This is a genomic window from Paenibacillus sp. LK1 (assembly GCF_002750415.1).
GTDB classification, from domain to species: Bacteria; Bacillota; Bacilli; order Paenibacillales; family Paenibacillaceae; genus Paenibacillus; species Paenibacillus taichungensis.
This window is the reverse complement of record NZ_PEII01000001.1, coordinates 517,815-633,157: the sequence shown is the minus strand read 5'-3', so window position 1 is coordinate 633,157 and position 115,343 is coordinate 517,815. Positions and strand designations below refer to the sequence as shown.

Below are 115,343 nucleotides of genomic sequence, written 5' to 3'. Positions count from 1 at the left end.
ATTTCCACAGTTTATTTGGAAGCATCTATTGCTGACCATATACTGGCGTTATTGAAGCAGCATGAAGCAGAGTATCTCATTGATTGTCAATGGGATTACTGTTATTCAGGCAAGCCGGAGCATCCCATTCGAAGAAATCTGGACCCCGAGTGCAGAGCGAAGAACTTGCTGCTGGAGGAATTAACCGAGATAGTGAAGGTAGTGGTCTTAAGCAGCCGCAACCACCAGGAGATGCTGGAGGCATTGCACAACCTTCCTGTGGTTACATACATGCATGGAACAGAGAACATCATTGATATTAGTCCTAAGGGTGTGAATAAATGGACAGGTTTGCAAGCACTTGGGGTCTCTCCCCATGGTTTTATTGCTTTTGGAAATGATGCGAATGATATTCCCATGTTTGAGTATGCCAGTCGTTCCATTTGCGTTGGGCAACATGAGAAGCTTGCTCAGATTGCGAGTGAAAGGGTAGAGAGCCAAGAGAAGAATGTCATCGACAAAATCATTGAAATTGCAGAAAGACTGGAAGAAGAGGGAAGTGTATTTGGCAAAGCTAGGGTAAAAGTCGAAAACATTGCGGCAGGATGATCACTATTGGGATTTAGCATTCATTAGAGATAATCAATAAAATGAAGAAGGAGTCCGCCAGTGGTGGACTCCTTCTTCACATAACAAGCATCTCTCTTCTAAACGTAACCGACGATCCCCATGATGAACTCATAGAGGAAGTATAGGGAAAATCCAAACAGTAGTATTCCGGCTATGACGGAGACCCAGCGAATCATGGAGCGACTCATCACTCTTCTGGTGACAGACACCACCGACAAAAGCCCTAGATCATGAATTAGAATACCACTCATTACGCCGCATGCTGCGATAGCAAAGCTGCCTGAATGTGATGAGCTATAGGAATCAGATAACACTGCACCGAATACGGAAACCCAAAAAATCAAATTCCCTGGAGATACGGCGACAAGCAACCCATTGCGATATGTACTAAAGAATGATTTCTGAGTCTTTTCGTCTGCGGGTGTAATATCTTTATCCGCATTTTTAATGGAATCGTAGCCCAGATAGGCCAAAAATCCTGCACCTACCAGCCAAAGCGGGATCTGCACGTAAGGCAAGGCCAGTACAGAAGCGAAGCCAAAGTACATGGCGAGTATAAGTGTGACATCAATTGTCATACCGCCGAGACCAACTGCCCATCCATGGATAAACCCATTTTTTAAACCTTGTTTTGTCATTTCTACAGTAATTGCTCCGACTGGCATGGCAATGGCAAGACCAATCAAGAAATATTTTAGATAAACTTCCATTTCACAATCCTTTCATCTCAGTTGATTCATCTTACTGATGTATAGTAAAAATGTATTTTTTAATTTAATACACCTATCTTCGAATATCAAGAGAAAAATAATTGGGGAAATACAGCAGTGGCCCCGTTTTCGCTAATATTTTCGTATATTCAAATAGTGATTAGTGATGAAGGAAGTAATTCTTTTTCATCCTTTACTTATATTGTATAATTACGGATGAGAAAAAGCCTATTATATCTCATGGGCCTATTGAAAACGAAGAGGTGATCAGATGCGAAAACCGATAGATGAACCTATGTTTTATTCGTATCCCGGCATGGTGGCGGTAGTGACATCCCGTCATAAGGGGATTCAGAATGTGATGGCCTCAGGCTGGCATACCTATATTGGATCGTCTCCCGGAATTTACGGGATATCGCTGAGGAAGGAAACGTACTCTTATGAATTGATTGAGCAGAGTGGAGTATTCGGGGTACACTTCCTTCCGGGTCATCATTCGGAGTGGATTCAGGCTGCGGGAACCTTCAGTGGAAGAGACACAGACAAATTCTCGAAATTCGGGATTACATACGAAGAAGGAATCAAAGTGAATGTACCCATTCTGACCGAAGCTTATTTTGCTTACGAGTGCAAGGTAATCGATATCAAAACATATGGGGATCATGAATGGATTGCAGGTGAAGTGGTACAGCGGTATCAAGACCCGGAATACTTCTTAGAAAATGGAATGGTTAATCTGGACAAATTGCAGATTCCAATGTATGTAGGACGATCCTCTTATCGGATTCTTGATGGGAGTGCGAAAGAGAAGGTTCATCCGTTTTACCTCTAGGGGACTAGGCACCAAGATGCAATTATGAGCAAAACTTTCAATCCGGCAAGAGATAGGTTTATAATGGTTATTGGCTGCTGAGCAAGTCGGCAGCCTTTTCCTATTGGCTCAAGCGTACACTCCAGACCCTCAGAAGGATCTGCTCATATATGAAATAAAAGGCAAGGTAATATTAGCCATTCCATGAAAAATGCTGTATTTAACAATAAAATTAGAGTATGATTTTACAGCTATATATGCTTGGCAGGAAAGGTTACATCGTTTCACTGGATTGTAACTATTGCTGTAATTTGTGAATAATCTTTCGGGCGTATAATGCTAAACGGGAGATAACAACAAAGATATAAAGAAATCGTAATCATAAACATCATGGTTAAGTAACTCGTCTTCTTTATGTTGTAAATGAATGATGGAAGGTGCAATACGTATGTTAATGACAACCAGAACCACAAGGAGTTCTCGAACGCCCCAGACATGGATGATGTCGACTCACATTGTCAAGGAGGGGCTCGCATGTCACAATCGTTGAAAAGCAAGCGGCATATGAACGGACTGGATGGTTTGCGAGCCATCGCTGTGCTTGCAGTCATAGGGTATCATCTGAATTTAAGTTTTATTCCGGGTGGTTTGCTCGGTGTAGGCATTTTCTTTGTTCTATCAGGGTATTTGATTACAGACATTCTCTTGACACAATGGCAGGATCATGGCCGGATATCGCTCGGTGATTTCTGGGTGCGAAGAGTAAGGCGCTTGTTACCTGGCATGATCACGATGACAGCAGTGGTGATGATTTGGTTGCTCTGCACAGATCCATCTCGACTCGCTGCGTTGCGTGGTGACATTGTCTCGGGAGTATTATACATAAGCAATTGGTGGTATATCTTTCATAACGTTTCCTATTTCGAAAGTTTCGGCCCTCCATCACCCTTTGGGCATTTCTGGTCGCTGGCTGTGGAAGAACAGTTTTACATTGTATGGCCCCTTCTATTGGTCGCAGCAATCATATTGTTCAAAAGAAAGGGATGGCTGGTCGTCTTTATTGTCGTAGCAGCTGAATTGTCTGCTGGTGCAATGGCCATCATGTATAATCCGGATCTGGACCCGAGCCGTGTTTATTATGGAACAGACACAAGAGCATTTGCTCTACTGGCTGGTACTGCACTGGCCGTGGTATGGCCGAGTCGCAAGCTATCGTCATCCCTTGCCCGCATCAATCGCCTTGTCCTGGATGCGTTAGGTTTAGCTGCGCTTGCTTGGTTAATCTACATGATGCTGAATAGCAGCGAGTACGACCCTTCATTGTATCGAGGAGGAATGGTACTTCAGGCCATAGCGACGACATTGCTCGTAAGTGTACTGGCTCATCCATCATCCTTCCTGGCAAGGCTCATTGGCGCTAAGCCATTGCGCTGGATTGGGGAAAGGTCCTATGGTTTATATTTGTGGCACTATCCTGTTATTATTCTAACGAGTCCAACGGTAGACACGGGTGGAGCACATCCTGTGCGAATGGTTTTGCAGGTTGCAGCAACGGTTGCACTGGCCTCCTTGTCACTTAAATATATTGAAAATCCAATACGTCATAACGGATTTCGTGATTCCTGGTCCCGGTTATGGGGAAGAGGGCGCAATACAACAGGTATTCGCAACGTATGGTGGAAGCGAGCTGGCTTGCTGATGAGCATTCTGTTGATGTGCTTTACGGTGTCACAGATGATGATTACGTCTGCAGCGAATTCTGATTCCCATTCGGTATCAATGTCGGCCACGCTGAATGGAGAACATTCCGTAACGGAGGAAAAAGGGCAGGACGTTCTTCCAGCAACAGTGAGCACTTCTGGGGCTGACAATCAACCTGCGCCTCAGAAAAACGACAAACCAGCGGCGAACGCTGGAGATCCAGCAGGCAAAGAAGAACAGCAAACGGTGAAGCCAGATAATGCTCCCAAATCGGAGGAACCAATCTCAGGTGAGCAGAAAGGATCAACTCCTGGCGATTCGAACCACGCTATTGGTAAACCCAGAGGCAGCACCGACAATCCAGGAAATCCAGAAGACAACGGTAATGAACATCCAGAGGATCCTGTAAATACGTCAGATTCGTCCAAAGAACAAGAGGAAACAGCTCCTCCAACCAAAGACGGCAAGATTCACTATACGGTCATTGGAGATTCGGTTATTTTGGACGCCAAGCCTTATCTTGAACAAACCATTTCGGGTGTGCACGTGGACGGTCATATCGGGCGTCAGATGTGGGAAGCTGCCGATGTACTGGATGGCCTGAAGAGAAATAACCAAATGGGCAGTCAGGTCGTATTGGAGCTTGGAACGAACGGTTCCTTTAATTCCAAAAGTCTGAATTCTGTGCTGGATTATTTGAAAGATGAAGAACATGTTTATCTGGTTACCGTGCGAGTCCCTCGCCCATGGGAACGAACCGTGAATAAAGCACTGAACGAAGCTGCTTCCGATTATAGCAATGTATCTCTTATTGATTGGCACACTGCAAGCGAGGGGCATGACGAATATTTCGAAAAAGATGGCGTACATCTAACGAAGGAAGGTTCGGAAGCTTTTGCAGCACTTGTGAAAGACAGTATGAAATAAATCAGAACTTATCTATTCATTTATTTATAAATTCATGAATGTTTACGGACCCAAATTAGAGACATTCAGGTTAACTCCATAAAAAAAACAAAACAGCCGATGCTTCCCCAACTGGGAGTCATCGGCTGTTTGTTGATTACGCGGTGCTTGAAATACACGCATCATTATTGAAAAGATTCGTACCGCTGCTGGAACGAAGACTCCATTTCCAGTTGCCTAGCCAACTGTTGCTTCACTTTTTCTCCACGTCTGGCCTGCAGCTCTTGCAGTCGTTCTGTAGAAGTGAATTGATCGGCGGCCATATCAATGAGTAACTCAGCGAGCACGTCTGCATCTTCCAATGCTGCATTCAATCCAAAAGCGCCCGTTGGAGTCATCGTGTGAGCGGCATCACCAAGCAAGACCACGTTGTCCTGCGCCCATAATTCGGCGAAACTGCTCTCTACGGATAACAAAACAAAATCACTCCATGTCTGGATATGTTGAGCTACCGAATCAGCGAGACAGGGGAAGGCCGCCACGAGTTTCTGTACAAAGGGAGCAAAAGGCTGTTCACGCAACTTGGAGAAGGACCCTTGCGGAATGTTCCATCCAATCTGCACGTATCCTCCGAATTGTGAGAATAACGCCAACTGCTGACCATCCATACTGGCCATTCGAACAGCAGGTTCCCAGCCTGTTGGAGCAGGAATGCGAGCCCATAACAGGTCGTATCCATGTTTGCGGATATCCGGGGTCAGACCAGCGTGTTTGCGTACAGCTGAATATCTGCCATCTGCACCAACGATTACCGCTGCTTCAATGGAAGCAGGCCGTCCTTCTTGCCGAATGTTGATGCCAACCGTATGGTCAGCCTTATTTCGTAACAATCCAGTCATAACCGTATTATAAAGAACCTGTTCGTTTCTCTGGTGCTGTGATTGTGACACGATGACTTCCAGCAGATGATCCTGCGGCACATGAATGCCTACATGGGATTCTTGCTCTCCAGGGAAAATGGTGTGGATGATCTGACCATTCTCCCAGTATTGAATTTGCTCCAGGGGCAGCACGCCACGTTGGGTAACAGAAGTGTATAACCCATGCTTATTCAATACATGTTCACCATCTGCATTAAGTACTTCGCCACGAAACGACTTAAGCAGGTGCGGCTGGCGCTCGATCAGAATGGTGGATATTCCCTGTCGTTTCAGCAGGAATGAGAGTAGAGCCCCACCAGGACCAGCTCCGACAATACAAACGTCAGTTTTTAAATGCGTATTTTGATTCATGTGTAAAATTCCCTTGCAATATAATGGATGAATATCGTATTACTTTATAATAACAGATTTATAAAAATCATTAAGTAACTAAAAGTAACTTTAAAGATATACGTTATTATAAACAAATTCAATCCAAGATTGCAACAGAATCATTCTATTTCTATACAGGAAGAGGAGTTCAAGCCTGCTGTATTGCTTTTCAGCTTATGAGCGCAGGCTTGATAAGAACAGCAATTTCTTTTATGTGAAATACTCTGATTTCTATGTGATCAATCGGTTGGTTATGCGAGCCACGCGTTCTCCCAGAGCTTTACCCAGTGCTATGCCCTGTTCGCTGAGCAGATCATCACTGTCCACCGGACAAGTCACTCCAACACCATAATAGGAGCCATATAATGCGTTATCTGCAAAGTTGCCAGGTAGCCCGGTAATAATCATGCCCTGATGGAGCATCGGTGTCAGCAAATGAATCAACGTTGACTCCAGTCCTCCATGCTCGGTCGCGATGGTACAGAACACCGCACCGACTTTGTCGACAAGCTTGCCCTCTGCCCAGAGGTAGCCCAGCTTGTCGATCCACTTTTTCAACCCGGAGCTGATGGAGCCAAAATGTCCGGGGCAGCCCCAGATAATGGCGTCCATTTCCACCAGCTTGTAGATGTCGGCTTCTTCTGTGGAATGCAAATGAACGGTTGCACCATGCACACTGGCTGCGCCAGCAGCAATCGATTCGGCAAGCGCTCGTGTATGCCCGCCTTCACTATCGAAAACAATATAAATGTTCATTGCTTGATTCCTCCTTGTGTGGTTATCTGTTCATGCTATAAGGTAGCTTGTCACATGAAACCGCAAAATAAGCATGAACTTTACAGACAAGTAAAGGGTTCTGGGAAACAAGCGCATTTTTCACAAACAAAATAGTACAAATATGTTACAATATAAGGTAGGTTATGATCAAAGGTAGGAGGAACGTTTATGAGCCCGGATACGGAGCGAAACTCTCAATTGGCAAATGTGGATCAATTGTTGGAGGCCTTCTTCAGATATAAAAATAAAGTATTGGATCAGCAGCAAAAGAATGAAACAAACTGCAAATTGAACCCGACGAAAAGTCATATATTGGGCATGATTTTACGTGAAGAACGCTGCATGGCTGTAGATGTGGCCAGACAACTTAGTCTATCTTCTGGAGCAACCACAATTGTACTGAATCAACTGGAGAGCGAAGGTCTGATTCAGCGGGTGCGCAGTGAAGAGGACCGAAGAATTGTATGGTTATCCTTAACAGAAGATGGGCAGCAGCTTGCAAAAACGTTAATTAATAATCGCGGTCGAATGACATGGGAACTTTTGCAGGCGCTTACGGAAGAGGAACAACTGCAGATGTTTGGCATGCTGAAGAAAATTGAGCTAAAATTATTAGAGAAAATGAAAACGTTGGAACAAACGCATCGCTAAATATTTGGGATGTAAAAAGCCAGCCTTCAAGAATGAGCCCGTTTTGGGACTTAAATCTTGAAGGCTGGCTTTTAATTTTTCCAGTCAGAGATGGAAGCGTTGAATGTGATCGTTCAGACCTTCCTGGATCAGGATTTCCTTCTGTTTTTTACCGAGCAGGTCAAAATGGGGAAAAGGCTGACGCCGATGGATATAACGTGGGTCGAGTTCATGCTCTCTACACCAATCCTCAAGCCGTTTCAGATCCGAACAGCCTACTTTGGTCACACTGGTAATGCCCGGAAAACGATTGTCGATCCAGAAATGAGTGAGATAGGCAAGGTCGCCACGAGATACACGTTCTTTCCACTCGGCCAGTTCCTGTCGTTTAATTCCAAATGCCATAGACACCAAGTTCCTTTCCAAACGGGTATTGTCCTGAGCATATTGTAACATCTTATAAACAGAACCAATCAGAAATCTGCAATCGGACTGTTATCCATTCGCATTAGACGGGGATCGATATGACAACATTTTTATAATAAACTTTGGTTTATGTTAAAATAAGGCTATACAAAATGGTTTTCACCACTTCATTTTTCGGAAAGGGATTGTCATCATGGAACTATTTATCGCCGTGCTTGTTTTGCTGGTACTGATCGGTTTATCGAATATTTTGAACCGGTTTGTACCCTTTATCCCCGTTCCGTTGATTCAGATTGTTCTCGGTGTAGCCATTGCACTATTACCTGCGGGTGTGCATCTGCCACTGAATCCGGAATTGTTTTTCGTGCTCTTTATCGCTCCGTTGCTGTACAACGACGGGAAGCGAACACCGAGGCACGAGCTGTGGAATCTAAGAGCGCCCATCCTTTTGCTGGCCCTGGGCCTTGTATTTGTTACGGTTGTCGTGGCAGGATATGCCATTCACTGGCTCATTCCAACCATTCCTCTTCCTGCGGCTTTTGCACTCGCAGCAATTCTGTCCCCGACAGACGCTGTGGCAGTAGGCGCTATGGCAGGTCGTGTGCATTTACCCAAGAGCATACATAGGCTTCTTGAGGGAGAAGCATTGATGAATGATGCATCGGGTCTGGTTGCATTCAAATTTGCGATTGCCGCCACGGTTACAGGGGTGTTTTCCCTGGCTCAGGCGTCATTTAGTTTTATACTTATCGCGATTGGCGGGTTGCTGATTGGTGCCTTGTTATCGTTCTTGTTGATCCGACTCGGTGTCTGGATTCGGCGTCTGGGGATGGAAGATGTCACCATTCATATGTTATTGCAAATACTTACGCCCTTCGTCATCTATCTGGTAAGTGAAGAGGTGGGTGTTTCGGGCATTCTTGCGGTCGTCGCAGGCGGAATCATTCATGCAATTGAGCGAGACCGGACCGAGTCCGTACAACTGAAGATGCAGGTGGTATCTGCCAGTACCTGGTCAGTTATTTTATTTATTTTGAACGGGTTGGTCTTTGTCATTTTGGGGGTACAGATCCCGGATGTACTGAGTACCATCTTCGAGAATGTCTCGTTTGATAACCTCCAAGTACTCGGCTATGTGGGCCTCATTTCAGTGCTATTGTTGGTGCTTCGTTTTGTCTGGATCTATCTGTTCTGGAAAGGTAATGAAAATTCCGGTGAGGCGTTGTCTAGCGGGAAGCCTCGGCTGAAAGAAATTACGATTATTACTCTTTCGGGTGTGAGAGGGGCTGTAACACTGGCGGGGGCCTTCTCCATCCCGTATGTTCTCCAAGACGGGTCTCCTTTTCCGGAAAGGGATCTGATCATATTCCTGGCGGCAGGTGTGATTCTGTTCACTCTGATTGCTGCAAGTGTGTTCCTTCCTATTCTTGCGAAGAACGAAGAAAAAGCGGAAGAAGGTACACCGCAAACGACGGAACGAAAAGCACAGGATATTATGCTGAATGCTGCCATTCGTGCAGTGAAGTCGGAAATGAACGACCAGAACAAAGCTGCTGCGCTTGCGGTTGTTTCCGATCTGTCGAAATATATCAGGCAGGCGGCTGGCGAGCTTACTGCCGGTAAGCGCAAGGACATTTTGAAACAGGAAACAGCAATAAATCTCATCGCTACGCGGGCTGAACGTAAAGAGATTGAGAAGATGATGGATGAAAATGTAATTGCTTCGGAAGCCGCGTTTAGATGTAACAGCTGGTTGGATCGGAAGGAAATGATGCTTGCGAACCGTACGAATACCCAGATGATGTTCTCGCTCAGTGAAATTGGTCGCGTGTTTGGTCATGTGTTTATGAATCGTTCAAAAAAGCCGGATCAGCCATTTATGATTGAGAATGCGGATCTGTTCCGTCAAGTGAAGATGCGAACCTCTGAAGCGGCGATCAAGGCGATTCGTGCAAACATGAACGATAGTAACCGGATTGTGGCTCTGTCGGTCATCTCTAGATATGAGCGGGTTATTGCCAAATTACGCACCTGGAACCAGGGCAAAACGGAAGATCCATTTGATCAGGAAAAGCTGGAATTGCAAATGGTGGCCATGCAGGAGCAGCGCAATACCATACAGCAGCTATACGAAAATGGTGAAATTAATCGCGATGTGGCTGCAAAACTCCGTCGATTCATTAATGACGTGGAAGCCACTGCGCTGAAAAACACCTAATCCGATAAACCCGATATTTTAAATATGCTTAATCCTTTGATATAATATATGTGAGTTACCAACGCTCAGAAAAGGAGATGGATGAGACATGGCAGAACAACGTACTCGCTTGGGCAAAACCGATCTGATTGTTAACCCGATTGGATTGGGGGCAAATGCAGTAGGAGGACATAACATCTATCCGAATATGCTGAATGATGAGACAGGCAAGGATGTTGTTCGTACGGCTTTGAAACAGGGCATTAACTTTTTGGATACTGCTTTCATCTATGGACCTGAGCATTCAGAACGGTTAATTGGTGAAGTGCTGAAAGAAACGGGTCAGCGCCAAGATACCATCATTGCAACGAAAGCTGCACATAAATTCGTGGATGGCAAGGTAGTTTTTGATAACTCACCTGCTTTCCTCAAAACCTCGGTTGATGAGGCATTGAAACGCCTGCAGACAGACTACATCGATTTGTTTTATATTCACTTCCCGGATGAACATACACCGAAGGATGAGGCTGTAGGGGCGCTGAAACGTTTGAAGGACGAAGGTAAAATCCGTGCCATCGGAGTCTCTAACTTCTCCATTGACCAGTTGCGTGAGGCGAATCAGGATGGAGCTGTGGATGTACTTCAGTCTGAATATAATTTGTTCAAAAGAGAAGCGGAGAAAGAATTGCTGCCTTATACGGCAGAGCATGACATTTCTTTTGTACCTTACTTCCCTCTGGCAGCAGGGCTGCTGGGTGGCAAATATAATCGGGATACAACCTTTCAGGATGGGCGGGCGAAGAACCCGTTGTTCACAGGGGAAGCCTTTATTCAGAATCTGGACAAGGTGGAACAACTACGCAGCATTGCACAGTCCAAGGAGACTGAGGTCGCACATCTCGTTCTGGCCTGGTATCTGACTCAGCCGTCCATTGATGCGCTCATTCCTGGTGCCAAGAAACCGGAGCAGGTCATCAACAATCTGAAAACACTGGATGTTGAGCTCACAGCTGAGGAAATTGCAGTCATTGATCAAATATTTCGTTAAATAGTTCTGGTGAATCGGGAAATGCTAACAGGGAGTTTACGTTTGAAGATAAAGAGAGGACATAAACATGAACCTGAAGGCAGCCCGATGCATCGGATTGTGTGCGCTTGTTTTTTTGCTTGGAAGTAGCTCTGCCTACGCCAAACCTGTGCAGAAGAATCGACAGTATTATGAGGAACGGGGAGAGATTGTGTGGGAGGTTCCCACACATGATAAACTCATCGCACTTACCTTTGATGATGGGCCCGATCCGGTCCAGACCCCGCAGATTCTGGCTTTACTCGAGCAGTATCAGGCCAAAGGCACTTTTTTTGTGCTTGGCAAATGGGCGGAAAAATTTCCTGATCTGATAAAGCAGGAGCAACGGGAAGGACATGAAATCGCCAATCATACGTATGCACATACGTACGCGGTCAGGTCAACAAGGGCGGATAAGTACAGCCACGAAATGAACATAGCGGAGAAATCCATTGTTGGAGCAGGGGCGCAGCGTCCCACGTTGTTTAGACCCCCGGGAGGCTATTACAATGACATGGTCATTCAGGTCGCCAAGCAGCAAGGCTATACGATTGTGCTATGGTCCTGGCATCAGGACACACGTGATTGGGCTTCACCAGGTGTATCCGCCATTGTGAACAAAGTGCTGAAGAACGCACGTAACGGGGATATTGTTCTGTTTCATGACAAGGTGGAGGGCAAGTCCCAGACGGTTGCTGCGCTAAAAACGATTCTGCCCAAGTTGCAGGAACAAGGTTATCGTTTTGTAACTGTATCGGAACTGCTTGCCGTTAAGGCGAGAGAGGCTGCAAAGGATGACAATTCATCCTTACCGCAGCATCCATAGTACAAGCCAAAAACCGCACGTCTCTGGATTGAAGAGACGTGCGGTTTTTTATTGTTTCCTTTTATTTAAAAAGGGTAGGTATAGGTTGCCCAAGGCCATTTTAGCGTTCAGGCTTGACTTTACGAGGACGGGAGCGAGCCCTCCGCAGGAATAATGAGAGAAACAGACCAATGATTGAAATCCAGGTCGCTACAATGAAAGCATCATTAATGCCTTCAATCGTTGACGTCTGAACAGCGATACCATAGAGCTGCTGTAATGCAAGGCTTGAACCTTGCTCAGGCGGCATTCCAGCCGCAGTAGCCATCTGCGTGCCGAGAATACCCACTTGTTCTGTCAGTGCGACATTGGTTGTGGTCACGGTGTTGCTGTAATCCGCCAAATGAATACCTGCACGTGTCGCCATCACGGTGATGAGCAGGGCGGTCCCGATCGAACCAGCGACCTGTCTGACCGTATTGGACATGGCCGTACCATGACTGGTGAGATGAGGCGGCAATTGATTTAGCCCCTCTGTCTGTACAGACATCATCAGCATGGACATGCCGAAGCTACGAAACGTGTATAGCATCATGATGTGACCATAGGGCGTCTCCCCCGTCAATTTGCTAAACTCAAAGGTTGAGATGGCGGTAATGATCAAACCGACAATGGCAAGCGGGCGAGAGCCAATCCGGTCAAACAGCGCTCCTGAGATGGGAGACATAACGCCCATTAGCAATGCACCAGGCAGCAGCAACAATCCGGATTGCAGGGGAGAGAATCCCCTTATATTTTGCAGGTAGATCGGTAACAGCAGCATTCCGCCAAAGAGTGCCATGTTAATCGTTGCACTGACCAGCGTTGAGATGGTGAAAATATCGTATTTGAATACACGAAATTCTAGCAGAGGGTTCTTCATGGCCGTTTCTCTGAGTACAAAGAAGACGATGAAGAGCACGCCGATAATCAGTGTCAACAGCACAGTTGCACTGGTCCAGCCTTTATCTCCGGCAGAGCTGAATCCATATAGTAGAAAGCCGAAACCGATGGTGGAGAATAAAGCGCCAAAACCATCAAATTTCGGCGAAGTAAGTTTGGACACATTTTTCAGCCAAATGAAGGCAAACAAAATATCAAGCAAGGCAAGCGGGATGACCATATAAAACAGAATCCGCCATGTATAATGTTCCACGATCCATCCAGATAACGTCGGGCCAATGGCTGGAGCAAACATCATGGCAATGCCCATCGTGCCCATGGCAGTTCCCCGTTTCTCAGGAGGGAACACAGTCAGAAACACGTTCATAACCAAAGGCATAATAATACCAGCCCCACTGGCTTGTACGATACGACCGATGAGCATGACCGTAAATCCAGGACTGATGGCACAGATCAACGAACCTAACGTAAACAACAGCATCGCAGTCACGAATAATTTGCGGGTTCCGAACGATTCAATCAAGTAGGCGGTAATCGGAATGAGTACCCCGTTCACCAGCAAATAGGCTGTGGACAGCCACTGCACGGTCGTTGCTGATACGTTAAAGTCATTCATCAGATGGGGGATGGCTACATTGAGCAAAGTCTGGTTCAGAATGGCGATAAAGGCGCCGAGCAGCAGGACAGCGATGGTTTTTCCAAGAGGTACTTGATTATCCATCAGCAGCCTTAAATATGAACGCGCACGGTAGCGCTCATGCCGGGAACCACACCCAGTCCTTTATATCCTTCGATCGTAATGATGATCGGGATGACTTGTGTTACTTTAGTGTAATTCGCATTGGTATTGGACGACGGTAGCAGCGAAAAGGAGGACGCAGTGGCAAGTCCGATCTGGTCTACTTTGCCTGTCAATGTCGTATCCGGAAAAGCATCGACATATACATCGACGATCTGACCCGCTTTAATTTTATCAATCGCGGTCTCGTCCACATTGGCCGTCACGTACAGGTTATTGAAATCATAGGCCCGTGCGAGGGGTGTACCCGCAGATACTAGTGAATTTTCGACGGCGGTCTGTTGTACAATGGTACCATCAACCGGCATTGTCACGGATGTTGATTTTCCCGCAGCGGTAACGGTGGCAACGGTATCGCCTGCATTAAATGTTGTACCTACCTTACCTTTCCAGGATCTAAGCTCACCGCCTACTGCGGAAGCCACGGAGATCGGCTGCCCGGTAACAAGCGCATTATCGGTTTTAACGTAACTGGTGGATTGGTTGTAATAGTAGATCCCGGCGGCCCCGGCTCCCAAAATCACCAGTATAACAATGATATTGATCAAAATGGCACGTGAATTCATGCTGATCATTCCCTCCTCAATTCGGTTTTCTGTAAACATTCTCTTCGCTAGGTGTTGAAAGTCTTCTGCTGACAATCCTGTTTGGAGCATTCCCGCTACTTTGTCGCTCTATACGAAACAAGATGAAATATTATTCGCAGAATAGGGCACCAATATATTGATTAAGGCTGCCTACAGGCGGATGATAAGGAGGATGCTCATATGTTGATCATTTTGGCGGTAATCGTTGTTATCGGGGTTGTGTTTCTGATGATTTATAACTCCAGATCGTCCCGCAAGGCTGCAGAAGCACGAGCTTCCAAAATAGCAGAAGTGGATGAAGGGCCTGTCCTACTACATGAAGAAGACCAAGCCCAAAAGGAAGACCGAATTTACGCAGAGGCAGAGCATGCAGAGGTTTTGGAACATGCGGATCATAGGCAAACGGAGACTCACCAGATGGATTCTACATCGGAAGTGACCCCTTCACCACAGAAAAGAGAGATGCAGACTACAGATGGTGATCAAGCTTATCGCCAAGCATTGCTTCATTTCCGTAAACCTGCCGAAGTGGAAGACGAAACGGTGCTGACGGAGACAAAAGAACCTGAACAGAGTGCAGATGAAGTCTATCGATCAGCTCTGAAAGTGATGAAAAGCAAATCTTCTGATCCCTCTCCAAAGCGAAAATAACAGTTCAGTTATGTTTTTGAACATGGGACATGGCTTTCGTTTTCAATTCAAAACGTCTACAATAGATGAAGCTTTGTAAATTATGGCTACATGACATGGAATACGTTGAAGAGGAGAGAGAAAACCATGAATGGACAACAACGAGTAAATATCAAACCGGGTCTTGAAGTGGATATCGTGCTCAAGCAAGATCAGCCGACAGGCAAACTGACACGCGGTATCGTGAAGGATTTGTTGACCAAATCGCCCACACACCCGCATGGGATCAAAGTACGTTTGACCAGTGGACAGGTGGGACGAGTGAAACAAGTCGTTACAGGAGCGTCGGAATGAGCCGCTTCCCGAGGTTGTGACATGATTACAACTACGGATGTAATGGCACATCTGGCCTCGGGTAACGAGCGTCAGCAGGATGCGTATAAGGTGTTGCAATCCAGTGGATTGTTCAGCATATTGGCTGCTTACCAGCCTTATCCGGCTGGAACAGTGCCAATTGATATTGATATTCCCGGAAGTGATCTTGATCTATTATGTGAGGCAGCGGATCTGAAGGCGTTCGAAACCTTGGTGTACCAACAACTAAGCGGAATGCAGGGTTTTCGATGCGACCGGGGGGATGGCCGTGCTGGCCAGCGTCCTTATGTGACCTGTAGTATGGAAATTGGAAACTGGCCTATAGAGATTTTCGCTCAATCCCTATCTGTACGCAAGCAGAATGCTTATATTCACATGTTGGTAGAGTGGGAATTATTGCAACTCTGGGGTGCAGCAGGACATCGGGAGATTCGCAAATTGAAGCTGGAAGGCTGGAAGACGGAGCCTGCATTCGCTGCGGTCCTGGGACTTCAGGGAGACCCTTATGAGGAAATGCTTCATCTGGCCTCAATGAGCAAGGATGAGCTTTGGCAATGGGCACGCTTGCGTACGTCTTTTCAGTTCGAATAGCACGGTTAAGCAATTAGATTAGAAAGATAGCCACAATAGTTGTAACGGTTAACCCCAACAGTACAGGTTTCAGATTGCGGCGTGCCAGTTCAAATGGACTGACTCCGCAAATGGCCGCAGCTGGAATTAAGGCCCATGGAATTAAGGTCCCACCGCCTACCCATATGGCGGCGACCTGACCCAGTGCCGTCAATATAGGTGCGGAATCTGCCGATCCTGCAAACATGGACGCAATGGAGCCGACCAGGGATATTCCAGAGAACCCCGAACCATCCATTCCCGTGACCGCTCCGGTCACAGTCATCGTTATAGCACCTACCGTATTATTCAATGGCACTAGCCCTGCAAGAGCAACCCCCAAATCATTCACAATACCGTGTGATCCAGCAGGAAGCGGGTTGTTGAACAGTTCTGTGATCGCAGCATCCCCAAGATAAAAGAAAGCGGCAATCGGGATGACAGGACCAAACACCTTGAATCCGAATTGAAATCCTTCAATTAAATAGTTTGTTGTTTCTTCCGGACCTGTATGACGATGCGCGGCAAGTGATACGGCAATCAGAATGAGCACGGCCGTTCCACCAATTAGTGCTGTGGCATCACCGCCTTGTAATTTAAGTAAAAACATCAGAATGACGTCGACTAAGAATAACAATGGGATGATCAGAGCGAATGCCTTTTGCAAACGTGGGGGCATTGCTTGACGTTGAACGGCTGGCTCCTCGGAAATCGGCGCAGAGTCTGACGAAGGTGGATGAACGGTTACTGCTTCACCAGAGATCGGATCACTGAGTTTAACGGGGGAACCTGACTTCATCTCCTTGCGCAGCATCCAGAATGCCATTACGGTAGACACCGTCCCCATCACTATGACAAGTGGGATACTTGCAGTCATAACAGCGGTAACGGGAAGGCCAGCTGCATCAGCTGTCAGTTTGGGTGCCCCTTGGATAATGTAGTCCCCTGATAAGGCAATGCCGTGACCGAACAGATTCATGGCAATGGCAGCGCCGATGGGAGGAAGTCCGACTCGTACGGCTACCGGAAGAAGTACAGCCCCAACCAGGGCAACGGCAGGAGAGGGCCAGAAAAACAATGATACAATCATCATAATGAATCCAATTCCCCAATAGGCGACCTGTGGAGAACGGATGAACCGGGTGAGTGGTGTCACCATGACTTCATTGATCCCCGTCCGAATTAACACCCGGCTCATTGCAACAATGATCGAGATGATAAAAATGGTGCTGAGCAGCTCCTTAGCTGCGTAGATAAAACTGTTGAAGATTCCTGAAACCGATCCGCTTAATGTTTCAGTTGCCAGGAGTCCAATGGTCATGATACCTGCGACACAAATGATGGTTGTGTCTCTACGCCGTACCATCACGGCGATAATCAAGACGATAAATGCCAGATATACATAATGCAATGGGACGAGTTGAATATTCATCGGACATGCCTCCTTACATCCTTGGTGTCAATCCAAGGAGTGATATATCGTATGCATGTCATCACCGGGCGTTCGTGGAGGATGGAGAAGGATTTTTTTTACAGATGGAGAACTAATTAGAGCATGGGCCCTCGAACACGTACTAAAGCCAAGAAGTGCAAGTCACCAGAGTTGACAGTGACAGGTCACGGAACCACATAGACAGATGCAAGCAAGTATGACTACAATAAACATGCCATTATAAGGAAGAAGATGGAAGAAAAGCAGAGGTACAGCATCAGAACACGGAAAAAATCGCTTGATATTGATAGCGGTTACAACGATGTGCAACAGAACTGAAATTCAGATTACACAAAAGGGCGGGAATTCATGAACTTCATCCGTTCACTGCGCTTTAAGTTTATCGTGGGTCTGACATTGATCATGCTGCCACTATTCATGCTGCTATATTACAACAACGTATACGCCATGAAAGTTGTACGTGATCAAGTGTCTCTCACCAATATGAATCATCTTGCAAAAAGTGTGGAGCAGAACGAGCGTGTGCTGCAGGAGACCAATCGTTATTTATACAGTCTGGGCGAGCGAGACCCGGACATTATCTCCCTGTTTTTTCTCAAATACGGCAGCGGCGATTATATTATTGCCAAACAGCGTATTATGAACAAATTCATGACCGATATCGGATTTTATAATCTGATCGATTCATTTTTTCTGTACGATGCTGTGAATGACGATCTGTTACTCGCTACTTCAGGCAATTATGATGTCAAAATGTCGATTGTGCAGGAGAGCATGCCGGTTCAGATGCAGCAGCTGGAGGGGGAAATCCAGAAGCCAGAGTGGAGCATCGTTCAGGGAGGCACATGGAATGCCTTGGTCAAAACGGTGCGGATCAACGCCCAGTTCTATGCGGGGGCTCTTGTGGACATGAATGCACTGAATCACCCCGAACAATTTACGGAGTCCGGTGACCGGGGAGGCGCAGTCATCGTGGGAGCAGATGGCGGGGCACTGTCCGATTCAGCCCTGAACCCGGCACAAATCAAATTGGCCGCAGCCCATATCACGGGATTAAATAATCCCTACCAGGTGATCTCTGAAGTAACGTCCACAGGCAGTGCACGTCAGTATCTGATGCTTGGCATTGCCTCAGCCATGTCTGAGATGAATTATATCGTCCTGCTGCCCGAGGAGGACATGATGCGTAACCTGCCATTTTTTCAGCAGATCATTCGCCTGCTTCCAATTGGTGCAGCGGTCATTCTGATCACAGCTATGATTTTTCTCAGGCAGCTCCTATTCCGTCCGATGAATGTGCTCATACGTGGGATGAGGAGGGTTAGCCGAGGAGAACTTGATGTGAGGCTTGAGACGCCTGCTTCATCTGAACTGGAGTTTGTCACGCACAGCTTCAATCAGATGACAAGTGAGATCCAGCATTTGAAGATTGATGTGTATGAGGAGCAATTGCGCACGAGGGAAGCAGAGTTTAAACAATTGCAGATGCAGATCAATCCTCACTTTTACCTGAATTCATTGAATATCATTCATAGCTTGGCTTCGTTGCAAAAGCATGAGTTAGTGCAGCAGATGGCTGGTCATCTGGCAGATTATTTCAGGTTCAGCCTGCGTGCAGGCAAACGTGTCATTCGATTGGATGAAGAATTGGAACATATCAGTCATTATTTGGAGATCCAAAAGCTGCGGTTTCCCAACAAGCTGGATTTCGTACTGGATGTTGGACCGGATCTTGGGCAGTATGTGCTGCCGCCCTTAACGATTCAACCTTTTGTGGAGAATGCCATTATTCATGGCTTTCAGCGTCGCAAAGAACCTTTTGTTATTTGCATAACAGTACGGAAGTCGAAAACGTTATCTGATCCTGAAGCATCTTCGGTTCTTCAACTTTCGATTACAGACAACGGTGTTGGATTTGAGCAAGACATACTGGAGCGCCTGCAGCAAGGGCAATACGCCGAAGATCCGGGTGGACAGCACATTGGCATCTGGAACGTTATCCATCGGCTGCTTGTAAAGTACGGCGAACATGCCGGATTGCAGTTTAGCAATCAGACTGAAGGAGGGGCGGCAGTCCATATTCATATGCCTGCCCAGACGGAAGAAGAAGAAGGGAGAGCCTATGCGGAACCTGTTGATCGTGGATGATGAAGTATACGCCCTGCAAGCGATGGTGGAAGGGGTGGACTGGAGCCTGGCCGGAATTGACCAGGTATTCAGTGCTGGTGATGCGGAAGAAGCAAGAATGCTGATGAAAGCCCATCCCATTGATATTATGATCTGTGATATTGAGATGCCGGGTGAAACGGGACTGGATCTGCAGAGCTGGGTGTTAAAGCATGATCCCGGCATGCTGACGATTTTTCTTACAGGTCATGCCCTGTTCGATTATGCCCAAACGGCAATCAAGCTGAACAGCTTCGATTATGTACTGAAGCCTGCTCCCGCAGACCAGCTGCTCAAGGTTGTGAGCCAGGCAATGGACAAAATCAAGGATGACGAGCAGCGTTCCCGCACCAATGAAGTATATGAGACCGTGTATAAACGCTGGCAAACGCATAAACCCCTGTTGACCGAGCGTTTCTGGAAAGACGCCATCTCACAGCGTGTAACCTTAACCCAGCAAAAGCTTCAGGAGCTGGCCGAGGTATATGGAGCCGAGATTGATCCGCAAGTGCGCGTGTTGCCGATTGTTATATCCGTCGAAGAATGGGTGCGAGACTTCGATCTGCGTGACGAGGAGGTGCTGGAATATGCGCTCCGCAATGCTGCCAAGGAAATGCTGCTTGGTGACAAACCTGGGGAAGTGTTTCAGGATCACAGTGGACTAAATATTGTGCTTGCATACGAACAGAACGGTATCATACCTACGGCGAGTGAAATGGCACAAGGATGTCAGAGTTATATTCAGGAGTGCGGTACCTACTTTTATTGCCGATTGTCCTGTTACGTCGGAGTCCCGGTAGCAGTTACAGATTTACAGGGGATGCTGAATGAGCTGATGGACATGGAGCGTCGCAATATCAACGAGCTTGAAGGGGTCTTTATCTATGACGAGGTGGGCCGAGATACGGAGGATCGTTTTCTGCCAATACCGTGGTTCTCCGAGCTGTCCATCCTGTTCGAAACGGGAAAGTTTGACGACCTGCGCGAGCGTGTGGACGAAATCTTTGAATTACTGGCTTCACAGGAGCGTTTGTCACCCGAAATTCTGCGCTTGTATTATCATGCAATGCTGCATGTAATCTACCCGTTGCTGCATCAGAAAAATGTATCCGTACGCAGTCTGTATCCCGGAGAACGGGAGCCGGAAGAAAACGTTGTGACACGTTCGCTGCCTCAACTGAAGCAGTGGACATCAGACCTGATTAGTCGTGCCATCCCGGTATTGTACCCGGACGATCACAGTCCAATGACGATTGTGGACCAGTTATGCATTTACATTGAAAATCATATTGGTGAAGAGCTGATGCGAGAAGAACTTGCATCCTTTGCCGGATTTAATCCAGCCTATCTATCCCGCCTGTTTCGTAAAGAAAAGGGCATGTCACTTTCCGAATTTATTCTCCAGCGCAGAGTAGCCAAAGCGAAGACATTATTGTCCCAGTCTACCGTGAAGGTGACGGATATCGCAGGCAAGGTCGGGTATTACAATTACTCTCATTTTACGAAAATGTTCAAAAAGTGCACGGGCATTACCCCACAGGAGTTTCGCAAACAGTCCCGAACGGTACAGATTTGACGCAGCATGCTGCGTCTTTTGTTTTTTTGTGCCCTAAAGTCATAATTTGATAAGTGAACAGGTCACCACAGCAGATAGTGGACCTGAACGCCCCGCCGTATACTTGAACCACAGGAGACACAGCGGTGTTTCATCCTGAGGATGAAATTCAAGAGGAGTGAGGGAGAACAAGTTATGAAGACACAACCCCAGGTGGGTAAGGCAGCACGTCTATCGGATGGAAGGGACATACCGGTTCGAAAACGAAAGTCTGTCCTGTACAATCTAGGTAAATTCAAGGTTTTGTATCTCATGTTTTTGCCAGGCATTCTATTTCTGCTGGTAAACAACTATATGCCGATGTTTGGCGTTCTGATTGCATTCAAAAATGTAAACTATGCCGACGGTATTTGGGGCAGTCCGTGGAGCGGCTGGGATAATTTTAAGTATTTATTCTCCACCAGCGATGCTTGGGAGATCACACGTAATACGCTCGCTTATAACACGGTATTTATTGCGCTGAATTTATTTGTAGGTGTAGGGCTTGCGATTTTGTTAAATGAAGTGAAAAACAAGGCGATGTCCAAATTGTATCAGTCACTCATGCTGCTTCCGTATTTTCTGTCGATGATTGTAGTCAGCTATCTGGTGCTCGCGTTTCTCGGCAAGGATTCGGGCTTCATGAACTCAACGATTCTTCAGCTCTTTGGCGGACAACCAATTGACTGGTATTCAGAGCCTAAGTATTGGCCGTACATTTTGCCGCTGGTGAATACATGGAAAAATATTGGTTATTATGCCGTCATTTATCTGGCAGCAGTGGTAGGTATCGATGAGGAATATTATGAAGCGGCCGTGCTGGATGGCGCGAGTAAGTGGCATCAGATTCGCTTCATTACCGTTCCGTTTCTCGTACCGCTAATCGTGATTATGACATTGCTGCAGATCGGTCGTATTTTCTACGCAGATTTCAGTCTGTTCTACCAGGTTCCGCTGGAATCGGGTGCATTGTTCCCGGTGACGAACGTTCTGGATACGTACGTGTACCGAACCTTCCTTATTGGCGGCGATATCGGGATGTCTTCGGCAGCCGGGCTGTATCAGGCTGTTGTCGGATTTGTACTTGTTCTCGTATCCAATACCATCGTTAGGAGAATGGACAAAGATAATGCATTATTTTGAGAGGAGGCAAGCCAGCTGTGAAATCACGTGATCCATTAGCCGTGTCGCGGCGTTCCGCGTCTATCATACACGCTATGTTTATATTCTATGCCATTGCCTGCATCGTGCCGATCCTGCTTGTCTTTGCAATCTCATTCTCGGACGAGACGACGGTCATTGCGAACGGGTATAAGCTGATTCCGGAGAAGTTTAGCCTTACTGCCTATGAGTTTCTGTTCAAGGACATGGATCAGATCATCCATTCCTATGGCATTTCAATTATCGTAACCGTGATAGGTACAATAACGAGTGTAGCGCTGACGGCATTGTACGCGTACCCACTTTCCAGGAGGGATTTGCCGTATCGAGGATGGTTCGCCTTTTTCATCTTTTTCACCATGCTATTCAATGGCGGTCTGGTCCCGTGGTATCTCGTTTATGTGAACGTACTGGATTTGAAAAACTCGATTCTGGCACTGATCATGCCGCTACTGTTGTCACCATTCTTCGTGCTGGTCATGCGTACATTCTTCGCTAACTCCATTCCGGTATCGATTCTTGAATCGGCACGGATTGATGGAGCGGGTGAATTGAGAACGTTTACACGTATCGTGCTTCCGCTCTCCCTTCCAGTGATGGCGACCGTTGCACTGTTCAGTACATTGAATTACTGGAACGATTGGTATCTCAGCATGATTTTTATATCTGATAACCGGACGATCAGTCTTCAGTACCTTATGTACCGGACGCTGCTCGATATTCAATATTTAACATCCAACTCCAATGTCTCTTCACAGATTTCCTCGCAGGGCGGATTGCTGAATCTGCCAAATAAGACACTGCAAATGGCGATGGCTGTAGTCGGTATTGGTCCAATCGTACTGGCATATCCATTCTTCCAGCGGTATTTCATCAAAGGCCTAACCGTAGGCGCAGTGAAGGGGTAACTCCGGCCGGTTAGCGGAGAGGGCAACGGATAATTGAAGATGGACCTGAGAGGGCATATACAAAAAGCAGCGAGTACAGACACGCCGGAGGGCCGGCAAGCGAACGGACTTTTGCAGATTGGGGAACATTGCGAATTGGGGCAATCGGTTGCAGGGTCCAACATATGACGGGAGGGGTTCACTTGGTTAGAACGTTTAAGGTATGGCCGCGTTTCGCGGCAGCAGTTATGGCGCTGAGCCTGGTGCTGGCAGGTTGCTCATCAGACAAAGGCGGAACAACACCGGAAGCACAAGGTGGTGGCGCAGCGGAGAGTGGGGGCAAGCCCTATGAAGTGACGTTGTATTATCCAGGGACACCACAGAAAGATGTAGCTCTGGTCGAAGCCGAGATTAACAAAAAGATGGAGCCAAAGATCGGGGCAACTCTCAAGATCAATGCGATCGACTGGGGTCAGTGGGACAACAAGCTGAATCTTATGATCTCTTCCGGCGAAAAATCAGATATTATTTTCACAGCGGCTTGGCAGAATTATACGGTCAATGTAGCAAAAGGTGCGTTCTTGCCGCTCAATGATCTGCTTGACCAGTATGGGCAGGATATCAAGAAGAATCTCGATCCAGCCTTTCTGGAAGGTTCTCAGGTGGATGGCGTGAATTACGGCGTTCCTACCAACAAGGAGCTGGCAGCGACGCGTGGTGTACTGGTGCGCAAAGATCTGGCTGACAAATACAAGCTCGATCTGACCGCAGTGAAAACGTGGGCTGACCTGGAGCCGCTGCTCAAAACGATCAAGGAAAACGAACCAGGCATCACTCCATTCTATATGTCCAATACCAATGGTAACGGTTTGCTGGAAAATCTGGACTGGGATTATCTCGGGGATGCATCCGTTCCAGGCGTCATCTCCAAAACAGCGGGTACAACGACGGTACTGAACGAAGTGGAGACACCTGAATTTAAGGAAGCGGCTGAGCTTGCACGCAAGTGGTATCAGGCTGGATACATTAACAGTGATGCAGCGACTTCCAATGTGTTCCCAAAAGATCAGGCGAAGGCAGGTAAGGCTTTCCTGTGGACCGATGGCATGAAGCCCGGCAAGGATAAGGAAGAAGAAGGGTATGTCGGATATCCATTGACTCAGATTGAGATGACCCAGCCTACGATTACAACCGGTGATGCTTCCGGTGCGATGCTGGCGATCTCCCGTTCCTCTGAGCAGCCAGAGAAGGCGATGCAAGTCATTAACCTGCTGCATTCCGACAAAGAAATCAACAACCTGCTCAACTTCGGTATTGAAGGCACACATTATGTGAAAAAAGACGGACAGGACAACATTATTACCCTCCCGGAAGGGGTGGATGCGAACAGTCGCACCTACAATCCGGGCGCACAATGGCAGCTGGGTAACCAGTTCCTGAACTATCTCTGGGATAATGAAGATCCGCAGAAATGGGAAAAGTTCAAGGAGTTTAATGCCAAAGGCGTTAAGTCACCTGCACTGGGCTTTACGTTCAATAGCCAATCCGTCAAAAACGAAATTGCTGCGGTCAACAACGTGAACAAACAGTTCAAACCGGGCATGACCTCGGGTGCAGTAGATCCGAACGAGATGATCCCGAAATATCTGGAGAAACTGAAAGCCGCAGGTATTGATAAAATCATTGCAGCCAAACAAGAACAGCTCGACGCATTCCTGTCCAAAAAGTAGACTTGAGTTGCAAAACCCAAGACGTCTTCGGTTAAAAACCGGAGCGTCTTTTTTTATTTGGATCACAAACCATAATAAGGAAAAATATGATATAATCAGGTGGTTGATTAGGGGGTGTTCGTGTGTCGAGAACCAGACTTGTGTTCTCTGCGATGTTATTGCTGTTTGGCATCATTTTTACGTTTAAGCATCACCTTGGTTTCTCAGTGGGGGACACGATGCTGTCTGCTATAGGCATGTCGCCTTATACCACATCCTACGTAAGTGGTGTGCATATCACGTTATTTTTTGGAATGGGCATATTAGCATCCAGCTACTATCTTACACGCAAAGAAATCATGTCATTACATCCTGTTCTGGCTAAACGGCTCTGGCTAATCGTTCTCGCTATCGTTCTCAGTTATTCCTACATGACGGATAAATTAATGTACGTAGCCAAATGGGGGGCTTCCGGTATCGATGGAGTTTCCTATGTCCAAAATGATAGCTCCTGTACCTATGACGTACTGGACAATGGTATTACACGAGTAAACTGTGACCTGACACTCAAAAATTACACCCGAGAGCCTGTAGCAGCTGTTCTCTTGCCTGACTTGGGCCGCAGTTACAAACAACATGATGATCCGCTCTATGAATCCCTGCAGTCTGTCGAGCTCAAACCTGTACATATAGAGATTGAGCCGTATGGAACATTTAAGGGTCAACTGGCGTTTTCCGGATTAGCTGACTCCCCGTTGCAAGTGAATGGAAAGCTAACCGATATTGTTTTGGATGTCGCCGTGGATGGAGAGAATACGGTGTTTGATTACGATATTCCATAATAGATACTGCGTTAGCAAGATAGAATGAATACATAAGAAGAGTATTTGGATTAAAAGAGATTAAGCCATATATTGTCTTTAGAAAAGAGCTGACTTTTGTCAGCTCTTTTTTGCGTGGAAGTTGCAATTAGTGCAGAAAAGTTGGTTTTGTCACCTTTATGCATCTATATGGTAACGCTTACGATATATAGATAACCTCTTTAAAGAGGTTAAGTCAGGAGTAACAGATGAGCTGTGATGCGAATTCGCCCAGAAAAAACAGTTTATGTTTAACGCTTTCATCGTTAAAATTAGATTCACTGACTAATGAAGGCAAGGTGAGGTAAGAAGATGTCATACCGGACGAATCTATTTTCCAAAATGGTCATTTTAATTCTAATTATGCTGGTTCCAGTCGTACTGCTGTACTGGTATTCCAACCATAAAACAACAGCAGTTCTACGGGATGAACTCAATCGCTCCAACAGTAACCAACTTGAATTTTTTCAAAATCAGGTGAATACGCACATCGAGTTGTTATCCTCATGGCCGAATCTGCTCATTCATGATCCCGATATTGCGAGCTTTCGGCGGATCTACGCGGATTCCAAATATTTCGATCTGGATACGATCAATTTGGTAAAACGTATTCAGAACAAGCTGAGTATCCAGGAAAGTTCATCCAACTGGACAACGAAATTGTACCTTTATTCGCCGACGCTTGGCAGGGTCGTCTCTGAACGAGATGCCGGTTATTACAATCAGCAAACGCTGCGAGGCAACATATCATCCGGATGGAATGTTCGAAAGACTCAGGAGGGGGAAGATGATAAATTCATCTTCAGCTGGATCACCGTATCTCCATACGGCATTAGCGATCCCGCAGCCAATGCGCAGACCGTAATTAAGCTTGAATTCGATAGTGACAACATTCGAGATATGCTGGACAAATTCAAGGATGATGGTCGCCATGACCCCTTCTATTACCGGGAAGAGACGGGGGTTATCTATAACCGAACCTCGGATCGAGCTCTGACAGGTGAGCTGATGGATAATCTGGCCATTGATAAGCTTAAAGATGTTGATAACCGGACGGTAGTTATCGACGGTGAACCTTACATGGTTAATACGGTAAAGTCCAGCACGACAGGCTGGTATCTGGTTGATTACATGCCACTATCAGCTATTCTGAAGCCGATTCATCAGTCCAATATTCTATTTTATTCGGCTATGATCTGTCTGCTATTGATGAGCTTTGCCGTAGCCTATCTGTTATATGTACAGGTTCAAGTCCCTGTCAAACAGTTGATTCGTGGATTCCAACGATTGAAGCAGGAGGATTATTCAGTTCGAATTACGCCCAAGGGACGCAATGAATTCAGCTTTTTGTCCGAACGATTCAACTCCATGGTGGCGCAGATTCAGCAGTTGTTTGAACACGTGTATCTGGAACAGATTCATGTGCGTGAAGCCCGGCTGAAACAGCTGCAATCTCAGATTAATCCACACTTTTTCTATAATTGTTTCTCATTCATTACGAGCATGGCCAAGCTGAAGCGTGTCGATGCTGTCGTTGCCATGTCGCATAATCTGTCCCGATACTATCGCTATACAACGAGGCAGGAACGTGATGTGGTGCCGCTCACAGAAGAAATCGAGTTCGTCACCTGTTATCTGGAGATTCAGCAGATGCGTATGGACCGAATACGTTTCAAAATTGACTTATCCGAAGATATCCTGAGGCAGGAGGTACCACCTCTCATCGTACAACCACTGGTAGAGAATGCGGTTATCCACGGGATTGAAACCGATGCCGAAGCTGGGGAAATACGGGTGTCGGGAGAACAGAGAAATGGCATGATGATTCTTACCGTCGATGACGACGGACAAGGTATGGATGAACTGGCTCGGCAGATGCTGCTCCACAAACTCACAGGAGGTATGGATCAAGAAATGGGTTGTGGGTTATGGAACGTCAACCAGCGTCTTCAGCTCAGATATGGGGAGCAGGCGGGAATTAGCATTATGGAATCACCTCTTGGTGGGCTGCGTGTTACCTTGTCCTGGCCCGCTGACGAAGAACATCTTCTTGAATAGCAGGATAGAACTAGTGTGTTTATATGACAACAGCATAAGAACGATAGATTTCATTGTATAACGAAGCGGATAGGGAGTGACTGTCTTGATTGATATCTTATTGGTGGATGATGAAACGTATGTAACGGAAAGTCTGGAATTGACCATTCCCTGGGGAGAGCTCGGTGTTACGACGGTTTTGCGTGCGGCATCTGGCAAGGAAGCGCTGCGGATATTGGAAGAGAATGCAGTGGACCTCGTGGTGACCGATATTCGAATGCCGGGCATGTCCGGGCTGGAGCTGGTTGAGGAGGTAAGCAGTCGGTGGGCGCATATCCGCTGTATTCTGCTGACCGGACACAGTGATTTTCAATATGCCAAAAAAGCTATTCAACTGCAGGCTGCCGATTATATTCTCAAGCCGGTGAACGATGAGGAATTCATGGCTTCGGTCTCTGCTGCCATCACGTCCCTTCGGGATGATTGGGATGAATTTGATAAATACCATCGGTTGTTATACAGCCGGAAGTCAGATTATAAAATTTTGCGGGAGAATCTGATGCATGATTTGTTATTGGGCCGCGAAATTACAGCACGAGCACTGGGTGAACAGCTTGAAAAGTATGAGATTCTGCTTCAGCCGGATCAACCGGCAGTTATGATGCTAATTCGCCTTACAGGCCGGTTCTCTGCAATGGATCAGCAATCACTGGATTTGATGGAGTTTGCGGTTGGTAATATTGCAGAAGAGGTGTTTGGTCCGCATTTCAACGTGTGGTTTGGACGAGGTCCTCATGAGAGTCTAGTCATGATTATACAGAATCAGGGTTGGACGGAGCCTGCTCAGACCAATGTGGAAGAATTGAAGCAACCAGTTGGGACGTTCCGCGAGCATGTTATTCGATATCTGCAAGGCGATCTGTCCATGGTGGTCACAGCACCGTTTCAATTTGCCGATCTGACGACCGCTTATCGTAAAGGTTTGGGATCACTTGTTCTATCGGGTCCAGAGGAAAATACGATCATTTACATGGATAAAGAACTGTCGAAACGACCGGAGAACGATGCGGCTCAAGCGCTTGAAGAGCTCTATAAGCCACCCGTACTGCCTCAATTGCTTGAAACCAAACAGTGGGAGGCAGCGGCACGTAAACTGAATGCCGTATTTGATGCAGCGGACCGCGTATGTCTTTCCAGAGAGCATGTATATGAGATGTATTTGTCTGTAACGAATGCCTTTATGTATATCGCTCATAAGCAGGGACATCTCGTACATGAGATTGATCATGCGGGATTTGACCTGTTGCTCGCGCATCAGTTGATTCAATCACCTGACAAACTTCGCCGCTGGGCGACTGAGATGCTTGCCAAGTTGCAGGAGGAGCTGTCGGATCAGGAAGGCGTACAGAGCCGCAGACACGTCATCAAGCAGGTTCAGGAGATGGTAACGAGAGACGCAGGACAGGATCTGTCCGTGAAGATGATCGCAGACAAGGTGTATTTGCATCCGGTCTACTTGTCCAAGATCTACAAAGCAGAGACCGGTGAGGGGTTGGGCGATTATATGATTCGCATGCGGATGGAGCGTGCATTGTATTTGCTGAAAAACACCAACAAAAAGATATACGAGATTACGAGTGAACTGGGGTACCAAAATCCGCAATATTTCAGCAAAATGTTCAAAAAGCATTACGGGATGACACCGAATGAATATCGGGATCAGGCATAATTTCAACATCATTCCAATATATAGGTTGCCAAAGGTGCAGAAATCTTGTTTTCGTGACATAGGCTGAAAGACCCGGCAGGCCTATAATGAAAGGGTAACCAAAATGATTGAAGGGGGAACAACATTGAGAGCGAAATCCACGAAAAAGAGATTACTGTCGCTTCTCGCAACGGCGGTGTGTCTGACCGGCGTCCTTGCAGGCTGTACAGGAGGAAATAGCGGAGGAGATAGCGAGGCATCAAGTGCGCCAGCTGTTGAAAACGAATACAAAGAAAAATATGATCCTGCAGTTACTATTACAACGGCATGGGGAATTGACCCTGAGCTAAAATTCAAAAATGGCGAATCAATGGAAAATAACGTAGCAACCAAGTGGGCCAAAGATCAATTCGGAATCGACATCAAATCCTTGTGGTCTGTGACGGATACGAACAACGCATTCGCCACAAAACTTCGTCTTGCGATGTCATCCGGGCAGGAGATGCCTGAAGTGGTAGTGGTAGGGGACAACCTGCTTGCACAGGATCTGATTGATTCTGGCATGTATCAGGAAGCGGGTCCGCTGTTCGACAAATACGCTTCCGACACCTGGAAAAAAGCGATGGAGCAGGATCCCAATGTATGGAACCAGTATAGCCGTGACGGTAAAAGAATGGGTATTCCCGTGCTGGACTATGCGTACAACAATGATTACCTACTGTGGATTCGCCAAGACTGGTTGGACAAGCTGAATCTGGAGGCGCCAAAAACGATTGATGAACTGGAAAAAGTCATGGATGCGTTCAAAAATCAAAATCCGGATGGCTTAGCCCCAGACAAGGTCGTTCCACTCAGCATCGGTTTCAAAACATCCATGAACACATGGATGGGTGATCCATCCTGGATTTTCGGTGCATACGGAACACTGCCATTCCAGTGGAATGTAGCTGAAGATGGCAAGCTGGAGTATGGTTCCATCAATCCTGGCATGAAGCAAGGTCTGACCAAATTGAGCGAATGGCTCAAAAAAGGTTACATCCCGCAGGAAGCAGCATTATGGGATGAAAACAAAACAGCAGAGCCAGCAGTGGCAGGTACAGCGGGTATTATCCCAGGTCCATACTGGATGAGTGGATGGCCGCTTCTGGATACAGTGAAAAATGTGCCAAGTGCCGTTTGGAAACCGATTGAAATCCCGACCGGTCCAGAAGGTAAAGCTATGCGTCATGGTACACAGTTTGTTAACGGCGTCATTCTGATCAAGAAAGACATGGAGCACCCTGAAGCATTCTTCACGTATGAGAACTACCTGTTCGACAATTATGCAGACCCGGCACCAGGTAGCCAATATGATAACGGTCTATTTGCAAAGTATGACTATCAATTGGATGCCAATGGCAAACAAATGCCGATTGACCAAATTGAAGGCGGTTATGTGAACGTTGTACGTTATTTGCTCGTTCGTGACGGTGCCCGTATTCCGGATGCTCAGATGAAAGCCCTGCTGAATCTGGCAGATGGCAAAGAGCCGGAAACTAAGTTGGAGAAAGACGTAGCCGTTAACTATGGGCCAGAAACCCCTGCTGCTGCAAAAGTTTTGCTCAGTCAGGAAGAAATCTCGTTCAAAAACATGTTCACAGGTCCTACAACAGCGACAATGAAATCCAAGCTCGACTACCTGAACAAAATTGAGAATCAAGCATTCAACGAAATTATTTATGGCAAAAATCCGGTAGACGCGTTCGATACATTTGTACAAACGTGGAAATCGGGTGGCGGTGACCAAATCACACAAGAGGTCAACGAATGGTATGACAGTGTGAAAAAATAAGGATCTAAGGGCGTGCAGACCAACCAGGTCTGCACGCTTTTTTTGTCGTTATGAGAGCCTGATTTGCTTCGGAAAGGTGTGGGTCAGCAGTGGATGAATGATTGAAAAGACAGCGAGTCCAAACTGGTTGCTTTTGTGCCATTTATATTGCTTTTATGTGCTGTTTGACCTATGCAAACGGTTGATATAATCGCAGTATAAGCCACTCAGGGAGCACTTGAGTAGGAAGAATTACAGGGGGAGCAATCATGAGAACTTTAAAACGAACTTGGCCATTTCACGTAATGCTGCTGCCAGCCATCATCTTTCTGATTATATTCAGTTATGTGCCTATGGGCGGAATCGTTATGGCATTTCAGAACTACAAACCATGGCTCGGCATCAGCGGCTCGGAGTGGGTCGGGCTAGATAATTTTAGATATTTGTTTGAACGCGAGGACAGTCTGCAAGTCATTTGGAACACACTGATCATTGCTGTGCTCAAACTCATCTTTAACTTGTTTGTCCCGTTTGTGTTCGCAATTTTGTTGAATGAAGTTCGCAAGATGGCGATCCAGCGAACGATCCAAACCTTGGTGTATCTGCCTCACTTCTTGTCTTGGGTTATCCTGGGCGGAATTCTGATTGATCTGTTATCCACCGGTGGACTGGTGAACCGGGTACTCGGAACATTCGGACTTGGGCCATACTTCTTCCTTGGAGATAACAGCTGGTTCCGACCAACAATTATTCTAACGGATGTGTGGAAGGAATTCGGCTATAACATGATTGTCTTCTTGGCTGCCCTTGCCGGCATTAACCCGGCGCTGTATGAAGCAGCAGAGATTGACGGAGCGGGTCGTTGGAAGCAGACGCTGCATATCACCATCCCGTCTCTTGTACCGATGCTAATGGTGGTTGGAACACTGGCATTGGGTAACGTGCTTAACGCCGGGTTCGATCAGATTTTCAATCTGTACAACCCGCTTGTATATCAAACGGGTGACATTATTGATACATTCGTTTATCGCTCGGCGCTGGAAAATGGAGAGATGGGCTTCGCGACCGCAATTGGATTATTTAAATCGGTCATCAGCATGGTCTTGATCCTTGTATCATACAGCCTAGCCAAAAAATACGCCGGATATCGCATATTCTAATCGAATGAACAGAGAAAGAAGGGACCACGATGTATCATAAATCAATGCCTTACCGCGTGTTCAATGTCATCAATATTTGTTTTCTCATTTTGGTTGCCATTATGTGTATTGTACCGATGATTCACGTTCTGGCTGTATCCTTCAGTAACAAGGCTGCCGCAGATGCCAATCTCGTCAATCTCTGGCCGGTAGGGTTCTCACTTGAAGCATACAAAAAAACGATGAATAATCCGATTTTCCTAAACTCTCTCTGGATTTCTTTGTTGCGGACAGTCATTGGTACAGGAATTACGTTGCTGATTACCTTTTTGGCGGCGTACCCGTTGTCGAAAGAAAATAGTGAATTTAAAGGCAGAACCGTATATTCATGGATTTTTGTTTTTAGTATGATCTTTAATGGGGGACTCGTTCCTTTCTACATGGTCATTCAGAAGATCGGCCTGATGGATTCCTTCTGGGTGCTGGTGCTTCCGGGAGCTGTCAACACCTTCCTCGTCATTCTGATGCTAAACTTCTTCCGGGGCATTCCGAAAGAGCTTGAGGAAGCGGCGCTGATGGATGGTGCCAATCACTTCAGAACGTTGTTCAGTATCTTCCTGCCGATTTCCATGCCATCTATCGCAACGATTGCACTGTTCAGCATGGTGTTTCACTGGAACTCATGGTTTGACGGATTACTCTACATGAACAATGCCAAGGATTATCCGCTGGCTACTTTCATGCAGACCGTAATTATCAAACGTGATATGAGTACGATGGCCATGAACCCGAAAGAGATGGAAACCATTTCTCAAACCACAGTAAGAGCGGCACAGATTTTTATCGGAAGTGCGCCAATCCTCATTGTGTATCCATTCCTGCAGCGCTTCTTTGTCAAAGGTATGACCTTGGGTTCGGTTAAAGGCTGAGCCTGCATCTAAATTAAACGGAGGTTGATGAAGTGAGCAATTTAAAGGAAGAGGCATTCATTCTCGGAATGGATGTGTCATTTATGGATGAAATTGAGCAGCATGGTGGGAGCTATCGTGATGAGCATGGGCAGCAGGCGGACCTGCTAACCCTTCTCAAGCTGGGTGATGCCAATGCAATCCGATTGCGAATCTGGAATGATCCTGTAGGAGGATTCTGTAATCTGGAGCGGACGGTAGCGGTAGCCAAACGGATTAAGGAACAAGGCTTGCAATTTTTACTGGATTTTCATTATTCCGATCGTTGGGCTGATCCAGCCAATCAATGGAAGCCAAAGGCGTGGGAGAAGCTCTCCTATGAAGAACTGCAGCGTGAGGTATGTACCTATACGGCAGATGTACTGAGAACACTCAAGGAGCATGATGCGTTACCGGACATGGTGCAGGTGGGCAACGAAATAACACCGGGCATGTTATGGGATGAGGGACGTGTGAGCGGAGAAGAGCATGATACGGATGAACAATGGGAACGTTTTGCCGGACTTGTGAAGTATGGGATAGCTGCGGTTAAATCCATCGATCCTGATATCAAGATCATGATTCATATAGACCGCGGTGGTGACAATGCAGAGAGTCGCAAGTTCTATGATCGGTTTGAGGCGCTAGGTGTGGAGTTCGATATCATTGGGCTCTCCTATTACCCTTGGTGGCACGGAACACTGGATGCACTGCGGGATAATCTGCATGACCTGGCTCAACGCTACGGCAAACCAATCAATGTGGTTGAAACCGCTTATCCTTGGACATTGGAGCAGCCTGAAGGCCACGAGTGGATTCTGAATCAGGAAGACCTGTTACTGCCAGGATATCCGGCGAGTGTGGAAGGACAGACACGTTATCTGAAGGATCTGCTGCAGATTATTCGTGAGGTTCCCGGCGGTCTCGGAGCGGGATTCTATTACTGGGAGCCTGCCTGGATTCCTAGCAAGGAAGAGTGGTCTGTTGGACATCCGAATAACTGGGGCAACCTGACGATGTTTGACTTCAAGGGTCAGAAATTGCAATCGTTTTCAGCGCTGAAGGCTGGAGAGGAAAATGACACTACATTGGATGAGCAGCCGAGTGCTGCATTGATCAAATAGATTAATTAAAATGAAATGAATAAGGAGTTGTCAGCATGACATACAAATATCCACCTGTAAGTTCCAAAGCACCTCATATGTTACATGGTGCAGACTATAACCCGGAGCAATGGCTCCGCTATCCTGAAATTCTCGAAGAGGATATCCGCCTGATGAAGCTTGCCAAATGTAACGTGATGTCCGTTGGCATCTTCTCATGGGTATCCCTTGAACCAGAAGAAGGTGTATACACGTTTAACTGGCTGGATCATATTTTGGATACGTTTGCAGCGAATGGAATCTATGCATTTCTGGCTACCCCAAGCGGTGCAAGACCTGCCTGGATGTCGGCCAAGTATCCTGAAGTGTTGCGTGTTGGGGCCAATCGGGTTCGCAACCTGCATGGCTTCCGTCACAACCATTGTTATACGTCTCCGGTATACCGGGAGAAGGTTACGGCAATCAATACCAAGCTTGCAGAACGTTACTCGGATCATCCCGCAGTTATTGGCTGGCACATTTCCAATGAATTCGGCGGGGACTGCCACTGTGATTATTGCCAGGATGCTTTTCGCGGCTGGGTGAAAAACAAATACGGCACACTGGATGAGTTGAATCACTCCTGGTGGACGACATTCTGGAGCCATACCGTGACAGACTGGAAGCAAGTGGAGTCTCCTGCCCCGCACGGAGAGACACAGGTCCATGCGATGAATCTGGACTGGCGCAGGTTTGTCACCGATCAGACTGCTGATTTTATCGTGCACGAAACGAAACCGCTGAAGGCCAAAAATCCCGATCTGCCGGTAACGACCAACCTGATGGAATTTTATGAAGGATTGAACTACTGGAAGTTCGCTGACATTCTGGATTTCCTGTCATGGGACAGTTACCCGACATGGCATGATGCGGATGAAGAAGATACGCTGGCATCCAGAGTGGCGATGATGCATGATATCGTACGTTCCATCAAGGGCGGGCAGCCGTTTCTATTGATGGAAAGTACACCAAGCTCAACCAACTGGCAAGAGACCAGCAAATTGAAACGTCCGGGCATGCATTTGCTGGCATCTCTGCAAGCTGTAGCACACGGCTCGGACAGTGTACAGTACTTCCAGTGGAGAAAGAGTCGGGGGTCCAGTGAAAAGCTTCATGGAGCAGTTGTGGACCATGTTGGACATGAACATACCCGTGTGTTCCAGGATGTTACTGACGTAGGAACGGCGCTGGAAGGAATGCAGGCGGTGGTTGGAACGTCCGTTCCGGCTGAAGTTGCCATCATCTTCGACTGGGAAAACCGCTGGGCAGTAAAGGATTCCCAAGGACCACGTAACATCGGAGTGAAGTACGAGCAGACGGTAGAATGGCATTATGATGCCTTTTGGAAAAAAGGTGTGCCTGTGGACGTCATCGACATGGATGCTGATCTCTCCAAGTACAAACTGCTCATCGCACCTATGCTCTATCTGGTACGTGAAGGAGTCGGCGAACGCATTGAGCGATTCGTAGAAAATGGCGGTACATTTGTAGCCACGTATTGGTCAGGTATCGTAAATGAGAATGATCTATGCTTCCTGGGAGGATTCCCTGGACCGCTTCGCAAGACGCTGGGAATTTGGTCAGAAGAGATTGACGGCTTGCATGACCGTGATCTGAATGGGGTTGTGCCTGTGAAAGACAACGAGCTTCAACTGAATGCCGAGTATGATGCTTTCGAATTATGCGACCTGATTCATCTGGAAGGTGCAGAAGCGCTAGCGACATATCGCTCCGACTTCTATGCTGGACGGCCTGCTTTGACCGTTAATCGTCTTGGTTCAGGTAAAGCTTATTATATGGCTACACGTTTCAAAGCTCCATTTTACGATGATTTCTATGGCAGTTTAATCGCTGATCTGGGTATTGAGCGTGCTCTTGAAACTCAGCTTCCTGCTGGAGTTACAGCACACATTCGTACTGATGGAACAGCAGATTATGTATTTGTGCAGAACTACACACCGGAGCCGAAGCAAGTACAACTGGACAACCAGTCCTATCGTGATCTGCTGAGTGATGATGCTGTGGAGGGCAGCCTGGATTTGCAGCCATATGACATCCGGGTACTGTGCAGAGCTGCTGAGCGTAAATAATATAATATTACTCAATTGACTGGAAAATCTGGGGATAAAACGAGTGGAAGGTTGTTCTGTCATCAGAGTGGCAAGTGTAAATATTCTTAGTTCAACTTATATATAGCACGCAGAAGGGTCACCCTTAACGTCTCGATCAGACGGAGAGGGTGGTCCTTTTTGTCGTATTTAGATCACGTTGAGTACTTTTTCTGGGCAAGATAAAGGATAAACGTGTCCGCGCAGCGAAGACAAACAGGTAACATTGCAACTCATGACTTTCAGTCTGGGAGGAATTGGAATGAATCAAAGGAATTTAGACGGTAACAGCTTTATTATTCGGCTGGAAATGACAACAAAAGACATCAAGTTTGGCGAAGTGGCTTCGGCCATCTCGGAAGCCGGCGGGGACATCATCGCCATCGACGTAATTTCGACCAATCAGGATGTTAGTGTGCGCGACTTAACTGTCGCTGTAACGGATGCACAAGATAACAACAAAATTATAGAAGGGGTGCGTCAGCTTAAAGGGGCATCCATCATAAACGTATCGGACCGGACGTTCCTGCTGCACTTGGGCGGCAAGATCGAGGTTACTCCGAAGGTCCCGATTCATAACCGGGAAGATCTGTCACGCGTATATACACCGGATGTGGCCCGGGTATGTTCGGCTATATCAGAAGAGCCTGGAAAGGCATTTTCGCTGACAATCAAGCGGAATACGGTTGCCGTAGTATCGGATGGCAGTGCAGTGCTCGGACTTGGCAATATTGGACCACGTGCCGCGATGCCGGTCATGGAAGGTAAAGCGATGTTGTTCAAACAGTTTGCAGGAGTGGATGCTTTTCCAATCTGCCTGGATACACAGGATACCGAGGAAATCATTCGAACTGTGAAAGCGATCTCACCGGCATTTGGCGGGATTAATCTGGAGGATATTTCTTCACCACGTTGCTTCGAAATTGAGCGTCGCCTGAATGAGGAACTGGACATTCCAGTATTTCATGACGATCAGCATGGTACAGCAGTTGTATTGTATGCAGGTCTGATTAATGCGCTCAAGCTGGTTGGCAAGTCCATCACGGATGTAAAAATAGTTGTCTGTGGTATCGGTGCAGCAGGTGTGGCATGCAGTAATATTCTGCTGTCCGCTGGTGCGAGTCGGGTTGTCGGGGTCGATCGTGAAGGTGCATTGGTACGGACGACTACCTATGAAAATGAAGTATGGAGCGACTATGCAGCGCGTACCAACCCGGAACTGGAGACAGGTTCACTTCGTGACGTGATTCGCGGAGCAGACGTCTTCATTGGTTTGTCACGCGGTAATCTGTTAACCCGGGAAGATGTGCAAACTATGGCCACTGACCCGATTGTCTTCGCCATGGCGAATCCGGTACCGGAGATTATGCCATCTGTGGTAGAAGACATCGTGGCTGTCATGGCGACAGGCCGCTCGGATTATCCGAATCAGATCAATAATGTATTGTGTTTCCCGGGGATGTTCAGAGCCGTTCTGGATTGCCGTGCCAGTGAGATTAATGAGGAGATGAAGCTCGCGGCAGCTCAGGCGATTGCTTCAGCCATTTCGGATGAAGAGCGCACCCGTTATTATATTATTCCGAGTGTGTTTAACGATAAAATTGTCAAATCGATGCGCAATCGCGTGATTGAAGCAGCGGTCAAGACCGGTGTGGCAAGACGTATACCACGTGAACAAACTCGCGAAGGCGGGGACGTGTAAGATGCAAGAGAAATCCCCTCAACATCTGAACCTAGGCACGCAACAATCAGGGTATGGGGATCAGGTTGATGGAACGTTAACAGGAGAGGCTATTCTTCGGGCGGCTCGTGCTTTTGTACAGGGAGATGCGGCCGCACATACAGATGGTCATGACTGGCCTCATATCGAGCGGGTGACCGCACTTGCGGTCGAGCTTGCACACCGTATGGGTGCCGATCCCTTTATCTGTGAACTCGCTGCATTGCTTCATGATGTACCGGATGAGAAGTTGAACGAAAGTCTCGAAGCCGGGATGGCGAAGCTGAATGCATGGCTGGATACCCAGCCGCTTGAAGCGGGTACACGGGAAGCTGTGGTACACATCATTAGTTCTATTTCCTATGCAGGAGGACAGCGCCCTGCTGTTTCATCCCTGGAAGCTCAGGTCGTGCAGGATGCGGATCGCCTGGATGCGTTGGGCGCCATTGGTATTGCGCGTACATTTGCTTTTGCCGGTGCGAGAGGTCGTGAGATGTATGATCCTGCCCTTCCGCCACGAGAGCAGATGACGCGGGAGGAGTACCGGAATGGACGCAGTACAACGATCAATCACTTTTACGAAAAGCTGTTTAAGCTAAAAGATCTGATGAACACGTCCTACGGCAAGGAACTGGCGGAGCAGCGTCATGGCTTTATGGTGCAGTTTGTGGAGCAGTTCAAGCGTGAATGGGAAGGAAGGTTTTCATAACTTTCTCCGTTTGAGTTAAACATACAATACCCCCTACTTCCGAAAGTGGAGTGTGGGGTATTGTTTTGTGTACATAGAAGTAGTAGGAAATTGAATTTAACTCATCAACAGGATACAAGGCATGGTAACCCAAAGGCTTCCATGATACAATAAATCGTTCTCCTGAATTGATTCGGGCAAAAAAAGAAATATGGGGTAATAATGATAATGATCATCCAACGAATGAAATCAGTTTCGAAAAAGAGGAGGGGTCACCATGTCATTTGGTGCACGTGTACTTAAGACAGGGATTGCGGTCACGCTGGCCCTGTACCTTAGCAGCATGTTCCTGAACCCGCAATCTCCCGTTCCCGCCGCGATTGCGGCCATCTTTGCGATGCAGCCATCCATATATCGTTCCTGGAAGTATTTCCTGGATCAGCTGCAGACCACCACACTTGGGGCAATTGTGGCCTTGCTGGGAGGCATGGTGCTGTCCAATGAGCCGATTGCCGTCGGGTTAATTATTGTGCTGGTTATTATGATTTGTCTTAAATTGAATATGGGCGAAACGGTTGGTCTGACGCTGGTAACCGTTGTATCGATTATGGAAGCGTCGGGTGACTGGCATTTTGCATTGAACCGTTTCCTGCTGACACTTGTCGGCATTGTATCTGCGTTTCTTATTAACATTACGGTATTTCCACCCAAGCCGAAGATTCAGTTCGTGAAGCAGATTCAGAGTGTGTTCAGTGGCATGTCACTGCTACTGCGTACTTCGATCTCGGATGAGATCAAGGAAGTAGTGTTCCGGGATGAGAAAAACAATCTGGGCGGTTCGATTAAATCTTTGTCAGATAAATATAATTTGTTTGAAGAAGAACAGAAGAAGATGAAACGTTCCAAATTCAGTGAGACCCGGCAGATGGTCGTATACAAACAGATGCTACTGAGCCTTCAAAAAGGATTCGATGTGCTGGATTCGGTAGAACGCCATTATTTTCAGGCACAGCGCACGCCCGAAATGGATCAGTTCTTTGATACACATCTGGAACTTGTTATCAAATTCCATGAACATGCGCTGCTCAAATTCGAGGATAAGCTGAAACCGAACGGAGAAGAAGCGGCACAGTTCATTTTGGATAATGATCGTTTTATGGAGCAGGCCATATCCCAGTTTGATATCGATCAGGAAGGGATGCTGAGACTGTCCATCGTTGCAGCTGCAATCTATGACTATGGCTATCAGCTGGAACGATTAAACCGGCTTGCCGAACATGTGCATAGTGCCAGTGAAGACAAGGAGTCACAGGATAAAATTCTGAATTGGCTTAAATGGCCGTAAACATGGTAATACGGTTTGCGGTGATGTGGTTTGTCATATACAATGGAACCACAACCAGCCCGGACAGCGTGTCCGGGTTGTTTTGTATACATAGCGCAAACCTTGCGCAACCAACTCAATCGAACCGAGGTAGATACGTATGAATGTAACACAGCTTAGCACTGAATGGATGGAGTGGTTCAATGGACAGGATCTGGAGCAGAAGCAGCACGAAGCGATGCAATTGCTCACTGTGTCCGAAGATGGCTGGCCGCATCAGGCGATGATTAGTATGGGGGAAGTCATTGCTATTGCGCCCAACTTGCTGAGACTGGCTTTATGGCCGGGAACACAGACAAGTATGAATATGAGTCGAACAGGCAAGGCTACCTTGATTGCTGTCCTTCAGCAAAGCTTGTTATCTATTCGTCTGGATGTGACTTCACTGCCACAACTCATGGAAGCTGTGCATCCGAGAGATCGTTTTGAGGCTCAGGTGTTAAACATTCGAGTAGATCATGCACCCTATGCGGAGATTACTTCAGGGATCACATTTCAATTAAAAGATGAGTCTGGGGCAATTACACGTTGGAGAGAGACCATTGAAGAATTACGACAATAGAATGGTAAACGTTCTATATTCACCCTATTCGAGGGTAATAATAGAATGAAAAAAACAAAAAACGCCTCCGCTTGCATCGGGACGTTGTCACTGGTACAATAAAAAATGGTTTTCAGAAAATTAGAACTAATTAACATAAAATAAAAATGTTTACTTTCTAATTAATTATACCATAGCCTTTTCGGGCTTGTCAAATGGGCTTTTGAGGACACAATCCGGGGAAAGAGGGGCGTATTAACATATGAGTACAGACCAGCAATGGAGCGAGGAGCAACAGCGGGTCAACGTTGTAACGGAACAGATTGATCGGAAAATCGACATCCTAGAAAAAGAGGTAGGTTCCTTCAGGGACGAAGTTGTGGGGATGAGAAAAGACTTCTGGGACGAAGTCACCATGAACTTTAGCGAAGCGGATGACGTGGGTGAGACCTCCACCAGTATGAGGCAGCAATCACAGGTTCTATCGGATCGGGAGCGCAGTCATCTGAATACGGCAGCAGCGCTGGACAAAATGAAACGGCTGCATCATTCACCGTATTTTGGACGCATTGATTTTAAGGAAAATGGCTATCCAAATGCAGAGCGAATCTATCTGGGGATCGCATCATTGTTGGATGAGAAGGAGGAATCCTTCCTTGTCTATGACTGGCGTGCACCCATATCGAACCTGTATTACGATGGTGCGCCAGGTCCGGTCACGTATCATACACCTAGCGGTGAAATAAGTGGCGATATTGAGATGAAGCGGCAGTTTGTCATTCGGGATGGACGTATCCGCTTTATGTTCGACACCGGAGTTACGATTGGGGATGAACTGTTACAGGCCGTTCTTAGTCGAACCTCGGATGCACAGATGAAAAGTATTGTGGCGACCATCCAGAAGGAGCAGAACCGGATTATACGTAATGACCGGACTCGCATGCTGATCGTGCAGGGAGCTGCTGGCAGTGGTAAAACATCTGCTGCACTTCAGCGTGTCGCGTATCTTCTCTATAAATACCGCGAGCATCTGCAAGCGGATCAGATGGTTCTTTTTTCGCCAAACCCAATGTTCAACAGTTATGTTTCCACCGTACTGCCTGAGCTTGGGGAGGAAAATATGCTGCAAACGACCTTCCAGGAATATCTGGAACGCCGTCTGGGCCGTGAATATCAGCTGGAAGACCCATTCATTCAGCTTGAATACGTACTGACCGGAACAGAAGATCCTGAGTATGAAGCGCGTATGTCTGGCATTCGATTCAAGTCATCCGAATCCTTCCTGAAGGTGATAACGCGTTATAAGGACAGCATGATGTCTGAAGGTATGAAATTCAAGCCAGTTCGTTTCCAGGGACGGGCTGTGGTTACAGCTGAGGCCATGGCGGAGAAATTCTATAGCTTCGAGCCATCCGTCAAACTGGTGAATCGATTGGAAATCCTGCGGGACTGGATGCTGAAAGAGTTATCGGCCTTTGGCAAAGGTGAATTGGAAGCCCCTTGGGTAGATCAACAAATGGATCTGATGGAGCCGGAAGATCTGCAGCGGGCCTATCAGCGTCTCAAGCGAAAGCAAAAAGGGAAGGCAGACACGTTCGATGATTTCCAGCAGGAAAGGGAGATCCTTGCCCGGATGGTGGTCAGTGATCGGCTCAAGCCTTTGCGCAAATGGATCAAATCGTTACGTTTTGTCGATGTCCGTCAACTGTACGCTAACTTATTCAACGACCGGGCTCAGATGGTTCGCCTGTTGGGAGAGGAAGCACTGCCTTCACACTGGGAAGAGATTGGTGAGATGACACTTCGCAGATTAAAAGTACAGGAGCTGGCCTATGAGGATATCACACCATATTTGTATTTGCGTGAGTTACTTCTCGGTTTCCATATTAACTCCAATATCCGCCATGTGATCATTGACGAGGCACAGGATTACTCTGCCTTCCAACTGGCCTTTATGAAGAGATTGTTCCCGAGATCCAAAATCACCGCACTTGGAGATTTTAATCAAGCTATCTATGCACACTCTTCGGTATTAAGTGGGACGGGGCCGCTGACCAACTTGTATGGACCGGAAAATACGGAAGTGATCGAGCTGACGAGAAGTTATCGTTCAACACAGGAGATCGTGGAGTTTACACGCGGGATGGTTCCGGGTGGAGAAGAGATTGTTCCATTTAATCGGGGTGGGGAGAAACCGAAAGTGATCGTTTCCTCCAATGAACAGAAGCATCTGGATGTTATTACAGCCGATCTCAAACATCTGATTCAGGAAGGGTATGAATCGGTTGCGGTCATCTGTAAAACCGCGGAAGAGAGCAAGGACATCCATGAAGCGTTAAGCAAAGTACTGCCTACGGCACCGAAGCTAATTAAGAAAACAACGTTAGCCTTTGAACGGGGTGTGCATGTCATCCCAGCATATCTGGCCAAAGGTGTGGAGTTTGATGCCGTTTTGATCTATGACGGATCTGCATCGCAATATGCGCAGGAACATGAACGTAAGCTGTTCTATACGGCATGTACCCGTGCCATGCATTTGCTGCATGTCTATTGCATGGGTAAACCGAGCCCATTCATTACGTCCCAGTCCGAGGAATTGTATGATATGGGTAAGGTGTCTGCGGTTCAAACCGATTGATTTTGTCTTTCATGTTCATGAAGAAGACTTCCGTTCGAAGGGACGGGAGTTTTTCTGTGTATTGCGGAATACGATGTGGGGAATAAGAAGCTCCATGAGGTTGGGCTCTGCTGTGAGTGGTACGAAGTAGATCACTGGACATAGATAATTGCATCTCTTCTGACATGAAATCAGAAGGATTAGGTTTTATGGATAAAAAATGATCCATCCTTTGTGTGCATGCACAATAGGTGTGAATTATCTTTACACATGACGGCGAGACTCATATAATCGTAACAATCTATTTTTTTGGATCGTTTATTTAATGAAGGAGGCAGCAGCATGAATACACCATCTTTTGAACGCCCTTTAATGGCGGATTGCGTACCGGATCTGGTGGCAACAGCACGGGGAGACTTGCCTGCGACCTTGGTAATTCGGGGCGGAACACTGGTTAATGTGGTTTCGGGTGAAATTATACCGGGCATGTCTGTAGCGGTACAGGGAGCCCGGATTGCATATGTTGGCAAAGATGTAAGCCATACGATCGGTGAGCATACACGTATTATTGAGGCAGAAGGCAAATATATTGCTCCCGGATTGCTGGATGGGCACTGTCACATAGAAAGTACACAAATGAAAGTAACCGAGTTTGCAAGAGCCGTTCTGCCTTCCGGTACAACGGGAGGATTCTTTGACCCGCATGAAATCTCGAATGTGCTTGGACTCAAAGGTTTGCGATTGATGCTGGATGAAGCTCGGACGACACCAATGGCTGCTTATATGCAGGTGGCTTCCTGTGTTCCTTCCACACATCCTGGACTCGAGACAACAGGCGCTTATATTGGACCGGAAGAAGTGGCCGAAGCCCTCTCCTGGGGTCCGGATATGATTGGTCTAGGTGAAGTAATGAACTTCCCTGGGGTCGTGTACGGGGACGAGACGATGATCGGTGAGATCCAGGCGACGCTCCGAGCAGGGAAGGTGGCAGACGGTCACTTTACCTGGGCAGCGGATGACTGGCGTCTGCCAGCCTACGCTGCAAGCGGCGTTACGGGGGATCATGAATGTGTTACGAAGGAAGATGTGGTGGAACGTCTGCGGCTTGGCATGTATGCCAAAATGCGTCAGGGCTCTGCATGGCATGACGTGGCGGAAACGATCAAAGCGTGCACAGAACTTGGCCTGGATACACGTCGCATGATGCTGGTGACGGATGACCGGAGCTCGGAATCACTGCTCAAAGAAGGTCATATGGACTTTGTTGTGCGTTTGGCCATTTCTCAAGGGGTGAAGCCGGTTACCGCTTTCCAGATGGCGACGATTAATACGGCTGAACGTTTCGGCGTAGCACGCGACATTGGTGCGGTTATTCCAGGGAATATCGCCGACATTATTTTGCTGGATGGACGCTTGGCTGATGTCCATGTAGGCATGACGATTGCCGCAGGGCATGTCGTGGCAGAGAACGGCAAAATGACAGCAGTCTGGGACAGCTTCACATACCCGGAAGAGGCGCTGAACACCATAAAACTGGAAGCCAATATCCAGCCGAAGGACATGGAGCTGTCTGCGCCGATTACCGAAGGGACGATTGGAGCAAGAGTGATTCATGTGACGGAGAATCATGTGGATACTAAGGAGAAGCATGTTAATGTCACGGTGGAACATGGCAATGTCGTCGTTTCAACATCAGGTGAAATCTGCAAAATTGCAGTGTTGGAGCGTCACAAACAAACCGGCAATCGCGCCGTTGCTCTTGTTGGGGGAATTGGCTTCACAGGTCCTGCGGCCATTGCGATGACCGTTGCACATGACAGCCACAATCTGCTCATTATCGGTAATGATGACGCATTGATGGCCGAGGCGGGCAACCGGGTCGTTGGGATGCAGGGAGGCGTAGCCGTCGTGACTGCCTCTGGTGTGACCGAATTTCCGCTGCGCATTGCAGGCCTGATGTCCACGGAATCTTTTGAAGTGGTAGCAGCTCAATCTGCAGCTATAAGTGAAGCGTTACGGTCTGCTGGTTGTATGTTAAATAATGCATTTATGACGCTGTCTTTGCTGGCGCTTGTCGTTATTCCAGAATTGCGCTTGTCTGATAAAGGCTTGGTACGCATTTCGGCAGAAGGCATTGAGCTGGTATCTCTGTTTGATGACATAGTGGAGAATACACCGGCTGCTCCGGCAGGTAATTAACGAATTAAAGAATAATAGCGTGTCCATTCTTCCTTGAACCGGGAGAGAAGTATAGGTCGCCTTTGGGCGGCCTTTTTTTATTTTCACAGGAAAACGCTTACTAGGTCTTGAGTCGTCTGTTGTACATATGCAAAAAATGACCCATGTTAGGGTGAAATTAGGACAAAATTAAATTATTTTTCATAAATGAGACTTTAGGACTATAAATACAGAAGTGTGAATACCCGAAATAATGTTATATGATTCTTTCGTCGTAAGTCTAAGAGATGATGTTGCATATAAAAGCAATGTAAATAGTCGTACATCGAAATTGTATCCAATGAATGAATATAAAACGACAGAATTTCATCGAGATTTGCACGATAGAGCTGCATAACATCAAAGGGAGTGTACAAATATGAAAAGCAAAAAGAGATACCAATTCATTTTGTTAATTAGTTGTTTCATGCTGTTTACGGGAAATACTTATGTTTGCAAAGCCACTGCACTTGGCTCAGTCGACAGTTATGAAACCATCCATGGAACGGTTCAGGGATCGGTAAGAGCAACCTGGGTATGGGATACCACACAGATTCAAAATAACCCTCAGCTAGTGCTGAAGTTTGCCACAACGAACAAAATCAATACGATCTACCTACAAATGAATCGGGATGTAAAACTTCCGTACTATACATCTTTCATTCGTCAAGCCAGAGAGAAAAATATTGCCGTGGACGTTATGGATGGAAGACCTGCTTGGGGACTGACGGAGAGTCGGGGTCAAATTGCAGATTTTCTGGACTGGGTTGAAGCGTATCAAAATCAAGTAGAGCCTAATGAGAAATTTGCCGGCATACATCTGGACATTGAACCTCATGTACATCCAGAGTGGAAAACCAATCAGGCCAGTGTGATCACGCAGTGGCAGGGGAACGTTGAATACATCGTCGATCGGGCCGCACGGATGAAGATGCCGGTAGCCGCTGACCTGCCTTTCTGGCTGGATGGTTACAAGATTCCGGGTTCCACGATGAATGTAAGCAGCTGGATGATCCGCAAGTTTGACTCGATTACCATTATGGCTTACCGGGATACGGCTGCGGCCATCTATAATGTGGCGAAGGATGAGCTTCAGGAAGCGTCACTTTTGGGTAAAACGGTATCGATCGCCGTGGAGACCAAGCAAAGCAAAGAAGGCGATTTTATTACCTTTTATGAAGAGGGTACAGCATATATGGAAGCACAGCTCAAGTTGGTAGAGAAAATGGCAAGTGTGCATTCGTCTTTTAACGGATTCTCGGTGCATGAGTACAGCTCATGGGAGACATTGAAAAAGTAAAATGAAATTCCAATACATCAGAAAGATAAAGGAGGTGCTACGGCCGAACGGGCTGAAGCACCTTCTTTGCATCTGTTAACTCATATAAAAGTGGAGAACAGTGAAGTATCATCAGTTCAGAGTGCCGAATGCTGGTCCTGAAAGATGTTTAAGCTTAGACCAGTGCAGGTTCCATCGCCACTTTCTCATAAAACATTTTGCGATATTGGGACGGGGTAATATTCTTGTGTTTCTTGAATGTTGTAATGAAGTAGCTCAAATGCTCGAACCCAACGTCCATGGCAATATCCACAATTTTGTGATCGGTATTCTCAAGCTGAACACAGGCCTGCTGGATGCGATAATAGTTGATATAGTCGACCGGACTTTTCTGCACCATCTGTTTGAAAAAGCGGCAAAAATGTCCTTCGCTCATATTGGCCTCATCTGCCAGTTCTTTTAGCTTGAGTGGTTCGGGGTAACGCTTGTGAATATAGCTTAACACTGATTTCAGACGCTCCACTTTATCATGACTGCCTGACGGAATGGTCCCTTTGAGTGCAGCAGGTCTCATATGTTCAAACATTTGTGCAAATATTAAATAGAGGTAAGCTTTGGTTGTCATCTCGCAGGTTGGTGTCCCGGCGGCATGATCGGCGAAAATCCGTTTCAAATGTAAAATGATTTCTTGGCCCCACGCTTCATCCGTTTGGATATGGTAAGGGGGGAGAACCGTTTTGTGCACCAGTGGGCCAACGAATTTCTCCTGTACAGCATCGAATGTACGGCTGCCTAATAGCTCCGGGTTAAATACGATGGATGAAAAAACACAAGGGACATCACCTTTCAGATAGCCGGCGTGAATTTCGCCCCGATTGATAAAGATGGCTTCTCCCGCTTGGACTTCTACCGTATTCATATCAATTTGAAAAACAGCACTGCCCTGAGTCACCATGGTGAACTCCATCTCATCGTGCCAATGGCAATCGAGAATGCTGTCCCCATTCAATTGTTGAATATCCGGGTATACACTGACTGGATACATGGCATTGCCGTGAATCCGGTCTTCCCGTAATCGTTCACGTTCCATATGAGAATCTCCTTTTGCATCATTATTAATGTAAACGTTCCCATAGATTGGTGGTGTTTATAAAGAATCGGATAAGAAATATCAGAATCGTGATATATTTGGTCAAAATATGAGAAGAAATTCGTTATTAATGTCAATATTATTATAGTATAACCGAAGGGGGAAAGAAAACATGAAATTTACTGATGGATTCTGGATGACTCGTGAAGGGTACCACATTCAAAACCCGACTGACATTCGTGATATTGTGCAAAAAGAGGATTCTTTGACCGTATATGCGGCAACTAAATATATTCGCACCAAAGGCGACACGTTGAATGGTACATTGCTTAAAGCAACGTACAGTTCACCTATGCCTAACGTTATTCGTGTAACTTTGAATCACCATAAAGGCGGAGTGAAAAAAGGGCCTGTATTTGAGCTTAATACTCAAGATGCAAACGTTGACATCTCGAAAAATGAACAAGGTGCTGTTTTGAAAAGCGGCAATCTGGAAGTTCAAATCGACAAAACGAACGGTTGGGACGTCAGCTTCCTGTATGGAGGAAAACGGATTACAGGTAGCGGTCAAAGAGCGGCTGGTTATATTACTGGTCCAAGTAAGGAAGCGTACTTCCGCGAGCAGCTTGATCTCGGCATTGGTGAATATGTTTATGGACTCGGTGAGCGCTTCACGCCGTTTGTTAAGAATGGTCAAGTGGTTGACACTTGGAATGAGGACGGCGGTACAAGCAGTGAGCAGTCATATAAGAACATTCCTTTCTACTTGTCCAACAAAGGATATGGCGTATTTGTAAACCATCCTGAACGCGTATCGTATGAGATTGCATCTGAGAATGTATCTAAAGTGCAGTTCAGCGTAGAAGGGGAGACTTTGGAATACTTCATTATCGGCGGTGACAATCCAAAGGATGTACTTGATAATTATACGAAATTAACAGGTAAACCAGCGCTTCCACCAGCATGGACGTTTGGTCTGTGGCTGACCACATCATTCACAACGGATTATGATGAAGCAACGGTTAACCATTTCGTGGATGGCATGGCTGAGCGTGATCTTCCGCTGTCTGTATTCCATTTTGACTGCTTCTGGATGAAGGAATACCAATGGTCTGATTTCGTATGGGATGAAGCGATGTTCCCAGATCCGGAAGGCATGCTTGCACGTCTGAAAGAGAAAGGACTCAAAATCTGTGCGTGGATCAATCCATATATTGCAGAAAAATCCTACTTGTTCGATGAAGGCATGGAGAACGGTTATCTGGTAAAAACAGCGGATGGCAGCGTATGGCAATGGGATATGTGGCAAGCAGGTATGGCTCTGGTTGATTTTACGAATCCGGATGCTGTTAATTGGTATAAGAGTAAGCTGGAAGTTCTGCTTGATCAAGGTGTTGATTCATTCAAAACAGACTTCGGTGAAAGAATTCCGACAGATGTCGTGTACTTCGATGGCTCTGATCCGGTTAAAATGCACAACTATTATACACAGCTCTATAACAAAGCTGTATTTGAATTGCTCGAAGAAAAGATTGGCAAAAACGAAGCTGCCCTGTTTGCACGCTCTGCAACAGCAGGTGGTCAACAGTTCCCAGTTCACTGGGGTGGAGACTGCTCTTCTACTTATGAATCCATGGCTGAATCACTTCGGGGCGGTCTCTCGCTTGGACTTTCCGGTTTCGGATTCTGGAGCCATGATATCAGCGGATTTGAAAGTACAGCAACCCCTGACGTATACAAACGCTGGGTACAATTCGGACTTTTATCTTCTCACAGCCGCCTACACGGAAGCACTTCGTATCGTGTGCCTTGGCTGTTCGACGAGGAATCCGTGGACGTTGTTCGTGACTTTACCAAACTCAAAATCAGCTTGATGCCGTATCTCTACAATTCTGCGGTGGAGTCGACTGTAAAAGGTATTCCGATGATGCGCGCTATGCTGCTGGATTTCCCAGAGGATCCAACAACATTCAGCCTGGATACACAATACATGTTTGGTGATTCGATCCTGGTGGCTCCAATCTTCAACAAGGAGGGTGATGTTCGTTATTACCTGCCTGAAGGTACATGGACCAACTATCTGACAGGTGCTAAAGTTGAAGGTGGACGCTGGATTAGCGAAAATCATGACTTCAAAACACTGCCAATGATGGTTAAGCCAAACAGCCTGATTGCTGTTGGTGCTGTGGATAGCAAACCGGATTATGACTTTGCGGATAATGTGTCCCTTCACTTGTTCGAACTGGCTGACGGCAACTCCGCTCAAGCGGTGGTTGTAAACCAAAGTGCTGAGCAGGAGCTGGTTGTTAACGTATCCCGTAACGGCTCTGTTCTGGAAGTTCGTGCTGAAGGTGCAGGCAAACCATGGAATATCGTGCTGCGTGGCATCGAAAGTGTATCCGGCGTAGAGGGCGGTTCCCAAGCGTCTGGTACAAATGGTGTTGTCGTTACGGCAGCAGCAGGTGCTAGCTCGCTTACAATTCAACTGTAAAATTTATTGGATAAACAGAAGGACGGTGCCGCAAGGTTCCGTCTGTTTGTCTACTGTCGTGCCATTGGAAGATATGGTTATAGAAAAGAAATGGTAGTATCATTTATAGATTGAACTAAGCTTTTACATGATCGGAAGGTTGTTCTGTCATCGAGGTGGCAAATGTAAATATTCTTTAGTTCAATTTATAAAGCGACAGATAAAGATAGGGGATTATATCTAATGAGTACAACGAATTCAGGTTTACACCAAACCATTACTGCCGAGATGCTGTATAAGTTGGTAGAGAACACTTTTGGAACCGCTACCATTGTGAAGAGTTTTGCACTTTTGCAGGGTGGACTTTTTAATACAACGTATCGAATTCAGCTTGAACATGCGTCATACGCGGATGTGATATTACGTTTGGCTCCAGAGCGGGTAGAGATGCCGCTCGGCTCTGCTGGCGATCCGTTATTTTCATTTGAACGTACAATGATGTCTGCTGAACCTGTTGTTTATGAATATTACCGTAAAGCAGGCATTCCTGCTCCAAATATTATTGCCTGTGATGACAGCGGATTGATCATTCCGAGAACCTATATGTTTATGGAGTTTATACCTAGTAAGCAGCTGGATCATTCATCGATTTCGGAAGCAGATAAAGAACGATTATATCATCAGCTAGGCGCTTATACGGCTGTAATGCATCAGATTGAGGGTGAATCGTTTGGCTGGCCGCAGGGCGATGGGACGATTAAAGGCTCGGATCATTGGTCCGAGGTGCTGCACGCTTTTGCAGGAGAGACGGCACTCAAAGCGTCACAAGTTGGCTATATGCCAGGTGTGGGAGAAGCAATCGCAGATATGTTCATAACAAATAAGGATTTATTTGATCAGGTGACTGTTCCGGTTCTTGTTCATAACGATCTGTGGGAAGCTAACGTGCTTGTTCATGAGGAGAACGGGCAGCTAAACATAGCCGCCATCATTGATGGGGATCGTTCCATGTTTGCGGACAGGCAGTTTGAGGCTATTTTATCGACAGAATCATCAGCTGGTTTTCATGAAGGCTATGGCCAGTCACAGAATATGACAGATGAGGGTCAGGCACGCCTTTTGGCCTACCGCATACTTTCCTCTTATTTTAACGCATATGTGCATGAACATCAGGTTGATCAGCCGGAGGCAGGCCAGAAGTATCGCGAGCGTACACTGGATCTATTGGAAGAATGGAAGGGACTCAAACTTAACGAATAAGTAGGAGGGGTTAGTATGAAAGAGTATACTCAATATCCGATGTGGGACGCAACATTGCCATTGGAAGAACGATTAAATGACTTGATTGCGCGTCTGACAACGGAGGAGAAAATCCGATTAATTCCTACACGCGAAGCAGCAGTACCCCGATTGGGAATACCCGGCTACAATGTGGGTGGCGAAGCGGCTCACGGGGTTGCCTGGATAGGTGAGGCTACCGTTTTTCCGCAGCCGCTCGGTCTGTCGAGCACCTGGAATACCAAGCTCATGCGCGAAATTGGTTCCGTCATCGGAGATGAAGCCAGAGCATACCACCATCGTGCACCCGAGCGTCACGGCTTGACCTTATGGGCGCCAACCGTCGATCTGGAACGAGATCCGCGTTGGGGCAGAACGGAAGAAGGTTATGGTGAAGATCCCGTACTGACAGGTGAAATGTCAGCTGCTCTTGTGAAGGGCATGCAGGGTAACCACTCTTTCTATCTTAAAATGGTTGCGACGCTTAAGCACTTTTTTGCCAATAATAATGAGAAGGACCGGTTGAATTGTTCATCCAGCATCGATCCGCGTAACTTGCGTGAATATTATTTAAAAGCCTTCGAGACGCCTTTCGTAGAAGGTGGGGCCTTGTCCATGATGACAGCCTACAATTCGATCAACGGTACACCCGCCATTGAAAGCCCATATGTGAATGATGTGGTCAAGGGTGAGTGGGCCATGCCTGGATTTATCGTGTGTGACGGGGGAGATTTGTCCCAGACGGTCAATTATCACGGTTATCATGCCACGCATGCGGAATCGGCGGCAGGGGCTTTAAAGGCAGGTGTGGACTGTCTGACGGACGAGGTTGACTTAGTCGTATCTGCCTTGGAAGAGGCGCTTGAGCGAAACTTGCTGGAGGTCGAGGATCTTGACCGGGCCATTCGAAATATTTTTGGCGTGCGGATGCGGCTTGGACAACTGGATCAGACGGGACTTAACCCGTATGCTTCGATATCGGAATCTGTATTGTGCGCGCCTGAACATGCCAAATTAAGTTATAGAGCAGCAGCAGAATCTATCGTTTTACTTAAAAATAATGGACTGCTTCCTCTCCAATCGGAAAGATTGCAGAAGGTTAGCGTAATCGGTCCCCTTGCGGATGTAGTCTATACCGATTGGTACAGTGGCACACTGCCTTATCGTGTTACCGTTTTGGAAGGGCTGCGTAAGAAGCTTGGCGGTGCGGAAGTATCTTTTGCAGATGGGAATGATCGTATCAGTCTGAAGACAGCCGATGGCAAGGTAATCACGCTTGGGGCAGAAGGAAAGCTTGTTGCCGTGCCGGAAGGCAGTGCAGAAGCTACTGAATTCATTCATCAGGACTGGGGCTGGGGAAGTCACTCGCTTCGCAGTGTGAAAAACAATCGCTTTGTCTCGTTAACCGAACAGGGTATCTATCAGGCGAATGCACCGGAGATTGGTGGTTGGTTCGTCAAGGAAGTGGTACAGATTGATTCACAGCCGGATGGAAAAAGTACGCTGCGAACGTGGAACGGACTGCCACTAAGGTTGGATGAACATCAGGGGCAACTGGTGCTATCCCCAGCGACGGAACAAACAGACGAAGACCTGATTTCATCTGGTAATCCGGACGCCGTAGAAGGGAAGAAGCAACCTGCTGTGTTTAAGCTGGACGTTGTTGCTAACGGAATAGAACAGGCGAAAAAAGCTGCACAGAATAGCGATGTTTCTGTCGTTGTTGTTGGTAATAGTCCCTATATTAACGGTAAAGAGGAAATTGATCGCCCAAGTCTACAGCTTCCGCCTGAGCAGGCCCGACTGGTAAGAGAAGTCTGCCAAGTGAATCCTAATACGGTCGTTGTCATTGTTGGCAGTTATCCATTCGCACTGCAAGAGTTAAAAGACGTGGCTCCGGCAATCGTATACCTTACGCATGCAGGCCAGGAACTGGGGAATGCGGTTGCGGATGTTCTGCTCGGAAACTATGCTCCTGCTGGTAGACTGAACATGACATGGTATGAGGATGAATCGCAGCTTCCAGACATCATGGATTATGACGTTATTCATAACAGTACAACCTATATGTATCATGAAGGTCCAGTCCTGTATCCCTTTGGTCATGGATTAACCTATTCCGACTTTGAGTATAAGGCGATTCGAGTGGAGCGGACAGAGGGATCTTCTGGAGATGATGTGCTGAAGATTGAAGTGCAGGTTGAGAACAAAGGGGAACGTGCCAGCGATGAAGTGGTGCAGCTGTATGGGCACGCCCAAACTTCACGGGTGAAACGCCCACAACGTCAGTTGATCGGCTTCCGGCGGATTCATCTTGCTTCCGGCGCCGTGGAAAATCTTTCTTTCGAAATTCCTGTTCAGAAACTGGCTTTCTGGGATGTCACTCGAGACAAATATTGTCTTGAAACCGCCGCCTGGTCGATCATGGCTGGACGTTCCTCAGCAGATATTCGTCAGACCGCAGAAATTCTCATCGAGGGTGAAACCATTCCTCAACGAGCACTGAACCTACCTACGTTTGCGGAAAATTACGATGCTTATGCAGGCGTTCTGTTGGATGAGTGTCTGGAAGGCCGTTCAGCCATCCGTGCCATTGTTTCAGGTGAACCGCTGTATAATGAAGGTCGTTCTTCCTGGATTTCATTCCACGACAATGGCTTCCGGCAAGCTAGTGGGTTTGAAGGTCGTGTGGCAGCCTTCGGAGTAAGTGGCGAATTGGAGATTCGGGCTGAAGGTCCAGAAGGCCCGCTGCTCGGCACTTGTGTCGTTCCCGGTTCTGCTGGAACAGTCAACGGAAAGGATCTTCAGTGGAGCACAGTTCGCTGTTCCCTGAAGGCAGAGCGTGAGATTGAACAGCTCTGCATCGTTTTCAAGGGCGGTGCAGCTCTTCAGCAATTTGTACTGAAATAAATGTTGATTTGTTGATCTTCATAATGATAGTGAAAAGGGCTGTCCCGACACTGAATTTAGTGCGACAGTCTTTTTGCGCTGTCATCCCAAGTGACCTTTTTTACATAAGCCGTATATTCAACTGCAGAACAACCCACAATAACGTTGTTGTTTTCTGATTCTGTAAAGGTGGTTGAGGCATGAACGATAAAAAGTGGGACCTCGTCGCACTTGCTTCCATTCCGGTAATAATGACGCTGGGCAACTCCATGCTGATTCCCATCCTACCGCAAATTGAGCGTGAATTGAAAGTGTCCTCATTTAAGGTCAGCATGTTAATTACGGTTTATGCGGTCGTCGCAATCCTGCTCATTCCACTTGCAGGATATCTGTCGGATCGTTTCGGCAGAAAAGCCGTCATTATTCCCAGTCTCATCATTGCAGCTGTAGGAGGCGCGGTAGCAGGTGGAGCAGCCTGGATGCTGAATGGAAATGCGGCATACTGGGCCATTCTTGGTGGCAGACTTTTGCAAGGGATAGGAGCAGCCGGAGCTTTCCCGATTGTCATACCATTGGTTGGTGACATGTTTGATGATGAGAACGAGGTGAGTAAAAGCCTTGGCATTATTGAAACCTCCAACACCTTTGGCAAGGTACTAAGTCCGATATTGGGTGCAGCTCTGGCTGTGTGGATTTGGTATTTACCTTTTATGGCTATTCCGGTACTCTGTGTGCTTTCCCTGGTTCTGGTTATTTTCTTAGTGAAAACACCGAAGCGGAAGGAAGAACCAAAGAGTTTTCCCGAGTTTGTGGCTTCCATCCGCAGTGTACTCAAAGAAAAGGGCCGCTGGCTGTATGCGATTTTTGCGATCGGCGGTATTTGTATGTTTGTTCTCTTTGGTGTGCTCTTTTATCTGTCGGAGACATTGGAATCAGAGTTCAAATTAAAAGGGGTACTTAAAGGACTTGTACTTGCCATACCACTGGCTGCCTTATGTCTGGCGTCTTTTTTTGCTGGAAAATGGATAGGAAAGAACAAGACACGGATGAAATGGCTTGGGTTTATCGGACTTGCTGTTTTAACGGTATCCCTCGGTATAATCGGACTTTTTGACAACATCTATGTAGTCGTCGGTTTGTTCACCCTTGGCGGGGCAGGAATAGGGGCTACACTGCCATGTCTGGATGCTATGGTTACTGAAGGGGTGGACAAGGAACAACGGGGCACCATCACGGCGTTATTCAGCAGCATGCGTTTTATCGGCGTGTCTCTCGGCCCTCCTGTCGTGTCATTGTTGATCTCTTCCCACCATTTCCTTTTATTTGGTATTCTCGCCGCGTCCGGAGCGGTGGGGGGATTGCTCACCTTATTGGCAGTCAAGCCAGACCAGGGGAACCAGCCCACATCAGGTAGTGGTCAAAATAATCATGAACTTGAGTATGATGAAGTAAAACAGCCCAGTGGTTATCTGCCAGGGAGACGGAAGAAAAGTCCATTCTGAATTATTTTAAGATAAAAAACGCGTTTACTCTGAGGAATGTATTTTCCCTCACAGAGTAAACGCGTTTTTAATGAATTGAAATACAGCAGTGTAGTTGCATCAACTATCTTTTTGCTGAGTAGTTGTGTTTTTTTCGGTTGCAGTCTCAGTAAGCTCATGCCGATCGGAATCCTGCGCAGTGATATGTGTATGAGTCAATAACGGATGCACAGGTACCGCAAAACCTCCATTACGTTTCCCTTGAATCAGGTATATCAGGAGAAATAGAATCATGAACACAACGGAATAACGGTACATATCGGTATAACTGGTTATGGATGCAATAGCGCCCAGCAGAAGTGCTCCCAGAGCAATCCCCAGATCGAGCGTATTCAGAAACATGCCGTTAGCCATACCGCGCTGTGAAGGGGAGACAATCTGAATCATCCAGGTCTGCATGGAAGACTGTATCGAACCATATCCGATTCCATATAAAAATGCAGCGACAAACAAAATGGACATCGACGAGGCGTATGAGAGCATGATCAGTCCAGCAGCGATGAATATCGCTCCGGGAATCAGTAATGCTTTGGGACCTTTACTGTCATAAATCCGTCCTGCAAACGGTCTGACCAGCAGTACAGCGAGAGCATTAAACAAGAAGAACAGTGCAGGATTAGCCAGGTTGGCTTCTTTTCCGTACAAAACGATGAATCCGACCAGTCCGCCATACGTGATGGATAATAAACAATTCAGTATACTTGGCAGAATCAATTTGCGGTTGAAAGGTGTCTTTACTTTGGTGCCTGATATCGCAGCTGTTCCAACTGGTGGAGTGGGGACCACCTCATCATTGAGCCTGCGAGCTTTCTTGCGTGTCAGTGAATAGCTGAGCGGATAGATGACCGCGATAACACCTGCCGTACATAACATTAGTGTCACGAAACCGGCACCTTGAAGCACGGTGACCCCAATAATGGGACCCATGGACATAGCGAGACTTGTGGAAAGGCCGAAATAGCCCATGCCCTCACCCATTCGTTTCACAGGCACAATATCCGATGCCATTGTGGGGAAAGCCGTGCTACTCATACCGAATCCGATACCGAACACCATGCGCAGCAATAAAAGGACAGCAATCCCGGCGGCAAAGTAATATCCGAGTGTAGCGAGTAAGGCAATTGTCAGGCCAATATAGATCATGGCATTACGAAGACCCTTCTCCAATGCTTTGGCTGAATAGAGCCGGGCAGCAATGGCGCTAAGGGCAAAAAGACAGGTAAAGAGGCTGACTTCAAAGGCATTGGCGTGAAAACGGTCCTGCACATAAGAAGGCAGTGGGGATACAATCATGTGAAGTTGCAGAAAGAGTAGAAAGTTACATAACATGAGCAGAATAAAATCGGTGGTCCATAGTTTGACTTGTGCTGATTGTGATTTCATTAGTTGTTCATTCCCCCTGGTGTTAAAGTTCGTTACAAATTGCTGTTCATGAGGGAAAGAGTATGCCTAAATGCTTCCATCTGGTCTTCGGGAATACCTTCAATCAGATTTTTATTCATTTCTCTTTCGAGCGGAACAAGCTGGTCGAGCAATTTTTTTCCTTCTTCGGTCAAGTAGAGCAAGTAGGCTCTGCGATCCTGTTCGCTGGTCCGACGATCGACCCAGCCTTTCTTTTCCAACAGATCAATAATACGGGCAGTTGTGGGCTGATCTTTATAGACGCGAGTAGCGACTTCCTTTTGATTTACGCCTTCGCCTCTACCGATGTTGAACAGAACGGAAAATTGCTCTGTTGTAATATCATAGGGCTTGAAACGTATGGCTAGTAAAGCCGACGCCTTGCGATGTGTCATGCCCAGCATGAATCCAATGGATTGATCGAGCGAATAGTCGTTCCCCATATAATCCTCTCTTTCTTTAAGCAAAATAGCCTTAACTCATTTACTTGTTATAACAACTATATGCTAAACAATTAATTTTGTCAAAACGGATTTATGAACATCAGCGCAGTGATAAGATCCGTTCATATGTGAATTCACATTGGAATAACCGTTATGCGAACATTGAAATATGCAAACGTTGGAAATTACTGATAAAATGGAAGTGCCGCTGTATCGCGGTAAATGGGCTACATGATGGTGAGGTTACGAAGACGAATCTGCTCCAGCTAATTCTGGAGCTGACTGAGGAGAGCTGAGTATGCTGAAGAACATTCCCGCAATAATACCTCCGGAACTGCTAAAGATCATGTCTGAAATGGGCCATGGAGACGAGCTGGTACTGGCGGATTGCAACTTCCCCGCAGCTAGTCATGCCCAGCGGCTGATTCGCTGTGATGCGCTCGGTACAGTGGAGTTACTGGATGCCATTTTAAGCTTGTATCCACTGGATACGTACGCTGAGCGGCCGGCAGCCGTTATGCAGGTCGTCAAGGGGGATCAGGTGGTGCCCATCATTTGGGAAGATTACCGCAGGCTGATCCTTGACCATGAGGGTATCACGGAAGCATTTGATCATGAAGAGCGTTTCGCATTTTATGAAAGAGCTTCTCGCGCCTATGTCATTGTTGCAACCGGTGAACGTGCGCAGTATGCCAATTTGATTTTGAAAAAAGGGGTCATTTTCCCAGATACAGATCCTTACCCACAAGCGAAAAAAGTTGAACTGAACTGAATCCAAAGTCAAGGCGACGGGGCGGGAGAAGCCTCGCTCGTCTTTTTGCCTTTCCCGAAACGCAGCCAGTAAACAACAACATACAATATAGGCATGCATTCGATAAGCACGCCATATGTAGCAATGGCGAAAGAACGAATGGCTAATTCGTAAGAAGCCGCGTCTTTTGCATACTGAAGTACATATGAAGCCGCTGTTCCTGCCAGCAGATAGACGACCGTTCTATCCTTCCGGACTCCAGTAAGTTTAGCAAGACAAATGGATGCGACGTATAACAGAAACGAGCTGCGCGTGAACATGGTCGTAGACCAGATGGCAATCAGGAAGGGATCCAGGTTATCCAGAAAATCGCCGTAACGGGCAAAACGTATCATCTCCAGCAAAGGGTAGCGAAGACTGCTGGCTTCGTAAGGTCCAAAATTCATTAAAGTAAACATCCAGAACACGATAATGAATAATGCAAGTGTAGAGCCTGCAAATAACATACTTCGTAGAAGCGGCCGCCTGAAAGCAATGGCAGGGGCGAGGAACAGGAACATCATCCATTCTGAAAACCAAGGCATGGTTGAAATCGAGCCTGTCAATATTTCTTTCAGATCATGATGAGTTACCATGGCAAGAAGTACGTCAGGATTTCCTCCACCCATTACAGCAGGCATGAGAAAAGTAGATGTGAAGACTTGCACCAGAAATATCCCTTCTGATAAATAGACAATGGTAATTAAACCCGAGCGTGCTGAAAGGCTGATACATAAAATGGTTATAGTTGCTGTCAGCCATATTGGTGTCTCGGGTAGATACATGGATTGCAGAAAAACGATGAAATTCTCTACGTCAACTGATATCAAATACAGGCACAGCAACACGATGAGACCGAGGAACAGCTTGTGAACAATCTTGCCCACAATTTCTTCACCAAAATCAATCCAGGGTCGATCCGGGTGAACCGCTCCCAATCTGTATGTGAAAAAGAGAAGGATCAGACTGATTGCAAACCCACCAAGGATGGATATCCACCCTTGATACCCGCTCATTTTGAACAAGCGCTGCAGAAGAAAAGCAATGGGTTCGGAGTAAAGGTAGACAAACATAAAACGGTACGCTTGTCCGGCTGACAATTTGATCATGGCGTGTTCCTTTCTTAGCCAAACAAGCGGTCTGCCCAGCCAAAGACCAGCCTGATGACATCATTGGGATTAGGCCAGCCCGGTACAGAGACAGCCAACGTATTCCACAGCAGAAATATTCCCAGCAGAACGAAATAGGTCTTTTTCATTCCCTTTTTGCTGGACTTGATCATGGGCCACTCCAGTATGTACAATACGGCAAACAATACAACAGCAATCATTGGTTTACCTCCTAAAGTGGCCTGACGCTTCCTCTGTTCCTATTAGTAGCTGGATTCCGAACCTACAAACTGGATGTTAATCTGGGCATGCACCTTAAACTGCAATTCGTTTTTGACATAATCATTCCAAACGGGACGTAACTGTTCCCAGATGTGAGGATATGCCCATTCCAGGCGATAACCGAGCATCAGAATATCTGCTTTTTTACGTTGGCCGGTTCGTATGGCGTCTGTCAGATGGGCACTTACTTTTTCATTAGCCTTTTGCTCGATCTGTTTGACACCCACAATATCTTTTACCTTGAGAATCGGGATTACGGAATTCAGTTCTGCTTGCCCCCGTAAAGTGATATCAAAGAAAGGCTGTCCATTTACAAGTCTAACCTTGATTTTGGAACTCGTATTATAGACCGTCATACTTGCTTTTTCATCCTCGGTTTCCACGGAGACAGCCAAGGTATCCAATTTACGATTGGCCCAGGCTATACCCCTTGTTTCATCGGCAGAGATTGAATCGACCATTTTCATCTGTTTGAAAAGAGCACCCCCTACCTGGCTGGTCCATTGCTTTCGTTTATTATCCTCACTTGCCATCGCGGTTGATTTTGATTCCAGTAAGGGAGCGACAAAGCCCTGATTCATTTTGTCAGCCATAAGTACACTGAGCATTTGCGTCTTTAACATGTTTTCTTCAGTTGCAAATTCCCTTAACACATCACTGGGTGTTTCTTCGAAAACCGGTGTCAGATCAGCCACGTCTCTGGCTCTGCCTTTGGCAACCATGACGTAACTGCTAAGATGGAACAAAGGTTCACGTGAGATCCATTCCATCGCATCTTGAATTCCCTCTCTGGCGTATGCCTCACCGAATACCACTACTCGTGTGTGCCCCCAGGAAATCTTTCGTGTGAGATCTGTTTGAATTCTCTCCATGGCATCAGCGATGGTGGATGCGGTAGCCGAAACGAGAGCATATGGGTTTTTTCCGGGTCCTCCCGTTCCTTCCGGAGAGATGCGGTTCGGCAGTGGCATACTTAGTGAAATATCAATTTCACCCGGCTTTTCCCCTTTATCCACATACATGGTCGTAATAAATGTACGTTCATTTATCTCCACTTTGGACCAGCAGCCACTGCACAGTAAAACGCACATCAAAGCGACAGTCAGTTTGGGTGTAATCATTAACCTTTTCATGTCTTTTGCCTTTTCTTATTAGCATCTTCGTAAGCTGCAGGTCGCTTCTTCATTAAGAACCAGGGCACACGAACGATCGTATCTTTGATATCACGCAGCACGAGGGGGGCAAATGGCTGCATATATGGCACGCCAAATGAACGGAGACTAACCATATACCAATAAATCATAAAGATTGAAATCACGATGCCGAACAGACCCAATGTTCCACCCATAAAAAGCACCGGAAAACGAAGCAGCCGGAATGCCAGTCCGAGCTCGAAGTGCGGGATGATAAAGGCGGCAATCCCTGTGATGGACACCACAATGACCAGTGGAGCTGAGACTATTCCAGCCTGTACGGCCGCCTGACCAATAACAATCCCGCCAATAATGGACACCGTTTGCCCCAGCGGCTTCGGAATACGAATCCCCGCTTCGCGCAAACCTTCGAAGGTCACTTCCATAATGAGCGCTTCAATCAGGGCAGGGAAGGGAATGTTTTCTCTCGCAGAAGCGATCGTAATCAGCAGGTTGGTCGGAATGATTTCCGGGTGAAATGTAGTAACGGCGACATAAAAGGATGGAAGCAGAAAAGCTATAAAGGCAAACAAGAGACGAATAATCCTGATAAAAGAGGCAGAATAAAATCGTTGATAATAGTCTTCCGAGGACTGCATTAAAGAGAAAAAAGTAACCGGAATGAGCAGGGAGAAAGGTGTTCCGTCCTGCATGACCCCGATCCGCCCTTCAACCAGTGCAGCTGCAACCGTATCGGGACGTTCGGTATATTGATATTGTGGAAAAGGAGAGAGGGGATGGTCCTCCAGAAATTCAGATAGATAACTGACGCCCAAACTACTATCCATATCAATATTACCAAGGCTCTCTAATACATTTTCCAAAATGTCTGGCTTGCATAATCCTTGGATATAGACTACAAACACCTCGGTTTTGGTATATTTTCCAACGGTGAATTTGATCATCTTCAAATCAGGGTGTTTAATTTTGTGCCGAAGCAGAGACATATTCACATGAATATCTTCAATAAAGGCTTCCTGAGGGCCAACAATTACAACTTCGTTGGTTGATTCCGCTACGGAACGCCTTTGATAATTTTGAAGTGCAAAATGAATCATTCCCGAAATGCCTTCGATGTATAAGGCTGCATTGCCCGATACGATATCAGTAACGATAGCTTCTGGTGAATTCGAGTGATGGCTGTTCAGTGTGAAAAATGATCCGGTCACGACACGAGTAATGAATTGATGATCTATTTCATTTCGAGAGGCTTCCTCAAGCAATGGTTTAACGATGGCTTCCCGCATAGTAGGGGTATCCACAATGGACTGAATATAGATGAGTTCACAATGAAAAGGTCCAATTTGAAAAGGCTGATAGATCATGTCGGCAACACCCAACAGACTAGCTCTAACCTGTTCATAGATATTGTCTTTTTCCATTTCAGTTTCGCCTCCCTATGCTGTAATGCTGAGCCTGTAATCTGACTATAGTGTGCGACGCTTCCAATGAAATATACTTTTAAGTTTAGATTATCGAAATATATTACAAACTTTGATGCAGAAGATGAATGGGGAGATCGTGAAATCTGCTTTAAAATAAGAGGGTGGAATTAAGCAGGGAGACGTTTTATATAAGGAGTTGAGTTAAAGATGGCGTATCGGATTAGACGTGCCGAGCTTAGCGATGTTAACGGAGTAGCACAGTTGTTCAATGAGTATAGGATGTTTTACGATCAGCTTACTGATTTGAACGGAGCGAATGAATATATTAGAGAACGTATGGAACGCAATGAATCCGTTATTTTAATTGCAGAATCGGAAGTGGAGTGCAGTTTGACGGATAAACTTTTAACGGGTGATTTTGGTGGATTTGTACAGCTGTATCCCAGCTTTAGTTCAGTATCCATGAGGACAATCTGGGTACTTAATGATCTGTACGTACATGCGGATTATCGACAGAGGGGAATTGCGCGTAAGCTGCTGCAAGCTGCAAGACGATGGGGAAATGAGAGTGGAGCTGTGCGAATAGTGCTCTCTACGGCGATCAGCAACAAGAAAGCTCGGGCATTATATGAGTCGGAAGGCTATACGCTGGACACCAAGTTCATGTATTATGAACTTCAGATATAAGAAAGACTTGGAGAACCCTGAAGTTCAGGATAAGCAGGAGGGATTAGCACAAAATGATGCAATGGATAGCCATGATCACGATGTTGATCGATCATATAGGGGCCGTCTTTTATCCACAGGTGGGGGAGCTAAGAATCATAGGGCGGATTGCTTTCCCAATCTATGCTTTTGCCGTTTATATCGGTTATAAACATACTCGCAACGTACAAAAATACATATGGCGGTTGTTCTGGATAGCAGTGATCTCTCAATTACCTTTTATGGCGGCTTTTAATCATTTTTCGCTGAATGTGGTATGGACATTATGGTCTGCTCTACTTGTATTGCTTGTGCTCGATAAACTTCCGGTCCGTTTGCTGGGAATTCCGATTGTGATCGTGGCTGGTTTGGTCATGGAGATGACCCATATGGATTATGGTATGTATGGCTTACTGCTTGTATTGCTATTCCGTTACTTCCAGGGCCCAGTATTGGTAATGGCTCATTTGCTCTTAAATGTGCTCTATATTTACCTGCACAGCAGCTCTATTCAGATGTATAGTGTGATTGCTACAGCGGGAATTGCAATGGCCCAGTATTATAACGCAGGCTTCCGCCTGAAGGGTCCGCGTTGGATTTGGCGTTATTTTTATCCTGCACATTTGGCTGTCATTGCTTTGATCCGCTTGATTTGAGATTTCTTTACGTAGAAAAGAAGCCACCTTAACCGTCATCATTGACGTTGAGGTGGCTTCTTTATATTCATTAATGGATGCAATATATGCATTCACTTTATTGAGTTTATTCCATCGTTGGAGAAGTGCCAAACTGCGGTCGAACGGCCTTAGGGAAATAACCAATCTCGATGGCATGTTCCAGCATTTTTGAGATGAAACGGTCATCTGTTTTTGCACATATAATGCCGGCTGGTTCCACATAAGCAGTTGTTACAGGAGAGGCATACACGTATGCAGAATCCTTTGCACCGTCTCCTTCAAGCTGGGCGATAGCCAGTTGAAGCGCCTCAGGGTCCTTACTGACACTGCCATCGAACAACCAGTTGGTATACTCTGCAAAAGGCAGAGTCTCCACTTCATAACCGGCCCGATTCACAGAACGAATCAGATCATCGTAGCTGATAGGCTCCGGATTACAGATGTGGAATACACGTCCTGCTGTATCCTGGCGTAATGCCAGATGTACAATGGCCTGACTTGCATAATTAATAGGTGTAAAATCAACCATCCAGTCGGCTGCCGGTGCTTTACCCAGCAATAACATTGCTTTAATCATACGATAAAAGGCATTACTATCGATATTAGATTGGAAACGACCCGTCTCGGAATGACATGTCAGGTTACCTGCACGATAGATGCTCACAGGTACACCTTCTTCAGCAGCAATCATAAGCACTTTCTCAGCTTCAAGCTTGCTGTCGGAGTATAGGTTTTCCACATGCAAGTCGGCTGGGAAGCGATCGTATTGCAATGAGGATTCCCACTGTCCACTAAGTGCAAGATCTTCCGGTATGCCCATCGTGGATACATGGTGGAAGGAGGCACCTGGCTTGCTACGAACGAGCTTAAGCAATGCGGTGGTTCCATCCACATTGGTTTTGGCGAATTGTGCTGCATCCCCGAAATGTCGTACATCCGCAGCACAGTGTATTACACGGTCAATTCGTTCTTGTACGTAAGTTGTCTGCTCGACTGAAAGACCAAGATTCGGTTGCTCCAGATCGCCTTCGATAATCTCGACGCGGGATACGAGGAGGGGTAGCAGTTCTGGTCCAAAGTAACTTTTCATAACGCTGCTCAGTCGTTCCATCGCAGAGCTTCCATCTGCTGGGCGGCGAACAAGAGTATAGATGCGTGTATTCGAAGTTAGAATCAACTGTTGCAGCACATGGGATCCAAGATATCCGGTAGCCCCGGTCAGGAGTACATGCTCGGGATTCAGAATTTCAGGATATCCAATCTGGGATTTCAGCTCTACAGGATGTTCAGACAATTGGGTAATTACGCCGTTATTCCCTGAGGAATGGGCAGTTTCTTCTGTAGTTTGAGCCAGCTTCTCCACGCGTTGCGCCAAGGCACGAATCGTCTTCTCGGCAAAAAAGTCGGCAATTTTCAGCAACGGATAATGCGGTTTAAGAATGACCAGCACATGGATGACCCGTAGAGAGTCACCGCCAATGGCGAAGAAGCTATCCTCCACACCAAAGTCATCGTGCTGAAGAATTTCTTTCCATGCTTCCAGAATAATCGCTTCGGTTTCCGTCTCTGGCAGTACCCGATCAGGTCGGTCTTCATGACGCTCTACGTGAGGCAGAGCTACCATCGCTTTGCGATTGATTTTGCCTGTCGGTGCAATCGGCATTTCATCAAGCTGGCAGATCCATTTGGGTACAAAATAGGAAGGAAGCTTCACCGTTAGCTCCGCTTTAATGTCCGCAACGGAAAGTGTACTGCCATCTTTAGAAGTAAAGTATCCTACGAGCATGTTTTGACCATCAGATTCCTTCTTGGGAATCACGGCAACATCCTGAACCTGATCCAGACGGGCAAAATGATCCTCGATCTCTCCAATTTCAATCCGGTGACCCCGGATTTTTAACTGAGAGTCGCTGCGTCCTACATATTCCAGCAGTCCGCTATCGAGCATTTTGGCAATATCGCCAGACTTATAGATTTTCTCATCAATTGCAAATGGATTATCAACGAATGCCTGTTCTGTACGCTCCGGCTGGTTCAGATAACCTTTGGCTAGAGCGGGTGTTGCTATATATACCTCGCCAGGAACGCCTACCGGGCATAACTGCTGTTCTTCATTAACGATATACACTTTATAGTTATGAATCGGTCTGCCGATTGGAATGTTAACAACACTTTCCGGAACTTGCTCGCTAATTCGGTGAGTCGCTGTTGCTACTGTACATTCCGTAGGTCCGTATACATTGACGATATCAATTTGGTTGCCGAATTTGCGCTGGAAGGCGCGAACCTGCTCACCATACAGTGCTTCTCCAGCCACGGTAATGATTTTGACTTTGGCCAGCTTGTGGAAGCCTTCATCAGACAGGAAGGAAGCAAGCTGGTTGAAAAAGATGGTAGGCAGTATTGTAATAATCGTTGTACCTGTGCGCTCAATGGCACTTGCAAATTCTTCAACGGATACACGTTCTTCCGCCGACAACAGGTACAGTTCTGCTCCGTAGAACAAGGCGCCAATCGTATCCCACACTGATGCATCGAAGCTGTATGTAGCAAACTGGGTTAATACGTCACCTGGCTGAATATCGCAATCCCGTTGCACCACACTACCAAGATTGGCAACACCTCGATGGGCGATAAGTGCACCTTTCGGTTTGCCAGTAGATCCCGAGGTATAGATGATATACGCCAGGTCGTCTGGTTGAATATCCAGATTGGGATTGCTTGCTGCGAATCCGGCAAGGCGTCCATCCACGGCCAGGATTTGGCGAACGGTAGTAATTCCTGAGAATAACCGTGAAGCTTCAGGTAAAGAGGACTCTTTGGTTAGGACAAAGGATGAAGCTGTATCTTCGACAATATAACTGTTGCGTTCTTGTGGATGCTCAGGATCGACAGGGACGTATACTCCGCCAGCTTTGAGAATACCGAGCAAAGATATAATCGTTTCCAGACTCCGCTCCATAAAGATGCTGACGAATTCTCCTTTTTGCAATCCGTTGGATAACAGCACACGGGCTACCTGATTGGCACGTTCGTTCAATTCTCTATAGGTGTACCGGCCAGTTGGTGAAGTAATTGCTGGAGATTCAGGATATTCGGCTGCTGTTGCTTCGAACCAGCCATGAATTGTCTGATGCTCTGGTTCGAGAACGGCGGTATCATTCATTTCTCGGTATAGCAATCGGTCTGAAGCGGATAAAATGTCCACTGTACCGATGGCCTTGTCTTGGTCACGCAGCATAGCCAAAAGAAGAGTCTGATAATACTCTGCATATCTTGTGACCGTAGATTCATTTAGAAGTGAACTGTCATAGAACAGATCCAGTGTGAGCATATCCTGATCATCACGGATATTCCAATTTAACAATTGAGGAGCTTTAGGCAGCTGCACACTGTTATACATGAACAGCGTTTCCGGATTTCCTCCCGCTTGCAGCGTGTAATGAAGCTGGAGTTGATCGGAAATCTGATGAATCAGTTCATTAAAGGTTAATTTGCCTTGAATTTGCAATAACACAGGGGAGGCTGCCTGATCGGGAGCCAGCGTGCCGATGGCAAGCTCCTGCTCAGCTGATAAACGGAACAACAGGGCTGCGTAGGCAGACAATAATGCTGGATACACACCCTCTGACCCGAATTTTTGTTTCAGTTCCCGACCCAGGGACGATTCCAGTGAAAGATGAGCAGACTCATAAGTGAATGATTGTTGACGGCGCCCAAAATCCAGTGGAATCTGAAGAACCGGCAGGCTAGATTCCACTGTTTGGGGAGATGATGATTGATTTTCGACCACTTCAGTTGTTCCTCCTTGGTTCAAACCGTTCAAGTTGTGGGTTGAATTATTGTTTACTTACATTAAAATGCGAAATCAGTTCTTGCAGTTCCTCAGACATGCTGTTCAAACGGGTAGAGGAATCAACAAGTGTAATCAGTGATGCTTTTTGTTCATCAACAGATGAAGAAATCCGTTCACTATTATCAGCTGTCTTACTCACACTCGCAGACAAATCATCCGCAGTTGCGGTCATTTCTTCTGTACCTGCAGAGATTTCTTCTGTAGCACTGGATACTTCCTGGATCTGATTCGATACTTTCTTGGCTGCTTCCAGAATCTCTTCGAACAACTGACCCGTTTGATCAGCTACGCTGAGCCCTGTATCCACTTCAGACGTTCCTTGTTCCATCGCACGAACGGCTTGTCTAATTTCAGCCTGAATCTCCTGGATCAGTACGGCAACCTGGCTCGTGGATTCTTCAGACTGCTCAGCAAGCTTACGTACTTCACCTGCTACAACCGCGAATCCTCGACCTTCTTCACCAACACGTGCTGCTTCAATCGATGCGTTGAGTGCAAGCAAGTTCGTCTGGCTGGAAATGCCTGAGATGATATTCAGAATATCGCCAATTTCCTGCGAGCGGCTCTCCAGAACCTGAATGGCCGATGCGGTGTTTTTAACAGATTCCGTAATCAGATTCATCTGTTCGGATACCTGACGAACCACACTGTTTCCTTGTTGAGATCGACGTTCCATCTCATAGGCCTCGTCAGCTACACTCGCTGAACTGCTGGCAATAGTCTGAATGACGACAGCCATCTCGGACATCGCACGGGCACTATCGCGGGTTGCCTGTTCCTGCGCACGAATGTTGGATGTAATCTGAGTAACATTACTATTAATACTATCAGCATTCTCGCTGTTTCTCTCGGAGACTTCATACAGTTCCTTGGCAGACTCGTTAACTTCTTGCGAAGTGATTTGTACTTTGACGATCGTATCGTTGATCTTGCGAACCATGGTATTGAACTTTTCGTTCACAATGCCCAGATCGTCTTTGCCTGTCGGAATTTTGACATTCAAATTACCCCGGCTTACGTCATCAATCCCTTTGATCAGGTGACGAATAGGGGAGAGCGTGTTTTTGACAACAAGATATTGGATAATCAGGAACAACAGCAGGAACGCTACCAGGATGATTATTCCGTTCTTAAGCAATTTGTTCAGTCCGGCAGGTACTGCTGATGCGTCTGCATCGACTGCAAAGTAAGAGTAAATCTTGCCATTACTATCCTTGATCGGATAAGCAATGGTTGTCCAGGTTCCGAAGTCGTCGGAATAAAATGTGGTGAACGTTGGGCGATCCGTATTCACCATTTCTTTAAGTGCATTTGCCACAACGACAGGCTGTTCATACATGTCGCCGATATTTACATTTTCACTCTGGAAGGCTTCCTTCAGATTGGTTGGCATGGCAACCAGGGAAGTTAACCGCTTGTTATCTCCACCCAGCTCTACACCAAAGATGTAGGCTTGTGCAATGTTGGGATAATATTGTTGCATTTCATCGAAATAGGCACGCAATTTGGTTTGTGCTTTTCCATCGTAATTGGCTTCTGTAATAGCAGCCTGTACTTCGGTGGAATTAATGCCCTCTGCCCATTTTTTGGTGATTTGTTCTACTTGACCATGTAGCTGGTCAACGAGAATCGTTTTTTGAAAGTAATAGCTGCTGGCAATAAGTGCCACGCCGATAATAATGATGTTAGTAAATGAAAGTAACAGATTTTTGGAGAAAAAAGACATGCTTTTCCAACTTAATGATTTCACTAAAGTCCACTCCTGATCTTCTTTGAATTGATAATATGCTGAAGCCTTCATGATGCAAATTAAGTCATTCCCGTATCCCCTCCAAAGGTATAATATGCGACCATGGTCTTGGGTTTCTAGTCGCTATGTAGAGATATTTTTACCTAGATACCCATGGGTGTCTAATTATTAAAACACATCTATACTTAATATGTCGTATAAAATGTCGTCAAATTGAATAGTTTTGTTAAAACTTTTTTAATATTTTACGTATTTATGGACATATGAAGGAGTGATTTAGGTATTTAGAACTGTTTATTTAAAATAATTCCCATTTTTTAGTTTCATTCTGTATTCTATAACATGGTGGGTTAAAAAACATCCTAAAACATTGAAAAAATAGTGAAAACGACAGAAAACGGACTTTCTTCTGCCACACAAATCAGATATCAGGGAGGAGAAGCTAACCAAGAATGTACATAAGCAACATCAATGATACATGTGAAGCGGAGAAACAGGCCAAGTTTTCCAGTTCAACAAGTCATGCACAGATATACATCGGAAGCGGTTTTATCTATAATAACTACAGTATGCATTTCTCAAATCATGAGCAGGCGGGGGTTTATAGATGAATCTTAAACAGATAGCAGCTGAGCGCGCGGCAGAATATGTTCAAGATGGAATGAAGGTTGGATTGGGTACAGGATCAACGGCGTATTACGCTATTTGTCGAATTGGTGAGCGAGTACGTGAAGGGTTGAACATTCAGGCTGTAGCTACTTCGGAAGCATCGGACAAGCTCGCCAAAGAGTGGGGAATTCCGATCGTTCCATTTGATCAAATTGGACGTCTGGATCTTACCATTGACGGTGCAGATGAAGTTGATCCTGAGTTTAACCTGATCAAAGGTGGCGGCGGGGCGCTTTTGCGTGAGAAAATTGTAGCTGCAAACAGTGACAAACTGATTATTGTGGCGGATGGCAGCAAAGCCGTACAAAAGCTGGGGAAATTCCCGTTGCCAGTTGAAGTGGTTCCGTTTGCTTCAGAATGGACCTTCCAGGCGCTGGAGAAACTCGGATGTCATCCGGAATGGCGTATGGATGGGGATCAACGTTATCTTACGGATAATGGAAACCTCATTGCAGATTGCCGCATGGAAGCCATAGAACATGCTGCGGAGCTTAACGTTCAGTTAAATATGCTCCCAGGTGTTGTCGATAATGGATTGTTTATCAAAATGGCGGACACCGTCATTCTTGCGAAGGATGATGGCAGCATCGATGAGCGTCATCGTTCATGAACGGAAAGTGAGGTCATTGCATAGATGAGGGAAAACCCGTTAGTGGATGGTGAGATTGTTCTTCGATGTGTGGAGAAAGAAGATCTGACTGAACTCTATGAATTGATCTACAGTGAAGACGTACCGGAATGGAAGCAATGGGATGCGCCATATTATGCCCTTGAACATGAGAGCTACGAAGACTTCGAACGGAGCATGTTAAGAAGACTTGAAGCAACTCAGAGCAATGCTGATCCGGACTCCATTCGAATTATTGAGCTGAATGGACGAATCGTCGGTACAATCAGCTACTATTGGGAACATCGTCCATCCATGTGGCTGGAAATGGGAATAGTGCTGTATCGTTCAGCCCAATGGGGGCACGGGATCGGCACGCGAGTACTTCAGATATGGTCCAGCTACTTATTCGAGCAATTGCCACTGGCCCGGGTTGGGTTGACGACCTGGTCAGGCAATGAACGGATGATGCGTTCAGCTTCGAAGTCGGGACTGCAGGTAGAAGGACGCATGCGCAAATGCCGCATTGTGGATGGCAAGTATTATGATTCGATTCGTATGGGAATGCTGCGCGAAGAGTGGGAGCAGATACGATCTTCAGGCGCAGATCGAAATGTAAACAAGTGATGGAGGATTAAGAAATGCCGAACAACGAGGACAATCGGGAACTGTCTTTACAATTATTTGTGGTTCTCGCTCGCGCATATAATTCCGTTACATCCAGATCCAATCGGGATATCCAGAGTCATGGACTGAATACAACAGAATTTGGCGTGCTTGATTTGTTATACCATAAAGGGCCGCAGGCGTTGCAAAAGATCGGTGAAAAAGTGTTAATGTCCAGCGGCAATATCACGTATGTTGTGGACAAGCTTCAGAACAAAAATCTGCTGATTCGTCGAGCATCCAAGGAAGATCGGCGTGTCATATACGCTGAATTGACGGAGGAAGGAAGACATCTGTTCACACAAATCTTTCCTCAGCACCACCAGGTGATCATTGATGCGGTGGATGGGCTGGAACCTTCGGAAAAGGCGGATGCGATTCGTTTGTTAAAAAAGCTTGGTCTCGCCGCAGAGGGGAAAACTGACTTGCGTTAATAACGCAGGTCAGTTTTTTTATATGAATGTATGCCATTCGTCGTTCATGTATAATGAATAAATAGGTTGTATTTGAACGGGGACGATCGAGGCTGCTGAAGCTGCTGCAAGAGATTGAGAAAGCCTTTGTATAAGCAGTAGGGCTTAATTCGCGATTAGGAGAGTGATCATGTGATGTCTAATGAACATGGAGAGAAGAACTCATCGCACAAAACGATTGAACCGTTATCCAATCAGATGGTTCACGGCAAGGGGAGCCAAGAGCAGAGTTGTATATCTCTTCCGATATCAATCTTGCTTGCAGATGATAACGTCATCAATCGGCAAGTTGTGAAGATGCAACTCAAAAGGCTGGGCATGACGCAAGTGGATGCCGTCTCTAATGGGGAAGAGGCTAGCGAGGCCTTTCTTAGCAATAAGTATAGTATGATCCTGATGGATAACATGATGCCTGTAATGGATGGACTGGAGGCTACACGTCATATCAGAGCCATAGAACAGGATAAGATGTGGCACCCTATTCCGATTATTGCGATGACAGGAAATGTGATGGATGGAGAGAAAGAGAAATGTTTTGAAGCCGGGATGAATGATTTTATTGGTAAACCCTTCACGCTTGAAGCTCTAAACAACGTGATTCAGAAGTGGCAACAAGCATCACAGCCCAGAGAAATTACGAAATGATAGATAGTATACATACTTGTTTCACGTGGAAGATCGACTGAAAGAGAGGGGATGTTCATGTTATTATACAGCCTTGCGGTTCTGGTGCTGATCGTTCTTGCCTTACTATGGTTAGGTGGACTTTACTTCTTCAAAACCGCCATTCGGCGTGCTCCAAAATCATTTCTGGTTGACAATCCGAATCTGATGCCCGAACCGGATAACGAAATAATAAGCAGTGCGTCTGACTTGACGTGGCTTGATACGCAGCCAATCGAAGATATATTTGTTGAATCCCATGATGGATTAAAGCTGCATGGAACATGGCTTCCTTCCCCCAACGGATCGCAGCATCCAACGGTTATCCTGGCGCATGGTTATTCGGGAAAAGGCAGAGAGATGGCGGGCTTTGCCCGCTTTTATGCTGAAAAGCGGGGCTACAATGTGCTGATGCCGGATGATCGGGGTCATGGCCAAAGTGAAGGCAATATCATCGGATTCGGCTGGCTGGACCGTAGAGATTATGTTCAGTGGGTCCATTGGGTTCTGGGCAAGGTTGGCACAGAGACGGAGATCATCTTGCATGGAATTTCGATGGGAGGCGCTACAGTATTGATGACAGGTGGTGAAGCTCTCCCTGATCAGGTAAAGGCCATCGTATCGGATTGTGCGTATACCTCAGTGAAGGATGAACTGACCTTCCAGCTCAAGCAGCTATACAAGCTGCCCGCATTTCCGTTTATACCCGTTACCAGTCTTATCTCTAAATGGAAGGCAGGTTACTTCTTTGGGGAGGCATCGGCACTCAATCAACTCACCAAAGTTCAAGTTCCTGTTCTTTTTATTCATGGTGAGGCAGATAGGTTTGTTCCGACAGAAATGGTTTACAGACTATATGAAGCTTGTCCGACAGAAAAAGAACTGTTGACTATCCCCCGTGCGGGTCATGGAACAGCGTTTCAAGTGGATCGTCCCCGATACGAGGAGGTGCTGGAATCCTTTTTGACAAAGAACCTATCGAATTCTTCTGCAGTATCATCATTCATCTGATTCCAATAAAGCAACCTGGGTATTAAGTAGAAGATGTCCTTAAGGGGAGGTGCGAGATGCCATATACACCTAGAGTTTGTTCATATTGTCATGAAAAAATGGCAGAGAATGAGTTCAAATGCAAATCTTGTGGCAATCTGGTTACTACCAAAACGGTTCAGCCTGAACAACCGCACATGATTGAAAATGATGAATTGATATTGGATCGATATTCAATTGTGTTGCTTGTTCTGATGACACTGTTTCTTCCTCCGGTAGCCATGACCATCGGCGGCGTGATGTTATTTAGTGACAATACGTATAAGCAGGATACAGGTAAATTACTCGTAACTGGGGCATTCGTAGTGATGGTCATTCTCACCATTATTCTGTTTGCAGGTTCGGGGACATTGACGATTAATATCTAATCTATGGAGGTGCTTTTATGGCAAATGAACAATTTAAGGCTGCACGGAAAGCAGAGGCAGGTTACCATTCTAACTTCTATCAGAATAATGAATTATTCGCGTCCGGTACCTGGATGGCGAGGCCCATGCCTATGGTTATGGATATGTTGGAGCGTCTGCTTGCCCATAAGACGGAACTGCGAGTTCTCGATTTGGGATGTGGTGTAGGCAGACATACGATACCCATTGCACAGCGTCTCGGGCAAACAAACAGTGAAGTGATCGGCGTGGATTTGCTGGATGAGGCTGTAGATGGACTTCGCAAATATGCGAAAGAATATCAGGTTGATCATATCGTGCAAGCAGAGAAAGCAGATGTTGAGCATTACGCTATCGAGCCGGATCATTTTGATTATATTGCTGCTTGCTCTTGTCTGGAACATGTATCAAATAAACAAGCTTTAGTGGAAGCTATTGAACGTTTGCAAGCGGGAACCCGTACAGGCGGCATTCATTGTATCACGATGAGTACAAGTGTAGAGGAAAAAGAAATCAACACAGGACGGGAGCTTGAGCCGTTGATTGAATTGAATCTGCCCACAGCGGAGGCTATCGCATTACTGGAGAGGGCTTATACGAATTGGAATATTCTTCTTCAGGAATATGTAACACAGACGATCGAAGAGGAAAAATATGATGAACCGACACAGTTCCGTTGTGAACTGCTTCGTTTCGCTGCACAGAAACAGTAGCAGCCTGCCGGGATCGCGTAGTAAGGTCCCGGCAGTTCGTATTACTCGGTAGCTTAATAGGAACATCACGAGAAGCATCATGGGACAGGAGACATCATCACACCAGAACATGGGGGATCAGAATGAGTACATATGTGATTGGGATGGATGGCGGGGGAAGCCATACACGTGTAGCATTAGCCGATGAGAACGGAAAGGTTTTGACTTATGTGCAAAAAGGCGGTTGCAACCGCTATCATGATGCCAATGCTGAGCAGAATGTATTGGAGGGCATTGCTGAAGCCATTCGCGGAGCTGGGTTAGAAGTGAATCAGATTGCTTCCATTCAGGCGGGGATGGCAGGCCTGGATCGGCCTGAAGATACAGTCTGGGCTGAAGCGTTACTCGCCCAAACCGGTATATTAGGCAGAATCAGCGCAGTAAATGACACACATATTGCACATACGGCAGCTTTTGGCGGTGAGCCGGGCATTGTAGCTATTGGAGGCACAGGCTCTCTGATTCTGGGTAAAACGGAACAAGGGACCTGGCTCCGCAATGACCAGTTTGGCCACTATGCGCCAACAGCAGCTCGCTTTTTGGCTTATGACGCGGTGCATTCCATCCTTGCGGGACGTTATGGTCCGCAGGACCAACCCTGGATCGAACAGCTATTAGCCTATTGGAATGTAACTTCGATTCCGGAGCTTGCTGCACTGGGCGTATCAGGTTTTGCTGAAAATAGACAGGCCATCAATCGGATATTTGGTCAAATGGCTCCTTTAGTTACCGAAGCAGCAGCCGAAAATATTCCCCTTGCGGTCAGAGTATGTGATTCAGCAGCGGATACGGCCGTTGTGGGTATTCTCATGCTTGCATCATGTTTTGAAGATCAACAGGTGCGCATGACGCTTACAGGAAGTTGTCTGAGTACACCTTATATGGTGGAGGCCGTTCGAAAGGGGCTGGATGCAGCCTATACACCGGGTGGACAACAGATTCATTACATTACCAGCCATGTGCCGGCAGTCGGAGGTGCGCTGCTGGATGCATATCATTTGGCAGGAATTCAGGTGCCTGAAGGCATCACGTCTGATCTCCAATCGGAACTGAAACGGCATACGACTTGAACTTTTAAAGGCTAACGACTACAATACGATAACGGAATCAAGCAAGTTATAGGAGGAATCAGGGTGTTAATTCAATTGAAATCACGCATACAGGAGCCGGAAGTACAGGAGCTGTTGTCCTACTCGGTCTTTCCCGACCCGGATCACCTGAATCGTGCGTTACAACAGTATGTTGATAAGGAAGAGCTGCATTTGGACGGTTATGAAGACGAAGGCCAGCTGATCGGTCTGATTGGATATGAATCTACAGGAACGAGTGAGATCACCATTCATCATATTGCAGTTCTGCCTGAGAATCGTTTTAAAAATTATGGTCGTGGCATGATATCACAGGTGCTGGCCAAATATAACCCCGACAGACTGATCGCAGAGACCGATGTGGAAGCGGTAGAGTTTTATCGAAATACCGGATTCGTAGTGTACAGCCTGGGTGAGCTGTATCCGGGTGTGGAGCGATTCCGCTGTGTGCTGGAAAAAGAAGAGGAGCAAGACGAAGACTAGTAACTGTCTACTACTGTGTAACGTAAAGAGAGCATAATCATAACAGGATGTTGGATTTGGCGAAGCAGCTGAGTCGGACGTCCTGTTTTTTTGTCGTTTGTTTAAAAAAAATAGGAAAAACGTATTGCTTTGCAATATAGTTTCATTATAGAATAGTTTCATTGGAGAATAGTTCTATAAGTGAACTATATTTTGAGGGAAGGAGAATGAAGAATGAACACACCAGATGCTAGAAGTTTGGTTAACCGCTATTTGGATGCTTCTTTCCTGGTAACCAAACGGTTTGATACCCAGATACGTGAACGCTTGGGGCAAACGATTACTACTGATCAGTTCTGTGCACTTCGTTTGATCGAAGAGAAGCCGTTATGCACGCCCTCTGATCTGGCAGAGCTTTTATGTGTGGGCAAGAGCAGTATCACTGCTCTGGTTAACAAGCTGGTGGATCGGGATCTGGTCCATCGGGCCGGGGATGAGCGCGACCGTAGAGTGGTCTATTTGACTCTGACAGACAATGGACGTGAAGTATACAAGGAAACGGAACAGGAAATACAGCAGCTTCTGGAGCCATATTTGGTCCATTTCAAACCGGAAGAGGTTCAGAATTTCATTGAATCTTTTGAGAAGCTGGCAGCTCTACTAACGCATGAAGGAGGACAGGAGAACGAATGAGAACGATTTTGAAAACGCGATGGTGGTTGATGGGGCTATGGGTTGTTGTGGCTGCTGTATTAATGTTCACCGCCCCTAACATGAGTGAATTGATTCGGGAAAAGGGGCAGTTTTCGGTTCCTGAAGGACACTCTTCCACCCAGGCAGCGGCGATTTTGGAAGAAGCTGCAGCACAAAAGGGTGAGCAGCAGGGCAGCCAGTTGGCTCTTGTCTTTTATAATCCGGATGGTTTGGGTGCCGAGGGTAAAGAAGAGGCAGAACAGGCCGTTAAGAAACTGGAGGCAGAAAAGGAGAAACTTGGCATTCTGTCCATACTGGAACCTTTCTCTCAGCCTGAATTATCAGACAAAATGATCTCTGCGGATGGCAAGACGATCTTGACGTCGCTTTCTATTGATCAGGGAGACCGTACAGTCAAGGAAATGCGCGAAGACCTCAATGAAGCTTTGTCATCGGTCAATGTGGAGCATTACATAACCGGTAAAGGTTTGATTGATGAGGATACGGTGGAAAGTTCCCAAGAAGGACTCAAAAAATCGGAGTACATTACTGTAGTATTTATTTTGCTCATCTTGTTTCTTGTATTCCGCTCTTTTGTTGCTCCATTTGTTCCACTGCTTACGGTGGGAATCAGCTACATTGTTTCACAGCAGATTGTCGCGTTCCTTGTGGACGGACTTGACTTCCCTATATCGACGTTTACGCAGATCTTTATGGTGGCAGTCATGTTCGGGATCGGTACGGACTATTGCATCCTGTTGATTAGCCGGTTTAAGGAAGAATTGGCTCATCATGAAAATACTTGGGATGCCATTATTGCAACGTACCGCACAGCAGGCAAAACGGTATTCTTCTCAGCACTGGCCGTGCTGGTTGGATTCATTGCCATTGGTTTTGCGCAGTTTATGTTGTATCGTTCCGCGGTAGCAGTTGCTGTCGGTATTGCGGTGATGATGCTGGCATTAGTCACGATTGTTCCATTTTTCATGGCAGTACTGGGCAAAAGGTTGTTCTGGCCTTCCAAGGGTTCACTGGAACATGCCGAGAGCAAGATTTATGGTGCAGCCGGCCGTTTCTCCCTAAAACGTCCATGGGCAGCCCTTCTCATCGTTGCAGCGGTATGTGTGCCTTTGCTGGCAACTTACGATGGCAAACTGTCGTTTAACAGTCTCGATGAGATTGGTGAGAAATATGATTCGGTCAAAGCATTCAATATCATTTCGGACAGCTTCGGTCCGGGTGAATCCTTACCGGGTCAGGTCGTGATCCAGAATGATGAAGCTATGGATAACGCCAAGTACATGGCGCTCGCTGAAAAAATCAGCCGGGAAGTGGAGAAGGTGCCAGGGATCTCTGGTGTCCGCAGTATGACACGTCCAACCGGTGATGAGATCAAAGATTTTGAAGTGACACAACAAGTAGGGACATTGTCTGATGGTTTGGGCGAAGGTAAAACGGGTCTGGATAAAATCCGTGATGGCCTGAGCGAAGCCAGCAGTCAGTTAAGCAAAAATGAACCACAACTTAAAGAAGCTGCGGATGGGGCTGGAGAACTGACCAAAGGTACTTCCCAACTGCAGTCTGGTATTACACAGTTGTCGGAAGGACTTCAGCAGATTGAAAAAGGAATTCGTGACGGCTCCTCGGGTGCCGGTGATCTAAAAGCAGGTCTGCAGAAAGCCAAAACGAGTGCAGATCAACTTGCACAGGCCAACAATCAGCTGCTTCAAGCCTATCGTCAGGCAGGAGCAGGTGTCGCAGCGCTGGGTGATGGTGTAGGTGAACTGCAACAACAACTCAAAGGTGTATCTACAGCGTTGACCAGCTTGAATGAATCGTTCACAGCGCTTGAAGAGCGCTATCCTGATTTGCTGCAAGACGCCGATTATCAGCGGGTCAAAGGCACCCTTGGTGAAACAGGTACCGGCACGGCACAGCTTGCTCAAGGTTTGGGTCAAATTCAAACCAAGCTGGGAGAAGCCGCGGCTGGAATTAATCAGGCGAACGTTGGCTTTGCCTCCGCAGCTTCCGGACAGAAGGCACTTGCCGATGGTCTGGGTCAGATTGTGACGGGAATCAGTCAGTTGCAATCCGGTCTCAAACAGGCCGCTGACGGTCAAGGTAAAGTGATTAGTGAAATTCCTTCAATTCAGAAAGGGCTTGGTCAGCTTCAGGGTGGCCAAGAGAAAATTCAGCAAGGCTTCTCGGATCTGAGTGGTCAACTGACTCAATTGACAGATGGTCTTAATCAGAGTGTAGATGGAATCGAACAGGTTTCAGGTGGACTCGATTCAGCACAGGACTACCTGACACAATTGCAAAACTCTCCTGATTCCGATCTGGCAGGCTGGTATGTTCCTGAAGAAGCACTGAATAGTAAAGACTTTACACAGGTATTCGATACGTATCTGTCCAAAGATCGGAAAACGATGACGATTGACGTTATTTTTGCGGAAAATCCATATGGAACTGAAGCGATTGATCGTGTTCCGGATATTGAAGCTGCTGTACATCGTGCCGTACAAGGTAGTTCACTTGAAAAAGCGGATATTGCAATTGGTGGGGTAACCAGTATCTTTGCAGATCTGCAGGAAGTCTCCAACAACGACTACACGCGCACAGTTATGCTGATGCTTGCAGGAACGTTTATCATTCTGGTTCTGCTGCTCCGTTCAGTTATTATGCCGCTGTATCTGATCGTCTCGTTGCTGCTGGCGTATTTCACATCGATGGCCCTGACTGAAGCGATCTTTGTGAATATACTTGGGTTCTCGGGTATCAGTTGGGTTACGCCGTTCTTCGGCTTTGTCATGCTGATTGCACTGGGTGTGGATTACAGCATCTTCCTGATGGACCGTTTCAATGAGAACAAAGGTATGAGAGTCCAGGATGCCATACTGTACGCCATGAAAAACATGGGTACGGTCATCCTGTCTGCAGCCGTCATTCTGAGTGGTACCTTTGCCGCAATGTATCCATCGGGAGTTCTTTCGATGATGCAAATTGCGACGGTTGTACTCAGCGGACTGATCTTGTATTCTCTGCTATTCCTGCCATTCTTCGTTCCTGTAATGGTGAAAATGTTTGGCCGTGCCAACTGGTGGCCATTCCCGAACAAGGAACAGGCAGATTCCGTTGATTCGGATCGTAATATAGGCATGTAATGTAATGATATATGAAAGCCCCGCTGGATCCCCGGCGGGGCTTTCTGTGTTGTTTTGAACAATCTTTTATGAAACGGACAAATAAATGTGTATGCCTACGGACACCATCCCGCGCCTTGTCTCCGTTCCTCTCATACGATATATAGGAATTGTATATGGAGTGGTTTATAACACAGCAGAGAGGGGCGGCGGGATGGTATATCGATATGTGGCTATAGGAGATTCATTAACGGTAGGTACAGGAGCGCTGCTGGGCACCGGCTTTGTTCCTTTATATCGGAGAATGGCAGAAACGAATGTGCGTACGTTTGTATCCATGGAGAATTTGGGCGTGAATGGACTTACGTCAGGGGAAATGCTGCAGATGATATCCAACAATCCAAGAGTACGCCAATCACTGCGTGAGGCGGATATTATTACGTTGTCCATTGGTGGGAACGATCTCATTCGTACCTTCAAAGCAAGTGGCGGGATCCCGAATGCAAGTAAAATGACACAGGTGCTTGGGGATACTCGCAGTAACGTGTCCCAGATTATGAGGCATATCCGGCAGTTGAAAGGAAACAGTGTATATATGGTTCGTACGATTGGGTTGTACAACCCGTATCCGCAAGCGGCGGAAGCTGCATATTGGGTGCGGCAGTATAATTCCTTTCTGAATAGTGCAGGATCGGGGAACTATGCCTGTGCTCAGGTCTATGACCGGTTTGAAGGGCGTGAACGTGAACTGTTATTTTGGGACAGGGTTCATCCAAATGCAAAAGGCTATCGCGTGATTGCAGAACAGCTGAATCGTACAGGGTACTATCCATTTGCCTGATTAGCAGGCAGTTAAGCTTAGAATGAGTATTCACTTGGAGCTGACTAGACCGTAAGAAATACTTCCGTTAAGATGAGGACATATAGAGGTTGTATTATGTGAGGTAAAGGAGTTATTTTTGGTGCACATCATCGATTCAGGTTCCCTAAATGATTCAGAACAGCAGCTCATATCCACCGTTTTATCCTCATATGGCTTCACGTCCAACTGGAAAGCTCAGCGTGGAAAGGGAGGCATGAACAACTCTACCTTCATGGTAGAGATAGACGAAGAATGTTACGTGCTGAGGCAGTATGAAACGCATAATGATCAAATGAAAATTGCTTTTGAACATGAGGTGCTGTCTGCCTTGTCACGTTCAGAGTTTGAGCTTCATGTGCCTGCGCCCGTTAGCCTTCCTGATGATAAGCATGCAACATTTCTAGCTGTGCAGGATCGTTCCTCGGGCCGGAGCAAAATTGTGACGTTGTTCTATTATCGTGAGGGACATAATCCCGTGTGGAATACACCAGAGCAGCTGCGCGGACTGGGCAGGGCGGCTGGCATGCTGTCTTCCGTTATGGCGCACATTCCCATATCCCTGGCTCCCGTTTATCCGCCCTATTATCAGATTCAGGAGGCTTACCCGCTCTGTTCACCGGAGAAATTGTTACAACTATGCACCTCACCCCCGGATACGCTGATGGCATGTGCAGATGATCTGCAGAAGCTGAAAGTTGTATTGCCAGACTTATTCAATACGCTGCGAGGTATGGAGCTTTTGCCACATCAATTGGTCCATGGAGATTTAAATGCATCCAATGTATTGGCAGACTCTCAGGATATCATATGTGCTATTTTGGATTTTGAATTTGCCACATGGGATCTGCGGGTAATGGAGCTTGCTGTGCCCATGTCTGACCTGCTGACGATGGACAAGGAGCAGGCATGGATGTGGGAGGCTTTGGAGGGAATGATTCAGGGATTCAGGCAACAGGTCAACTTGGAACCAGAGGAGCTGAACGTGATTCCAGCGCTTATTTTACTTCGAAGTCTGGATGTGGTGATGCATTTTATCAGTCGATTGTTCGAAGGTACAGATGGGCCTGAAGTGGCTGTGCAGCAAATCAGGAAGCTGAGGGATCGGATAGACTGGATGAAAGGTAATGAGGAACGGCTGCGTAAGCTGCTGATTTAACTCTGCAACATGTGGATGTATAACAAAAGAGCACTGATTTCTGCCTTGAGGCAAGAATCACTGCTCTTTTTATTTGGTGAAATATTTATCACGAATGAATGGAAGGGATGCGTACATTGCAAATTCACGACGTCGAATCCAATGTCCAATCTAACGTAATCAAGTACCCTTACAGTCCACGCTTGCGGAACCAGCTGCGAACAGCCCAGCGACGCTCCTGCCGCTTCTTATATTTTGGCAGGGAGCGATACACGTTCAGTGATTGCTCGTAGGCTTGTTTTGCATCAGCAGTACGTCCAAGGGAGCGGTACACCGAGCCGAGCAGATAGAATGCTTCACTGGATGAAGAATGAATCTCCTGGAATTGCTGAACGTATGCCAGCGCTTTGTCCCGGTGAGTATCCTTGAACGCACCTGCAAGTGTTAGATAAGGACGTCCATATTTCACTCTTGGATTAATATCCAGTGCCTGCAAAATATGACGCTCGCCTTCTTCCGTTTGACCCAGATGGAGTTCAGTAGTGCCCAGCGCCTCCCAATATTCGGCTGATTGTTCATAAGGACGCTCCAGTTCCAGCAGCAAGGCATGAGCTTCGCTATAACGTTTGCGTTCCATCAACAGACGGGCCAGATCCAGCTTGGAAGAGACTTCATTCGGACTCATGGCAAGCTGCTGCCGGAGCCGTGAGATGTTACGCATACGTTTAAGTGGCTTCATGAAGCTTGGCATCACCCCAACATAGCGACGATCCAGGAAATACAGAATGATGAGGAAAATAATAACCGCCAAGAATGGATTGCCTACAATCCGCCACAGCAGGCCAAAGATTAGAAATTTAATCAGCACGACAAAGTCAACTCCAATTATGATGTAATCGCATTTCGAACACTTAAAATATATTTGGATTGGTCCAGCGGGTTAACTCCTCTGCGCTTCCGCGTATGGGTCTGATCCGAAGGACAATCCTGGTACCCGGCAAAAGAAGTCGTGAGTACCCCGCGTCCGCTCGTCTCTGAACGCAGCTTCACCGGATAATCCATGGAGCTTGCCAGAGGCATACGTCCTTCAACGATGCATCGTCCGCCTCCGATGATCGGCGCTTCAAAGGTTGCTCGCATATGTACCAGATCACTAAGCGCTTTGCCGCCGTACTCCTCCGGAACCGTTAACCGGAAATTCAGGATGGGTTCCAGCAGGGTTGTACCTGTGTTTGCCAACCCATCCATAATTCCCATCGGCGTAGCTACTACAAAATCCAGGGGATGGGTATGCCAGACATGGTGCTCTCCTTCGATTAGCGTAATGCGCAGGTCGGTAACTTCCCACCCCAACAATCCCTGAGATAGCGCTTCGGGAATACGGCGTTCTACTTCATTCTGATAACGGAGCAGGAGATGATCCGTCCGGACAGTGGATGAGTAGATCAGACCGCTGCCACGTGGCAAAGGCTCAATGCTGAATCGAAGAATGGCCCAGCAGGGCTTGGGCATCGTATATGCGATGAATCCTTCCCCGGAAGAACGAGGGGTTTCCTTATAGATGACGGACGGTGGGTCAAATACGACATCCAGTCCGAAACGACTCATCAACAGGCTGGACAGAATCTCAAGCTGAATGGTTCCCATGACTTTAAGATGCAGTTCCCGTTCTTCAGGCAACCATTGCAAATCGAGTAGAGGATCTTCATCCGTCAGCTCTTGCAATGCCGCTACAAGGTCAGGATAACGAGCTGTGTCTTTACCATGGACCTGCACGGTCAACAAGGGAACAGCCAGCTGGGGTACAGGAGGCACACCTTCGGGGCTGCCAATAATATCACCAACATGGGTTTCGCTTAGTCCGTACAGTGCGGCGATCTGTCCGGCATGAACAGCACCGGTATCCGCCCATTTCCGACCATCCATTCGGCGAATCTGTGTCACTTTCTCTTCCAGCTTCCGAGTGGAGTTATAGATCGTATCCCGATTATGCACGCTGCCACCATACATGCGAACATAGGCTGTACGGCCCATCGTTTTATCCCGTTCAATTTTGAATACAACCCCGGATACTGAAGGTTCTTGAGGCTGTGCAGGTGCAGGAAGAAATTCGATGATGGCATCCAACAGTTCCGTTACGCCGATCCCTTTGCCAGAAGCACCATAACAAATGGGGAACACTTCGCCCTGATGCACCTTTTTGCGAAATGCTTCATCTAGCTGGTCAGCAGGCAGCGTTTCACCATTAATGTAGGCTTCCATCAAATCTTCGTCCAGTTCGGCAAGTAATTCAAAAAGGCCAGGGATAGATGAAGAAGAACCCTTCACTTGCGTTTGGCTATCATTCCATAAGGAGTCAATGCCCTCAAATACATCTTCATTCATACGAAAGGATTGGATCTCGCATACGAAAGGAGATAGGCTGGAGCGGATCTGATCAATAACCGTCTCAGCAGAGGCACCAACCCGATCCATTTTGTTCATATAAATCAGGGTAGGAATTCCAAGCGAGCGGAGAGCATGCCAGATGGTCTCGCTTTGGGATTGGACCCCTTCCACGGCGGACACAATCAGTACGGCTCCGTCCATAACACGCAGGGCTCGCTCTACCTCAGAGCTGAAATCGATATGTCCCGGCGTATCAATCAGATCAATAATCGTATCTTTCCAGATCAAAGAGGTCATAGCTGCCTGCACGGAAATGCCTCGTTCCTTTTCAATATCCAGAGAGTCTGTGGCTGTAGTTCCGTCATCTACGCGACCTGGAATGCGTACGACACCGCTTTGAAATAACATATGTTCTGTCGTTGTTGTTTTCCCTGCATCGACGTGTGCGAAGATGCCGATATTTCTGCGATTCAATTCGTTTAACATGGGATGTAAGGCTCCTCTGGCAGCAGAAACGCATCGTTTCCGACATTGTAATTCAGTATTATAACATACCACACGAATAGTATGGAAGAATATGTTACACACAGACAAATCTCTACATTTCAGGATGTCGTGACAATCACGTTTGATCCTGATTCTTCATGGTTTTACGGTAGGCAGCGGGTGTGGTACCCGTCAGTTTCTTGAATTGTCTATAAAAATGGGGCAGGCTCTCAAAACCGCAAGCATCGGCAACAACGGCCATCGTCTCATCACTTCGAAGCAGATGCTCTTTTGCCATAATGACCCGGCGGGCCAATGCATAGTCAGTTAGTGTCATGCCGGTATACCTTTTGAAGGCACGGCTGAAGTGCGCCGGGGATACGGCTGCTTGCCGTGCCAGTTCCGGCAAGGAAAGGCCACTGCGCAGCTCTTCATCCATATGAGCCAGTGTAGAGGAGAGCCAGCTTGGTCCAGGAACAGTTCTGGCAGGACTTGCAGGACCAACTGCCTCCAATCGCTCCAGATATATAAGTAAGAGCTGCAACCGCAGCAGAGCGGCGTGGGCGCTCAGGTGATGTTCTAACTGGAATTCTGCATGAATGTCGTCAATTAATGCAGCCACCTGTGCTTGCTCCGTGGCTTCTAGATGCCTCTTGTACACTCTGCGTTTGCGGCAGCGTTCAAATAGAGAGAGCATGGCTGACGCACTGCCTCCCGCTGTGGAGGCCAGTAATCCTGGACTGAAGAACAGGGCCGACGAAGTCACCGGATTCCCGGCATCCGGTAATGCGCGGTGTACCGTGCTGCCAGGAATGATAAACAAATCGCCCTCCTGCATGTCTTCAAGACCAGTATCAATGAAAATGGTGCCCTGACCCCGATATACATAAATAATTTCATGCCAGTCATGAAGATGATCCGGCAACTCGTTCTGGGGGGACTTGGTATCTGCATACACCAGACGAAAGGGAATCCCCGATTCCGCCTGAATGGTTGTACGAACGGGCGAACGTTCCATTCGATCTCCTTTCAAAACAGTGCTAACAAAAAAGTGGTTACATCTGATCATGAAAGAGTACATTTACCGCAATATAAGCAATTAAATTTCCTTTTATTGATGATACAATGAATTTAAAGCGTTTTCAATGGAAGTGTAAGCAGCTGTTTCTGTGCAGCGGGACATCTGATATTGACAAATAAAACGATGAGGTGAGTGTTCATGTCGGCGAGCACGAAAAGACCACGGCTAAAGCTGAATCTGCTTGGAAGTGATAACCAGCGCAAATGCAAAGAAGTGATGGAACGTCCCGTAAAGGTACTACAGATTGGGGAAGGCAACTTTTTGCGTGGGTTTGTAGACTGGATGCTTCATGAGAGTGCCAGACAAGGCAAATTCCATGGCAGTGTTGCCGTGACCCAACCTCGACCTGGGGGAAAGGCAAAGCTGGAACAAATTCGTGATCAGGATGGATTGTACACGATGATTACCCGGGGACTGTCACAGGGAAAAGCAGTGGAGCGTACAGAAATGATCTCGATTTTTTCACAGTGTATTAATCCGTACGAAGAATGGCAGGATTTTCTGAAACTAGCGGAATTGCCCTCCCTAGAGTTTGTCATCTCCAATACAACCGAATCGGGATTGAAATATACGTATTCAGAGTACACGCAGGGTGAGCCGGTACAATCGTTTCCAGGTAAACTGACAGTCTTCTTGCATCAACGTTATCTGCGGTTTGATGGGGACCCTTCCCGAGGATTGATTCACCTGCCGTGTGAGTTGCTTGAGGGCAACGGGGATGTACTGCGCAGTTGTGTGCTGCGGCATAGTGAGGATTTTGGTTATTCTGAAGGCTTTCGTTCATGGATTGAGAACCATAACTTGTTCCTGAACAATCTGGTTGACCGGATTGTCACGGGTGCACCGACTACGGAAGAAGCCGATTCCCTGACCAATCGCTGGGGATACGAGGATCAACTGGTCAATACGGCTGAGCCATATCATTTCTGGGCCATTCAGGCAGATGAAGTACTAGACAAGAAACTCCCCCTGAAACAGGCGGGGCTCAACGTACATTGGGTGAAGGATTTGAAACCTTTTCAGTTGCGCAAAGTTCGTATTCTGAATGGTGCTCATACTCTCATGTCATCGCTCGGCATTCTGCAAGGCAAGGAATATGTGAGAGAGACGATGGAAGACCCAGAGTTTGGCTCTTGGGTCAGAGAAGCGGTACATCAGGAGATCGTGCCTGCACTGGATATGCCGGATCATAATCTGGATCAGTACGCAGGGGAAGTGTTTGAACGTTTCCTCAATCCGTATATTAATCACAAGCTGCAGGATATTGCATTAAATACAGTAGGAAAGTTCAAGGTCCGTGTGCTGCCTACACTTTTGGCCTATGAGCAAAATCAGGGAACCTGGCCTGACCGGCTCGTAAAGGGGTTTGCGGGATTATTGTGTCTGTATCGTCCAGTGAACACGCCGGATGGTTATATGGCACAGCGACTGAACGGTGAATCTGTCCTGCTTCGGGATGATGCGGATGTACTGGCTGCACTCGCCAAGCATTGGGATAGTTATGATCCTTTGAAGCGGGATAAGCAGCAATTAGACCAGAGTGTCGCTGCTGTATTATCTGATGTATCGATCTGGGGAGAGAATCTGGATGATCGAGAGGGGCTTCGCGAAGCACTCGTTCACGAAATTGGTTTGCTGGAAGGTGAGAGTTAATGAACACAACACGTACAGTTAATGACTGGATCGCGATTCAACCGCAGGATGATGTCATTATAGCTCTTCGGGATTATGTAAAAGGGGAACATATTACCCTGCCAGACAGCACTGCTTTTACATTAAGGGAAGACGTACCCAAAGGCCATAAAATTGCTGTGCATACCCTCGCACCGGGTGAGGATGTGATGAAATATGGTTTTTCCATTGGGATAGCCAAGGAACAGATCGAACAGGGTAGCTGGATTCACAGTCACAATCTAAAAACAGGACTTCACGGTTTACTTGAATACCAGTATCAGCCGGGACCACCTGTCCAGACGGACATGCCTCCTGAACATCTGCGTTCATTTGATGGGTATCTGCGCCCTAACGGTGAAGCAGGTATTCGTAATGAAATCTGGATTGTAAATACGGTCGGCTGCATTAATAAAGTGTGTGAGGCTTTGGCTCGGATGGGCCAGTCTCAGTTCGGCAGTAGGGTGGATGGCGTATATCATTTCCCACACCCGTTCGGCTGCTCGCAGCTTGGAGATGACCTGAAATATACGCAGCAGGTATTGGCTTCCCTGGTGGAACACCCGAATGCTGGCGGCGTGCTGGTCATTGGTCTGGGTTGCGAAAATAATCAGGTAGACCAGTTCCGCGAATGTATCGCACCGGAATATCAGGGGAAAGTCCGTTTTCTCAAAGCACAGGAAACAGATGATGAACTTGAGGAAGGACTGCGTCTGATGGAAGAGCTCGTGGAGCTCGTCGAACATGAACAGCGTCAGCCGCTACCTTTGAGCAAGCTCAAAATTGGATTGAAGTGCGGCGGTTCGGACGGACTGTCCGGGATTACGGCGAACCCGCTCGTAGGCTCCGTTGCGGATATGCTGGTTGCTGCCGGAGGTACGGCCATATTGACCGAAGTTCCCGAGATGTTTGGTGCAGAGACCATTCTGATGAATCGGGCGGCCAATGAGCAGGTATTTGATGATTTGGTAGACTTGGTGAACGGTTTCAAACAATACTTTGTGAACCACGGTCAGAATATATATGAAAATCCTTCACCAGGGAATAAAGCAGGCGGGATTACCACGCTGGAAGAAAAGTCTTTGGGATGTACGCAAAAGGGAGGACGTTCTTCCGTAGTTGATGTACTTCGTTACGGCAAACGTGTCACTCAAACCGGCCTGAACATTGTGGAAGCTCCGGGGAATGATCTCGTGTCTGTTACAGCACTGTCAGCTGCGGGTGCGCATATTGTTCTTTTCACGACAGGTCGCGGAACGCCGTTTGGAGGCCCGGTACCTACCGTCAAAATTGCAACCCAATCTGACCTCGCAAATCGGAAAAAGCACTGGATCGACTTTAACGCAGGTCAACTGCTGGAAGGGAAGACGATGGAGGACGTGAAAGTGCAGCTGTTCAGCCAACTGATCGATATTGCTTCAGGACGGGCGCATACACTCAGCGAGCAGCATGGATTTCGGGAAATTGCGATATTCAAGGATGGAGTCATCCTGTAATTGTATTCGTTCGTTGCTTTATATCTGTTGCATGTATGGTAAAAGTATATACAATAAATCCCGGTGGCCCTCTTCGGCTACCGGGATTTGTTGTTCAAAGGGCGTTTCAATCACTTTATGGCAAAGGATTTTTTGATTTTGGTCAGTGCGGCAGCAGAAGTGTGTTTCTCCAATTGTTGTACCAGAAGTTCGCTCGCATCTGCAACGCTGCCCTCAAACGGTTCAATACCTTGACGCTTCATCCAGCAGCCTGAGGTCTCATAAGCAGAGCTGTTCCAAGCCACCTTGCCTTCAGCGAGGCCTTCTTTTTCTTTGGTGCCGCAGATGACAATGGCACACATGCTTTGAAGGTCCAGCAGCCCCTGGTCAAATACTTTTTTGTCCTCTTTGGCTCCAAAACCTGCCAGTGAACGTAATTTCCGTCCATCAATCCCCTCCTGCTTCTCGATTATCTCATACAGTTTGAATGCTTCTCGAGAGAGGAGACCCGCGTCATATTGTTCTTCCATGACTCTGGAGTCCGCTAGCAGACGGTGCACCCATGGGAAATATTCGCGTGAGACAAGAATGGCTTTCTTTTTGAGAAATTTGCCGTAGGCAGCGATCCCTTCCTCAGCCAGACGTGAACGCCACAACCAAGGATCAAGCTCGTTATCCTTGTGCCAGTTTTCTTGAGGCGTTATAGAGGACAATGAAGGGTATTCAGGAAATAAAGGGGCGAGTGGGAGCAGTCCCACAGCCTCTATTCGCTGCACAGCTTCTTCGTAAGTAACGATCGATTCATGCTCATTCATCATGATTTGGCAGGCTCCTTTTTAGCGTGTGTTACAACGATTATTGTTGGAAGTAAGATACTTCTGGTAGACTTCCTCGGCATGTTTGCGAATATCGCAGCGGAGGTTCTCGGGTTCAAGTACTTCTGCTTCACGTCCAAGTCGATAAAAGAATCGTACAGCCCAGGCCCACTCACCAGGAGGGCAAAGAAAGGACAGTTCCCAGACATCCGGAGCAATCTCGGTCATCCGTTCTCCAATATGCTTGTCCTGTTCTGCCTCGATCATTCCGCTGTAACTCAGACGTGCGGTAACACGGGTCGGAGAAGGATCGGGAGATTTCGGTTTGCTGCGCTGTCGCTTTGCCTTTTCTGCCAGCTGTTGTGATTCAAGCAGCTCAACTGGCGTAACGTCCAGAATGCGGTCTGCCCTGAACAGGCGCTGTTCACCGTGCTCCTCCGAATACGCTTCACAATACCAGAAACCGGCTGAAGCATAGACTCGAATGGGGCAGATTGTTAGCCAGCGTTGACGGGAAGCAGAGCGGTACAACATACGCAGCCACCCTTGTTCCGGGATACAAGCCAGAAGCGGTTCCAGATGATGAAGGATGTAGTTTCGCTCGGGAACATCATGCTGCAGTTGTTTGAGCATGGGGTCCATCCTTGCTTTGACATCATCCGGAATAATGCTTTTGATTTTGTCCATTAATGTCCAGCGTTTCTCTTGAAAAGGGGTATCTGCATAATGGCTTAGGCCTTCGAGAGCAAAGATGAGAGTAGCTGCTTCAACCGGGTCTAATTGCAGTGGGGGCAGTACATACCCCTCCATAAGTCTGAAGCCGCCTCCGGGACCGGAGATAGCAATGATCGGGACATTCATCTCTGAGAGAGATTGGATATCCCGCAGGATGGTACGGCGGGAAACTTCAAACTTTTCTGCAAGTGAATGTGCCGTTTCGTGACCGTGCTGCAATGCCATAACGATGGCGGCAAGCCGATTTGTTCTATTCATGTCAGCCACTCCGTTTCGAGGGTTGCGCCGCCGGAAAGGATGCTGGAGTGTTCCTCTCATTGTAGCAGTGTATAAGTGACATCATGATTGTCACCAATATTTCGCAGCATTATATTATTTATTTTTTACAGTGCAGCGCCTACTTTAGGAGGGTCGCTTCCTTTTCCCGGCGGGGCGTCGTTAAATTGTGTGTCTCGTCCAATTCGCTTCGCTTCTCGGTATTTCCTTCTAACCGATAGCCTCACAAATAATGACAAAAACCCGTATCCGGTCTAAACGGATACGGGAAGTAGCAGATTGAAACAAGTTCAATCATATAATACTTTAAATTTTAACAATTGACACGTTTTTAAGCCACGGATAGTGATCGGTGCGATTTCCATGTAACATGTTGTATCATTAATTTTCGAATATTATTTCATTTCAAGCAGCTGCACACCACGTCCTTCAATCTCGATCGTACCTGAAAGTGACCGATCTGTGAGCAAATCATGAGCCTTAGCTTTGCCCAAATCATAGGATTGAGTGGTAGCATTGTGATTCATGACAAACAGGTACTGTTGTCCATCCTTGGTACGAGCAGTCACTTCAACACCTTCTGGAGTATCCAGAAGAGAAGCAATATTTTTGTTTGCAGCCAGTTGTCCCAGCAAGCCGTCCAGGAATCGATCTTCCGGATCGGAAGCTACATACCAGGCTTCACCTTGACCAAAGGTGTTACGGGTTACCACAGGCATGCCTTTGTAGAAATCGTCCCCGTACTCGGCAATGATATCTGCACCTTCACTGTGCAGCAAGTCACACAACATGCCGCAACCAAATTCTCCTTCAAGATCCCCATAAGCCTCTTTCATGACAATACGGTTTCTTTGCTCAGGCAGCAGTGCATCAATTTCTTCGACCCAGATACCGAGCAGTTTGCGAAGTTCGCCAGGATAACCACCGGTTGTTACGATGTCACTCTCATTGACGATACCACTGAAGAAGGTTGTCAGGAATGTACCGCCTGCTTCAACATACTTCTCCAGCTTGGCCGCAAAGCCTGGTTTAACCATATAGAGTACCGGAGCGAGCACGATGTCGTATTTGCTGATATCGGTATCCACACTAACGATGTCCACCTGAATGTTGCGGCGGAAGAAGGCAGCGTAGTATTTGTGAATTTGATCTACATAGTTCAGTGCAACCGTAGGCCCGCTGGATTTCTCGATTGCCCACCAGTTATCCCAGTCAAACACAATCGCCACTTTGGCATCCACGGTAGCATCCAGCGTTTTGTCTCCCAGCAACTGCAATTCCTTGCCCAGCTCCGCGACTTCACGGAATACACGGGTATGTTCATGGCCGACATGTTCAATAACTGCACCGTGATATTTCTCGCAGGCGCCAACCGAACGGCGGAGCTGGAAGAACATGATCGTATCCGCGCCATGAGCAACGGACTGGTAGCTCCACAGGCGCATAACGCCTGGGCGTTTCAATGAGTTATAAGGCTGCCAGTTTTGCTGGCTTGGTGTCTGCTCCATGAGCATGAACGGCTGTCCGTCCTTCAATCCACGCATCAGATCATGAGCCATAGCTGTGAAACTTACCGGAGTCGCAAGACCCGGATAGCTGTCCCAGGAGACGATATCCATATATTTAGCCCATTTGAAATAATCCAGCTGTTTGAAGAATCCCATCAGATTGGTTGTAACGACCGAATCCGGGATATGTTTTTTGATCGCATCATATTCCAGACGGTAACAATCAAGCATACTGTCGGAGTTGAAGCGGGAGTAATCAAGCGAGATGCCCTGGAAGGTGGAATTGTTGTTTCCCCAGTGCTCACTCAGATTGCTTGGCAGTACAATCTCATCCCAATCGTAGAATGTGTGCCCCCAGAAATTGGTGTTCCATGCCTTGTTGAGCTGCTCCAGGGTCTGATAACGTTCTTTGAGATACACGCGGAACGCTTTCTCGCAGTTATCACAATAACAGTCGCCGCCATATTCGTTGGAGATATGCCATACAAGCACAGCCGGGTGATCCTTGTAACGTTCCGCCAGCTTGTCTGCAATTTTCTCGGAGTATTTGCGGTAGGTTGGGCTATTCGGACAGGAGTTATGCCGTCCACCGAATTTGCGTTTGCGTCCATCGGCATCCACACGCAGTACATCCGGGTATTTCTTCGCCATCCATGCTGGATGGGCAGCAGTGCTTGTCGCGAGACAAATGTAAACACCGCTTTCATAGAGACTATTCATTAACTGGTCGAGTCCTTCAAAATTATAAGTAACTTCATCAGGCTGAATCAGTGCCCATGAAAATACGTTGATGGTCGCAATATCAATACCTGCCAATTGGAACATGCGCAGATCTTCAAGATGTGTCTCATGATCCCATTGTTCAGGGTTATAGTCGCCGCCGTAGAACATTTTGGGTAACTTGCTGCTAATCAAATGTGTTCACCTCTTGTATAAGAATAAATCTATACTATATGATGGATATGACTTTTAAAATATAAGAAAAGTAATGAAACATATAAGAATATGGAACTGTAATTTTGGTTTTTGTTCAAAGGAGAGAATCCCTATGCTCATCACACCCGATCATCGGCGCTATTTTATGACCCCACGCGATCAGCCGCTTCCGCTCTACATCGAAAGTATAGGGTATAACGGCAATCAGGAGAATGTGTACAGACCTGCCGGATATCCTTGTTATCACTGGCTTCAGACGGTGAAGGGAGCTGGAGAGTTCAAGTTTGCAGGTTCCACTGTACTGCTGGGAGAGACTTCCGGCATTTTGCTACCGCCGAATGAGCCGCACGAGTATGTACGCTCGCAAGGAGAATGGGAGACACTTTACATTACATTTGGAGGCGGCCAGTGCCCGGCCATTACAGAGTCGCTTGGTTTGGGGGAGGCAGCCCTTCACCAGTGGGATTCACAGAGCCCGCTTGAATACTATGGCAGGGAAGTGCTGGGTTCCATCAGCAGTGACCAGGATTTATCCGGGTTGGAAGCGTCAGCGGACATGTATCGATTTCTGATTTTGCTCAAAAAACATGGCATGACGGGCAGTCGTTCTTCAATTTCCCATGCCGTGGAACGGCTGGCTCCGTTAATTTCGTTTATGAATGAACACTATGCCGATCCCGAAATCGGTCTTGAACAGATGGCCGCCATACCCGGCATTACGCCCAGGCATCTGAATACTCTTTTTAAACAATCTTTTGGTATGACCGCCTACAGTTATTTCATTCTCCTCCGTATTCGCAAATCGAAAGAATGGATGACAGGGGACAGCAAACTGACCGTCAAGGAAACGGCAGCGAAGGTTGGTTTTCGGGATGCGAGTCATTTTGTGGCTACATTTCGGCGGATTGAAGGCGTAACTCCAGAGCAGTATCGAACGTTATATTAATCCGTCTGAGGTACAAATGTGCTATAAAACACTGTTCAAGCATGAGGATTCCGTGTAACCTGTTACAAATTGAACAAAAAGTGATGCCAGGAAGGTATTGATGCGCAAGGGTGCTACCCGTTATGATGATATCGATTCCTTAGATTGGAAAATGACTATACGGATCAACGTATCCGTTCAACTTAGAGAGGATGATTGAAGTGACATCAACTATACCATTGTGGGACCATGCAGCACCTTATGCGGCCAAGGGTCATGAGGATGAAATGCCCCATCTGATTCCATTTATTCAGCCTGGTTCCGAGAGCGCTGTCATTATCTGTCCGGGTGGAGGCTATGGATTTTTGGCCGATCATGAAGGAGCTCCAATCGCTGAATTGCTGAACCGTGCGGGAATTAGCGCATTTGTGCTGAAATACCGTGTGGCGCCTCACCAGCATCCGGCACCCATGACAGATGGTCAGCGTGCGATCCGTTATGTACGGGCTCATGCCGAGCAATATGGCATTCAGCCTTCCAAAATTGCCGTGCTTGGTTTCTCGGCGGGCGGTCATCTTACAGCCACGTTGGGAACCTTGTATGACGAGGGCCAACCAGATCATGAAGATCCTATTGAACGGGAGAGTTCGCGTCCGGATCGGGTTATTCTTTGTTATCCGGTAATTACGATGGACTCCTATGGACATGCCGGTTCTCGTGAAAATCTGCTTGGTCCAGATGTGTCTGCTGAACAGATCAAGGCTTTCAGTGCGGAGCAGCAGGTGAGAGCCGACGCTCCTGAAGCATTCATCTGGCATACGAGTGATGATCAGGCGGTCCCTGTAGAGAACAGTTTGCGTTACGCGCTTGCCCTGGGTGCACACGGCATTCCTTATGACTTGCATGTATTTGAAAAAGGTTCACATGGTTTGGGATTGGCAGAGGATGACCATGCCGTTCGGGCCTGGTCTGATCTGTGCCTGACCTGGCTTAAGAATCAAGGGTGGTAACCCGGCACCTGGCTGATCTATGTCTTTCCTGAAAATGAAATATGAATACGAGTGAACTCACATATTTTAACGCTTATGAGAGCGAAGGAGAAAACGATAATGAAATTGCAAAAGAATGATAAGCTGCTTTTTATCGGAGATTCAATCACGGATTGTGGCCGTGAACATCCTGTTGGTGAAGGTAGTTCTGGACTGGGGCATGGCTATGTGGCGCAAGTGTATGCCTTGCTGCGTTCCATCTACCCGGAATTGATGTTACGGATTCAGAATGTGGGTAATAGTGGGAATACGATCCGTGATTTGAAGCAGCGCTGGGACCGAGATGTGCTAGATCTCAAACCAGATTGGCTAACAATCATGATCGGGATCAATGATGTATGGCGTCAATTTGACAATCCGTTATCCACAGACTCGCAAGTTTTTCTGGAAGAGTATGAATCCACACTACGAGATCTGGTTGCTTCTGTTCGTCCTGGGTTGAAAGGACTTGTTCTGATGTCTCCTTATTATTTGGAAGCCAATCCGGAAGATCCGATGCGGGCTACGATGGATATATACGGTGAGGCTGTTCGTAGAGTAGCCGCTGAATATGACGCCATTTTCGTGGATACACAGGCTGCATTTACTCCATTCTGGGATCATTTCTATACGTCTGTGCTGACTTACGATCGGGTTCATCCCGATGCAACAGGCCATATGGTGCTTTCCAAAGCGTTCTTGGATTCCATTGGTTTCGAATGGTCAGGCGGCGTCAAATCTTAAAAAGGACGTGATGGCATGAGCGATTTGAACATTGCAGTACATACCCCGGCACTGCTGGGAGAAGGTCCAAGCTGGGATGCTGAACACAATCGATTATTATGGGTGGATATTGAAAGCTATAAGATCCATGTATACGTTCCGGCTACAGGAGAGGATCGGACTTATGATGTTGGCGAGCATGTAGGTGCGGTTGTGCCATACCATGATGATGAGGTTGTCGTTGCTTTGCGAAGTGGTTTCCACACCTATAACTTGCTCACGGGAGAGTTACAGCCGATTGAAGATCCGGAGAAAGGCAAGGACAACAACCGTTTCAATGACGGGAAGTGTGACGCGCTTGGACGCTTCTGGGCAGGTACGATGAGTATGAACAATGAAAGCAAGGCGGGGGCATTTTATTGCCTGGAGGAAGAACAGCCTGTTCGAACGTTGTTCAGGGATGTATCCACATCCAATGGTTTGGGCTGGAGCCCGGATCAACAAAATATGTATTACATTGATACGCCGACACGATCCATTGACCGTTTTGATTTTGATTTGGCTGCTGGAGAGATAACAAACCGGACAAGTATAATTGCTATACCGGAAGAATTTGGCTATCCGGATGGAATGACTGTAGACAGTGAGGGAATGCTGTGGGTTGCCCACTGGGGCGGAGGAAGAGTCACTCGTTGGAATCCGCATACAGCAGAGCTGATGCAACAGATTGAGGTACCTGTAGATCAGGTGACATCCTGCTGTTTCGGAGGACCTGAATTGGAGGACTTATATATTACGACTGCTCGCATTGGTATTCGAGAAGAGCGGCTGACAGAGACGCCGAATGCTGGATCTCTATTTGTAGTCAGACCGGGTGTGAAAGGGCAGAAAACCTACGCATTTGGCGGGGGAGCAGCAAAGTCGGATACGAAATGAGAGAAGGACCGTGTTACTAGAACGTTGTTCTTCGTCTATAAAATATTTATCAATGAAGAAGGATGCTGTTTTAAACAGCATCCTTTTTTTATATTTTTAAAAGCGATACGCAGAAAAAATCACAAAAAATAAATTGGAGCAGAAGGGGATTTTTAATTGCCATCGAATGTTATTTATTGCAAGTATAATCCAATGGATGGTAATCGTAATTTGATTTATGAAAGCGTTTTATAAAATTGGAGAGGAGGTGGGGCTGGTTGTCTGATCCAATGCATTAAATGTCTGACACTGCACTCATCAACATGATGACACAGCGGGGTTTACCGGATGCGATGAACATATTGAAGAGGAGGCTAAGTAATTATGAAAACGTTTTTGGGAAAGCTGCGGGTGATGAGCCTCACGGTTGCTGTTGCAGCAGTTTCGTTGGGAGTACTCGCAGGAACAACACATGCGGCACCTAGTGATCCATACCAGTGGAAAAATGTCGTGACCGGGGCAGGTGGAGGTTTTGTACCGGGGATTATTTTCAATGAGTCAGAGAAAGATTTGATCTATGCCCGGACGGATATTGGGGGAGCCTATCGCTGGAATCCTGCGAATGAGAGTTGGATTCCACTCACCGATTTTGTCGGCTGGGATGACTGGAACAAAAACGGAGTCGATGCGCTGGCAACAGACCCGGTTGACCCCAATCGAGTGTATATGGCTGTCGGCACGTACACGAATTCTTGGGACAATAACAACGGTTCCATCCTGCGCTCTACGGATCGCGGTGATACTTGGCAGACAACAACTCTTCCGTTCAAAGTCGGAGGTAACATGCCGGGACGTTCCATGGGGGAACGCCTGACCGTTGATCCGAATAAAAATAGCATTTTGTATTTTGGTGCACGCAGTGGCAACGGACTCTGGAAAAGTACGGATTACGGCGTAACGTGGAACAAAGTAACGAGCTTCCCGAATCCGGGTACGTATGTGGAAGATCCGTCTTATGAGTATACGAGTGACATCGTGGGTCTTTCTTGGATCACATTTGACAAATCAACAGGTTCTGCTGGACAGGCAACACAGACCATCTATGTCGGGGTAGCCGACAAAAATCAAAGTATATACCGCAGTACGAATGGAGGCGCAACGTGGACTGCTGTTGCTGGACAGCCTACAGGGTATTTGCCTCATCACGGAGAACTGGATGCCAATGGAAATCTTTATATCTCTTACAGCGATGGTGCGGGCCCTTATGATGGGGAAAAGGGAGACCTCTGGAAATTAAATACAACTACAGGAGTATGGACCAACATTAGTCCAGTACCAAGCAGCAGCACGGACAATTACTTTGGATACGGCGGACTGGCTGTAGATGCTCAGCATCCTGGTACACTGATGGTGGCAACCCTCAACTCCTGGTGGCCTGATGCCAATTTGTTCCGCAGTACGGACAGTGGAGCTACTTGGACCCGCATTTGGGAATTTGAAGGATATCCAAACCGTAAAATGCGCTATACACAGGATATTTCGGCCGCTCCTTGGTTGACCTTTGGGACGAATCCTGCACCGCCTGAAGTTTCTCCAAAGCTGGGCTGGATGATTGGCGATCTGGAGATTGACCCGTTTGACTCTGACCGCATGATGTATGGAACAGGTGCGACCATCTACGGAACGAAAAATCTGACAGACTGGGATGACGGGAACAAAATCAATATTTCAGTAATGGCCAAAGGGGTCGAGGAGATCGCAGTTCTGGATCTGATCAGCCCGCCAAACGGAGCACATTTGTTAAGTGGGGTAGGGGATGTCTCGGGATTCCGTCATAACGATCTGGATCAGGCACCAGCTACGATGTTTACCAGTCCCAACTACTCTTCTACGGAAAGTCTGGATTTTGCAGAATTAAGTCCCAACACCATGGTTCGCGTAGGGAAAGCAGACTACAGTGCTGATCCGAACGCAAAATCTATTGGTTTATCCAGCGACGGTGGGACCACGTGGTATAAGGCGAACGCAGAGCCTGCCGGTACAACCGGAGGAGGAACTGTAGCTATCTCTGCAAATGGTAACCGACTTGTATGGAGCACGTCAGACAAGGGAGTGCATTATTCTACTGGCGGCAACTCATGGACAGCGAGTTCAGGTATACCTGCACAGGCAAAAGTGATCTCTGACCGAGTAAACCCGAACAAATTCTATGGATTTGCTGCCGGTAAAGTCTATGTGAGCACCAATGGTGGTGCCTCCTTTACTGCATCTGCGGCTACCGGGCTTCCGGTAGAAGGAAATGCAGATCTGGACGCTGTTCCAGGTACGGAAGGCGAACTTTGGTTTGCAGGTGGCAGTGAAGAAGAAGGGCCATATGGTCTATGGCATTCCACCGATTCAGGAGCGACCTTTACCAAGCTTGCAAATGTGGAGGAAGCGGACAGTATCGGTTTTGGTAAAGCGGCACCTGGGAAGAATGTGGTCGCGCTGTACACGATTGCAAAGATCGACGGAACACGTGGATTTTTCCGTTCCGATGACGGTGGGGCGAATTGGGTACGGATTAACGATAATCAGCATCAATATGCACGTGTGACCACGATTACAGGTGATCCACGTCTATATGGAAGAGTGTATCTGGGTACAAATGGACGAGGCATTTTATATGCTGACCGCATTGGTGGGAACAATGGTGGTGGAGAAGGTGGAGGCGTGACTCCGGTGACCAGTTCGGCCATCACACCAGTGAATGCGGAATTTGACAAGAATACAGGCAATCAGGTAGATATTCCTGTAACGCTGACACTGAACGGAAATACGCTTAGTGCAATACGTAATGGCAATACAACGCTGGTTTCAGGTACGGATTACACATTATCGGGCAATCAGGTTGTGTTGAGTAAAAACTATTTGGCTTCGTTGTCCAAGGGAAGCGCAGCGTTAACCTTTCATTTCAGTGCAGGCAATGATGCGATCCTGAATCTGAATATTAAGGACACAACGGCTGTACCTGCGGGAGCTATTCGAATTGAGATGTTTAATGGAACGACTTCAGCAACGGGTAACTCCATTAATCCCAAGATCAAATTAACGAATACAGGCACTTCGGCCATTAATCTTTCCGATGTCAAAATTCGTTACTATTATACGATCAATGGCGCTCAAACCCAAAACTTTTTCTGTGACTGGGCAACAGCTGGAAACGACAATGTTACAGGCACGTTTAGTGCGCTGCCGACCCCAGTAACCGGAGCAGATTCTGTGCTGGAGATTGGCTTCAAAACTTCTGCGGGTTCATTGGCAGCGGGGCAAAGTACTGAAATTCAGGCACGGTTCTCCAAAACAGACTGGACCAACTACACTCAGACGGATGATTATTCTTTTGCTCCAAGTCAAACAGCCTATACTGACTGGAACAAAGTAACGGGATATATTGCCGGAAGTCTTCAGTGGGGGATCGAACCTTAGACCTGAACTTAAGTAAAGTTGGAGTTAATCTAAACGTACATTGATAAAAAGTCCTGGCTCGCCGAAAATGATTCATGGCGGACCGGGGCTTCTTATTTTGTCGAAATATAGTGTACACTAAAGAGAGTTTCCATTGCTTAAACGTTCGTTTTGAGATATAAAAAGAAGTACAAAACTTTTAAATTAATGTAACCGCTAACACGGGGAGGCCATTCTATTCGATTTATGATGGTGTAACCTGCACAGACATAGAAGAGAGATTAGACAAGGGGGTCAAGGGTCATGAACCGGTTGTGTAAGGTGCTGATTGTTGACGATGAGTTTCTTGTAAGGCAAGGCATTAAGCACCATATGAACTGGGAAGCTGAAGGTTTTCAGATTGTAGGTGAAGCTTCCAACGGGGAAGAAGGGCTTGCACAGGTACAATCGTTACAGCCGGATATTGTCATTACGGACATCGTGATGCCTGTGATGGATGGGGAAACATTTGTCCGGACGTTAAAAGCCAGTCACCCGCAGATTGAGGTTATCGTACTTAGCAGCTTCAGTGAATTTGAATATGTACGTTCAACGCTCCAAAATGGAGCAGCAGACTATATTTTGAAACCTAAACTGGATACCAATGAATTATTACAAGTACTTCAGCGTACGGCTGGCAAAATTCCCGAATTGCAGTTTGAGCCTTCACATGATGGGTGGAAGCTCGGACAACTGATGGAGAAGATGCTGTCCGGTTTTACGTTGGATGAAGAAAACGAGATGCATATGATAAGGGAGACGTTTCCTCACCGATGTTTCCGTCTACTCGTATATAAGCCGCAGGATACGCAAGTACATGTGCACAAGCTGGATAACGAGCAGTTGGAGTCCAGGTTACGAGACCTGCTCCCTGATGTGGAGTGCGCAATCGTTCCGGCCGAAGGCACGTCGCCAGTGGTGCTTCTTAATGTTGAGCCTGCGAAGGATGAATGGATGGTTCAGCGAATTAAGGAGTTGGCGAGCGAGAATAAGGATGGGCAGGACGGACTTTGCTGGGTGCTGAGCGACAGTTTCTCTTCATTTGAAGAGATGGGGGACGTATATCGAACACGTCTGATCAAGCTAATGGAGTATCGCTTTTATTATGAGGACCGATCTATTCTGGTGTATGGCGAACTTCCGCCTCTTCACCCTGCCGGGTATCAGTTCAATGTGAACATGTTTTTGCAGCATGTGAAGCGAAATCGAACCGAAGCGGCAAGAGAATATTTGCAGGAGCATGCCCTTACGTTGGGACGGGATTATATTGCGGATGTGTTTGAAATTAAGTCCTTTCTGGGCAATCTGATTTTTAACGTAACCATTACGTTGGCGGATATGGATGTGCAATTTGCTGCGTTGGAAGAGAGCAAGTATGCCTATTTCAAACATGTGGATGGTGCTTCAAGTCTGACAGAAGCGATGAACGTACTTGATCAGTTTATGGCTGAGGTACAGGAGTGCACGACTGGAGAGGGCGCAAAACGAAGTGATCCGAATATGAAAATGCTACTGGAATATATGCATCAGCACTTTGATCAGCCGCTCGGACTTGCCGAAGTAGCCAAGCATTTTCATTTTAATCCATCGTACTTGTCCAGTTATTTCTCTTCACACAAAAAAGAAGGCTTTAACGAATATTTGAATAAAATTCGGATTGAAAAGGCAGAGGAACTTCTGCGCTCGGACGATGTCACCATCTCCGAAATTAGCAGTATGGTGGGGTATTCCGATCACAGTTACTTTTGCAAGGTGTTCAAAAAATTTACCGGGCTGTCACCGAGCCGATACCGGCGAAAATTCTGGGCATAACGTCAGAAGGAAGAACTAAATGAAGAAATGGATGAATGCATTTTCAAGGCTAGGACTTTTCCCTAAACTGTTCCTCGTTATGTTCGTTAGCATCATTCTTGTCTCCGTGCTCATCCTATGGACATCGATTCATATGTCGACCAAGCTGTTTACCGAGACGTTCAGCATTACGAACTCGAAGGTACTTAGCCAGATCAAAACGAACTTTGAATCTTTTAACGATGCGATTGCTGCTGTATCCAATAATGTTAGCCAAAGCGGGGCAATTCGTGGTTATCTGTCTGAGGGGGAGGGGGACTCCCTCACGATGGCAAAATCCTACTACAATATGAGGGAAACGATGGATCGGATTCAATCGATTACAGAGTCCTATGAAGTCGGTATAACGATTAGCGGTATTAATGGGCGTACGTATTCCACCGATCGGTCTCATCTTCGTTTATCAGCGGATGAATTGAAAGAACAACCGATTACGCTGGAAGCAGCGGCCAGTCCGAATCGCATCATTTTTGACGATTATCAGACGAATGATGAGACTGCCCAGCAGATGATCTCAGCGACCAAGGCATTGACGGATCGTGCCCAAAACCGACTCTATGGTACGTTGTATGTCACCATGAGAGAGAACGCATTTCGTCAGTTCTACAGCAGCTTCACGAGCAGAGGCAATGATGTGGTTATTCTGAATGATGCAGGTGAGATTGTATCGTCCAACCGTGAAGAATGGATCGGTACCACTCAACTCGAATTGCTGACCTATGCCAGAGAAATGAACAACGAAAGTGTAAAAGGTGTAAATGCACGGGTCATGGATCAGGACAGTGTGGTGCTGTCCGAGTACTTGCCCTTTTATCGGTTTTATATCGTAAACGTCGTCGATAAGGATCTCGCGATGGGGCAACTGATTGACATGAAGACGATTGCCCTGATCTGTGCAGCCATTGTAGCCGGAGCGCTCATACTCGTGTTCCTTATTACGAATCAGATCACCAAGTCGCTGCGCCGACTTGTGAAGCAGATGTCCAATATAACCAAAAGTGATCTGGACAACTATATTCCAGTCAGTGGGAGTTATGAGAGTCGACAGTTAGGTCACGCCTATAACTACATGCTGGACGAACTTCATGACTATGTGGATCAGCTAGTACTTACACAGCGGGAGCAACGAAATGCCGAGCTGGCGGCGCTGCAAAGCCAGATTAATCCTCATTTCCTGTACAATACCCTGGCTTCCGTGAAAGTCCTGGTTCAGCAAGGCAACAAGGATAGGGCTGCCGAAACCATTAATGCGCTGATTTCCTTATTGCAAAATACGATTAGTAACGTGAGTGAGACGATAACGGTGGAGCAAGAGGTCGAAAACCTGAAGAACTATGTATTCATTAATCATGTCCGATACGGAGGGCGTATTAAAGCAGCCTTCTACGTAGCTCCGGATTGTACGCATTATCATGTGCCAAAACTGGTGATTCAGCCTTTTATCGAGAATGCTTTCTTCCATGGATTCATTTCCAAGGAAACTGGCACCATTCATGTAATGGTCTCCAGAGCCGGAGAGTCATTGATATGCGAGATTATGGATAATGGGGACGGGATCGAAGGATTCTCCATGGGGGAGTCGCTGCCTAATCCGAAGAATAATCGGCAATTGTTTAGTGGCATCGGTATTCGGAATGTACATGATCGCATAGAGCTTTTGTATGGAGCACCTTATGGTGTAACCATAATGAGCAAACCGGGAGAGGGGACAAGAGTTACTGTTACACTCCCGTTGATTACAAGCTGAGCAATAGGATTGGATTGAAAGCAAGCTCGTTATTTTTATGAAAAGATGGCTTTAATAGAAGGTCTTCCTAGGTTGTCGATGACAACACGGGAAGGCCTTTTTGGTGCTCAGAACGTAAGAATTCAGCCAGACTTGTAAAATATTCAGATCAAAAAAATACAAAATCAAAAGAAATTACAAAAAAACAAATTTAATGCAAGCGGTTTCTGTAAAGGTTTTCATTGTGGCAATAAGATGACAAATCCACACAAAATTATTACTAACGAATGAAGATTTGGGAATGATAAGATGACTATATCGAAAGCAACCGCTTTCAGAAAACGCAAACAAATTACACATAAAGAGGTCGAAGGGGAGTTGAATCTTTTGAAAAAAATGTGGGTACTTATGCTCGTTACTGTCCTGCTGTTGTCGGCATGTTCTTCCGGTGGTGGAGGGAACACGGCAAGTGAGGGTGAAAAAACCTCCAATGAAATTACGATTTGGGCTTGGGATAAGGCGTTTAACGTCGCTGCGTTAGAAACAGCAAAAGAAGCTTATCAGAAACAAAACCCTGATCTGAAAATCAACATCATTGAATATGCTCAAGCTGACATTATCCAAAAGCTGAACACAGGTTTGAACTCAGGAACAAGCAGCGGTCTTCCGAACATCGTTCTGATTGAAGATTATCGTGCGCAAAGTTTCCTGAACGCTTACCCTGATGCGTTTAAAGATATGTCTTCTACCATTAAAGCTTCCGATTTCGCGGAATACAAACTGGGACCAACTGCTTTTGATGGCAAACAGTTCGGTGTTCCGTTTGACTCTGGTGTAACAGGTCTCTATTACAGAACAGATCTGCTGGAGCAAGCAGGCTATAAAGCAGCTGACCTTCAGGACATCACATGGGATGATTACATCAAAATCGGTAAAGATGTGAAAGCCAAAACAGGCAAAGATCTGATCACACTTGATCCTAACGACTTGGGTCTGATCCGGATGATGATCCAATCCGCAGGTTCATGGTATTCCAAAGAAGATGGCAAAACACCTGATCTGGCTGGCAATGCAGCACTGAAAGAAGCATTTGTAACTTATAAAGCAATGATGGATGCAAATGTCGTTAAGCTGAACTCCGACTGGAGCCAATTCGTGGCAGCATTCAACAATGGTGATGTGGCTACCATTCCTACAGGAAACTGGATTACTCCATCTGTTCGTCAAGAAGCATCCCAATCCGGCAAATGGGCGGTAGCTCCGCTTCCTAAAATGGCTGGACAATCGAATTCTGTACACGCATCCAACTTGGGTGGTAGCTCTTGGTATGTCATGAATAATGTTGCTGGTGCAGACCAAGCTGCTGATTTCATGGGTAAAACATTCGGTTCTGACAAACAATTGTATCAAGATTTGCTGAACAACATTGGTGCGATCGGCACGTACAAACCGGCAGCAGAAGGCGAAGCGTTTGATAAAGCCGACGAGTTCTTCGGTGGACAAAAAGTGTTTGCTGATTTTGCAAAATGGACACAAGAAATCCCTAGCGTAAACTATGGTATCAACACATATGCCATCGAGGACATTCTGGTTGTTGAAATGCAAAACTTCCTGAACGGCAAAGCGATTGATGACGTTCTGGCTGATGCACAGAAACAAGCTGAAGCACAATTAAACTAAGATGATCCACGGTAACTTATAGAACCCAAGGAAGCATCGGAGCCGTTCCACTGTCTGCACAAGCAATAGCCGACCCGGACATGGTGGAGGCTCCCTGGGTTCTATCCATGTTACACGGAGAGAGAGGAGCCATACTGTGAAAGCCAAAGCCATGAATACAGGAGACAGTCTGCAAAAGAAAAATAATTTGACTGGATGGGCTTTTATATCGCTCGCTGTTATCGGGATCGTTGCATTTTACTTTTATCCGATGCTGCAAGCGCTGCTCTTATCGTTCAAGTCGGGTGTAGGAGCCAATCTTGAATTTACGGGCCTAGCTAACTATAAAAGATTATTCATTGATACAACGTTCCGTACTGCCGTATCCAATACATTTTTGTACTTGATTATTCAAGTGCCTGTCATGATTATTCTCGGTTTGTTTATTTCCGTTTTATTGAATGACAGTACGTTGCGCTTCCGCAGCTTCTTCCGTACTGCCATCTTTCTGCCTTGTGTAACCTCATTGGTTGCCTACTCTGTCGTATTCAAATATCTGTTCTCTTCTGACGGAATGGTTAACCAATTCCTGATGAATCTGCACGTGATTGCTGAACCGATTCAATGGATCACTGACCCGTTCTGGGCTAAAATTACGATTATAATCGCCGTTACTTGGCGTTGGACCGGATATAACATGATTTTCTATCTGTCATCTCTTCAGAACATTGATCAGTCGATCTATGAAGCTGCACGGATTGATGGCGCGAATGCTTTCACGCAATTTTTCAAAATTACCGTTCCATTGCTCAAACCGATTATCCTGTTCACCTCCATTACATCGACGATTGGTACATTGCAAATTTTCGATGAGATTATGAACATTACCAAAGGTGGTCCGGGTAATGCGACGATGTCCATCTCCCAGTACATCTATAACCTTTCGTTCAAATATTCACCGGACTTCGGATATGCGGCAACCGTTTCGTATTCCATCGTGCTGATGATTATCGTATTGTCCATTATCCAGTTCAAAGTGGCAGGTGAGAGAAATGGCTAAAGCAAAAGCAAAACGTATATTCACATATGTCTTTCTGTCCATCGTTGCATTTGTGTCCATCTTCCCGTTCTTCTGGATGCTTGTCAGTTCGACCAATGCTTCTGTAGATGTCACCAAAGGCAGACTGCTTCCTGGATCGGTTTTCCTTGATAACTTCAACAAATTGCTGGATTCGACGAATCTGGTACAGGCTCTTGGAAATTCGGCGATTGTTTCCGTTATTTCCACGATTCTTGCCCTATTGATTGGCTCCCTGGCCGGTTATGGATTCGAAGTATATCGGACGAAATCACGTGATATCGTATTTAACATTCTGTTGCTGTCCATGATGATTCCTTTCGCAGCGCTGATGGTTCCTTTATACCGGATGTTTGCTACGATCTCTGGTTTTGCACCGTTCATTGGAATCAACACCATGGCCGCAGTTATTCTGCCGACCATCACAACGGCGTTCCTGATCTTCTTCTTCCGTCAGAACACCAAAATGTTCCCGAAAGAAATGCTTGAAGCAGGCCGGATTGATGGTTTGAGCGAAATAGGCATCTTCCTGAAGATCTACATGCCTACGATGAAAACAACATATGCAGCTGCTGCGATCATCACCTTCATGAGCAGCTGGAATAACTACCTGTGGCCGCTCGTGGTGCTGCAAACGCCAGACCAACAGACAATACCGTTGTTAATCTCGAACCTCGGTTCCAGTTATTCACCGGATTATGGTGTCATCATGACCGCCATCGTCATCGCAACATTACCGACAGCCCTTGTATTCTTCATTATGCAAAAACACTTTGTGGCAGGTATGGTTGGTTCCGTCAAATAATGCATCATCAACAAACCGTCTGAATGGACGTCAATGCAGAAAAGAGAGAGGAGGGCGCCTGAATTGGTGTTCCTCTGTCTTTCTGTTTGTTTATGTTTGTTTCGTAAAAGGAAAATAAGAATCTGTACTGAATAAGTAATAAATATATTGTTTTAAGAGGGAGAGAGAGCCGAATGAAAGCAACACATGCAGATATTAACTGGCTGGGCGATGTGAGCGTATTTGAAGTAAACCGCCTTAACGCTTACTCGGATCATCGCTATTACCGTACTATGGAAGAAGCGAAAGCATCCGGTGCAATGGCTATGCGCTACAATCTTAACGGAACGTGGAAATTTAATTATGCGATCCGACCGGATTGCCGCCCCGAAGCTTTTTACAAGCAGGAATTCTCCAGTGCCGGTTGGGATGATATTGAAGTGCCAGGGCATATTCAGCTCCAAGGGTACGGTCAGATCCAATACGTAAATACACAGTATCCTTGGGATGGTTTAAACGATCTGCGTCCACCTGCATTGCCGCAGGACCAAAACCCGGTAGGCAGTTATATTCGCAATTTCCATTTGCCAACAGGCTGGCAGAACAGTCCGGTATATATTTCATTTCAGGGTGTGGAATCTGCATTCTATGTATGGCTTAACGGACAATTTGTTGGATATGGAGAAGACAGCTTCACGCCATCCGATTTTGATCTGACACCATTCCTCCAGGACGGAGAGAATAAACTGGCTGTGGAAGTGTATCAACGCAGCACGGGAAGTTGGTTGGAGGATCAGGATTTTTGGCGGTTCTCCGGCATTTTCAGAGACGTATATCTGTATACAGTGCCAGCTGCGCATATTCGCGATGTGCGGGTTGTGACGGATCTGGACAAGTCATATACCAATGGTACATTAAACGTAGATCTTAAGCTTGAAGGGAAAGCTACTGCCGGAGCCAAAGTGGAGGCTGAACTGCGGGATGCTGAAGGCAACACGGTGAAAACATTTGGTGGTATTGAAGTTACCAATGGTCTGGTGAGTCTTCGTGAGGAGATTGGCCAAGTAAACTTGTGGAGTGCGGAGATTCCTTATCTGTATCGTCTGTATATTCAAGTATATGATGCAGCGGGCGAACTGGTGGAAGTTGTACCTCAGGCCGTTGGCTTCCGTACATTTGAAATGATCGATAAAGTGATGCACATCAACGGTAAACGTATTGTCTTCAAAGGGGTAAACCGTCACGAATTCACTCCACGTCGCGGACGCGCTGTAACCAAGGAAGACATGCTGTGGGATGTTCAGACGATCAAACAAAACAATATGAACGCTGTTCGTACATCTCACTATCCAAACCAAAGCCTATGGTATGAACTGTGTGATGAATATGGATTGTATGTGATTGATGAAATGAACCTGGAGACACACGGATCATGGCAGAAACTGGGAGCAGTTGAGCCTTCGTGGGTTATTCCTGGCGACCATCCAGAGTGGCATGATATCGTTATGGATCGTGCGGTGTCGATGGTAGAGCGGGATAAAAACCATCCGTCCATTCTGATCTGGTCTTGTGGTAACGAGTCCCATGGTGGTGAAGTGATCTATAAAGTGTCTCAGTACTTTAAAACAGCAGACCCGACTCGTCTCGTCCACTATGAAGGCGTCTTCCATGACCGTCGTTTTAACGATACGAGTGATATGGAATCACGCATGTATGCCAAACCGGCGGACATTGAGGAATTCTTGAACGCAAATCCGGAAAAACCATATATCAGCTGTGAGTACATGCATGCCATGGGTAACTCCATTGGCGGTATGCATAAGTATACGGAACTCGAAGACAAGTATCCGATGTACCAAGGCGGCTTTATTTGGGATTACATTGATCAAGCCATTTACAAAAAAGATCGTTACGGCAAAGAGTTCCTTGCTTATGGTGGAGATTTCGGTGATCGTCCTTCGGACTATTCGTTCTGTGGAGACGGCATTGTGCACGCAGACCGCAGAGTGTCTGCCAAGATGCAGGAAGTCAAATTCCTGTATCAAAACATCAAGCTGTTCCCGGATCGGGAAGGTGTGAAAATCGTTAACGGTAATTTGTTCGCGGACACGTCTGAATTCGAACTGGTATACAGTCTGGACCGTGAAGGTCATGAAGTGCTGCGTGGAACGCTGGAGGTAAATGTGGGCCCACAAAGCGAAACCGTTGTGAAACTTCCACTTGATTGGGAATCTCTTGCTGGTGGGGAATATGCAGTGAATACCGCGTTTGTATTAAAAGCAGCAACATTGTGGGCAGAAAAAGGCGAGGAAGTTGCCTTTGGACAGTTTGTATTTGCTCAGGAGAAGTCGGAAACTGCGGTGTCGGATCTGAACCTGACAAATGAAATTCAGGTTGTTGAAGGGGACGTTAATATCGGGGTAAGGGTAGGCCAGACCCATGTCCTGTTCTCCAAGGCTTTTGGAACATTGGTATCCCTGAAGCTGTCAGGTCAGGAGACGATTGCACAGCCTCCAATGCCGTTGTTTTGGCGTGCGACCACCGATAATGATAAGGGTACTGCCATGGGCTTCGAGCTTGGGGCTTGGTATGCTGCAAGTCTGCTGCCTAGATGTGTGAACTGGAAAGCGGAACAAAACCCGGATCAATATCGGATTGAATTCACATACAAACTTAATATTTCGGCAGATGTACAAGTGAAAGTGGCTTATACCTTGCGTGCAGACGGTAGTGTGCATGTGCATAATACGTATAAAGGAGCGGCAGGTCTGCCAGAACTTCCGATTCATGCGCTTTCCTTCAAGACATCACCGGAGTTTGAAAATGTAGAATGGCTGGCGATGGGACCGGAAGAAAATTATGCGGACCGTGCATTTGGAGCTCGTCTGGGTATCCATGACAGCAAAGTAACTGATACCGTTGCTCCATATCTTGTACCCCAGGAGTCGGGCAACCGTACGGGTGTACGTTGGGCCAAATTGACCGACAACGCAGGACGTGGCTTCAAAATTGAATCTGCTGCCGCTCCAGTCGAGCTGAATGTATCACCTTATACGGCATTTGAGCTGGAGAATGCACAACATGCGTATGAGCTGCCTCCGGTGCATTATACGGTTGTAACGGTAGCCGGCAAACAAATGGGCGTAGGTGGTGACGATAGTTGGGGCGCACCGGTTCATCCAGAATATCGCATTGCCTCGGACGGCGAACTGCAATTTGAATTTGTCATTCGTGCACTGTAATAGCGCTGTATAAGATGTAGCTAAGGATAGAGGTCTCCAACACTGGGGGCCTCTGTTTGCTGTTATCAGATGATGATCTATGAAACCGCTACCGTATCTGTCTCGTACTGTACTGGACATGGATAAAGGAGGGGCTTATTTTGAGCAGAAAAGCAAAGACAGGTGTATGGGTAACGATTCTCGTCATACTAGGCATCATCGTAGGATGCTTAATCTGGTATTTCAACACGGCTTCAGGTGAACGTGCGCTGAAAACGATGCGATCCAACAACTCCGGGGGTCTGGAGCGTGTGGTCAACGTATACAGTAATTCGGGAGAATTGATTCATACGTATGAGGGTAAAATTGATTTGCAAGATACGGAGTATGGAAATAAGGTACTTTTTGATCTGGATGGCAAACGGATTGTGATCTATAACGCGACAGTGATTAGTGAAGAGAAGTAAATGAGGGGCGGTGCAAGAGTTCAGGCAGGAGCATTCCGATGACACTCTTTCGCTCTTATGGTAAAATTAAGGGGATTAAGTTGAGTGGAGTGAAGGAGGGAAAATCTTGGGCAATGCTGCTTTAATCATATTCTTTGCCATTCTCGGAATGGCTGTTTTCTATAGTACCGTTGCCTATTTCCTGATTCGGATGATTTCCAAAAAGGCTTTCAAAAGGAATTTGGACAGATACCAGATTATACAGATCATCATGCTGATGGCGATTGGTTTGATGATCATTCAATCCGTGAGATATCAGTCCTGGAATATGGCCTTGCCTGCCCTGGGTTTATTGATGCCGCTGTTGAGTTTGAATGTATCCATGCGCAGGAGAAGAGAATCCAATAAGGTGGATTGAGGGAAGAAACATGTCTCTACTGCCTGACGTTGTGTGCATCGAAATTAGCTAGAAGAGAGGGCATGTGCCATGATACTGGATAAATCAACCGACACCTCTGGATTAACGCAGGTAGCCGCACTTTCGGATGAATTACAGCCTGTGTTTGATAAAGCAGAAAGTAAGTATCAAGCGTGTGGTATTGAGCTGTTCTTTGTTTTCAGATGTCTGCCTGAAGAATATGAGAGGAAATCGACGGTCAGATACGCGAAGAAGGACAATACGATTTACTTTGATATGACAGTCAGTGAGGATCAGTATAAAACGTTTAGCAAAAGCAGACAGCGATATGAGCTGAGTCATTATTTCTATGCTTTTCTGAGTGATAAACTGAAGAAATATAAGATCGAACACTTGATTCATACGGAATTTATGAATGACATGGAGGAATGGCTGAAAGATATTGGATGGTTACAGACCGAATTCGAAGCCAGTATGAATGAATATGGGGAATAGTGTTGTCTGAGGGCAACATTTTTATAATTGGTCAATGTGGTTATGGTACTTAATAATGATAACAAAAAGAAGCCCTCTTTCGAGAGCTTCTTTTTCATGGGAGAGGAGAAACCGGACGAAGAGCTTATGGGGAAACGTAAGTCTTCTCCGCGGTTGTCTACGACACTTGTGATGTCGATAATTACAGGATGGCCGGAAAGTTTCCTTTTTATACATATGCGTCAACAATTCGTCAACAATATTTCGACGAGAAAGCAGACGGACTATTTTTCAAACTGAACCCGATTGTGGTACGATAGCTTTATCAATAAACTTACATAGAGAGAAAAGGTGACTCATCAGTGAGAGTGGTATCTGGGAGTGCGAAAGGCAGACCGCTGAAGGCTGTTCCTGGCACAGGGACGCGGCCGACCACCGACAAGGTGAAGGAAGCGTTGTTTAGTATGATTGGCCCGTATTTTGAGGGCGGTACAGCATTGGATCTGTTTGCAGGCAGTGGTGGTCTCGGTATTGAGGCACTGAGCCGCGGCATGGACAAGGCTGTTTTTGTTGACTTGGAATCGAAAAGTATTGAAGTGATCCGTGCAAATCTGAAAGCAACCAAGCTGGAAGATCAGGCGGCTATATACCGGAATGATGCCAGTCGTGCATTGAAGGCGCTCGCCAAGCGAAGCACAAAATTTGATCTCGTATTTCTTGATCCGCCCTACCGTATGAAAAATGGGGACGAGTTAATGCTTACAATGCATGAACTGGATCTGCTTGAACCGGAAGCGACCATCGTGCTTGAATATGAATCCAAATATAGTTACCCTGAGCAATTCGGCCCGTTTGAACAAACGCGCAAGGCATTGTATGGGGAGACAGCTGTATCCATCTATTATTATTATGCACCTGCTGCAACAACAGAAGATGGAGAACCTAGCACAGCGGAAGAGGAGGCTCCTCATGAGTGAAATGATACATCGTCAGGAACGAATTGCCGTATATCCAGGCAGTTTTGATCCCGTAACTATGGGCCATCTGGACATTATTGCCCGGGCGTCTAAGCAGTTCGATCGCGTCATCGTGGCTGTATTGAATAATATGAGCAAAAATCCATTATTTACGGTGGAAGAACGCAAGAGTCTTATTACGGAAGTCACGAGTCATCTGTCTAATGTGGAGGTGGACAGCTTCCGTGATCTGACGGCAAATTATGTACGGCAAAAAGATGCTCAGGTCATTGTCCGTGGTATCCGCTCGGTGACAGATTTTGAATATGAGCTTCAGCTGGCTTCGACGAACAGCAAGTTAAATCCGGATGCGGAAACCATTTTTATGATGACCAATCCGAAATATTCTTATCTGAGCTCCAGCATCGTCAAGGAAATTGCCCACTACCATGGAGATGTCACCGATCTGGTCTCACCTGAAGTGGAAGCTGCGTTGCGTCAGAAAATTAGCGAGAAAACCGGCGGTTAAACCAAAAGGTCAGCCCGGATAGGCAGATCATGACGGTGAGCAGCAATGCCAGACCGATACAGGCAGCAGGGAAACCAATCCAGACGGCATCGATGATGTCGGAGGTATTCATGCCTACCAGGGACTGCTTGGTTAGGAAAGGTGTCAAACCATTGTCCGGATTGTTCTGAAACGTGGCCCAGACTTCGGAGCTGTAACGGCTGAAAGGCAGCCACAGCAGCAAGCTGATGAAAAATGCAACCAATGCATGAAGCAGGCGGATTCCGGCCAAATACAACATGGATATTGCGGCAAGACCAGCAGCTTTCAGCACGGCGGAGACTTGCAGATGAGAGCATAGACCTCCCCAGCCGAGAACAGCTGCAAGCAAAGACATTAGCAGAACGGGTGTCAGTGGGCTCTGACTCAGATGATAAGTTCCGAGATGCAGTTCCAGAAGTGAGGGCCAAAAAGCAACTGAAGTACCGGGGGTGATATAGAGGGTGAGCAGCCGAACAAACACGGCAAACACAATCATATATCCTCCGGTCATCATTAAGGTTTGCACAGCTTGGGAGACCGTGTCACCAAGCAATTTGCCGAACCCGCGTCCGTCACGTTCCTGGGCTTCACGCGCTGCAAGCATCATTTGTGACCGTAGGCTCCGTCGTTTATACGAAGAAGGGGTTGCAGTTGAGGATTTTTTTCCTTTTAATTCCTTGGGTAGGAGTCGTACTCCGATCATGGTGGCAATCCAGCCACTAACCCAGTGAACAATCAGAAGGAAATATCCGGCAGCAGGCTGATGAAGAAAAGCTGCACCGATGACAAGTATAATCATCAATGGATTGGCGAAATGAGATGCTGCTGCGACAATACCCGCCTGTTTGGCGGTAATTTGTTGATCCTGCACTAAGCGGGAGGCGGTATCTGCTCCTGCCGGAAAGCCGCCACACATGCCGACAACAATGGCCAGTCCGGCTTTGCCCGGCAGACGGAACCAGCGCTGCATTAATGGCCCTAATAAGACGCCAAGTGCGTGGGTAAAGCCGAATGCAGTCAGCATTTGGGATAACATCAGGAATGGAAGCATGGCTGGAAAGATGATTTTCCACCAGATATCCAAACCTTGAATAGAGGCATCGAATGCATCTTTCGGAGACACAACTACTGCAATTACCAGCAATAAAGCGCCTGTACTCATAA

General features: G+C 46.8%; 91 protein-coding genes (2 of these 91 cut by a window edge). 68 read left to right on the top strand and 23 right to left on the bottom strand.

The window, feature by feature from the left end; all coding sequences use genetic code 11:
- On the top strand, positions 1 to 588 hold the 3' portion of the coding sequence (locus CS562_RS02895) for an HAD hydrolase family protein (protein WP_099853488.1). It extends 222 nt beyond the left edge of the window; the window shows 588 of its 810 coding nt (coding positions 223-810); its start codon lies beyond the left edge, outside the window; it ends in the stop codon at positions 586 to 588.
- 98 nt (positions 589 to 686) lie between these two features.
- On the opposite strand, the gene CS562_RS02890 is transcribed toward CS562_RS02895, so the two are convergent.
- On the bottom strand, positions 687 to 1,319 hold the full coding sequence (locus CS562_RS02890; RefSeq protein WP_099853486.1) for a LysE family translocator: 633 nt from the start codon (positions 1,317 to 1,319) through the stop codon (positions 687 to 689).
- Between the two features lie 271 nt (positions 1,320 to 1,590).
- Between CS562_RS02890 and CS562_RS02885 the strand changes: the two genes are divergently transcribed.
- Complete coding sequence (locus CS562_RS02885; RefSeq protein WP_099853484.1) at positions 1,591 to 2,151, top strand: flavin reductase family protein; 561 nt, start codon at positions 1,591 to 1,593, stop codon at positions 2,149 to 2,151.
- Positions 2,152 to 2,664: 513 nt separating this feature from the next.
- Entirely contained in the window at positions 2,665 to 4,758 is a 2,094-nt protein-coding gene (locus tag CS562_RS02880) for an acyltransferase family protein (RefSeq protein ID WP_099853482.1), read from the top strand.
- Between the two features lie 164 nt (positions 4,759 to 4,922).
- Here the strand turns inward: CS562_RS02880 and CS562_RS02875 are convergent, their stop codons facing one another.
- Positions 4,923 to 6,029 (bottom strand): FAD-dependent monooxygenase, encoded by a 1,107-nt coding sequence (locus tag CS562_RS02875; RefSeq protein WP_099853480.1) that lies wholly within the window; start codon positions 6,027 to 6,029, stop codon positions 4,923 to 4,925.
- 252 nt (positions 6,030 to 6,281) lie between these two features.
- Positions 6,282 to 6,806 (bottom strand): NAD(P)H-dependent oxidoreductase, encoded by a 525-nt coding sequence (locus CS562_RS02870; RefSeq protein WP_053783691.1) that lies wholly within the window; start codon positions 6,804 to 6,806, stop codon positions 6,282 to 6,284.
- Positions 6,807 to 6,995: 189 nt separating this feature from the next.
- Between CS562_RS02870 and CS562_RS02865 the strand changes: the two genes are divergently transcribed.
- Positions 6,996 to 7,478 (top strand): MarR family winged helix-turn-helix transcriptional regulator, encoded by a 483-nt coding sequence (locus CS562_RS02865; protein ID WP_076289407.1) that lies wholly within the window; start codon positions 6,996 to 6,998, stop codon positions 7,476 to 7,478.
- Positions 7,479 to 7,562: 84 nt separating this feature from the next.
- Here the strand turns inward: CS562_RS02865 and CS562_RS02860 are convergent, their stop codons facing one another.
- Positions 7,563 to 7,862 carry a hypothetical protein gene (locus CS562_RS02860; RefSeq protein ID WP_099853478.1) on the bottom strand — a complete coding sequence of 100 codons (300 nt, stop codon included), beginning with the start codon at positions 7,860 to 7,862 and terminating at the stop codon, positions 7,563 to 7,565.
- 214 nt (positions 7,863 to 8,076) lie between these two features.
- Here CS562_RS02860 and CS562_RS02855 point away from each other — a divergent pair, with 214 nt between their 5' ends.
- The 3 genes from CS562_RS02855 to CS562_RS02845 all read left to right on the top strand — a co-directional run bounded on the left by CS562_RS02855 (position 8,077) and on the right by CS562_RS02845 (position 11,972).
- Positions 8,077 to 10,101 (top strand): Na+/H+ antiporter, encoded by a 2,025-nt coding sequence (locus tag CS562_RS02855; RefSeq protein ID WP_076289409.1) that lies wholly within the window; start codon positions 8,077 to 8,079, stop codon positions 10,099 to 10,101.
- Positions 10,102 to 10,189: 88 nt separating this feature from the next.
- Positions 10,190 to 11,128 (top strand): aldo/keto reductase, encoded by a 939-nt coding sequence (locus CS562_RS02850; RefSeq protein WP_099853476.1) that lies wholly within the window; start codon positions 10,190 to 10,192, stop codon positions 11,126 to 11,128.
- 67 nt (positions 11,129 to 11,195) lie between these two features.
- Positions 11,196 to 11,972, top strand: coding sequence for a polysaccharide deacetylase family protein (locus tag CS562_RS02845; protein ID WP_076289411.1), 777 nt, complete (start codon positions 11,196 to 11,198; stop codon positions 11,970 to 11,972).
- Positions 11,973 to 12,072: 100 nt separating this feature from the next.
- Here the strand turns inward: CS562_RS02845 and CS562_RS02840 are convergent, their stop codons facing one another.
- Positions 12,073 to 13,614, bottom strand: a complete 1,542-nt coding sequence (locus CS562_RS02840; protein ID WP_076289412.1) for a DHA2 family efflux MFS transporter permease subunit — start codon at positions 13,612 to 13,614, stop codon at positions 12,073 to 12,075.
- An 8-nt stretch (positions 13,615 to 13,622) separates the two neighbouring features.
- Complete coding sequence (locus CS562_RS02835; RefSeq protein WP_053783698.1) at positions 13,623 to 14,258, bottom strand: biotin/lipoyl-containing protein; 636 nt, start codon at positions 14,256 to 14,258, stop codon at positions 13,623 to 13,625.
- A 201-nt stretch (positions 14,259 to 14,459) separates the two neighbouring features.
- On the opposite strand from CS562_RS02835, the gene CS562_RS02830 reads away from it, so the two are divergent.
- The 3 genes from CS562_RS02830 to CS562_RS02820 all read left to right on the top strand — a co-directional run bounded on the left by CS562_RS02830 (position 14,460) and on the right by CS562_RS02820 (position 15,875).
- Complete coding sequence (locus CS562_RS02830; RefSeq protein WP_099853474.1) at positions 14,460 to 14,930, top strand: hypothetical protein; 471 nt, start codon at positions 14,460 to 14,462, stop codon at positions 14,928 to 14,930.
- Positions 14,931 to 15,056: 126 nt separating this feature from the next.
- The gene (locus CS562_RS02825) at positions 15,057 to 15,263 is read left to right on the top strand and encodes a YwbE family protein (protein WP_063564738.1); all 207 of its coding nucleotides are present in this window, start codon (positions 15,057 to 15,059) and stop codon (positions 15,261 to 15,263) included.
- A gap of 21 nt (positions 15,264 to 15,284) precedes the next feature.
- Entirely contained in the window at positions 15,285 to 15,875 is a 591-nt protein-coding gene (locus tag CS562_RS02820) for a DUF4269 domain-containing protein (RefSeq protein WP_076289415.1), read from the top strand.
- Positions 15,876 to 15,888: 13 nt separating this feature from the next.
- Here the strand turns inward: CS562_RS02820 and CS562_RS02815 are convergent, their stop codons facing one another.
- A complete protein-coding gene (locus tag CS562_RS02815; protein WP_099853472.1) occupies positions 15,889 to 17,325 on the bottom strand; it encodes a hypothetical protein in 1,437 nt (478 codons plus the stop codon).
- Between the two features lie 369 nt (positions 17,326 to 17,694).
- Between CS562_RS02815 and CS562_RS02810 the strand changes: the two genes are divergently transcribed.
- The 20 genes from CS562_RS02810 to CS562_RS02715 all read left to right on the top strand — a co-directional run bounded on the left by CS562_RS02810 (position 17,695) and on the right by CS562_RS02715 (position 47,081).
- Positions 17,695 to 19,494 (top strand): sensor histidine kinase, encoded by a 1,800-nt coding sequence (locus CS562_RS02810; protein WP_099853470.1) that lies wholly within the window; start codon positions 17,695 to 17,697, stop codon positions 19,492 to 19,494.
- Positions 19,469 to 21,088: a response regulator transcription factor gene (locus CS562_RS02805; RefSeq protein WP_175381581.1), complete on the top strand. Its 1,620-nt coding sequence runs from the start codon at positions 19,469 to 19,471 to the stop codon at positions 21,086 to 21,088. The genes CS562_RS02810 and CS562_RS02805 overlap by 26 nt, the downstream gene beginning before the upstream one ends.
- A gap of 174 nt (positions 21,089 to 21,262) precedes the next feature.
- Complete coding sequence (locus tag CS562_RS02800) at positions 21,263 to 22,249, top strand: ABC transporter permease (RefSeq protein ID WP_099853465.1); 987 nt, start codon at positions 21,263 to 21,265, stop codon at positions 22,247 to 22,249.
- 17 nt (positions 22,250 to 22,266) lie between these two features.
- Entirely contained in the window at positions 22,267 to 23,175 is a 909-nt protein-coding gene (locus CS562_RS02795) for a carbohydrate ABC transporter permease (RefSeq protein ID WP_053783705.1), read from the top strand.
- 182 nt (positions 23,176 to 23,357) lie between these two features.
- A complete protein-coding gene (locus CS562_RS02790) occupies positions 23,358 to 24,884 on the top strand; it encodes an ABC transporter substrate-binding protein (protein WP_076289419.1) in 1,527 nt (508 codons plus the stop codon).
- A gap of 122 nt (positions 24,885 to 25,006) precedes the next feature.
- Positions 25,007 to 25,705 carry a hypothetical protein gene (locus CS562_RS02785; RefSeq protein WP_099853463.1) on the top strand — a complete coding sequence of 233 codons (699 nt, stop codon included), beginning with the start codon at positions 25,007 to 25,009 and terminating at the stop codon, positions 25,703 to 25,705.
- A 330-nt stretch (positions 25,706 to 26,035) separates the two neighbouring features.
- Positions 26,036 to 27,781, top strand: a complete 1,746-nt coding sequence (locus CS562_RS02780) for a sensor histidine kinase (RefSeq protein ID WP_099853460.1) — start codon at positions 26,036 to 26,038, stop codon at positions 27,779 to 27,781.
- A gap of 85 nt (positions 27,782 to 27,866) precedes the next feature.
- Positions 27,867 to 29,489: a response regulator gene (locus CS562_RS02775; RefSeq protein WP_099853457.1), complete on the top strand. Its 1,623-nt coding sequence runs from the start codon at positions 27,867 to 27,869 to the stop codon at positions 29,487 to 29,489.
- A gap of 124 nt (positions 29,490 to 29,613) precedes the next feature.
- Complete coding sequence (locus CS562_RS02770; RefSeq protein ID WP_099853716.1) at positions 29,614 to 31,299, top strand: type 2 periplasmic-binding domain-containing protein; 1,686 nt, start codon at positions 29,614 to 29,616, stop codon at positions 31,297 to 31,299.
- Positions 31,300 to 31,547: 248 nt separating this feature from the next.
- Positions 31,548 to 32,438 carry an ABC transporter permease gene (locus tag CS562_RS02765; RefSeq protein WP_062321959.1) on the top strand — a complete coding sequence of 297 codons (891 nt, stop codon included), beginning with the start codon at positions 31,548 to 31,550 and terminating at the stop codon, positions 32,436 to 32,438.
- Positions 32,439 to 32,467: 29 nt separating this feature from the next.
- Positions 32,468 to 33,346 carry a carbohydrate ABC transporter permease gene (locus CS562_RS02760; RefSeq protein ID WP_076289424.1) on the top strand — a complete coding sequence of 293 codons (879 nt, stop codon included), beginning with the start codon at positions 32,468 to 32,470 and terminating at the stop codon, positions 33,344 to 33,346.
- 32 nt (positions 33,347 to 33,378) lie between these two features.
- A complete protein-coding gene (locus CS562_RS02755; protein WP_099853454.1) occupies positions 33,379 to 34,488 on the top strand; it encodes a glycoside hydrolase family 53 protein in 1,110 nt (369 codons plus the stop codon).
- A 35-nt stretch (positions 34,489 to 34,523) separates the two neighbouring features.
- Positions 34,524 to 36,596, top strand: coding sequence for a beta-galactosidase (locus tag CS562_RS02750; RefSeq protein WP_099853452.1), 2,073 nt, complete (start codon positions 34,524 to 34,526; stop codon positions 36,594 to 36,596).
- Positions 36,597 to 36,876: 280 nt separating this feature from the next.
- Complete coding sequence (locus CS562_RS02745; protein ID WP_099853449.1) at positions 36,877 to 38,316, top strand: NAD-dependent malic enzyme; 1,440 nt, start codon at positions 36,877 to 36,879, stop codon at positions 38,314 to 38,316.
- A gap of 1 nt (position 38,317) precedes the next feature.
- Positions 38,318 to 39,043: an HD domain-containing protein gene (locus CS562_RS02740; RefSeq protein WP_257219320.1), complete on the top strand. Its 726-nt coding sequence runs from the start codon at positions 38,318 to 38,320 to the stop codon at positions 39,041 to 39,043.
- Positions 39,044 to 39,299: 256 nt separating this feature from the next.
- Complete coding sequence (locus tag CS562_RS02735) at positions 39,300 to 40,367, top strand: FUSC family protein (RefSeq protein WP_076289428.1); 1,068 nt, start codon at positions 39,300 to 39,302, stop codon at positions 40,365 to 40,367.
- Positions 40,368 to 40,506: 139 nt separating this feature from the next.
- Positions 40,507 to 40,968, top strand: a complete 462-nt coding sequence (locus tag CS562_RS02730) for a hypothetical protein (protein ID WP_099853445.1) — start codon at positions 40,507 to 40,509, stop codon at positions 40,966 to 40,968.
- A gap of 241 nt (positions 40,969 to 41,209) precedes the next feature.
- Positions 41,210 to 43,585 carry an RNA polymerase recycling motor HelD gene (helD, locus tag CS562_RS02725; protein WP_099853443.1) on the top strand — a complete coding sequence of 792 codons (2,376 nt, stop codon included), beginning with the start codon at positions 41,210 to 41,212 and terminating at the stop codon, positions 43,583 to 43,585.
- Positions 43,586 to 43,906: 321 nt separating this feature from the next.
- Entirely contained in the window at positions 43,907 to 45,763 is a 1,857-nt protein-coding gene (locus tag CS562_RS02720) for an adenine deaminase (protein WP_099853439.1), read from the top strand.
- Between the two features lie 397 nt (positions 45,764 to 46,160).
- The gene (locus tag CS562_RS02715; protein ID WP_099853436.1) at positions 46,161 to 47,081 is read left to right on the top strand and encodes a hypothetical protein; all 921 of its coding nucleotides are present in this window, start codon (positions 46,161 to 46,163) and stop codon (positions 47,079 to 47,081) included.
- A 154-nt stretch (positions 47,082 to 47,235) separates the two neighbouring features.
- Here CS562_RS02715 and CS562_RS02710 read toward each other — a convergent pair whose 3' ends face one another.
- On the bottom strand, positions 47,236 to 48,150 hold the full coding sequence (locus CS562_RS02710; RefSeq protein WP_076289433.1) for a helix-turn-helix transcriptional regulator: 915 nt from the start codon (positions 48,148 to 48,150) through the stop codon (positions 47,236 to 47,238).
- Positions 48,151 to 48,322: 172 nt separating this feature from the next.
- On the opposite strand from CS562_RS02710, the gene yicI reads away from it, so the two are divergent.
- From yicI to bcbE, 4 genes are all read left to right on the top strand, one after another.
- A complete protein-coding gene (gene yicI / locus CS562_RS02705; RefSeq protein WP_076289434.1) occupies positions 48,323 to 50,641 on the top strand; it encodes an alpha-xylosidase in 2,319 nt (772 codons plus the stop codon).
- A gap of 222 nt (positions 50,642 to 50,863) precedes the next feature.
- Positions 50,864 to 51,880 (top strand): aminoglycoside phosphotransferase family protein, encoded by a 1,017-nt coding sequence (locus tag CS562_RS02700; RefSeq protein WP_099853433.1) that lies wholly within the window; start codon positions 50,864 to 50,866, stop codon positions 51,878 to 51,880.
- A gap of 15 nt (positions 51,881 to 51,895) precedes the next feature.
- Positions 51,896 to 54,808, top strand: coding sequence for a glycoside hydrolase family 3 protein (locus CS562_RS02695; protein ID WP_099853430.1), 2,913 nt, complete (start codon positions 51,896 to 51,898; stop codon positions 54,806 to 54,808).
- 179 nt (positions 54,809 to 54,987) lie between these two features.
- On the top strand, positions 54,988 to 56,289 hold the full coding sequence (bcbE, locus tag CS562_RS02690) for a bacillibactin exporter BcbE (RefSeq protein WP_099853428.1): 1,302 nt from the start codon (positions 54,988 to 54,990) through the stop codon (positions 56,287 to 56,289).
- A gap of 99 nt (positions 56,290 to 56,388) precedes the next feature.
- Here bcbE and CS562_RS02685 read toward each other — a convergent pair whose 3' ends face one another.
- Positions 56,389 to 57,711, bottom strand: coding sequence for an MFS transporter (locus tag CS562_RS02685; RefSeq protein WP_099853425.1), 1,323 nt, complete (start codon positions 57,709 to 57,711; stop codon positions 56,389 to 56,391).
- A gap of 32 nt (positions 57,712 to 57,743) precedes the next feature.
- Positions 57,744 to 58,172: a MarR family winged helix-turn-helix transcriptional regulator gene (locus tag CS562_RS02680; RefSeq protein WP_024630121.1), complete on the bottom strand. Its 429-nt coding sequence runs from the start codon at positions 58,170 to 58,172 to the stop codon at positions 57,744 to 57,746.
- A 298-nt stretch (positions 58,173 to 58,470) separates the two neighbouring features.
- Between CS562_RS02680 and CS562_RS02675 the strand changes: the two genes are divergently transcribed.
- Positions 58,471 to 58,944, top strand: a complete 474-nt coding sequence (locus tag CS562_RS02675) for an RbsD/FucU family protein (RefSeq protein ID WP_076289439.1) — start codon at positions 58,471 to 58,473, stop codon at positions 58,942 to 58,944.
- An 8-nt stretch (positions 58,945 to 58,952) separates the two neighbouring features.
- Here the strand turns inward: CS562_RS02675 and CS562_RS02670 are convergent, their stop codons facing one another.
- The 4 genes from CS562_RS02670 to CS562_RS02655 are packed head-to-tail and all read right to left on the bottom strand — an operon-like array spanning position 58,953 to position 62,928.
- The gene (locus CS562_RS02670; protein WP_099853422.1) at positions 58,953 to 60,071 is read right to left on the bottom strand and encodes a GerAB/ArcD/ProY family transporter; all 1,119 of its coding nucleotides are present in this window, start codon (positions 60,069 to 60,071) and stop codon (positions 58,953 to 58,955) included.
- A gap of 14 nt (positions 60,072 to 60,085) precedes the next feature.
- On the bottom strand, positions 60,086 to 60,292 hold the full coding sequence (locus CS562_RS02665) for a hypothetical protein (RefSeq protein ID WP_076289441.1): 207 nt from the start codon (positions 60,290 to 60,292) through the stop codon (positions 60,086 to 60,088).
- Positions 60,293 to 60,334: 42 nt separating this feature from the next.
- Entirely contained in the window at positions 60,335 to 61,486 is a 1,152-nt protein-coding gene (locus tag CS562_RS02660; RefSeq protein WP_099853420.1) for a Ger(x)C family spore germination protein, read from the bottom strand.
- A complete protein-coding gene (locus tag CS562_RS02655) occupies positions 61,483 to 62,928 on the bottom strand; it encodes a spore germination protein (protein WP_076289443.1) in 1,446 nt (481 codons plus the stop codon). Before CS562_RS02655 ends, CS562_RS02660 begins: the two co-directional genes overlap by 4 nt.
- A gap of 210 nt (positions 62,929 to 63,138) precedes the next feature.
- On the opposite strand from CS562_RS02655, the gene CS562_RS02650 reads away from it, so the two are divergent.
- Entirely contained in the window at positions 63,139 to 63,618 is a 480-nt protein-coding gene (locus tag CS562_RS02650; protein WP_099853418.1) for a GNAT family N-acetyltransferase, read from the top strand.
- A 53-nt stretch (positions 63,619 to 63,671) separates the two neighbouring features.
- Positions 63,672 to 64,292 (top strand): TraX family protein, encoded by a 621-nt coding sequence (locus CS562_RS02645; protein ID WP_256716828.1) that lies wholly within the window; start codon positions 63,672 to 63,674, stop codon positions 64,290 to 64,292.
- A gap of 106 nt (positions 64,293 to 64,398) precedes the next feature.
- Here the strand turns inward: CS562_RS02645 and CS562_RS02640 are convergent, their stop codons facing one another.
- Together CS562_RS02640 and CS562_RS02635 are read right to left on the bottom strand one after the other, a co-directional pair.
- Positions 64,399 to 68,106, bottom strand: a complete 3,708-nt coding sequence (locus CS562_RS02640) for a non-ribosomal peptide synthetase family protein (RefSeq protein ID WP_076289445.1) — start codon at positions 68,104 to 68,106, stop codon at positions 64,399 to 64,401.
- Between the two features lie 46 nt (positions 68,107 to 68,152).
- Positions 68,153 to 69,895, bottom strand: coding sequence for a methyl-accepting chemotaxis protein (locus CS562_RS02635; RefSeq protein WP_099853713.1), 1,743 nt, complete (start codon positions 69,893 to 69,895; stop codon positions 68,153 to 68,155).
- A 631-nt stretch (positions 69,896 to 70,526) separates the two neighbouring features.
- Between CS562_RS02635 and rpiA the strand changes: the two genes are divergently transcribed.
- The 13 genes from rpiA (at position 70,527) to CS562_RS02570 (ending at position 82,589) form a co-directional block, all read left to right on the top strand.
- Complete coding sequence (rpiA, locus tag CS562_RS02630; RefSeq protein ID WP_076289446.1) at positions 70,527 to 71,198, top strand: ribose-5-phosphate isomerase RpiA; 672 nt, start codon at positions 70,527 to 70,529, stop codon at positions 71,196 to 71,198.
- Between the two features lie 24 nt (positions 71,199 to 71,222).
- The gene (locus CS562_RS02625; RefSeq protein WP_099853415.1) at positions 71,223 to 71,822 is read left to right on the top strand and encodes a GNAT family N-acetyltransferase; all 600 of its coding nucleotides are present in this window, start codon (positions 71,223 to 71,225) and stop codon (positions 71,820 to 71,822) included.
- Between the two features lie 14 nt (positions 71,823 to 71,836).
- A complete protein-coding gene (locus CS562_RS02620; protein ID WP_024630132.1) occupies positions 71,837 to 72,295 on the top strand; it encodes a MarR family winged helix-turn-helix transcriptional regulator in 459 nt (152 codons plus the stop codon).
- A gap of 174 nt (positions 72,296 to 72,469) precedes the next feature.
- Positions 72,470 to 72,979 (top strand): response regulator, encoded by a 510-nt coding sequence (locus CS562_RS02615; RefSeq protein WP_099853412.1) that lies wholly within the window; start codon positions 72,470 to 72,472, stop codon positions 72,977 to 72,979.
- Between the two features lie 57 nt (positions 72,980 to 73,036).
- Positions 73,037 to 74,008, top strand: coding sequence for an alpha/beta hydrolase (locus CS562_RS02610; RefSeq protein WP_099853410.1), 972 nt, complete (start codon positions 73,037 to 73,039; stop codon positions 74,006 to 74,008).
- Positions 74,009 to 74,064: 56 nt separating this feature from the next.
- Entirely contained in the window at positions 74,065 to 74,415 is a 351-nt protein-coding gene (locus tag CS562_RS02605; RefSeq protein ID WP_099853407.1) for a C1 domain-containing protein, read from the top strand.
- A 17-nt stretch (positions 74,416 to 74,432) separates the two neighbouring features.
- Positions 74,433 to 75,146, top strand: a complete 714-nt coding sequence (locus tag CS562_RS02600; protein ID WP_099853404.1) for a class I SAM-dependent methyltransferase — start codon at positions 74,433 to 74,435, stop codon at positions 75,144 to 75,146.
- 122 nt (positions 75,147 to 75,268) lie between these two features.
- Positions 75,269 to 76,255, top strand: coding sequence for an N-acetylglucosamine kinase (locus CS562_RS02595; protein WP_076289451.1), 987 nt, complete (start codon positions 75,269 to 75,271; stop codon positions 76,253 to 76,255).
- A 63-nt stretch (positions 76,256 to 76,318) separates the two neighbouring features.
- Positions 76,319 to 76,756: a GNAT family N-acetyltransferase gene (locus CS562_RS02590; RefSeq protein WP_099853402.1), complete on the top strand. Its 438-nt coding sequence runs from the start codon at positions 76,319 to 76,321 to the stop codon at positions 76,754 to 76,756.
- A gap of 213 nt (positions 76,757 to 76,969) precedes the next feature.
- Positions 76,970 to 77,428 (top strand): MarR family winged helix-turn-helix transcriptional regulator, encoded by a 459-nt coding sequence (locus CS562_RS02585; protein ID WP_076289453.1) that lies wholly within the window; start codon positions 76,970 to 76,972, stop codon positions 77,426 to 77,428.
- Entirely contained in the window at positions 77,425 to 80,592 is a 3,168-nt protein-coding gene (locus CS562_RS02580) for an MMPL family transporter (protein ID WP_099853399.1), read from the top strand. The genes CS562_RS02585 and CS562_RS02580 overlap by 4 nt, the downstream gene beginning before the upstream one ends.
- 193 nt (positions 80,593 to 80,785) lie before the next feature.
- Entirely contained in the window at positions 80,786 to 81,412 is a 627-nt protein-coding gene (locus CS562_RS02575) for a GDSL-type esterase/lipase family protein (protein ID WP_076289455.1), read from the top strand.
- Between the two features lie 121 nt (positions 81,413 to 81,533).
- A complete protein-coding gene (locus tag CS562_RS02570; RefSeq protein ID WP_099853397.1) occupies positions 81,534 to 82,589 on the top strand; it encodes a phosphotransferase in 1,056 nt (351 codons plus the stop codon).
- 169 nt (positions 82,590 to 82,758) lie between these two features.
- Here the strand turns inward: CS562_RS02570 and CS562_RS02565 are convergent, their stop codons facing one another.
- The 3 genes from CS562_RS02565 to CS562_RS02555 form a co-directional block, all read right to left on the bottom strand.
- Entirely contained in the window at positions 82,759 to 83,436 is a 678-nt protein-coding gene (locus tag CS562_RS02565) for a tetratricopeptide repeat protein (RefSeq protein WP_180287004.1), read from the bottom strand.
- 17 nt (positions 83,437 to 83,453) lie between these two features.
- Complete coding sequence (locus tag CS562_RS02560; RefSeq protein ID WP_099853395.1) at positions 83,454 to 85,442, bottom strand: GTP-binding protein; 1,989 nt, start codon at positions 85,440 to 85,442, stop codon at positions 83,454 to 83,456.
- A 136-nt stretch (positions 85,443 to 85,578) separates the two neighbouring features.
- Positions 85,579 to 86,460: an AraC family transcriptional regulator gene (locus CS562_RS02555; protein WP_175381554.1), complete on the bottom strand. Its 882-nt coding sequence runs from the start codon at positions 86,458 to 86,460 to the stop codon at positions 85,579 to 85,581.
- Positions 86,461 to 86,661: 201 nt separating this feature from the next.
- Between CS562_RS02555 and CS562_RS02550 the strand changes: the two genes are divergently transcribed.
- Positions 86,662 to 88,176 carry a tagaturonate reductase gene (locus tag CS562_RS02550; RefSeq protein WP_099853390.1) on the top strand — a complete coding sequence of 505 codons (1,515 nt, stop codon included), beginning with the start codon at positions 86,662 to 86,664 and terminating at the stop codon, positions 88,174 to 88,176.
- Positions 88,176 to 89,690 carry a UxaA family hydrolase gene (locus tag CS562_RS02545; protein ID WP_076289460.1) on the top strand — a complete coding sequence of 505 codons (1,515 nt, stop codon included), beginning with the start codon at positions 88,176 to 88,178 and terminating at the stop codon, positions 89,688 to 89,690. The genes CS562_RS02550 and CS562_RS02545 overlap by 1 nt, the downstream gene beginning before the upstream one ends.
- A 110-nt stretch (positions 89,691 to 89,800) precedes the next feature.
- Here the strand turns inward: CS562_RS02545 and CS562_RS02540 are convergent, their stop codons facing one another.
- The 3 genes from CS562_RS02540 to CS562_RS02530 all read right to left on the bottom strand — a co-directional run bounded on the left by CS562_RS02540 (position 89,801) and on the right by CS562_RS02530 (position 93,918).
- Positions 89,801 to 90,487, bottom strand: coding sequence for an AlkZ-related protein (locus tag CS562_RS02540; RefSeq protein ID WP_257219318.1), 687 nt, complete (start codon positions 90,485 to 90,487; stop codon positions 89,801 to 89,803).
- Positions 90,488 to 90,505: 18 nt separating this feature from the next.
- Positions 90,506 to 91,477, bottom strand: a complete 972-nt coding sequence (locus tag CS562_RS02535; RefSeq protein ID WP_076289462.1) for a helix-turn-helix transcriptional regulator — start codon at positions 91,475 to 91,477, stop codon at positions 90,506 to 90,508.
- A gap of 413 nt (positions 91,478 to 91,890) precedes the next feature.
- On the bottom strand, positions 91,891 to 93,918 hold the full coding sequence (locus tag CS562_RS02530; protein WP_099853388.1) for a beta-galactosidase: 2,028 nt from the start codon (positions 93,916 to 93,918) through the stop codon (positions 91,891 to 91,893).
- A 133-nt stretch (positions 93,919 to 94,051) separates the two neighbouring features.
- Between CS562_RS02530 and CS562_RS02525 the strand changes: the two genes are divergently transcribed.
- The 16 genes from CS562_RS02525 (at position 94,052) to coaD (ending at position 114,158) form a co-directional block, all read left to right on the top strand.
- The gene (locus CS562_RS02525) at positions 94,052 to 94,885 is read left to right on the top strand and encodes an AraC family transcriptional regulator (protein ID WP_099853385.1); all 834 of its coding nucleotides are present in this window, start codon (positions 94,052 to 94,054) and stop codon (positions 94,883 to 94,885) included.
- Positions 94,886 to 95,085: 200 nt separating this feature from the next.
- On the top strand, positions 95,086 to 95,874 hold the full coding sequence (locus tag CS562_RS02520; protein ID WP_099853383.1) for an alpha/beta hydrolase: 789 nt from the start codon (positions 95,086 to 95,088) through the stop codon (positions 95,872 to 95,874).
- A gap of 99 nt (positions 95,875 to 95,973) precedes the next feature.
- The gene (locus CS562_RS02515; RefSeq protein WP_099853379.1) at positions 95,974 to 96,636 is read left to right on the top strand and encodes an SGNH/GDSL hydrolase family protein; all 663 of its coding nucleotides are present in this window, start codon (positions 95,974 to 95,976) and stop codon (positions 96,634 to 96,636) included.
- Between the two features lie 15 nt (positions 96,637 to 96,651).
- Positions 96,652 to 97,551, top strand: a complete 900-nt coding sequence (locus tag CS562_RS02510) for an SMP-30/gluconolactonase/LRE family protein (RefSeq protein WP_099853377.1) — start codon at positions 96,652 to 96,654, stop codon at positions 97,549 to 97,551.
- A 363-nt stretch (positions 97,552 to 97,914) separates the two neighbouring features.
- Positions 97,915 to 100,998 (top strand): X2-like carbohydrate binding domain-containing protein, encoded by a 3,084-nt coding sequence (locus CS562_RS02505; RefSeq protein WP_099853374.1) that lies wholly within the window; start codon positions 97,915 to 97,917, stop codon positions 100,996 to 100,998.
- A 282-nt stretch (positions 100,999 to 101,280) separates the two neighbouring features.
- On the top strand, positions 101,281 to 102,828 hold the full coding sequence (locus CS562_RS02500; RefSeq protein WP_099853372.1) for a response regulator transcription factor: 1,548 nt from the start codon (positions 101,281 to 101,283) through the stop codon (positions 102,826 to 102,828).
- A 19-nt stretch (positions 102,829 to 102,847) separates the two neighbouring features.
- A complete protein-coding gene (locus CS562_RS02495; protein WP_076289469.1) occupies positions 102,848 to 104,614 on the top strand; it encodes a cache domain-containing sensor histidine kinase in 1,767 nt (588 codons plus the stop codon).
- A gap of 366 nt (positions 104,615 to 104,980) precedes the next feature.
- Complete coding sequence (locus CS562_RS02490) at positions 104,981 to 106,273, top strand: ABC transporter substrate-binding protein (RefSeq protein WP_076289742.1); 1,293 nt, start codon at positions 104,981 to 104,983, stop codon at positions 106,271 to 106,273.
- 151 nt (positions 106,274 to 106,424) lie between these two features.
- Positions 106,425 to 107,312 (top strand): carbohydrate ABC transporter permease, encoded by an 888-nt coding sequence (locus CS562_RS02485; RefSeq protein ID WP_072733438.1) that lies wholly within the window; start codon positions 106,425 to 106,427, stop codon positions 107,310 to 107,312.
- Positions 107,305 to 108,135, top strand: coding sequence for a carbohydrate ABC transporter permease (locus CS562_RS02480; RefSeq protein ID WP_076289470.1), 831 nt, complete (start codon positions 107,305 to 107,307; stop codon positions 108,133 to 108,135). Before CS562_RS02485 ends, CS562_RS02480 begins: the two co-directional genes overlap by 8 nt.
- A 173-nt stretch (positions 108,136 to 108,308) precedes the next feature.
- Positions 108,309 to 111,356 carry a beta-galactosidase, LacZ type gene (gene lacZ / locus CS562_RS02475; protein ID WP_099853368.1) on the top strand — a complete coding sequence of 1,016 codons (3,048 nt, stop codon included), beginning with the start codon at positions 108,309 to 108,311 and terminating at the stop codon, positions 111,354 to 111,356.
- A gap of 140 nt (positions 111,357 to 111,496) precedes the next feature.
- Complete coding sequence (locus tag CS562_RS02470; protein WP_076289472.1) at positions 111,497 to 111,802, top strand: hypothetical protein; 306 nt, start codon at positions 111,497 to 111,499, stop codon at positions 111,800 to 111,802.
- 106 nt (positions 111,803 to 111,908) lie between these two features.
- Entirely contained in the window at positions 111,909 to 112,199 is a 291-nt protein-coding gene (locus CS562_RS02465; RefSeq protein WP_099853365.1) for a hypothetical protein, read from the top strand.
- 69 nt (positions 112,200 to 112,268) lie between these two features.
- Positions 112,269 to 112,694 (top strand): hypothetical protein, encoded by a 426-nt coding sequence (locus CS562_RS02460; RefSeq protein ID WP_099853363.1) that lies wholly within the window; start codon positions 112,269 to 112,271, stop codon positions 112,692 to 112,694.
- 341 nt (positions 112,695 to 113,035) lie between these two features.
- Positions 113,036 to 113,650 (top strand): 16S rRNA (guanine(966)-N(2))-methyltransferase RsmD, encoded by a 615-nt coding sequence (rsmD, locus tag CS562_RS02450; RefSeq protein WP_099853356.1) that lies wholly within the window; start codon positions 113,036 to 113,038, stop codon positions 113,648 to 113,650.
- Position 113,651: 1 nt separating this feature from the next.
- Complete coding sequence (gene coaD, locus CS562_RS02445; RefSeq protein ID WP_099853707.1) at positions 113,652 to 114,158, top strand: pantetheine-phosphate adenylyltransferase; 507 nt, start codon at positions 113,652 to 113,654, stop codon at positions 114,156 to 114,158.
- Here the strand turns inward: coaD and CS562_RS02440 are convergent.
- Positions 114,136 to 115,343, bottom strand: partial view of a nucleoside recognition domain-containing protein gene (locus CS562_RS02440; protein WP_099853354.1) — the 3' portion only. 49 nt of this gene lie beyond the right edge of the window; the window shows 1,208 of its 1,257 coding nt (coding positions 50-1,257); its start codon lies beyond the right edge, outside the window; the stop codon is at positions 114,136 to 114,138. The two genes, coaD and CS562_RS02440, sit on opposite strands and share 23 nt — an antisense overlap.

Excerpts from the sequence above, each read along its gene's own strand:
- CS562_RS02625 (WP_099853415.1), top strand. The coding sequence starts at position 71,223 with ATGAGGGAAAACCCGTTAGTGGATGGTGAGATTGTTCTTCGATGTGTG.
- bcbE (WP_099853428.1), top strand. The coding sequence starts at position 54,988 with ATGAACGATAAAAAGTGGGACCTCGTCGCACTTGCTTCCATTCCGGTA.
- CS562_RS02745 (WP_099853449.1), top strand. The coding sequence starts at position 36,877 with ATGAATCAAAGGAATTTAGACGGTAACAGCTTTATTATTCGGCTGGAA.
- CS562_RS02850 (WP_099853476.1), top strand. The coding sequence starts at position 10,190 with ATGGCAGAACAACGTACTCGCTTGGGCAAAACCGATCTGATTGTTAAC.
- CS562_RS02505 (WP_099853374.1), top strand. The coding sequence starts at position 97,915 with ATGAAAACGTTTTTGGGAAAGCTGCGGGTGATGAGCCTCACGGTTGCT.
- CS562_RS02710 (WP_076289433.1), bottom strand. The coding sequence starts at position 48,150 with ATGGAACGTGAACGATTACGGGAAGACCGGATTCACGGCAATGCCATG.
- helD (WP_099853443.1), top strand. The coding sequence starts at position 41,210 with ATGAGTACAGACCAGCAATGGAGCGAGGAGCAACAGCGGGTCAACGTT.
- CS562_RS02740 (WP_257219320.1), top strand. The coding sequence starts at position 38,318 with ATGCAAGAGAAATCCCCTCAACATCTGAACCTAGGCACGCAACAATCA.
- lacZ (WP_099853368.1), top strand. The coding sequence starts at position 108,309 with ATGAAAGCAACACATGCAGATATTAACTGGCTGGGCGATGTGAGCGTA.
- CS562_RS02605 (WP_099853407.1), top strand. The coding sequence starts at position 74,065 with ATGCCATATACACCTAGAGTTTGTTCATATTGTCATGAAAAAATGGCA.
- CS562_RS02815 (WP_099853472.1), bottom strand. The coding sequence starts at position 17,325 with ATGAATATTCAACTCGTCCCATTGCATTATGTATATCTGGCATTTATC.
- CS562_RS02480 (WP_076289470.1), top strand. The coding sequence starts at position 107,305 with ATGGCTAAAGCAAAAGCAAAACGTATATTCACATATGTCTTTCTGTCC.
- CS562_RS02885 (WP_099853484.1), top strand. The coding sequence starts at position 1,591 with ATGCGAAAACCGATAGATGAACCTATGTTTTATTCGTATCCCGGCATG.
- CS562_RS02620 (WP_024630132.1), top strand. The coding sequence starts at position 71,837 with ATGCCGAACAACGAGGACAATCGGGAACTGTCTTTACAATTATTTGTG.
- CS562_RS02580 (WP_099853399.1), top strand. The coding sequence starts at position 77,425 with ATGAGAACGATTTTGAAAACGCGATGGTGGTTGATGGGGCTATGGGTT.
- CS562_RS02735 (WP_076289428.1), top strand. The coding sequence starts at position 39,300 with ATGTCATTTGGTGCACGTGTACTTAAGACAGGGATTGCGGTCACGCTG.
- CS562_RS02545 (WP_076289460.1), top strand. The coding sequence starts at position 88,176 with ATGAACACAACACGTACAGTTAATGACTGGATCGCGATTCAACCGCAG.
- CS562_RS02540 (WP_257219318.1), bottom strand. The coding sequence starts at position 90,487 with ATGATGAATGAGCATGAATCGATCGTTACTTACGAAGAAGCTGTGCAG.
- CS562_RS02550 (WP_099853390.1), top strand. The coding sequence starts at position 86,662 with ATGTCGGCGAGCACGAAAAGACCACGGCTAAAGCTGAATCTGCTTGGA.
- CS562_RS02610 (WP_099853410.1), top strand. The coding sequence starts at position 73,037 with ATGTTATTATACAGCCTTGCGGTTCTGGTGCTGATCGTTCTTGCCTTA.
- CS562_RS02750 (WP_099853452.1), top strand. The coding sequence starts at position 34,524 with ATGACATACAAATATCCACCTGTAAGTTCCAAAGCACCTCATATGTTA.
- CS562_RS02835 (WP_053783698.1), bottom strand. The coding sequence starts at position 14,258 with ATGAATTCACGTGCCATTTTGATCAATATCATTGTTATACTGGTGATT.
- CS562_RS02870 (WP_053783691.1), bottom strand. The coding sequence starts at position 6,806 with ATGAACATTTATATTGTTTTCGATAGTGAAGGCGGGCATACACGAGCG.
- CS562_RS02600 (WP_099853404.1), top strand. The coding sequence starts at position 74,433 with ATGGCAAATGAACAATTTAAGGCTGCACGGAAAGCAGAGGCAGGTTAC.
- CS562_RS02780 (WP_099853460.1), top strand. The coding sequence starts at position 26,036 with ATGTCATACCGGACGAATCTATTTTCCAAAATGGTCATTTTAATTCTA.
- CS562_RS02595 (WP_076289451.1), top strand. The coding sequence starts at position 75,269 with ATGAGTACATATGTGATTGGGATGGATGGCGGGGGAAGCCATACACGT.
- CS562_RS02500 (WP_099853372.1), top strand. The coding sequence starts at position 101,281 with ATGAACCGGTTGTGTAAGGTGCTGATTGTTGACGATGAGTTTCTTGTA.
- CS562_RS02675 (WP_076289439.1), top strand. The coding sequence starts at position 58,471 with ATGCTGAAGAACATTCCCGCAATAATACCTCCGGAACTGCTAAAGATC.
- CS562_RS02805 (WP_175381581.1), top strand. The coding sequence starts at position 19,469 with ATGCGGAACCTGTTGATCGTGGATGATGAAGTATACGCCCTGCAAGCG.
- CS562_RS02495 (WP_076289469.1), top strand. The coding sequence starts at position 102,848 with ATGAAGAAATGGATGAATGCATTTTCAAGGCTAGGACTTTTCCCTAAA.
- CS562_RS02700 (WP_099853433.1), top strand. The coding sequence starts at position 50,864 with ATGAGTACAACGAATTCAGGTTTACACCAAACCATTACTGCCGAGATG.
- CS562_RS02680 (WP_024630121.1), bottom strand. The coding sequence starts at position 58,172 with ATGGGGAACGACTATTCGCTCGATCAATCCATTGGATTCATGCTGGGC.
- CS562_RS02715 (WP_099853436.1), top strand. The coding sequence starts at position 46,161 with ATGAAAAGCAAAAAGAGATACCAATTCATTTTGTTAATTAGTTGTTTC.
- CS562_RS02645 (WP_256716828.1), top strand. The coding sequence starts at position 63,672 with ATGATGCAATGGATAGCCATGATCACGATGTTGATCGATCATATAGGG.
- CS562_RS02695 (WP_099853430.1), top strand. The coding sequence starts at position 51,896 with ATGAAAGAGTATACTCAATATCCGATGTGGGACGCAACATTGCCATTG.
- CS562_RS02535 (WP_076289462.1), bottom strand. The coding sequence starts at position 91,477 with ATGAATAGAACAAATCGGCTTGCCGCCATCGTTATGGCATTGCAGCAC.
- CS562_RS02890 (WP_099853486.1), bottom strand. The coding sequence starts at position 1,319 with ATGGAAGTTTATCTAAAATATTTCTTGATTGGTCTTGCCATTGCCATG.
- CS562_RS02875 (WP_099853480.1), bottom strand. The coding sequence starts at position 6,029 with ATGAATCAAAATACGCATTTAAAAACTGACGTTTGTATTGTCGGAGCT.
- CS562_RS02720 (WP_099853439.1), top strand. The coding sequence starts at position 43,907 with ATGAATACACCATCTTTTGAACGCCCTTTAATGGCGGATTGCGTACCG.
- CS562_RS02760 (WP_076289424.1), top strand. The coding sequence starts at position 32,468 with ATGTATCATAAATCAATGCCTTACCGCGTGTTCAATGTCATCAATATT.
- yicI (WP_076289434.1), top strand. The coding sequence starts at position 48,323 with ATGAAATTTACTGATGGATTCTGGATGACTCGTGAAGGGTACCACATT.
- CS562_RS02655 (WP_076289443.1), bottom strand. The coding sequence starts at position 62,928 with ATGGAAAAAGACAATATCTATGAACAGGTTAGAGCTAGTCTGTTGGGT.
- CS562_RS02560 (WP_099853395.1), bottom strand. The coding sequence starts at position 85,442 with ATGTTAAACGAATTGAATCGCAGAAATATCGGCATCTTCGCACACGTC.
- CS562_RS02825 (WP_063564738.1), top strand. The coding sequence starts at position 15,057 with ATGAATGGACAACAACGAGTAAATATCAAACCGGGTCTTGAAGTGGAT.
- CS562_RS02460 (WP_099853363.1), top strand. The coding sequence starts at position 112,269 with ATGATACTGGATAAATCAACCGACACCTCTGGATTAACGCAGGTAGCC.
- CS562_RS02865 (WP_076289407.1), top strand. The coding sequence starts at position 6,996 with ATGAGCCCGGATACGGAGCGAAACTCTCAATTGGCAAATGTGGATCAA.
- CS562_RS02670 (WP_099853422.1), bottom strand. The coding sequence starts at position 60,071 with ATGATCAAATTGTCAGCCGGACAAGCGTACCGTTTTATGTTTGTCTAC.
- CS562_RS02820 (WP_076289415.1), top strand. The coding sequence starts at position 15,285 with ATGATTACAACTACGGATGTAATGGCACATCTGGCCTCGGGTAACGAG.
- coaD (WP_099853707.1), top strand. The coding sequence starts at position 113,652 with ATGATACATCGTCAGGAACGAATTGCCGTATATCCAGGCAGTTTTGAT.
- CS562_RS02660 (WP_099853420.1), bottom strand. The coding sequence starts at position 61,486 with ATGAAAAGGTTAATGATTACACCCAAACTGACTGTCGCTTTGATGTGC.
- CS562_RS02685 (WP_099853425.1), bottom strand. The coding sequence starts at position 57,711 with ATGAAATCACAATCAGCACAAGTCAAACTATGGACCACCGATTTTATT.
- CS562_RS02575 (WP_076289455.1), top strand. The coding sequence starts at position 80,786 with ATGGTATATCGATATGTGGCTATAGGAGATTCATTAACGGTAGGTACA.
- CS562_RS02515 (WP_099853379.1), top strand. The coding sequence starts at position 95,974 with ATGAAATTGCAAAAGAATGATAAGCTGCTTTTTATCGGAGATTCAATC.
- CS562_RS02855 (WP_076289409.1), top strand. The coding sequence starts at position 8,077 with ATGGAACTATTTATCGCCGTGCTTGTTTTGCTGGTACTGATCGGTTTA.
- CS562_RS02765 (WP_062321959.1), top strand. The coding sequence starts at position 31,548 with ATGAGAACTTTAAAACGAACTTGGCCATTTCACGTAATGCTGCTGCCA.
- CS562_RS02555 (WP_175381554.1), bottom strand. The coding sequence starts at position 86,460 with ATGGAACGTTCGCCCGTTCGTACAACCATTCAGGCGGAATCGGGGATT.
- CS562_RS02585 (WP_076289453.1), top strand. The coding sequence starts at position 76,970 with ATGAACACACCAGATGCTAGAAGTTTGGTTAACCGCTATTTGGATGCT.
- CS562_RS02730 (WP_099853445.1), top strand. The coding sequence starts at position 40,507 with ATGAATGTAACACAGCTTAGCACTGAATGGATGGAGTGGTTCAATGGA.
- CS562_RS02860 (WP_099853478.1), bottom strand. The coding sequence starts at position 7,862 with ATGGCATTTGGAATTAAACGACAGGAACTGGCCGAGTGGAAAGAACGT.
- CS562_RS02510 (WP_099853377.1), top strand. The coding sequence starts at position 96,652 with ATGAGCGATTTGAACATTGCAGTACATACCCCGGCACTGCTGGGAGAA.
- CS562_RS02635 (WP_099853713.1), bottom strand. The coding sequence starts at position 69,895 with ATGTCTTTTTTCTCCAAAAATCTGTTACTTTCATTTACTAACATCATT.
- CS562_RS02525 (WP_099853385.1), top strand. The coding sequence starts at position 94,052 with ATGCTCATCACACCCGATCATCGGCGCTATTTTATGACCCCACGCGAT.
- CS562_RS02830 (WP_099853474.1), top strand. The coding sequence starts at position 14,460 with ATGTTGATCATTTTGGCGGTAATCGTTGTTATCGGGGTTGTGTTTCTG.
- CS562_RS02800 (WP_099853465.1), top strand. The coding sequence starts at position 21,263 with ATGAAGACACAACCCCAGGTGGGTAAGGCAGCACGTCTATCGGATGGA.
- CS562_RS02810 (WP_099853470.1), top strand. The coding sequence starts at position 17,695 with ATGAACTTCATCCGTTCACTGCGCTTTAAGTTTATCGTGGGTCTGACA.
- CS562_RS02615 (WP_099853412.1), top strand. The coding sequence starts at position 72,470 with ATGTCTAATGAACATGGAGAGAAGAACTCATCGCACAAAACGATTGAA.
- CS562_RS02650 (WP_099853418.1), top strand. The coding sequence starts at position 63,139 with ATGGCGTATCGGATTAGACGTGCCGAGCTTAGCGATGTTAACGGAGTA.
- CS562_RS02840 (WP_076289412.1), bottom strand. The coding sequence starts at position 13,614 with ATGGATAATCAAGTACCTCTTGGAAAAACCATCGCTGTCCTGCTGCTC.
- CS562_RS02880 (WP_099853482.1), top strand. The coding sequence starts at position 2,665 with ATGTCACAATCGTTGAAAAGCAAGCGGCATATGAACGGACTGGATGGT.
- rpiA (WP_076289446.1), top strand. The coding sequence starts at position 70,527 with ATGAATCTTAAACAGATAGCAGCTGAGCGCGCGGCAGAATATGTTCAA.
- CS562_RS02665 (WP_076289441.1), bottom strand. The coding sequence starts at position 60,292 with ATGATTGCTGTTGTATTGTTTGCCGTATTGTACATACTGGAGTGGCCC.
- CS562_RS02845 (WP_076289411.1), top strand. The coding sequence starts at position 11,196 with ATGAACCTGAAGGCAGCCCGATGCATCGGATTGTGTGCGCTTGTTTTT.
- CS562_RS02485 (WP_072733438.1), top strand. The coding sequence starts at position 106,425 with ATGAATACAGGAGACAGTCTGCAAAAGAAAAATAATTTGACTGGATGG.